This window comes from Janibacter sp. UYMM211, from assembly GCF_040547045.1.
Lineage (GTDB): Bacteria > Actinomycetota > Actinomycetes > Actinomycetales > Dermatophilaceae > Marihabitans > Marihabitans melonis.
Genome location: NZ_JBEPOY010000001.1, coordinates 624,734 through 740,076, shown reverse-complemented (window position 1 = coordinate 740,076; position 115,343 = coordinate 624,734). Strand labels below are relative to the sequence as shown.

89 protein-coding genes, 1 tRNA gene and 1 pseudogene (2 of these 91 running past the window's edge) are annotated in these 115,343 nt (G+C 72.8%); 44 read left to right on the top strand and 47 right to left on the bottom strand.

Annotation, left to right across the window (positions count from 1 at the left end; all coding sequences use genetic code 11):
• A protein-coding gene (locus ABIB53_RS03295; protein ID WP_354587114.1) for a hypothetical protein crosses the window boundary here: on the bottom strand, nt 1–895 show its 5' portion. The gene continues 191 nt to the left of window position 1, outside the view; 895 of the gene's 1,086 nt are visible here — the first part of the coding sequence; the start codon lies at nt 893–895; the stop codon falls past the left edge of the window.
• A 280-nt stretch (nt 896–1,175) separates the two neighbouring features.
• On the opposite strand from ABIB53_RS03295, the gene ABIB53_RS03290 reads away from it, so the two are divergent.
• Nucleotides 1,176–2,093 (top strand): hypothetical protein, encoded by a 918-nt coding sequence (locus ABIB53_RS03290; protein ID WP_354587113.1) that lies wholly within the window; start codon nt 1,176–1,178, stop codon nt 2,091–2,093.
• A 137-nt stretch (nt 2,094–2,230) separates the two neighbouring features.
• Here the strand turns inward: ABIB53_RS03290 and ABIB53_RS03285 are convergent, their stop codons facing one another.
• The gene (locus tag ABIB53_RS03285) at nt 2,231–3,286 is read right to left on the bottom strand and encodes a MaoC family dehydratase (protein ID WP_354587112.1); all 1,056 of its coding nucleotides are present in this window, start codon (nt 3,284–3,286) and stop codon (nt 2,231–2,233) included.
• 147 nt (nt 3,287–3,433) lie between these two features.
• Between ABIB53_RS03285 and ABIB53_RS03280 the strand changes: the two genes are divergently transcribed.
• Nucleotides 3,434–4,225, top strand: coding sequence for an enoyl-CoA hydratase/isomerase family protein (locus tag ABIB53_RS03280; protein WP_354587110.1), 792 nt, complete (start codon nt 3,434–3,436; stop codon nt 4,223–4,225).
• A 3-nt stretch (nt 4,226–4,228) separates the two neighbouring features.
• Here the strand turns inward: ABIB53_RS03280 and ABIB53_RS03275 are convergent, their stop codons facing one another.
• Nucleotides 4,229–5,347 (bottom strand): hypothetical protein, encoded by a 1,119-nt coding sequence (locus ABIB53_RS03275; protein WP_354587109.1) that lies wholly within the window; start codon nt 5,345–5,347, stop codon nt 4,229–4,231.
• A complete protein-coding gene (locus tag ABIB53_RS03270) occupies nt 5,337–5,846 on the bottom strand; it encodes a SigE family RNA polymerase sigma factor (RefSeq protein WP_354587108.1) in 510 nt (169 codons plus the stop codon). The genes ABIB53_RS03275 and ABIB53_RS03270 overlap by 11 nt, the downstream gene beginning before the upstream one ends.
• 140 nt (nt 5,847–5,986) lie before the next feature.
• On the opposite strand from ABIB53_RS03270, the gene purU reads away from it, so the two are divergent.
• The 3 genes from purU (at nt 5,987) to ABIB53_RS03255 (ending at nt 8,595) form a co-directional block, all read left to right on the top strand.
• A complete protein-coding gene (gene purU, locus ABIB53_RS03265) occupies nt 5,987–6,868 on the top strand; it encodes a formyltetrahydrofolate deformylase (RefSeq protein ID WP_224766846.1) in 882 nt (293 codons plus the stop codon).
• A gap of 34 nt (nt 6,869–6,902) precedes the next feature.
• Nucleotides 6,903–7,751 (top strand): PHP domain-containing protein, encoded by an 849-nt coding sequence (locus ABIB53_RS03260; protein ID WP_354587107.1) that lies wholly within the window; start codon nt 6,903–6,905, stop codon nt 7,749–7,751.
• Between the two features lie 70 nt (nt 7,752–7,821).
• On the top strand, nt 7,822–8,595 hold the full coding sequence (locus ABIB53_RS03255) for a ParA family protein (protein ID WP_068277444.1): 774 nt from the start codon (nt 7,822–7,824) through the stop codon (nt 8,593–8,595).
• Between the two features lie 134 nt (nt 8,596–8,729).
• Here the strand turns inward: ABIB53_RS03255 and ABIB53_RS03250 are convergent, their stop codons facing one another.
• Nucleotides 8,730–10,121, bottom strand: a complete 1,392-nt coding sequence (locus ABIB53_RS03250) for a hypothetical protein (RefSeq protein WP_354587106.1) — start codon at nt 10,119–10,121, stop codon at nt 8,730–8,732.
• 84 nt (nt 10,122–10,205) lie between these two features.
• Here ABIB53_RS03250 and ABIB53_RS03245 point away from each other — a divergent pair, with 84 nt between their 5' ends.
• Genes ABIB53_RS03245 through ABIB53_RS03230 form a run of 4 tightly spaced genes read left to right on the top strand, consistent with a single transcriptional unit; the run spans nt 10,206 to nt 15,802 of the window.
• Nucleotides 10,206–11,306 carry an NAD(P)-dependent alcohol dehydrogenase gene (locus ABIB53_RS03245; protein WP_502914621.1) on the top strand — a complete coding sequence of 367 codons (1,101 nt, stop codon included), beginning with the start codon at nt 10,206–10,208 and terminating at the stop codon, nt 11,304–11,306.
• A 2-nt stretch (nt 11,307–11,308) separates the two neighbouring features.
• Nucleotides 11,309–13,339, top strand: a complete 2,031-nt coding sequence (locus ABIB53_RS03240; protein ID WP_354587105.1) for a glycosyltransferase — start codon at nt 11,309–11,311, stop codon at nt 13,337–13,339.
• A gap of 58 nt (nt 13,340–13,397) precedes the next feature.
• A complete protein-coding gene (locus tag ABIB53_RS03235; RefSeq protein WP_354587104.1) occupies nt 13,398–15,143 on the top strand; it encodes a glycosyltransferase in 1,746 nt (581 codons plus the stop codon).
• Between the two features lie 56 nt (nt 15,144–15,199).
• A complete protein-coding gene (locus tag ABIB53_RS03230) occupies nt 15,200–15,802 on the top strand; it encodes a hypothetical protein (RefSeq protein ID WP_354587103.1) in 603 nt (200 codons plus the stop codon).
• A gap of 117 nt (nt 15,803–15,919) precedes the next feature.
• Here ABIB53_RS03230 and ABIB53_RS03225 read toward each other — a convergent pair whose 3' ends face one another.
• Entirely contained in the window at nt 15,920–17,602 is a 1,683-nt protein-coding gene (locus ABIB53_RS03225) for a glycosyltransferase family 4 protein (RefSeq protein ID WP_354587102.1), read from the bottom strand.
• 12 nt (nt 17,603–17,614) lie between these two features.
• Nucleotides 17,615–19,225 (bottom strand): DEAD/DEAH box helicase, encoded by a 1,611-nt coding sequence (locus ABIB53_RS03220; RefSeq protein ID WP_354587101.1) that lies wholly within the window; start codon nt 19,223–19,225, stop codon nt 17,615–17,617.
• Nucleotides 19,226–19,432: 207 nt separating this feature from the next.
• On the opposite strand from ABIB53_RS03220, the gene ABIB53_RS03215 reads away from it, so the two are divergent.
• Nucleotides 19,433–20,143 (top strand): ferritin-like fold-containing protein, encoded by a 711-nt coding sequence (locus ABIB53_RS03215; RefSeq protein ID WP_201467515.1) that lies wholly within the window; start codon nt 19,433–19,435, stop codon nt 20,141–20,143.
• Between the two features lie 69 nt (nt 20,144–20,212).
• On the opposite strand, the gene ABIB53_RS03210 is transcribed toward ABIB53_RS03215, so the two are convergent.
• The 3 genes from ABIB53_RS03210 to ABIB53_RS03200 form a co-directional block, all read right to left on the bottom strand.
• Nucleotides 20,213–20,479, bottom strand: a complete 267-nt coding sequence (locus ABIB53_RS03210; RefSeq protein WP_123092137.1) for a GlsB/YeaQ/YmgE family stress response membrane protein — start codon at nt 20,477–20,479, stop codon at nt 20,213–20,215.
• Nucleotides 20,480–20,660: 181 nt separating this feature from the next.
• The gene (locus tag ABIB53_RS03205) at nt 20,661–20,882 is read right to left on the bottom strand and encodes a DUF3107 domain-containing protein (protein ID WP_123092362.1); all 222 of its coding nucleotides are present in this window, start codon (nt 20,880–20,882) and stop codon (nt 20,661–20,663) included.
• Nucleotides 20,883–20,925: 43 nt separating this feature from the next.
• Nucleotides 20,926–21,606, bottom strand: coding sequence for a TetR/AcrR family transcriptional regulator (locus ABIB53_RS03200; RefSeq protein WP_354587100.1), 681 nt, complete (start codon nt 21,604–21,606; stop codon nt 20,926–20,928).
• 100 nt (nt 21,607–21,706) lie between these two features.
• Between ABIB53_RS03200 and ABIB53_RS03195 the strand changes: the two genes are divergently transcribed.
• Nucleotides 21,707–24,943, top strand: coding sequence for a PD-(D/E)XK nuclease family protein (locus ABIB53_RS03195; protein ID WP_354587099.1), 3,237 nt, complete (start codon nt 21,707–21,709; stop codon nt 24,941–24,943).
• Nucleotides 24,940–28,242: an ATP-dependent helicase gene (locus ABIB53_RS03190; RefSeq protein WP_354587098.1), complete on the top strand. Its 3,303-nt coding sequence runs from the start codon at nt 24,940–24,942 to the stop codon at nt 28,240–28,242. The genes ABIB53_RS03195 and ABIB53_RS03190 overlap by 4 nt, the downstream gene beginning before the upstream one ends.
• A 24-nt stretch (nt 28,243–28,266) precedes the next feature.
• Here ABIB53_RS03190 and ABIB53_RS03185 read toward each other — a convergent pair whose 3' ends face one another.
• Nucleotides 28,267–29,445, bottom strand: coding sequence for a phosphotransferase (locus ABIB53_RS03185; RefSeq protein ID WP_354587097.1), 1,179 nt, complete (start codon nt 29,443–29,445; stop codon nt 28,267–28,269).
• Between the two features lie 67 nt (nt 29,446–29,512).
• Between ABIB53_RS03185 and nudC the strand changes: the two genes are divergently transcribed.
• The 5 genes from nudC to ABIB53_RS03160 all read left to right on the top strand — a co-directional run bounded on the left by nudC (nt 29,513) and on the right by ABIB53_RS03160 (nt 33,389).
• The gene (nudC, locus tag ABIB53_RS03180; protein WP_354587096.1) at nt 29,513–30,421 is read left to right on the top strand and encodes an NAD(+) diphosphatase; all 909 of its coding nucleotides are present in this window, start codon (nt 29,513–29,515) and stop codon (nt 30,419–30,421) included.
• Between the two features lie 12 nt (nt 30,422–30,433).
• A complete protein-coding gene (locus ABIB53_RS03175) occupies nt 30,434–32,548 on the top strand; it encodes an ATP-dependent DNA helicase UvrD2 (protein WP_502914620.1) in 2,115 nt (704 codons plus the stop codon).
• Between the two features lie 120 nt (nt 32,549–32,668).
• Nucleotides 32,669–32,839: a hypothetical protein gene (locus tag ABIB53_RS03170; RefSeq protein ID WP_191563719.1), complete on the top strand. Its 171-nt coding sequence runs from the start codon at nt 32,669–32,671 to the stop codon at nt 32,837–32,839.
• 102 nt (nt 32,840–32,941) lie between these two features.
• On the top strand, nt 32,942–33,238 hold the full coding sequence (locus ABIB53_RS03165; protein WP_083969036.1) for a WhiB family transcriptional regulator: 297 nt from the start codon (nt 32,942–32,944) through the stop codon (nt 33,236–33,238).
• Between the two features lie 25 nt (nt 33,239–33,263).
• Nucleotides 33,264–33,389 (top strand): hypothetical protein, encoded by a 126-nt coding sequence (locus ABIB53_RS03160; RefSeq protein WP_268884186.1) that lies wholly within the window; start codon nt 33,264–33,266, stop codon nt 33,387–33,389.
• An 85-nt stretch (nt 33,390–33,474) separates the two neighbouring features.
• Here ABIB53_RS03160 and ABIB53_RS03155 read toward each other — a convergent pair whose 3' ends face one another.
• Both ABIB53_RS03155 and ABIB53_RS03150 read right to left on the bottom strand, forming a co-directional pair.
• Entirely contained in the window at nt 33,475–34,794 is a 1,320-nt protein-coding gene (locus ABIB53_RS03155) for an ABC1 kinase family protein (RefSeq protein WP_354587094.1), read from the bottom strand.
• Nucleotides 34,794–35,660, bottom strand: coding sequence for a hypothetical protein (locus tag ABIB53_RS03150; protein WP_191680490.1), 867 nt, complete (start codon nt 35,658–35,660; stop codon nt 34,794–34,796). The genes ABIB53_RS03155 and ABIB53_RS03150 overlap by 1 nt, the downstream gene beginning before the upstream one ends.
• Before the next feature lie 116 nt (nt 35,661–35,776).
• Here ABIB53_RS03150 and ABIB53_RS03145 point away from each other — a divergent pair, with 116 nt between their 5' ends.
• Nucleotides 35,777–36,346 carry a M48 metallopeptidase family protein gene (locus ABIB53_RS03145; protein ID WP_354587093.1) on the top strand — a complete coding sequence of 190 codons (570 nt, stop codon included), beginning with the start codon at nt 35,777–35,779 and terminating at the stop codon, nt 36,344–36,346.
• Here ABIB53_RS03145 and ABIB53_RS03140 read toward each other — a convergent pair.
• Together ABIB53_RS03140 and ABIB53_RS03135 are read right to left on the bottom strand one after the other, a co-directional pair.
• Nucleotides 36,330–36,881 carry an NUDIX hydrolase gene (locus ABIB53_RS03140; RefSeq protein WP_354587092.1) on the bottom strand — a complete coding sequence of 184 codons (552 nt, stop codon included), beginning with the start codon at nt 36,879–36,881 and terminating at the stop codon, nt 36,330–36,332. The genes ABIB53_RS03145 and ABIB53_RS03140 overlap by 17 nt on opposite strands.
• Nucleotides 36,874–38,325, bottom strand: a complete 1,452-nt coding sequence (locus ABIB53_RS03135; RefSeq protein ID WP_354587090.1) for a zinc-dependent metalloprotease — start codon at nt 38,323–38,325, stop codon at nt 36,874–36,876. The genes ABIB53_RS03140 and ABIB53_RS03135 overlap by 8 nt, the downstream gene beginning before the upstream one ends.
• An 87-nt stretch (nt 38,326–38,412) precedes the next feature.
• Here ABIB53_RS03135 and ABIB53_RS03130 point away from each other — a divergent pair, with 87 nt between their 5' ends.
• A complete protein-coding gene (locus tag ABIB53_RS03130) occupies nt 38,413–39,492 on the top strand; it encodes a YlbL family protein (RefSeq protein WP_354587088.1) in 1,080 nt (359 codons plus the stop codon).
• A 46-nt stretch (nt 39,493–39,538) separates the two neighbouring features.
• Here the strand turns inward: ABIB53_RS03130 and ABIB53_RS03125 are convergent, their stop codons facing one another.
• Nucleotides 39,539–40,108, bottom strand: coding sequence for a PPA1309 family protein (locus ABIB53_RS03125; RefSeq protein ID WP_123092127.1), 570 nt, complete (start codon nt 40,106–40,108; stop codon nt 39,539–39,541).
• Nucleotides 40,109–40,190: 82 nt separating this feature from the next.
• Here ABIB53_RS03125 and ABIB53_RS03120 point away from each other — a divergent pair, with 82 nt between their 5' ends.
• Together ABIB53_RS03120 and ABIB53_RS03115 are read left to right on the top strand one after the other, a co-directional pair.
• On the top strand, nt 40,191–43,166 hold the full coding sequence (locus tag ABIB53_RS03120) for a UPF0182 family membrane protein (protein ID WP_354587087.1): 2,976 nt from the start codon (nt 40,191–40,193) through the stop codon (nt 43,164–43,166).
• A 176-nt stretch (nt 43,167–43,342) separates the two neighbouring features.
• Nucleotides 43,343–43,419, top strand: a tRNA-Met gene (locus tag ABIB53_RS03115).
• Nucleotides 43,420–43,488: 69 nt separating this feature from the next.
• Here ABIB53_RS03115 and ABIB53_RS03110 read toward each other — a convergent pair.
• From ABIB53_RS03110 to ABIB53_RS03100, 3 genes are all read right to left on the bottom strand, one after another.
• Nucleotides 43,489–44,655, bottom strand: a complete 1,167-nt coding sequence (locus ABIB53_RS03110; RefSeq protein WP_354587085.1) for an alpha/beta hydrolase — start codon at nt 44,653–44,655, stop codon at nt 43,489–43,491.
• Nucleotides 44,652–45,161, bottom strand: a complete 510-nt coding sequence (locus ABIB53_RS03105) for a VOC family protein (protein ID WP_354587084.1) — start codon at nt 45,159–45,161, stop codon at nt 44,652–44,654. The genes ABIB53_RS03110 and ABIB53_RS03105 overlap by 4 nt, the downstream gene beginning before the upstream one ends.
• A gap of 116 nt (nt 45,162–45,277) precedes the next feature.
• Nucleotides 45,278–45,478, bottom strand: coding sequence for a hypothetical protein (locus ABIB53_RS03100; protein WP_354587083.1), 201 nt, complete (start codon nt 45,476–45,478; stop codon nt 45,278–45,280).
• A gap of 90 nt (nt 45,479–45,568) precedes the next feature.
• On the opposite strand from ABIB53_RS03100, the gene ggt reads away from it, so the two are divergent.
• The 4 genes from ggt (at nt 45,569) to ABIB53_RS03080 (ending at nt 51,669) form a co-directional block, all read left to right on the top strand.
• Complete coding sequence (gene ggt / locus ABIB53_RS03095; protein WP_354587082.1) at nt 45,569–47,431, top strand: gamma-glutamyltransferase; 1,863 nt, start codon at nt 45,569–45,571, stop codon at nt 47,429–47,431.
• A gap of 66 nt (nt 47,432–47,497) precedes the next feature.
• Nucleotides 47,498–48,910, top strand: coding sequence for an NAD(P)/FAD-dependent oxidoreductase (locus tag ABIB53_RS03090; RefSeq protein ID WP_502914619.1), 1,413 nt, complete (start codon nt 47,498–47,500; stop codon nt 48,908–48,910).
• Between the two features lie 54 nt (nt 48,911–48,964).
• Complete coding sequence (locus tag ABIB53_RS03085; RefSeq protein ID WP_201467499.1) at nt 48,965–50,263, top strand: M16 family metallopeptidase; 1,299 nt, start codon at nt 48,965–48,967, stop codon at nt 50,261–50,263.
• On the top strand, nt 50,260–51,669 hold the full coding sequence (locus ABIB53_RS03080; protein WP_354587080.1) for a M16 family metallopeptidase: 1,410 nt from the start codon (nt 50,260–50,262) through the stop codon (nt 51,667–51,669). Before ABIB53_RS03085 ends, ABIB53_RS03080 begins: the two co-directional genes overlap by 4 nt.
• Before the next feature lie 70 nt (nt 51,670–51,739).
• On the opposite strand, the gene ABIB53_RS03075 is transcribed toward ABIB53_RS03080, so the two are convergent.
• Genes ABIB53_RS03075 through ABIB53_RS03060 form a run of 4 tightly spaced genes read right to left on the bottom strand, consistent with a single transcriptional unit; the run spans nt 51,740 to nt 55,458 of the window.
• On the bottom strand, nt 51,740–52,537 hold the full coding sequence (locus ABIB53_RS03075; RefSeq protein WP_354587079.1) for an inositol monophosphatase family protein: 798 nt from the start codon (nt 52,535–52,537) through the stop codon (nt 51,740–51,742).
• A 43-nt stretch (nt 52,538–52,580) separates the two neighbouring features.
• The gene (gene rsgA / locus ABIB53_RS03070) at nt 52,581–53,654 is read right to left on the bottom strand and encodes a ribosome small subunit-dependent GTPase A (RefSeq protein WP_354587078.1); all 1,074 of its coding nucleotides are present in this window, start codon (nt 53,652–53,654) and stop codon (nt 52,581–52,583) included.
• A complete protein-coding gene (gene aroA, locus ABIB53_RS03065; protein ID WP_354587077.1) occupies nt 53,654–54,949 on the bottom strand; it encodes a 3-phosphoshikimate 1-carboxyvinyltransferase in 1,296 nt (431 codons plus the stop codon). The genes rsgA and aroA overlap by 1 nt, the downstream gene beginning before the upstream one ends.
• A 5-nt stretch (nt 54,950–54,954) precedes the next feature.
• Nucleotides 54,955–55,458, bottom strand: coding sequence for a DoxX family membrane protein (locus ABIB53_RS03060; RefSeq protein WP_068277524.1), 504 nt, complete (start codon nt 55,456–55,458; stop codon nt 54,955–54,957).
• A 90-nt stretch (nt 55,459–55,548) separates the two neighbouring features.
• Here ABIB53_RS03060 and ABIB53_RS03055 point away from each other — a divergent pair, with 90 nt between their 5' ends.
• Entirely contained in the window at nt 55,549–56,391 is an 843-nt protein-coding gene (locus ABIB53_RS03055; RefSeq protein WP_354587076.1) for an SOS response-associated peptidase, read from the top strand.
• A complete protein-coding gene (locus ABIB53_RS03050; RefSeq protein ID WP_354587074.1) occupies nt 56,388–57,026 on the top strand; it encodes an alpha/beta hydrolase family protein in 639 nt (212 codons plus the stop codon). Before ABIB53_RS03055 ends, ABIB53_RS03050 begins: the two co-directional genes overlap by 4 nt.
• Here the strand turns inward: ABIB53_RS03050 and ABIB53_RS03045 are convergent.
• Nucleotides 57,007–58,296: a PucR family transcriptional regulator gene (locus ABIB53_RS03045; protein WP_354587073.1), complete on the bottom strand. Its 1,290-nt coding sequence runs from the start codon at nt 58,294–58,296 to the stop codon at nt 57,007–57,009. The two genes, ABIB53_RS03050 and ABIB53_RS03045, sit on opposite strands and share 20 nt — an antisense overlap.
• Before the next feature lie 100 nt (nt 58,297–58,396).
• On the opposite strand from ABIB53_RS03045, the gene ABIB53_RS03040 reads away from it, so the two are divergent.
• Together ABIB53_RS03040 and ABIB53_RS03035 are read left to right on the top strand one after the other, a co-directional pair.
• Nucleotides 58,397–59,524, top strand: a complete 1,128-nt coding sequence (locus ABIB53_RS03040) for a ferredoxin reductase (protein WP_123092115.1) — start codon at nt 58,397–58,399, stop codon at nt 59,522–59,524.
• Nucleotides 59,521–60,762, top strand: a complete 1,242-nt coding sequence (locus tag ABIB53_RS03035) for a fatty acid desaturase family protein (protein WP_354587072.1) — start codon at nt 59,521–59,523, stop codon at nt 60,760–60,762. The genes ABIB53_RS03040 and ABIB53_RS03035 overlap by 4 nt, the downstream gene beginning before the upstream one ends.
• 202 nt (nt 60,763–60,964) lie before the next feature.
• On the opposite strand, the gene ABIB53_RS03030 is transcribed toward ABIB53_RS03035, so the two are convergent.
• A complete protein-coding gene (locus tag ABIB53_RS03030) occupies nt 60,965–61,834 on the bottom strand; it encodes a hypothetical protein (RefSeq protein ID WP_354587071.1) in 870 nt (289 codons plus the stop codon).
• 299 nt (nt 61,835–62,133) lie between these two features.
• Here ABIB53_RS03030 and ABIB53_RS03025 point away from each other — a divergent pair, with 299 nt between their 5' ends.
• Genes ABIB53_RS03025 through galE form a run of 3 tightly spaced genes read left to right on the top strand, consistent with a single transcriptional unit; the run spans nt 62,134 to nt 64,131 of the window.
• A complete protein-coding gene (locus ABIB53_RS03025) occupies nt 62,134–62,811 on the top strand; it encodes a sigma-70 family RNA polymerase sigma factor (RefSeq protein WP_123092357.1) in 678 nt (225 codons plus the stop codon).
• A complete protein-coding gene (gene rsrA, locus ABIB53_RS03020; protein ID WP_123092112.1) occupies nt 62,808–63,107 on the top strand; it encodes a mycothiol system anti-sigma-R factor in 300 nt (99 codons plus the stop codon). The genes ABIB53_RS03025 and rsrA overlap by 4 nt, the downstream gene beginning before the upstream one ends.
• A 4-nt stretch (nt 63,108–63,111) precedes the next feature.
• Nucleotides 63,112–64,131: a UDP-glucose 4-epimerase GalE gene (galE, locus tag ABIB53_RS03015; RefSeq protein ID WP_354587070.1), complete on the top strand. Its 1,020-nt coding sequence runs from the start codon at nt 63,112–63,114 to the stop codon at nt 64,129–64,131.
• 91 nt (nt 64,132–64,222) lie between these two features.
• On the opposite strand, the gene ABIB53_RS16240 is transcribed toward galE, so the two are convergent.
• A complete protein-coding gene (locus tag ABIB53_RS16240) occupies nt 64,223–64,297 on the bottom strand; it encodes a 50S ribosomal protein bL37 (protein ID WP_370670760.1) in 75 nt (24 codons plus the stop codon).
• Nucleotides 64,298–64,485: 188 nt separating this feature from the next.
• Between ABIB53_RS16240 and ABIB53_RS03010 the strand changes: the two genes are divergently transcribed.
• Genes ABIB53_RS03010 through ABIB53_RS03000 form a run of 3 tightly spaced genes read left to right on the top strand, consistent with a single transcriptional unit; the run spans nt 64,486 to nt 67,356 of the window.
• Nucleotides 64,486–64,620 carry a hypothetical protein gene (locus tag ABIB53_RS03010; RefSeq protein WP_264156495.1) on the top strand — a complete coding sequence of 45 codons (135 nt, stop codon included), beginning with the start codon at nt 64,486–64,488 and terminating at the stop codon, nt 64,618–64,620.
• 19 nt (nt 64,621–64,639) lie between these two features.
• Entirely contained in the window at nt 64,640–66,025 is a 1,386-nt protein-coding gene (locus ABIB53_RS03005; protein WP_354587069.1) for an HD domain-containing phosphohydrolase, read from the top strand.
• Complete coding sequence (locus tag ABIB53_RS03000; protein ID WP_354587068.1) at nt 66,022–67,356, top strand: HD-GYP domain-containing protein; 1,335 nt, start codon at nt 66,022–66,024, stop codon at nt 67,354–67,356. The genes ABIB53_RS03005 and ABIB53_RS03000 overlap by 4 nt, the downstream gene beginning before the upstream one ends.
• A gap of 81 nt (nt 67,357–67,437) precedes the next feature.
• On the opposite strand, the gene sodN is transcribed toward ABIB53_RS03000, so the two are convergent.
• The 4 genes from sodN to ABIB53_RS02980 all read right to left on the bottom strand — a co-directional run bounded on the left by sodN (nt 67,438) and on the right by ABIB53_RS02980 (nt 72,340).
• Entirely contained in the window at nt 67,438–67,839 is a 402-nt protein-coding gene (gene sodN, locus ABIB53_RS02995; protein WP_068277561.1) for a superoxide dismutase, Ni, read from the bottom strand.
• Between the two features lie 40 nt (nt 67,840–67,879).
• Nucleotides 67,880–68,251 carry a S24/S26 family peptidase gene (locus tag ABIB53_RS02990; protein ID WP_354587067.1) on the bottom strand — a complete coding sequence of 124 codons (372 nt, stop codon included), beginning with the start codon at nt 68,249–68,251 and terminating at the stop codon, nt 67,880–67,882.
• A gap of 2 nt (nt 68,252–68,253) precedes the next feature.
• Nucleotides 68,254–70,299, bottom strand: a complete 2,046-nt coding sequence (locus tag ABIB53_RS02985) for a hypothetical protein (RefSeq protein ID WP_354587066.1) — start codon at nt 70,297–70,299, stop codon at nt 68,254–68,256.
• A 139-nt stretch (nt 70,300–70,438) separates the two neighbouring features.
• On the bottom strand, nt 70,439–72,340 hold the full coding sequence (locus ABIB53_RS02980) for a hypothetical protein (RefSeq protein WP_354587065.1): 1,902 nt from the start codon (nt 72,338–72,340) through the stop codon (nt 70,439–70,441).
• A 188-nt stretch (nt 72,341–72,528) separates the two neighbouring features.
• Here ABIB53_RS02980 and ABIB53_RS02975 point away from each other — a divergent pair, with 188 nt between their 5' ends.
• Entirely contained in the window at nt 72,529–73,689 is a 1,161-nt protein-coding gene (locus tag ABIB53_RS02975) for an NAD(P)-dependent malic enzyme (protein WP_123092104.1), read from the top strand.
• A gap of 125 nt (nt 73,690–73,814) precedes the next feature.
• On the opposite strand, the gene ABIB53_RS02970 is transcribed toward ABIB53_RS02975, so the two are convergent.
• From ABIB53_RS02970 to ABIB53_RS02930, 9 genes are all read right to left on the bottom strand, one after another.
• On the bottom strand, nt 73,815–74,834 hold the full coding sequence (locus ABIB53_RS02970) for a glycosyltransferase family 4 protein (RefSeq protein WP_354587064.1): 1,020 nt from the start codon (nt 74,832–74,834) through the stop codon (nt 73,815–73,817).
• Nucleotides 74,834–75,604 carry a polysaccharide deacetylase family protein gene (locus ABIB53_RS02965; RefSeq protein WP_354587063.1) on the bottom strand — a complete coding sequence of 257 codons (771 nt, stop codon included), beginning with the start codon at nt 75,602–75,604 and terminating at the stop codon, nt 74,834–74,836. Before ABIB53_RS02965 ends, ABIB53_RS02970 begins: the two co-directional genes overlap by 1 nt.
• Nucleotides 75,601–77,583, bottom strand: coding sequence for an O-antigen ligase family protein (locus ABIB53_RS02960; protein ID WP_354587062.1), 1,983 nt, complete (start codon nt 77,581–77,583; stop codon nt 75,601–75,603). Before ABIB53_RS02960 ends, ABIB53_RS02965 begins: the two co-directional genes overlap by 4 nt.
• Entirely contained in the window at nt 77,580–78,992 is a 1,413-nt protein-coding gene (locus ABIB53_RS02955) for an oligosaccharide flippase family protein (protein ID WP_354587061.1), read from the bottom strand. The genes ABIB53_RS02960 and ABIB53_RS02955 overlap by 4 nt, the downstream gene beginning before the upstream one ends.
• Nucleotides 78,993–79,015: 23 nt before the next feature.
• The gene (locus tag ABIB53_RS02950) at nt 79,016–81,115 is read right to left on the bottom strand and encodes a glycosyltransferase (protein WP_354587060.1); all 2,100 of its coding nucleotides are present in this window, start codon (nt 81,113–81,115) and stop codon (nt 79,016–79,018) included.
• Nucleotides 81,105–82,556, bottom strand: coding sequence for a sugar transferase (locus ABIB53_RS02945; RefSeq protein ID WP_354587059.1), 1,452 nt, complete (start codon nt 82,554–82,556; stop codon nt 81,105–81,107). The genes ABIB53_RS02950 and ABIB53_RS02945 overlap by 11 nt, the downstream gene beginning before the upstream one ends.
• Entirely contained in the window at nt 82,553–83,794 is a 1,242-nt protein-coding gene (locus ABIB53_RS02940; RefSeq protein ID WP_354587058.1) for a GNAT family N-acetyltransferase, read from the bottom strand. The genes ABIB53_RS02945 and ABIB53_RS02940 overlap by 4 nt, the downstream gene beginning before the upstream one ends.
• A gap of 126 nt (nt 83,795–83,920) precedes the next feature.
• On the bottom strand, nt 83,921–85,291 hold the full coding sequence (locus ABIB53_RS02935; RefSeq protein ID WP_354587057.1) for a glycoside hydrolase 5 family protein: 1,371 nt from the start codon (nt 85,289–85,291) through the stop codon (nt 83,921–83,923).
• Nucleotides 85,292–85,496: 205 nt separating this feature from the next.
• Nucleotides 85,497–86,936 (bottom strand): HNH endonuclease signature motif containing protein, encoded by a 1,440-nt coding sequence (locus tag ABIB53_RS02930; protein ID WP_354587056.1) that lies wholly within the window; start codon nt 86,934–86,936, stop codon nt 85,497–85,499.
• A gap of 314 nt (nt 86,937–87,250) precedes the next feature.
• On the opposite strand from ABIB53_RS02930, the gene ABIB53_RS02925 reads away from it, so the two are divergent.
• The gene (locus tag ABIB53_RS02925) at nt 87,251–88,525 is read left to right on the top strand and encodes a choice-of-anchor P family protein (protein ID WP_354587055.1); all 1,275 of its coding nucleotides are present in this window, start codon (nt 87,251–87,253) and stop codon (nt 88,523–88,525) included.
• A 60-nt stretch (nt 88,526–88,585) separates the two neighbouring features.
• On the opposite strand, the gene ABIB53_RS02920 is transcribed toward ABIB53_RS02925, so the two are convergent.
• Both ABIB53_RS02920 and cysD read right to left on the bottom strand, forming a co-directional pair.
• Nucleotides 88,586–89,989, bottom strand: coding sequence for a sulfate adenylyltransferase subunit 1 (locus tag ABIB53_RS02920; RefSeq protein WP_354587054.1), 1,404 nt, complete (start codon nt 89,987–89,989; stop codon nt 88,586–88,588).
• Nucleotides 89,989–90,903 (bottom strand): sulfate adenylyltransferase subunit CysD, encoded by a 915-nt coding sequence (gene cysD / locus ABIB53_RS02915; protein WP_354587053.1) that lies wholly within the window; start codon nt 90,901–90,903, stop codon nt 89,989–89,991. The genes ABIB53_RS02920 and cysD overlap by 1 nt, the downstream gene beginning before the upstream one ends.
• 166 nt (nt 90,904–91,069) lie before the next feature.
• On the opposite strand from cysD, the gene ABIB53_RS02910 reads away from it, so the two are divergent.
• From ABIB53_RS02910 to ABIB53_RS02890, 5 genes are all read left to right on the top strand, one after another.
• Nucleotides 91,070–94,042 carry a glycosyltransferase family 4 protein gene (locus ABIB53_RS02910; protein WP_354587052.1) on the top strand — a complete coding sequence of 991 codons (2,973 nt, stop codon included), beginning with the start codon at nt 91,070–91,072 and terminating at the stop codon, nt 94,040–94,042.
• On the top strand, nt 94,039–94,923 hold the full coding sequence (locus ABIB53_RS02905; protein ID WP_354587051.1) for an ABC transporter permease: 885 nt from the start codon (nt 94,039–94,041) through the stop codon (nt 94,921–94,923). The genes ABIB53_RS02910 and ABIB53_RS02905 overlap by 4 nt, the downstream gene beginning before the upstream one ends.
• A 64-nt stretch (nt 94,924–94,987) precedes the next feature.
• A complete protein-coding gene (locus ABIB53_RS02900; RefSeq protein ID WP_354587050.1) occupies nt 94,988–95,803 on the top strand; it encodes an ABC transporter ATP-binding protein in 816 nt (271 codons plus the stop codon).
• Nucleotides 95,804–95,826: 23 nt separating this feature from the next.
• Entirely contained in the window at nt 95,827–98,088 is a 2,262-nt protein-coding gene (locus ABIB53_RS02895) for a DUF6270 domain-containing protein (RefSeq protein WP_354587049.1), read from the top strand.
• Nucleotides 98,089–98,181: 93 nt separating this feature from the next.
• Nucleotides 98,182–100,833: a heparinase II/III domain-containing protein gene (locus tag ABIB53_RS02890; protein ID WP_354587048.1), complete on the top strand. Its 2,652-nt coding sequence runs from the start codon at nt 98,182–98,184 to the stop codon at nt 100,831–100,833.
• Here the strand turns inward: ABIB53_RS02890 and ABIB53_RS02885 are convergent.
• The 5 genes and pseudogenes from ABIB53_RS02885 to ABIB53_RS02865 all read right to left on the bottom strand — a co-directional run bounded on the left by ABIB53_RS02885 (nt 100,826) and on the right by ABIB53_RS02865 (nt 110,508).
• Complete coding sequence (locus ABIB53_RS02885; RefSeq protein ID WP_354587047.1) at nt 100,826–101,578, bottom strand: DUF6270 domain-containing protein; 753 nt, start codon at nt 101,576–101,578, stop codon at nt 100,826–100,828. The genes ABIB53_RS02890 and ABIB53_RS02885 overlap by 8 nt on opposite strands.
• Nucleotides 101,575–105,330, bottom strand: coding sequence for a glycosyltransferase (locus ABIB53_RS02880; RefSeq protein ID WP_354587045.1), 3,756 nt, complete (start codon nt 105,328–105,330; stop codon nt 101,575–101,577). The genes ABIB53_RS02885 and ABIB53_RS02880 overlap by 4 nt, the downstream gene beginning before the upstream one ends.
• Nucleotides 105,331–106,204: 874 nt before the next feature.
• Nucleotides 106,205–106,361 (bottom strand): annotated as a pseudogene (locus ABIB53_RS16235) (LbetaH domain-containing protein); the annotation flags it as partial.
• Nucleotides 106,362–106,675: 314 nt separating this feature from the next.
• A complete protein-coding gene (locus ABIB53_RS02870) occupies nt 106,676–109,852 on the bottom strand; it encodes an FkbM family methyltransferase (RefSeq protein WP_354587043.1) in 3,177 nt (1,058 codons plus the stop codon).
• Nucleotides 109,849–110,508, bottom strand: coding sequence for a hypothetical protein (locus tag ABIB53_RS02865; RefSeq protein ID WP_354587042.1), 660 nt, complete (start codon nt 110,506–110,508; stop codon nt 109,849–109,851). Before ABIB53_RS02865 ends, ABIB53_RS02870 begins: the two co-directional genes overlap by 4 nt.
• 364 nt (nt 110,509–110,872) lie before the next feature.
• Here ABIB53_RS02865 and ABIB53_RS02860 point away from each other — a divergent pair, with 364 nt between their 5' ends.
• On the top strand, nt 110,873–112,189 hold the full coding sequence (locus ABIB53_RS02860) for a hypothetical protein (protein ID WP_354587041.1): 1,317 nt from the start codon (nt 110,873–110,875) through the stop codon (nt 112,187–112,189).
• Here the strand turns inward: ABIB53_RS02860 and ABIB53_RS02855 are convergent.
• Nucleotides 112,186–114,087 carry a glycosyltransferase family protein gene (locus ABIB53_RS02855; protein ID WP_354587040.1) on the bottom strand — a complete coding sequence of 634 codons (1,902 nt, stop codon included), beginning with the start codon at nt 114,085–114,087 and terminating at the stop codon, nt 112,186–112,188. The genes ABIB53_RS02860 and ABIB53_RS02855 overlap by 4 nt on opposite strands.
• Nucleotides 114,088–114,219: 132 nt before the next feature.
• Here ABIB53_RS02855 and ABIB53_RS02850 point away from each other — a divergent pair, with 132 nt between their 5' ends.
• Nucleotides 114,220–115,343 carry the 5' portion of an SGNH/GDSL hydrolase family protein gene (locus ABIB53_RS02850; protein ID WP_354587039.1) on the top strand. It continues 4 nt past the right edge of the window, so 1,124 of the gene's 1,128 nt are visible here — the first part of the coding sequence; it begins with the start codon at nt 114,220–114,222; its stop codon lies off the right edge, out of view.

The window sequence follows — 115,343 nt, the reverse complement described above, 5'->3', positions numbered from 1 at the left end:
CGAGCGCGATCTCCGGCTCGCCCGCGGTGAGGCGGTGGGCGGTGGCGGGGCCGCAGCCGTTGATGCTCAGCGCGACCGTCCCCTTCGGGTGAGCCCAGGCGTCCATCCATCCGATGCCCATGCCACCCGTCGTCGTCGTGACCCGCGAGGAGGTGCCGACGAAGGGGACGCGCAGCACCTGCTCGGTGCCCCGGAGCGACCCGCTCGTCACCGAGCACGTCGCGACGAGACCGGCCGTGCCCCACCAGCGGGTCGGGGCGCACGCCGTGTAGCCCGTGCGGCCGGAGAGCGTGCTGATGGTGGCGCCGGTCCTCGCGTCGACGCTGCGCAGACGGCCGGAGCGGTTGAGCACGACCTTCGAGCCGTCGGGGGTGCTGATGACGCTCGGCGCGTCCAGGGTGCCGCGGCGGGGGGTGTGCAGCGTTCGCACGAGGGTGCCCCCGGGGCTGCGGACCTCGACGACACGGTCGGTCTCCTCCCAGCCGCGGACGACGACGACCTTCGACCCGGCGGCGTCGAGGTACCGGACCTGCTCCAGCTTCGAGACGGCGAAGGTGGAGCGCGTCCCCGCCGTCGTGTCGTGGGCGACGACCCGGGGGTCGCCGCCGCGACGGTCCACGGTGAGCACGCGGCGCCCGTCGGCGGAGACGTCGACGACGCGCTCGCCCCGACCGACCCGGCCGAGGACGGTCTTCGAGGTGCCGCCAGGGCTCGACAGGACGAGGTCCTGGCCGCGCCACGACGGTGACCCGGTCGGCAGGTGGGCGCTGACGCTCCAGCCGGGCGAGGCGGTGGGCGCCGCGTCGACGGCGGCCTGGGCCGAGGTGGCGACGGGTGCGACGAGGGCGGCGGTGGCGACGGCGAGCGCGGCGCGGCGGGCGGTGGTGCGGGTCATGGTGGGTCCTCCCCTGAGGTGAGCCAGCCCCTGCGGTGGCTCTGCCCTTCTGACTCCGGTCACGACGAGTCGGTTGTCGGGTGTGATGTCACGGTAAGGTCTCGTGTCGCAGACCGGGTCACCCGTCGCGGACCGGGACGTCCGCCCCGGACCGGGATGCCCGCCCCGGACCGGGACATGTCCCGGGGCGTGCCCGACGGCCAGGTCCGCGCAGGGTTGCCCGGCACGGGCCTGTGGATGACGCCGCGGTCGTCGTCGCGTCCCTCGCCACGATGGCGGGATGAACACACGGCTCCAGGCGCTGATGATCGGGCAGGCAGGGGTGTGCACCTCCACGCAGGCGCGCCGGTGCGAGACGAGCGAGGCCGATCTCGCCGAGCTGGTGCGACGGGGAGAGCTCGTCCGCGTGCGGCGCGACGCCTACGTCGCCGGCGAGATCTGGTCGGCAGCGACCCCCGAGGCGCGTCTGGCGCTACGGGCGCGAGCAGTGATGCTCGGCCGACCGAGGTCGAGCGCCTCGCACCAGGCCGCCCTTGCGCTGCACGGTCTGCCGCTCTGGGGGGTCGACCTGAGCAGGGTCGACCTCGTCGTGGAGGTCGACCGCCTCCGTCACCGCGACGGGGTGCGGCTCCACCCGTCGCGGGCCGGCGAGAGCCCGGTCCGGGCCGGCGGCGTGCGCTGCGTGCCGGTCGCCGTGGCGGTCGCGCAGGTGGGTCTCGAGGCCGGGGTGGCCCCGGCACTCGTGCCGCTGGACCACGCCCTGCGCACGTCCGTGTGCACGAGGGAAGAGGTCGCCGAGGCGTTCGAGCGCCGGGCCTCGGGCCCCCTTCGCCGTGAGAGGGGGCGCTCGGTGCTGGCCCTGGCCGACCCGGCCAGCGAGTCACCCGGCGAGACGCGGACCCGTCTCCTGCTCACCGACATGGGGGTGCCCTTCGAGAGCCAGGTCGACGTGCGCGGTCCCGACGGCCGGCTCGTGGGTCGGGTCGACTTCCTCGTGTCGGGCAAGGTCGTCGTCGAGTTCGACGGCCTGGTGAAGTACGAGGGCGCCCAGGGGCGAGAGGCACTCGTCCTCGAGAAGCGGCGCGAGGACTCCCTTCGCTCGCTCGGTCTCGAGGTCGTCCGCCTCGTCTGGTCGGACCTGGACCACCCGTTGCGGGTCGCCCAGCTCATCTCCGCCGCGCTCGTCCGCTCCGACTGACCGGGCACACCGCTCCGGACCGGGAAACCCGGCGGGGGACCGAGATTTGTCCCGGCCCGTGGCGGGTTTCCCGGTGCGCGGCGGCCAGCCCGGTCCAGTCCGTCGCAGCGGGGTCGGCGACGGGGGGGGCGAAGGGGTCAGCGGCGGGGGACGAGGACGGTGTAGTCGAGGTCGAGGACGACCTGAGGGAGGTAGCGGCCGTCCTCGCCGCGGTAGGGGAAGTCGGCGCACGGGAGGTCCTTCGTCGCGACCGTGCGCAGCCGCAGGGCGCCGACGTCGGTGCGCCCGGGCAGCTCGAGGACGTCGAGCACCTCCGACCACGCGTAGATCGTGTCTCCCGCGAAGGTCGGGTTCGCGTGCGTCCCCGCGTTGATCGCCGCGACCATCTGCGCGTTGGCGAGCCCGTTGAAGCTCAGCGCCCGCGCGTGGCTGATGACGTGCCCGCCGTAGACGAGCCGCCGGCCGATGGTCGTCCCCGACTGCGCGTGCTGGTTGAAGTGGACCTTCGCGGTGTTCTGGTAGAGCCGGGTGGCGAGCATGTGCTCGCTCTCCTCGATGGTCATCGCGTCGACGTGGTCGATGCGCTCGCCGACCTCGTAGTCGTCCCACAGGTGGGGCGACCCGGCGAGGACGGTGTCGTAGGCCCCCGCCGCGATCTCGAAGGGGACGTGCAGGTCCTCCGGGGCGACCGCACCCGGCAGCTCCGGCACGACTGTCTCCGGCGCCGGGGCGTCGACGTCACGCTTGTGCACCATCACCCAGCGCACGTAGTCGAGGACGGTCTCGCCGTGCTGGTTCGTGCCCACCGAGCGCACGTGGACGACACCGGTGCGTCCGTTGCTGTTCTGCTTGAGGCCGATGACCGTGCTGCGCGTGCTCACCGTGTCGCCGGGGTAGAGCGGCACCCCGAAGCGCCCGCCCGCGTACCCGAGGTTGGCGACCGCGTTGAGCGAGATGTCGGGCACGGTCTTGCCGAAGACGAGGTGGAAGGCGAGCAGGCTGTCGACCGGCATCCGCTCCAGGCCCATCGAGGCGGCGACGGTCGACGCGCTCGTCGCGGCGAAGCGCGACCCGTACAGCGCCGTGTACATCGCGATGTCGCCCTCGGTCACCGTGCGCGGCGTCGCGTGGACGATCTCCTGCCCGACCGCGAAGTCCTCGAAGTAGTTGCCGGCGACCGTCTTGGTGGACATGCATGACCTCTCGGGCGGGGGTGGGTGCGGCGGTCATCCTCGCACCGGGTCGGTGGGCGGCTCACCCCTTCGTGAGCCGTCTTACAGCGCGAAGGGGGACCCGCCCGCCCCGTCGGGCGGTCGGCCCGGACCTGCTAGAAGTGCCCTATGACGAGTGCTGCGACGCCCCTCATCCGACTCGAGCGCCACGACGACGGCGTGGTCGAGGTGGTCCTGGACCGGCCGGAGGCGATGAACGCCGTCTCGACGGCTATGGCCACCGCTCTGCGCGAGGCCGGGGAGGAGCTGCGCGAGGACACCTCGGTGCGCACGGTCGTCCTGTCCTCGAGCCACCCGAAGGCCTTCTGCGTCGGCGCCGACCTCAAGGAGCGCAACGGCCTGAGCGACGACGAGCTGCGGGCCCAGCGGCCCGGCAACCGGGTGGCCTACCGGGCACTGCTCGACCTGCCCGTGCCCACGGTCGCGGCCGTCGGCGGCTTCGCGATGGGCGGGGGCTGCGAGCTGGCGCTCACCTGCGACCTCATCGTCGCGGGGGAGGGGGCGGTCTTCGCGCTGCCGGAGGTCTCCGTGGGGGTGATCCCCGGTGCCGGTGGCACCCAGCTGCTCGCCCGCCGGGTGGGCTGGTCGCGGGCCGCCGACGTCGTCTTCACCGCCCGCCGGCTCGACGCGCAGGAGGCCTACCGGATCGGGCTCGCCGACCGGGTCGTGCAGGACGCGCGCGACGGGGCCCTCGAGCTCGCCGCGGGCATCGCCCGGCACTCGCCGATCGGGGTCCGCAACGCCAAGGCCGCGATGCGCGTCGGGCTCGACCTGCCTCTCGACGAAGGCCTCGACGTCGAGGACGCGCGCTGGCACGACACCGCCTTCAGCGCCGACCGGGCCGAAGGGGTGCGCGCCTTCGCCGAGAAGCGCGCACCCCGGTGGCCCGGGCTGGGGTGAGGGTCAGCGACGCTGGTCGCCGCCTCCTCCGTGGACGACGCCGTCGGCGTCGGTCCACCTGAGGGAGGCGGTGGCGCGACGGTCGAGGTCGGGCGACGGCAGCTCGGCGAACCATGCCCGGCGGCCGCCCGACAGGGTGACGAGGACGGCGTCGGCCTCGCCGCCCGACCCGCCAGGAGCGCTCCACCGTGCCGTCGCAGACACCGCGTCGGCGCCCTCGGGGAAGACGCCGGCGGCGCGGATCGCCGTGTCGTCGCCCCAGGACAGCGCGACGAGGTCGGTCCCCGTCAGCGGCGCGCTGACGCCCCCGACCCCTCCCTCGACCCCGATGACCCCGAGGGCCTCGTCGACGTAGAGCACGGCGTCGTGACCGGGGACCGGCGCCGACTGCGCCGGGCCGGGCCGGCCGTCGGGGAGGGCCGAGAGCACGCGACGGGACGAGTTGTCGTAGGAGAGAGTGCCGACGACGTCGGCGGCCCGGACCGTGCGGTCGAAGCGGACGGCGAAGACCCGCAGACCGCTGCCGCCCAGCTCGGCCCGGCCGGTCGTCGAGCCACCCTCGAGGTCGTCGTCGGCCCGTCGCTGGATGATCACGCCGTCCACCGAGGTGCTCGCGACGACGACGTAGTCCCGTGGGCCCAGACGCCGCGTCACGCCGGCGGTGCCGACGACCTCGTCGGTCCGCAGGTCGACCTGCGTGCGGTGGCCGCCGCCGGTCACGGAGACCCGGTCCGAGCCGTCGGCTCCCGCACCGGGGTCGAGCCGGAGGTCGTAGGTGACGCCGGGGACTCGGGACCCCACGAGGTACATGTCTGCCACCTCCAGCGTCGTGCGGACGAGTGCCGTCGCCGCGCTCGTCGACGTCGGGGCGGCGGGGTCGGTGCTCGCGCGGTCGCGGCTGCCGGGCAGCCCGAGCCAGACCCCGCCCACGACGAGCGCGGCCGCGGTGACGCCGGAGACGGCGGCCACGCGGCGCCGGGTGCGGGTGCGGCGGGCGCCGCCGATGACGGTCGCGGTGTCGATCCCCATGTCGGGCACGGGTGCCGTGTGGAAGAGCGCCTCGAGGTCGCCCTCCCCGAAGTCGCCCCCACCGGGTCCTCGGGTGTCGATGTCACTGCGCACGGCTGGTCCCCTCCTCCTGCGTCATCTGCTCGCGCAACCTGGCCAGGCCGCGCGAGCAGCTGCTCTTCACGGTGCCCACCGAGCAGCCGAGCGTCTGCGCCGTCTCCGCCTCGCTGAGACCGACGTAGTGACGTAGGACGACGGCCTGGCGCTCGCGCGGCGCGAGCGTGGCGAGCATGCGGTGCAGCGCCCGGGTGTCCTCGGGCTCCGCGTCGGTGACCGGCCGCTCGGCCGGCACCTCGGTGAGCGCCTCGCGGCGGCGGCGCCGCCACGTGTCGGTGTGCTCGTTGACCAGGCAGCGCCGGGCGTAGGCGACGGGGTCGCCACCTCGCAGCCGCGACCAGCGCAGGTACACCTTCTCCAGCGCCGACTGCACGAGGTCCTGGGCCTGGTGCGCGTCGCCGCACACCCAGTACGCGGTGCGCAGCAGCCGGGGCGACGCCTCGCGGACGAAGTCCGCGAACTCTGCCTCCACGGCGCCTGCGGCTCGGATGCCCATGCGCTCACCCCTTCGTCCTCGGCCCGGTCGGGCCTGCTCACCTCTACGACGTGGCGACCGGCCAGAAGGTTGAGATGCCGTGGCATCCTGCCGTGTCGGCCCGCACAATGGCCCGACCACCCGCCCGAGGAGACCCATCCGTGACCGCACCGGCCACCCCTTCGCCCGCCCCGACGACCGACGTCGTCCTCGCCCTGGCCTGCGCCGACCGCCCCGGTCTCGTCGCCGCCGTCTCCGGGTTCGTCTTCGAGCGCGGCGGCAACATCACCGAGAGCCAGCAGTACGGCGACACCCTCACCGGTGACTTCTTCATGCGCGTCGACTTCGCGGACGAAGGGGGAGTGGGCCTGGAGCAGCTGCGCGAGGACTTCGCGCAGGTCGCCGAGCGCCACGCGATGACGTGGCAGATGCACGACGCCCGCCGGCCGCTGCGCACCCTCGTCATGGTGAGCCGCTTCGGTCACTGCCTCAACGACCTGCTCTTCCGCCAGAGCACCGGGTCGCTGCAGGTCGAGATCCCCGCCATCGTCTCCAACCACCGCGACCTCGAGGGGCTGGCCGCGAGCTACGGCATCCCCTTCCACCACGTGCCGGTGACCGCGCAGACCAAGCCCGAGGCCGAGGCGCGGCTGCTCGAGATCGTCGACGAGCACGACGTCGAGCTCGTCGTGCTCGCCCGCTACATGCAGGTGCTCTCGGACGGGCTGGCGCGGCGGATGGCCGGGCAGGTCATCAACATCCACCACTCCTTCCTGCCGTCCTTCAAGGGCGCCAAGCCCTACCACCAGGCGCACCGGCGCGGGGTCAAGCTCATCGGCGCGACGGCGCACTACGTCACCCCCGAGCTCGACGAGGGGCCGATCATCGAGCAGGACGTCGCGCGGGTCGACCACCGCCTCGCGCCGGACGCGCTCGTCACCGCCGGGCGTGACGTCGAGGCGCGGGTCCTCGCCCGTGCCGTCGGCTGGCACGCCGAGTCGCGGGTGCTGCTCCACGGCGAGCGGACGGTCGTCTTCAGCTGACCGCGCTGTCGGGGCCAGCACGTAGGCTGGCGCCGTGATCGACCTGCACACCCACAGCCTGGTCAGCGACGGCACGGACTCCCCGACGTCGCTCGTCGCCCAGGCCGCCGAGGGCGGGCTCGACGTCATCGCCCTCACCGACCACGACACGACGGCCGGGTGGGACGAGGCGGCCGACGCGGCCGCGCAGCACGGCGTGGGACTCGTCCGCGGCGCCGAGCTGTCGACGAAGCACGGCGGTCGCAGCGTGCACCTGCTCGCCTACCTCTTCGACCGCGACCACCCCGAGCTGCGGGCCGCGATGGAGCGGGTCGTCGACGACCGGCTGCCGCGGCTGCGCGAGATGGTCGAGCTCATGGCCTCCGACGGCATCGACATCAGCTGGCCCGAGGTCGACGCCCTCCTCGTGCCGGGCACGACGCCCGGTCGCCCGCACATCGCCGACGTCCTCGTGGCGAAGGGGGTCGTGCCCGACCGCAGCGCGGCCTTCGGGCGCTGGCTGTACAACGGCAGCCCGTACTACGTGCGCCACTTCTCGCTCGAGACCGCCGACGCGGTGCGGCTCGTGCGCGAGGCGGGCGGGGTGCCGGTGCTCGCCCACCCCTTCTCGATCACCCGCGGCAGCGTCATCGGGGCCGACGACGTCCGCGAGCTCGCCGCCGGCGGGCTGAGCGGCATCGAGGTCATGCACCGCGACCACGACGACGCGGGGCGGGCCCTGGCCGCCGACCTCGCCGTCGAGCTCGACCTCGTCCCTACGGGCAGCAGCGACTTCCACGGCGACGGCAAGCCCAACCGGCTCGCCGAGCACACGACCTCCGCCGAGTCGCTCGCACGTGTCGAGGCTCTCGCCAGCAGCCCCGTCGCGGTCCTGCGGGCCTGACCCCGATCGGCACCCCGGCCTGAGACGATGGCCGCGGTCCCCCGACCGAGCCCGCACCCGGAGGAAGCCCGTGCCACGCAAGAAGAAGGCCGCGATCATCGCTGTCGCCAACCAGAAGGGCGGCGTCGCGAAGACCACCACCGTCGCCTCCCTCGCCGCAGCCTTCGCCGAGCACGGCAAGCGGGTGCTGCTGATCGACCTCGACCCCCAGGCGAGCCTGACCTTCAGCCTCGGCATCGACCCCGACGTCGTCGAGCTCTCGACCCACGAGGTCGTCCTCGGCCAGGCCGAGATCGGTGACGCGCTCGTCGAGGCCGGCGAGGGCATCGACCTGCTGCCCGCCTCGATCGACCTCGCCGGGGCCGAGGCGCAGCTGCTCACCAAGCCCGGCCGTGAGTTCGTCCTCTCCTCCGTCATCGACGAGGTGCGCGCCGACTACGACGTCGTCCTGCTCGACTGCAGCCCGAGCCTGGGCGTGCTCACCCTCGCCGCGCTCACCGCGAGCACCGGGCTCATCATCCCGATGCAGGCCGAGATGCTCAGCCACCGCGGGGTGGGCCAGCTGCTCGACACGGTGCGCGACGTGCGCCGCCTGCTCAACAAGAAGCTCGAGGTCATCGGCATCCTGCCGACGATGTACGACGGCCGGTCCAACCACGCCCGCGAGGTGCTCGCCGACCTCGGGGAGCGCTACGGCCTGCCCGTGCTCAGCCCGCCGATCCCGCGCACCGTGCGCTTCGCCGAGGCCCCTGCGATCGGTCGCTCGGTCCTCGACACGGCCCGCACGAGCAAGGGCGCCCAGGCCTACCGCGACGTCGCCGCGTCGCTCCTGCCCCGCCTCTAGACCCCCTCGAGAAGCCGGCACGCGCCCGGGTTGCAACCAGCGCGGGTGCCATCATCTCGGGTCCTCCTCCCGGGAAGCCGGCACGCGCTCGGGTTGCAACCAGCGCGGGTGCCAAGATCTCGGGCGGGATGGCGTCAGCCGGCGCTGGCGTCCCAGGCGTCGATGATGCGCTGGGACTGGTCGGAGATCCGCTTGCCGTCGGCGTCCCCGTCGAGCGGGCCGATGTCGACGGCCGGGCCGGTCGCGCTGCTGCGCCAGCGCAGCTCGGAGCGGTCGCGGCCGAAGGACCGGTAGCCCAGGACGACATCGCCCTCCCACCCGGCGTCGCGCATCGCGCGGAAGGTGGTCTGCGGGTTGCCCAGGCGCCCGCGGATCGCGAGGTCGACGCCGTCGTGCTCCGACGCGCTGCCGGCCGTGACGTGCAGGCCCGGGGCGTGCGCGGCGAGGGCGAGCGGCGCGAGCCTGGAGCGCTGCGACGCCGTGCCCCCGATGCTCACGGTGCCGTTGGTGCCGGTGCCCGAGGACAGCACGACGTCGCCGTCACCGAGGTCGGCGGTGGCCGCGCTCGCGAGGTCGTCCGGCGAGCCCAGCGCGATGGTGAGCCGGTCGCGGTCGCGGTCCCGGTTGCGCAGGCTGGTCGGCTCCACGTCGCCGAGCCCGTCGAGCGCGGTGTGCATGGGCTGGGTGTCCACGCAGCCGAAGATCCGGGAGGCGCCGCTCGTGGTCGTCAGCGTGACGTCGGGGCAGACCGCCCGCGCGACGTCGTCGTGGGTGTCGAGCACCCGCTGCGGCGTGACGCCGCCGGAGGTGCCGCCCCCACCGATCTCGACGGTCAGCGCGTCGTCGCGCAGCCGGAGCACGGGGCTGAGGTCGCTGCTCTCCAGGGCGCCCCGAGCCTGCTCGACCTCGTCGAGCAGGCCGCCGATGCCCGGGGTGCCGAGCTCGACCTCGAGATCGAGGTCGCCGTCGGTGCCGCTGGTCGTCGTCGTGAGGCGCACCGGGTGGTCGCCGCCGCCCTGCAGGGCCCGGTCGCCGGTGGCCAGCGAGCGCATCGTCGCCATCGGGTCGTCGGTCATGACGCTCATCCGGGGCCGCGTCGACCACAGCAACTCGAAGCCGGTGACCGGGTCCCCTTCGCCCGACAGCCGCTCGACGTAGCCGGCGGCGCGGGGCAGGTCGTCCGACTCGCGGGGCACCTGGGCGCTGTCCTCGCCGCTGATGACGCTCACCTGGGCCTCGCTGCCGAAGATCCCCTTGCTGTCGTCGTCGCGGAAGTCCTGGTAGGCCTGCGCGACCCGCTCGTAGGCGGCGCGGTCGAGATCGCCGGACAGGGTCACCTCCGCCTCGACGGCGCGACTGAGGCCGGTGCTCGGTGTCGACGTCTCCACCGAGGCGACCCCCTGGACCCCCTGGAGGTCGCTCTCGAGCTGGGCCGCGCGCTCGGGAGCGCTGTCGCCGCACCCCGAGAGCCCGAGCGCTCCCGTCGAGAGCGCCACGACCGCTGCTGCCCGTCCCCACCTGCTCACCCCGCACACCCTGGCACAGCCCGCGCCGTGTCACGATGACGTGATGCGGGGAGCCCTCCCCGCGAGCGAGACCAGGAGGCACATGTGAGCAGCTCGGCCACCACCGACCAGCGCGACGGCAGCACCCCCTTCGAGACGGCGGCGCTGTCCACCCCGTCCGCCGGGGCCCCCTTCGAGGCGGTGCGTCTGCAGCGTCGCGCGCTGCGCGACGACGACGTCCTCATCGACATCGCGTGGGCCGGCATCTGCCACTCCGACATCCACACCGTGCGGGACGAGTGGGGCCCCGCGCACTACCCGATGACCCCCGGCCACGAGATCGCCGGCACCGTCGCGGCGGTCGGTGCCGCCGTCACCCGGTACGCGGTCGGCGACCGCGTGGGTGTCGGGTGCCTCGTCGACGCCTGCCACGAGTGCGAGCAGTGCAAGAACGGCGACGAGCAGTTCTGCGAGCGCGGTGCCGTCGGCACGTACAACGCGAAGGACTACCACGGCGAGATCACGCAGGGCGGCTACGCCCGGCAGGTCGTCGTCAGCGAGAGCATGGTCGTGCGGGTCCCCGACGCGATCGAGCTCGACGTCGCCGCCCCGCTGCTGTGCGCCGGGATCACCACCTACGTCCCGCTCAAGCGCTGGGGGGCCGGGCCGGGTCGTCGGGTCGCCGTCGTCGGCGTCGGCGGCCTGGGGCACATGGCGGTGAAGATCGCCGCCGCGATGGGTGCCGAGGTGACGACGATCAGCCGCTCGGACGCCAAGGCGCAGGACGCGAAGGACCTCGGGGCGAGCACGCACATCGCGACGAAGGACGAGGGTGCGCTCCGCGCGGCCAAGGGCTCCTTCGACCTCATCATCAACACCGTCAGCGCCGACCTCGACATGAAGGACTACGTGCGCCTGCTGCGTCCCCAGGGCGCGCTCGTCAACGTCGGGCTGCCCCCGGGCGACCTCGTCGTCGCGCCCGGCTCGCTCATCGTCGGCAACAAGGCGATCGCCGGGTCGAACATCGGTGGGATCCCCGACACCCAGGAGATGCTCGACTTCTGCGCCGAGCACGGCATCGCCGCCACGGTCGAGCACGTCGACGCCACGGACACGACGGCGGTCGACGCCGCCTACGAGCGCGTCGTCGCCGGCGACGTGCGCTACCGCGCGGTCATCGACACCTCCACCATCACCCCGGCCTGAGCGTGGCCAGCCTGCAGCGCGCTCGCACCCTCGCCGCGGGAGGGGTCCGAGCCGTCGTCAGCGGCGACCCCGCCGCGCGTCGGCGGGTGCTCCAGCCGCTGCGGGCACGGCTGCGCCCGACGCGTCTCGGCGACGTCGACCCGCTGCTCGCCGCGTACGCCCGGGCGGGCGAGCAGATCGGGGTCGACGACGTCGTCGCGACGGGTCTGCGGACGAAGGGGGCGCTGCTGCGCGACGTCGCCGGGCTCCTCGCCGAGCGCACCGGGTCGCCGAGCTGGCGCGCCGGGCACGCCGAGCTGCTCCTCGTCGGCGACGACGGGCAGGACGTCCGGGCAGGCGTCGACGTCGTCTCGCGGCTCGTCGCCGACGGCGCGGCCGACCAGCTCACCGGGCGCCAGGCCCTGCTCTACGCCCACGCGCTCCTGCGCGGGATGCGCGGCGCGGCCGAGCCGGGGCCGCTCGTCGTCGTCGGGCCGGGCGAGCAGCGGCTGCGCCGCGAGCTCGCCCTGCTCACGACCCTCTCCGCCGACGAGCGGGCCGACCTCGAGACCGATCTCGCGCACCCCGACCTGGGGGGCGACGAGGCGACCTGGTGGTCCGGCGTCACCCGCCGGTGGCGCGAGGCGGGGATGCTCGTGCCGCGGCTGCTCACCGACGACGAGCTCGCCGACGTCGTCGGCGCAGAGGCGGTCGCCGCCTTCGAGGAGCTGCCCGTGCTGGACCGGGTCGGCCCCGACCCGGCCGAGCTCGCCGTGCTGCGCGAGGGTCTGCCCGCGCGGGTCCGCGAGGCCGGTGGCGACCCCGCCGACCTCCCGCTCGTCAGCGTCGTCGTCACCGCCTACCGCCCCGGCCCGTGGCTGACGACCGCGATGCGCGCCCTGCTCGACCAGACCTGGCCGCAGGTCGAGGTCGTCGTCGTCGACGACGCCTCGGGCCCCGAGCACGCCGAGACGATCGCGCGGGCGGCGGCGCTGCACCCGCGGGCCCGGGTCGTCACCCGGGAGAGCAACGGCGGCGCCTACCGCGCACGCAACCACGGCGTCGCGGCGTCGACGGGGGAGTACGTCGCCTTCCTCGACGCCGACGACTGGATCCACCCCGAGCGGGTCGAGCGCGCGCTGCTGCCGCTCCTCGCCGACCCCGACCTGCCGATGACCCGCTCGCTCGCCCTGCGCGGCGACGACCGGCTCCACCTCGCCTGGCCCGGCTACCCCGCCGTCCGGCACAACGCCGCCGGCCCGATGCTGCGCCGCTCGACCCTGACCCTCGTCGGCCCCTTCGACGAGGTCCGCAAGAGCGCGGACAGCGAGTACGACGCGCGGGTCGTCGCGGTCACCGGGGTCGAGCCCCCGACGGTCGAGCCGGCGCTGCAGCTCACGCGGCTGCGGCCCGGGTCTCTGTCGCGCGCCGACTTCGGCGTCGGGTGGGGCGTCGGCGGCCGCCTGGCCTACCGCTCCGCCTACAAGGCGTGGCACCGCACCCTGCCGAAGGGGGAGCCCGTCACCCTGGGTGAGCGGGCCCCCTTCGCCGCCCCGCGCGCGTGGACGAGCGACGCACCGCACCCTCGCGTCGACGTCCTCGTCGTCGACGACGCGGCCGACACGATGGTCGACCCGGCGTCGCTCGCCGCAGACCTCGAGGCGCTCGCCGCCGGCGGTCTGACCGTCGCGCTCCTGCACCGGGAGAACCCCGCGAGGATGCGCCTGTACCGCAAGGGCCTGCAGGCCGCGGTGCGGCGTCTCGTCGACGCCGGGACGGTCACCCAGGTGCACCCCGAGGAGGCCGTCGAGGCCGTCGTCGTGTGGGTGCGCACGCCCGAGGTCGCCGTCGCGGGACGCCCGGCACCGCTCGTCAGCGCCGAGGCGGTGCTCGTCGGCGAGCCCGACGGCGCGCACACGCACCGGGTGACCCTGGCGTGGACCCGGGCCGCCGTCGAGGACGAGCTCGCGACGTGGGGGGTGCCCGCCCCGCGGTGGGTGCCGGCCGCCGCCGCCCGCGACGAGGTCGCGGTCCAGGTGCGCCCGCGCACCTGACATCCTGTGACCACCGCCTGCCCGGGACCGGGCGGCACTCACGCGTGCGAGGAGCATGATGGCCAAGGACCTGTCGACGAGCCTGCGGCGACCCGTGCAGCGGGCACGACGCCTCGTCGGTGACGCGACGGCCGACCAGCGCGCGGCCCGCGCGGCCCGCGCCCGTCACGCGCTCGTCGCGGCACCCCTCGACGAGGAGGTGCCGGCACCGCGCGCCAGCGCACCGCGGGCCGTCGTCCACGCCGGGGAGCGGGTCCGTCGCGGGCTCGCGCCCCTGCTGCGGCTGCAGGACGAGGTCGTCGGGGCTGACGTCGTGCTCCTCGAGGTCGACGCGAGCAGCGAGGTCGCGGCGCAGGCGCCGCTCGAGGACCAGGTCCGGCTCGCCGCCGCCGCGCACGGCTGCGGGATCCCCGTCGTGGCGTGGGTGACGGGCAGCCAGGCCGAGATCGCGGGCTCCCGTGCGCTGCAGCGACTTCGAGAGGCGGACCCGCGGCTGCGCGTGGCCGTCGACGACGCCGAGGCCGTCGCCGCCTACGCCGCCGAGCTCGGCGGCGAGGTCACCCATCTCGGGCCGGCTGCCGACCCCTTCGTCCACTCGCCCGCCCGCACCGGGCCCGCCCGCCGGCGCGAGCAGGCCGTCGCGATCACCGGGGACCCCGGTTACGACGTGACGCGGCTCGCGCCGGCGCAGCCCACCCGTCTCGACGTCCTCGGCGCCCAGGGCTCGGCCTCCGCACCCGACGGCGACCGGCCGATGCTCGCCCACTACCGGTCGCTCGCCGTCGTCGCCGACCGGCCGAAGGTGGGGTGGCAGGTCGTCGAGGCCGCAGCCTCCGGCACGCCCGTCCTCGCCACCCCCGAGGCCGCCGACCGGCTGCCCGCCGACATCGCCGAAGGGGTCGCGGTCGCCGAGGGCGACGACGCGATGCGTCAGCAGGTCGTCGCCGCGCTGTGGCAGGACGAGCTCGTCGACCGGGCCGGTCTCGTCGCCGGTCGCGCAGCCCGCGCCGGGCACACCTTCGCCGACCGGGTGAGCTCGATCTCCCGGCTCGCCGGTCTCGTCGACCCGCCCCGGCGCACCCCGCTCGGCGTGTGCGGCGACCGCGGGGTGAGCGCCGTCGTGTCGACGAACAGGTCGCACGAGCTGACGACCGTCGCCGACAACATCGCCCGGCAGGTGGAGACCCAGCACGGCAACGTCCAGCTCGTCCTCGTGCTGCACGGTCTCGACGACCGTCCCGCCGAGGTCGAGGCGATGATGCGCGACCGCGGGATCGAGGACGTCGTCGTGCGCCAGGCCCGCTCCGACCTCACGCTCGGGGCCTGCCTCAACCTCGGCGTCGACGCCGCGGACGGGCGCTACGTCGCGAAGGTCGACGACGACAACTACTACGGGCGGCACTACCTCACCGACCTCGTCGACGCCTTCGCCGTCTCCGGCGCGCAGGTCGTCGGCAAGTGGTGCCACTACACGTGGCTGCGCAGCACCGGCGCGGTCGTCCTGCGCTTCCCCAAGGACGAGCACCGGTACACGCGGCTCGTCCAGGGCGGCTCGATCCTCGTCGAGGGCGAGGTCATGCGGCGGCTGCGCTTCTCCGACCTGCCGAGGGCCGTCGACACCGACCTGCTCGACCGGGTGCAGGCGGCGGGGATGCGCACGTACTCCTCCGACCGCTTCGGCTACGTGTCGATCCGGGGGACCGACCGGCACGCGCACACGTGGACGATCGAGGACGCGCGCTTCATGAACGCCTCGGGGCGCGTCGCCTTCTACGGCGACCCGCGTGAGCACGTCGACGTCTGACGGCGCGTCTGCGCCGACGGGCTGCGACGGGTCTCTCGTGCCGCTAGCGTCCGGGCATGAAGCGTCCCGTCGTCGCGGCCCTGGCCGTCGTCGCCCTCGTGCTCGTCGCCGGTCTGGGCTGGTGGTCGACCGCGTGGTGGCGTGAGGAGCCTGCCGACGCCCTGTCGATGGGGTCCGGTGACAGCGAGAACTGGGTCTCGGTCACCGCCGAGGCAGGTGTCCCGATGTCCTGGTCCCTGAGTGACCTCGTCGCCGACCCCGACCGGGGACCCGTCACCGTGACCGACGTGACCGTGGATGCCGACGAGAGCATGACCTTGCTCGGGGTCGGGTGGATCGACACCCGCAGCCCGATGCGAGGGATGGTGACGACCGACTTCCCGCCCGAGTCCTTCTTCGAGGAGATCAAGGGGACTCGTGAGCACTACCACTCGGGCCTGCCCGCCGGCCCGCTGCCCCGAGGTGAGGTCGGGTGGACCCCGGTCCTCGGCCTCACGGTGGATCGGGCGGGGCCGTCGCGGCTGCGGGCCATGCACGTGACGTACGAGGTCGACGGCGAAGAGCACGTCCAGACCTTCGAGCTGCGGCACACGGTGTGCGCCTACGTCGGTTCGGCGAAGGACGTCGACTGCGACCCGGTGTTCGACAAGACCCCCTGACGTACAAGACCCTGCTGGCTGCCTCTTGATCAGTCAGGACCCTTTCGAAAGGGTCCCGGCTCGTCGAAGGGCAGCCAGCAGGGTTTCGTAGCCCGGGGCGAAGGGGGAGCGGCGGGGTCAGCGGTTGCGCAGGACGGCGTCGTAGACGGCCTGGTAGCGGGGGCCGTTGGCGCTCCACGAGCGCTGCGTGCTCACCCACTCGCGACCGGCTGCGGCGAGCTCGGCCCGCCGCGCCGGGTCGGCGTGCAGCCGGGCGAGGACGTCGGCGAGCGCGGTGCCGTCGCCGGCGGGGAAGGACTCGCCGCGCGCACCCGCCCCGGTGATCTCCGTGAGCGCGGGCAGGTCGGAGACGACGACGGGCAGGCCCGCCGCCATCGCCTCGAAGGGCTTGAGCGGGGTGACGAGCCGGGCGGCCTGCTCGTCGACGCGCGGGACGACGAAGACGTCCATGAGCGCGTAGTGGTCGAGGACCTCGTCGTGCGGGACCCGCCCGGTGAAGACGACGGCGTCGCCCGCGCCGACGGCCGCGGCGTGCGCCTCGACCTCGGCCCGTCGTTGCCCGTCGCCGACGACGAGGGCGGTGGCGTCGACCCCCTTCGCCCGCAGCGCCATCGCGGCGTCGACGAGCAGCTCCTGCGCCTCGCGGTAGTGGTCGAGGTTGGAGACGTAGCCGAAGACGAAGCGGCCCTCGAGCCCGTAGCGCTGCACGAGCTCGGGGCTCCGCTCGCGCGGCGAGAAGGCCTGCGCGTCGACGCCGTTGGGCACGACGTGCACCCGCTCGGCCGGCACCCCACGACCGACGATGTCGCCGCGCATCGACTCCGAGAGGGTGACGACGGCATCGGCGGCGAGCATCGCGCGGGTGTCGGCCGCGCGCCGGCGCCGGTAGGTCTCGGCCCCCTCGGCGTGCTCGGGGTCCGGGCTCCACGTCGCCTCGAAGAAGCCGCGCACCTCGTAGACCCACGGCAGCCCGAGTGCCTGGGCGACGGCGCCGCCGACGAGTGCGGCCTCGTACCCGCGGCCGCCGGAGTGCACGTGGAGCAGGTCGGGGGCGAGACCGGCGAGCACCGGCGCGAGCGCGCGGGCGTACGCGTCGAGGTGCTCGTCGTGGGTCTCGTGCGCCGGCACCTGGGCGCGCCGGAGGTGGTGGTGCGGCACGCCGTGGACGTCCTGCGGCGAGTCGTCCTCGGCGGCGAAGTCGAGCGCGGTGACCGCCACCGGGTCAAGCCCGGCCTCGACCTGGGCCGCGAGGTTGTACCGGGTGCGCACGGAGTAGCCGGACTGGCGCTGGGGGAGCGCGATCTTCAGCAGGTGAGCCGGGCGAAGGGGGAGACCCCCGCCCCGCTCGGCGCGGGCGCGGTCGAGCAGCTCGACGGCGCTCCTGACGACCTCGGCGGGCACGCCCGGCGCCCACGACGGGTCGGTCTCGCGCAGCCGGCCCTCGACCTGCCGGCGGGCGCGCTCGAGGCGCGCCCGGACCGGTGCCTCGAGCCGCGAGGTCGCGGCGAGCTGTGCGCGGACGACCTCGAGCTGGAGCGTCGGCTCGCCGGCGCGCGACGCGGCGCGGCGGGCGAGGTCGAGGAAGACGACGTCGCGGCCCAGCGCGTCGAGCTCACGGCGCACGAGGGCGACCGCGGCGTCACCGCGGCCCTCCTGCGTCAGCGCCTCGAGCTCGGCGCACACCGACGCGGCCGGGCGGCCGTCGGACGCGCTCGCCCGCGGACGCAGCCGCTGCGCGACGCGGTACCCGCGTCGCGCAGCACTGGTGAGCGCCCGTCGGGCGCGAGGGCCAGAGGGCACCGGCGGCAGTCCTCAGCCCTGGGCCGGGGCCGAGCCCGTGCTCGTCTGGCCGTCCTGCCCGCCGCGGGTGCGGCGACGGTTGCGGTTGCGGCGCGGGGCGCCCTCACCGGACGCCGAGGCGCCCTCGCGGCGCTCCCCGCCCTCGCGGGAGCCACGACCACGACCGCCATCGCCACGGCCACCGTCGCCACGACCCCCTTCGCCACGGCCGCGCCCGCCGTCGCGACCGCGACCGCCGTCACGACCGCCCTGGGGGCGACGACCGCCGGACTTGCCGGTCTCGCCGAGGTCCTCGAGGACCTCGGCCGACAGGCCCTCGCGGGTGCGCTGGGCCCGGGGCAGACGCCCCTTCGCGCCCTGCGGGATGTCGAGGTCCTCGTAGAGGTTCGGCGAGGAGGAGTAGGTCTCGACGGGCTCGGGGATGCCGAGGTCGAGCTGACGGTTGATGACCGACCACTTCGTCATGTCGTCCCAGTCGACGAGCGTCACGGCGACGCCGGTGTTGCCGGCGCGACCGGTGCGACCGATGCGGTGGACGTAGGTCTTCTCGTCGTCGGGGCACTGGTAGTTGACGACGTGGGTGACGTTGCTGACGTCGATGCCGCGGGCGGCGACGTCGGTCGCGACGAGGACGTCGACCTTGCCGTTGCGGAAGGCGCGCAGGGCCTGCTCGCGGGCGCCCTGGCCGAGGTCGCCGTGGATCGAGGCCGCGGCGAAGCCACGGTCGGTCAGCTCGTCGGCGACCTTCGCGGCGGTGCGCTTGGTGCGGCTGAAGATGATCGTCAGACCGCGGTCCTTGGCCTGCAGGACGCGGGCGAGCATCTCGACCTTGTCCATCGCGTGGGCGCGGTAGACGAACTGCTCGATCGCCTTGACGGTCTGGCGGTCCTCGCCGTCCTCCGTCATCGCGCGGATGTGGGTCGGCTGGTTCATGTAGCGACGCGCGAGGGCGACGATGGCGCCCGGCATCGTCGCGGAGAAGAGCATCGTGTGGCGGCCCGCGGGGGTCATCGCCATGATCTTCTCGACGTCGGGCAGGAAGCCGAGGTCGAGCATCTCGTCGGCCTCGTCGAGCACGACGGTGCGTGCGGCGGAGAGGTCGAGGTGCTTCTGCTGGGCGAGGTCGATAAGCCGGCCCGGGGTGCCGACGACGACGTGCACGCCCTCGCGCAGCGCCTCGATCTGCGGCTCGTAGGCCCGGCCGCCGTAGACGGTGAGAACCTTGATGCCGCGGCGCTTGCCGGCCTTCTCGAGGTCGCTGGCGACCTGGACGGCGAGCTCACGGGTGGGGGCGACGGCGAGGGCCTGGGGGCGGGTGTCGTCGGTCTCGGTGTCGATGCCGTCGAGGATCGGGACGCCGAAGCCGAGGGTCTTGCCGGTGCCCGTCTTGGCCTGGCCGATGATGTCGTGGCCGCCGAGGGCCACGGGCAGGGTCATCGCCTGGATGGGGAAGGGGTGGATGATCCCGCCGTCGGCAAGGCTCGCGACGATGTCGGGGTGGACGCCGAAGTCGGCGAAGGTGGGCTGCGGGGCGTCCTGCGCCACCGGCTCGACCGTCTCTTCCACGGTGGGGAGGGTCTCGGGCTCGGTCGCGGCAGGGGTCTGCTCGGTGATGTCGCTCATGTGGTGTGCAGAGGTCTCTCGATCAGCGGCGGGCACGTGGGGTCACGCCGTCGTGGCGGGCCGATCGGAGGTCTGCGGGCGGGGCGTCGTGCTGGGCGCCGCCTGCCGGTCCGTCGCGGACCGGCGAGAAGATGCGTGCCGACCGGGCACCGTGGTCCCTCCCATGGTAGCCGCCTGCCCCCGAGACGACGACTACGCTGAAGTCTCATGAGCGACAGCCCCTCGACGAGCGCCGCGAGCGCCGGAGCGCACCTCGGCGAGCGAGAGCGCGAAGGGGTGGTCGACCTCCTCGGCGCGATCGCCTACGGCACGATGTCGGGCTTCACCCGGATGGCCGCCGACAGCGAGCTCACCGACGACCTGCGCCTCAAGACCGCGGTCGCCGGGATGGCGGTCGGCGAGTTCCACAGCCACGAGCTGCTCGTCGGGCACATCCGCGCCCTCGGCGCCGACCCCGTCGCCGCGATGTCCCCCTTCGTCGAGGCCTTCGACTCCTTCCACGCGCGCACCGCGCCGCGCAACCTCGCCGAGGCGCTCGTCAAGGCCTACATCGGCGACGGGATCGCCGACGACTTCTTCCGCGAGATCTCCGTCTTCGTCGACGACGAGTCGCGGGCGATCATCGCCGCGGCCTCGGCCGACGACGGGCGCACCGACGTCATCGTCGAGGAGGTGCGGGCCCAGATCCGGGCCGACCGCCACCTCGCCGGGCCGCTCGCGCTGTGGGGGCGCCGGCTCATGGGTGAGGCGCTCTCGCAGGGCCAGCTCGTCGCGGCGCACCGCGAGGCGCTCGTCGAGCTCATCCTCGGCCAGAGCCACTCGCGGCCCGGTGCCGACCTCGGCGAGATGGGCGCGATCATGCAGCGGCTCACCGACGCCCACCAGCAGCGCATGGCGCGTCTCGGCCTCTCGGCCTAGCGCGGCCCAGCCCCGGCACGACGAAGGCCCCCGGCGGGAGCCGGGGGCCTTCGCGAAGGTTCGTGACGCTCAGACCTGCTTGCGTCCGGTGACCATGCCGTAGATGACGATGAGAGCCGCGGCGCAGACGACGCCGATGGCGTTGGCGATCCAGTCGATGCCATTGGTCTCGCCGCCACCGAGGGAGGCGTAGATCCAGGAGCCGATGAGCGACCCGAGGATGCCGAGGATGATCGTGACGACCATCGAGATCGACTGACGGCCCGGCAGCACGAGACGTGCGAGGGCACCGATGATGGCGCCGACGATGATGGCCACGATGATGGTCCAGAGCATGGGAGCCTTCCTTTCAAGATCCCGGCAGGGTGCGCCGGGGGGTGACTGGCCGGAGACCCGGCCATGCGCTCGATGCTAGGACACCTGAGGCACGAAATCGGGGACGGCGTCCAGGGATCCTGAGAGACCGCTGGACGCCGCCCCGTGACGTCAGCCAGGCTGCTGACCTGGGCGGACGACGTCAGGAGGCGCCGAAGCCCACCCGGCCGCGCGAGGGCTCGCCGAGGTCGACGTAGCCGAGGGCGCCGGCGGGCACGACGACGCGGCGACCGCGCTCGTCGCGCAGGTCGAGGGCCTGCCCGCCCAGCGCCGCCTCGACGGCGGCGACGATCTGGTCCTCGCTGCCCGTGGCGTCGATGACGATCTCTCGGGCGACGTTCTGGATGCCGATCTTGACCTCCACGGAGGGTCCCTTCTTCGCAGGTGCGGTGTACGAGCCGATCTTGTCAGGCGCCGCCGTCACCGCCGCCCGCGGCTCCCCCTTCGCCCGCCTCGGTGCCCGCACCGCCGCGCAGCGTCGCCTGGCTGGGGTAGGAGCTGAGGCCGCGCCACGCGAGGTGGCCCGCGGCCAGGGCCGCGTCGGCCTGCGGGATGGTCGCGCTGTGCGCGAGCCACGCCCGGGCGGAGACCTGCGACATGCCCGCCAGGGTCACGCCCAGCAGGTCGGAGAAGCTCTTGGGCAGACCGGTGTCCTGCGCGATGCGGTGGCTGATCGCGTCGCCGAGCTGTGCCTCGAGCGCGTCGATGCGGTGACGCACCCGCGAGTCGCCGGTGAGATCGGACTCGAAGACGAGGCGGAAGGCCTCGCCCTCGTCGCCGACGAACTCGAAGAAGGCCGCGATCGTCGCGTAGACCCGCTCCTTGTGGTCGTCGGTGCTGTCGAGGGCCTCGAGGACGAGGCTCTCGAGGCGGTCGCACTCGCTCTCCAGGAGCGCGAGGTAGAGCTCGAGCTTGCCGGGGAAGTGCTGGTAGAGGACGGGCTTGGAGACCCCCGCCTCGTCGGCGATGTCCTCCATCGCCGCTGCGTGGTAGCCCTTGCGCACGAAGACGGCCTGGGCGGCCTGCAGGAGCTGGGCTCGCCGCTGCGCGCGCGGCAGCCGCTGCACCCGGTGAGACGTGCTGGTCATGGGGTCCTCCCGCGTCTGAGCAGTGCCCTTCATCGTACCCACGGGTAGCCCCTGCGGCGGTCGTCGGCTGGCTGTCGGGCACGGGTGATGGGATGGGTGCATGACCACGACGCAGACGAGCGGACCGGGGGCGAAGGGGGCGACCCCCGTCGCCCTCGAGCGTCGCCCGAGCCCGGGGGCCAGCGGGGTCCGCCGGCTCGGCCGGGAGCGTCTCGACGACGACCAGGCCGCCGCGGTCGACGCGCGGGCCGAGGTGCTCGTCGTGCTCGGCGGGCCGGGCACCGGTCGCACGGTCGTCGCGGTCGAGTGCGCGCTGGACCGCGTGCGCACGGGCGAGTGCCGACCCGACGAGGTCGTCCTCGTCGGGGCCACCCGCCGCTCGGCGTCCGACCTGCGCGACGCGGTGACCTCGGGGCTCACCGGGGCCGCCGCGGTCCCCCTGGCCCGCACGGTGCAGAGCCTGGGCTTCGCCGTGCTCCGCGCGCAGGCCGCGGTCGACGGGCTGCCGCCGCCGCGTCTGATCTCCGGAGCCCAGCAGGACCTCGTCCTCTCGGACCTGCTCGCCGGCCACGCGGAGACCGGCACCGGGCCGCGCTGGCCGCAGCGCCTCCACGAGGCCCTGCCCACGCGGGCGATGCGTGACGAGCTGCGCGACCTGCTCATGCGGGCGGTGGAGCACGGGCTCACCGCCGAGGACCTGCGCGACCTCGGGGTGCGCCACGGGCGCCCGGAGTGGGTCGCCGCGGCCGAGGTCTTCGAGGAGTACGAGCAGGTCGGCGCGCTCGCGACGCCGGGTGCCTACGACCCGGCGTGGGTGCTCACCGCCGCGGCCGAGCTGCTCGAGGGCGATGCCGAGGCCCGGGTGCGCGCGCTGCGCTCCGTGGGCTGCGTCGTCGTCGACGACGCGCACGAGCTCACCGCCCCGGCGGCCCGGCTGCTGCGGGTCTTCGCCGCCTCAGGGGTGCCCCTCGTGCTCCTCGGCGACCCCGATGCGAGCGTCCAGGGCTTCCGCGGGGCCGATCCCGCGCTCTTCCTCGGCGACTGGGCAGGGCGGCGCGTCGAGCCGGTGGTCCTGCGCACCGGCTACCGGGTGCCCGCCGCGGTGGCCGAGGCCGACGCCCGCGTCGTCGCCCGCATCGGGGCGCTCGGAGGCGGTACGCAGCGCGGCGCGAGCGCGGCGCACGACGACGGCACGTGCACCGTGCGGGTGCTGCGCTCCCAGGCCCAGGAGGCCGGCTACGTCGCCCACGCCCTGCGCCGGGCGCACCTCGTCGACGGCGTCCCGTGGGACGAGCTCGCGGTCGTCGTCCGCGGGGCGGGGCGGCAGTCGACGCTGCGCCGGGTGCTCGCAGCCCGGGGCGTGCCCGTCACCTCGGCCTCGGCCGACGTCCCCCTTCGAGACCAGGCGAGCGTCGCCCCGCTGCTGCTCCTCCTGCGTCTCGTCGTCGACCTCCAGCGCGGGCACCGCGAGCTGCCCGACGTCGAGGAAGTCCTCGCCCTGCTCACCTCGCCGCTGCTCGGGGCCGACACCGTCGCCGTGCGCCGGCTGCGTCGCGCGCTGCGCGCGGCCGAGCTCGCCGACGAGGGCGGGCGCTCCAGCGACGAGCTGCTCCAGCACGGCACCGTCGACCCCGCCTGGGTCGACCACCTGCTCCTCGAGCGCCCCGACGTCGCGCCGCTGGCCCGGCTCGCCCGGGTCGTCGCCGCGGCCCGCGCGGCGGCCGTCGTCGAGGACGGACGGTGGGCGCAGGGCGTGAGCGGCGAAGGGGTGCTCTGGGCGGCGTGGGAGGCCGTGGAGGTCGCCGACCTCTGGCGCGAGCGAGCGCTCGCCGGCGGCGCCGGGGGAGCCCGGGCCGACGAGGCCCTCGACGCCGTCGTCGCGCTCTTCTCGGCTGCGGCGGCCCACGAGGACGCCCGGCCCGGCAGCGGACCCGAGTCCTTCCTGCTCTCCGTCGCCCAGGAGGAGGTCGCCGCGGACTCCCTGGCCGACCGCAGCCCCGACACCGGGGCCGTCGCCATCGTCACGCCGGCCGCCGCCGCGGGCCGGCAGTGGCGACGGGTCGTCGTCGCCGGGGTGCAGGAGGGCGTGTGGCCCGACCTGCGCCTGCGCGGGTCGCTGCTGGGCTCGACCGAGCTCGTCGACGTCGTCACCGGTCGTGCCGCGGTCGGCTCGGGACCGGGCGACCCGGGCGCCGACGACCGTGCCGAGGCGGCTCGCGCGCAGGTCCGCTACGACGAGACGCGGATGCTCCACGTCGCGATCACCCGGGCGAGCGAGCACGTGCTGCTCACCGCCGTGTCCTCCGAGGACGAGCAGCCCTCGCCCTTCCTCTCCGTCGTCGACCCGCTGCCGGCGGGGGTCGGTCGGCGCGAGACGCACGAGGCGCCGATGCCGCTCGACCTCGTCGGTGTCGTCGCCCGGCTGCGCCAGGAGCTCGCCGAGCCCGAGCGGGCGCACCTCGCGGCGACCCGGCTGGCGCACCTGCGCGAGGTCGGCGTGCGCGGCGCCGACCCCGACCAGTGGTGGGCGCTGCGCGACCGCAGCGACGAGCGCCCGCTGCGCGGTCCCGACGAGCTCGTCCGGGTCTCGCCCTCGCAGGTCGAGGCCTTCGACACGTGCGGTCTGCGGTGGTTGCTCACGAGCTCCGGCGGCGGGGGAGCCAGTCACGTCTCCGCCGACATCGGCACCCTCGTCCACGCCGTCGCCGAGGACCTGCCCGACGCCGACCACGCGAGCATCGCCGCCGAGATCGAGCGGCGCTGGCCCCAGCTCGGGCAGCCCCCGGGCTGGGTCGGCGAGCAGCACCTGCGTCGCGCCCAGGTCATGGGCCGGTGGCTCGCGGACTACTACGTGCGCGCCCGCACCGAGGGGTGGTCGCTCGCGGGGGTCGAGATCCCCTTCGCCGCCACCGTCGGCCGGGCCCGCATCGGCGGCAGGGTCGACCGGCTCGAGCGTCGTGACGCCGACGGGGCGCTGCGGGTCGTCGACCTCAAGACCGGCTCGACCAAGCCCACGGGCGACGAGCTCGCCGAGCACCGCCAGCTCGGCGCGTACCAGGTCGCCGTCGAGGAGGGCGGCTTCGGCGAGCACGGCTCGAGCAGCGCCGGCGCGGTGCTCGTGCAGCTCGGGCGGGCGGCGACGTCGCGCACCTTCGTCCAGGCGCAGGTGCCCCTGCGCGACGCCGACGACCCGCGCTGGGCGCACGACGCGGTCGTCGCGGCGGCCGACGGCATGTCGGCGGCGCACATGGTCGCCCGCCCCGAGGAGGCGATGTGCTCACGCTGCCCCGTGCGGACCTCCTGCCCGACCCATCACGAAGGGGGGACCCTGCGATGAGCGACCAGCCCAGCCTCTTCGACGACCTCGTCGACCTGCCCCCGGCCGGTCAGGCGAGCACGACCGCGGTCGCCGACGGGCCGCGCTACTCAGCGCTCGACGTCAGCCGTGCCCTGGGGCAGGAGCACGCCCCGACGCCGGAGCAGGCCGCGATCGTGGAGGCCCCGCTGCAGCCCCAGCTCGTCGTCGCCGGCGCCGGGTCGGGCAAGACCGAGACGATGACCGCGCGCGTCGTCTGGCTCGTCGCCAACGACCTCGTGCGCCCCGAGGAGGTCCTCGGGCTCACCTTCACCCGCAAGGCCGCGGGCGAGCTCGCCGACCGGGTGGGTGCACGGCTCGCGGCGCTCGCCGACTCGGGGCTGTGGTCGCCGCCCGAGCACGACGACGCCGGTGCGCTCGTGCTGCCCGGGGCGCCCACCGTGACGACCTACCACTCGTACGCGGGCGCGCTCGTGCGCGAGCACGGGCCGCTGCTGGGACGCGAGCGCGACGCGCGGCTGCTCACCGAGGCGGCGTCGTGGCAGCTCGCGCACGAGGCCGTCCTGTCCTACGACGGCCCGATGGAGGAGCTCGACTGGGTCGAGTCCACGGTCACCTCGATGGTGGTCGCGCTGTCCGGCGAGCTCGCCGAGCACCTGCGGGCGCCCGAGGAGGCCCAGGCCTACCTCGAGACGGTCGCCGACCGGTGGCTCGCCGCCGACGCCGCCGCGTCGAAGGGGCTCAAGGCCGTCCGGGACCAGGCGAGCGCCCTGCGGCGACGGGCGCTCGTGCTGCCCGTCGTGCGCCGCTACCTCGACCTCAAGCACGAGCGGGGGGTGCTCGACTTCAGCGACCAGATGGCGCTGGCTGCCCGGCTGGCCCAGGAGGTGCCGGTCGTCGGCGCCGGGGAGCGGGGCCGCTACCGCGTCGTGCTGCTCGACGAGTTCCAGGACACCTCCGAGGCGCAGCTCGTGCTCATGACGAGCCTCTTCGCCCCGGCGGGGCGCCCGTCGAGCCCGGTGACGGCGGTCGGCGACCCGCACCAGTCGATCTACGCCTGGCGAGGGGCGAGCGCGACGACGCTCGCGACCTTCCCCGAGCGCTTCGGCGGCGCGCCCGTGCTCCACCTGTCGCGCAGCTGGCGCAACGACGACGCCGTGCTCGAGGCGGCCAACGCCGTGGCCGAGCCGCTGCGGGCGGGGAGCGCCGTACCGGTGCTGCCCCTCGACGCCCGGCCCGGCGCGGGCCGCGGCCAGGTGTGGGCGGCGCGCGTGAGCGACGCCGCCGCCGAGGCCGACCTCGTGGCCCGGTGGGTGCAGGAGCGACGCGGCGACGGACGACGCTCGGCCGCGGTGCTGTGCCGCAAGCGCTCGCAGTTCACCGCGATCACGGCTGCCCTGGCGGCTCGTGACATCCCGCACGAGGTCGTCGGCCTCGGCGGTCTGCTGCTCACCCCCGAGGTCGCCGACGTCGTCGCCCTCCTCACCGTCGTGCAGGACCCTGCCCGCGGCGACCGGCTCATGCGGCTGCTCACCGGCCCCGTCTGCCGGCTCGGCGCAGCCGACATCGCCGCCCTCGCCGCGTACGCGCGGGCGAGCGGGCGTCCGCCCCAGCGCGGGGTCGGCCAGGACCTCGCCCCGGACTCTCGCGACGAGCTGACGATCGTCGACGCGCTCGACGACCTGCCCGACGAGCAGTGGCGGGGACCGGGGGGCGAGCACATCAGCGCTCGCGGCCTGTCGCGGCTGCGGGCCCTCGCCGCCGGGGTCGGCCGGCTGCGCCTCGCCGCTGGACAGCCCCTGCCCGATCTCGTCGTCGAGGCCGAGCGGGTCCTCGGCGTCGACGTCGAGGTCCTCGCCCGCCCCGGCTGGAGCGCCGGCGCGGCGCGGGCTCACCTCGACGCCTTCGCCGACGTCGCCGCGCAGTTCGCCGCCGGTGCCGACCGGGCGACGCTCGGCGGCTTCGTCGATTGGGTCGAGGCGGCCATCGCCGAGGAGCGCGGCCTCGACCGGCCCGTCGTCGAGCCGACTCCCGACGCCGTCCAGGTGCTCACCTGCCACGCGGCGAAGGGGCTCGAGTGGGACGTCGTCGCCGTGCCCGGTCTCGTCGAGGGCACCTTCCCCTCGCACGCGGCCCGGGCGCGCGCCGTCGACGGCGGCTGGGAGCTCGGACGGGTCACCGACCCGGGCTGGCTCGCCGCGACCGAGGGAGGGCTCCCGTACCCGTTGCGCGGCGACCGCGGGGGGCTGCCCGAGCTCGCCGAGCACGGTGCCACCCCGCACGAGATCCGCGACGACGTCGACGCCTTCAAGAGCGCGGGCGGTGAGCAGGTCATCACGGAGGAGCGCCGCCTCGCCTACGTCGCGCTCACCCGGGCCCGGCAGCACCTCCTGCTCACCTCGGCGGTATGGGCGAGCACCGGTCGCACCCCGCGCCTGCCCTCGCGCTTCTTCGACGAGGTCGTCGCCCTGCCCGGCGTGCACCAGATCGCCCAGGCCCCGATGCCCGAGCCCGGCGAGCCCAACCCCCTCCTCGAGCTCGAACGTGCTGTCGTGTGGCCGGCCCCCGTGACCTCGGAGGACCGGCCCGCGATGGAGCAGGCGGTGCCCGTCGTCCTCGGCGGGGCACCCGCGCTCGACCGCGCGACCGACCGGCACCCGCTCGACGACGAGATCACCCTGCTGCTGCGCGAGCGTGACGCGGCGCGGGCCCGCCGTTCGCCCCAGGTGGCCCTGCCCGAGCACCTGTCGACCTCGGCCCTGGTCTCCCTGGCCCGCGACGAGGCCGACTTCGCCTCGCGGCTGCGTCGGCCCATGCCCCAGGCGCCCTCCCCTCACACCCGGCGCGGCACCGCCTTCCACGCGTGGGTCGAGCAGCACTACGGTGCGGCGGCGATGGTCGACGTGCACGACCTGCCCGGCCGGGCCGACGCCGCAGCCGACGACCCGGGTCTGCCCGCGCTGCGCGAGCGCTTCCTCGCCAGCCCGTGGGCCGAGCGCACCCCCGTCGAGGTCGAGCTCAGCCTCGAGGTCGTGATCTCCGGGCGCGCCGTGCGCGGGCGGGTCGACGCGGTCTTCGCCGACCCCGATGGCGGGGTGACCATCGTGGACTGGAAGACCGGGCGCCCGCCGACCGGCGAGAGCGCGGCAGCAGCCGCGTTGCAGCTGAGCGTCTACCGCGTGGCGTACGCGCGGTGGACGGGTTTGCCCGCCGAGCAGGTGCGTGCCGCCTTCTACTACGGCGCGACGGGCGAGACCGTTGAGCCCCCGCTCGCCGACGAGGCCGAGATCGCCGCCCTGCTCGGCCCGGCCGACTGCTGAGGCCCGGACCTGGGCGGCTCGAGGTCAGCCGCGGACGGGCCCGCTGCCGGGCTCGACGGACCCGTCGGGCTCCTCGCCCGTGGGCCCGGCCTCCATCGGCTGGGTCTGCCCGACCTCGTCGACGTCGGTGACGTCGACGTGGACGGGCTCGTCGACAAGGTTGTCGAGCTGCTGGTCGTCGTCGAGGTCCGCGAGCCCTGCGGCAGGGCTCGCACCGGCCGGTGCCGCCCCGGAGGTCGCGGGTGCACCCGCGGACGTGTCGTCGGCCTCGTCCGGGCTGCCCGTCTGCTGCTCCAGGCGACGCATCGCGGCGGCGTGCTCCTCGGCCCGGTCGAGGTCTCCGGCCGCGACAGCCGCCATCATCTGCCGCACGAGCGTCATCTCGTACGACAGCCGGGCGCGCTCGAGCAGGTGCCGGTCGGGCCGGTCGACCCGCGTGTGCGCGTAGGCCTCCATGAAGGTGTCGAGGGCGTCCGGCTCGAGCCGACCGACGACCTCGGCGAGGTCGTCGGCGGGGTCGGCGACCCGTGCGTCCTCCCAGCCGAGCAGCCCGCGCACGACGAGCTCGCCCTGCTCGTCCTCGCCGACGAGGACCTGCTCGCCGGTGAGCCGCCCGACCGTCGCGGTCGGCTTGTAGCGCCATCGGCCGACGTCCTCGAGCTGGGACTCCCACCGCGCGAGCAGACCGGTCGGCACCCGGCCGGTCGCGGCGGCGCGGTCGAGGTCGGCCAGCCGACGGCTGCGGTAGACCTCGGTGTCGTAGGTCGCGGCGCCGGCCTCGTCGTAGATCGCGACGTCGAGGTTGTGCACCGAGGCCACGGCGCGTCCGAGGCTGGCGGTCAGACCCGGGCCCGGCCCGAGGAGCTCGAGCTCGACGGGGCGTCCGGCGAGGTAGTGGTGCACGGCGGCGCGTCCCCCTTCGGGCAGCGCCACCCATCCCTTGACGACCGGGACGGACAGGAGCAGGCGACGGGCGAGGAGTGCGGTCAGGGCCGAGGACTGCTCGAGCTGGGCCGAGGCGGCCGCGGAGCGCGGGCAGCGGATGACCCACCGGCGGTGCTCGGCGTCCTGCACGAGGGCGACGTCGTAGCGCGCTCCCGTCCCACCCGCGACGGGCTCGACGCTCACCGGGTCCAGACCGGGGACGGCAGCGCTGGCCAGCGCGGCGAGGGCGAGAGGTCCACGACCGGCAGGAGAAGTCACGGCCCCCACGGTACGGCGCGGGGCTCCGGGCGCGGGGGAGCGCCACGACGGATCTACAGTGGCGGGCATGGTGCACCCCTTCGACGAGCTCGTCTTCTCCGGGGCCGTGCTCGACCGTCAGGCGCACCTGCGCGCCGACCCCGACGCCCTCGAGACGCTGCGACGCGACCCCGCGGCCCGCGTCCTCGAGGCCGGCGGCATGGCCGTGGCGGTCGAGCGCTCGGGCGACGGAGCGCGGCTGGCCACGCGGCCGGTCGAGCCCGGCGACGCCGGACGCGACCTCGCCCTCCTCGGCCGCCTCGGTCCCCACCTCCTCCTCGCCGCGCTCGGCGGGGACGGGGGGACCCCCCTTCGCCAGGTCGCCGACCTGCTCACCCCGCAGGAGGCCGGGCACGCCGCGACGGCCGTCGCGCTCGACAACTGGCACCGCACCCACCCGCGCTGCCCGCGCTGCGGCGCCCAGACCGAGCTCGCGCAGGCGGGCTGGGTACGGCACTGCCCGCAGGACGGCAGCGACCACCACCCCCGCACCGACCCCGCCGTCATCATGGCCGTCGTCGACGCCGAGGACCGCCTCCTCCTCGCCCAGGGCGCGGGCTGGCCGCAGGGGCGGATGTCGGTGCTCGCCGGCTTCGTCGAGCCCGGCGAGACCCTCGCCGGCGCCGTCGCGCGCGAGGTGCGCGAGGAGGTCGGCCTCGAGGTCGTCGACGTCACCTACCAGGCCGACCAGCCCTGGCCCTTCCCCGGCTCGCTCATGGTCGGCTTCACCGCGCGCGCCACCTCCGCAGAGCTCACCCCCGACGGCACCGAGATCGCCGACGCCCGGTGGTTCACCCGGGCCGAGCTCGCCGAGGCCTTCGAGCACGACGAGCTGCGCCGCCCCGCCCCCGTGTCGATCTCGGCGCGGCTCATCGAGCAGTGGTTCGGCGGCCCGCTGACCCGCCCCTCCGACATCGGGGCTGTCCGCGCGCTCTGAGACCATGCGGTCGTGACCCCCTCCGCAGACGACGTCCTCGACGCCCTCGACCCCGAGCAGCGCGAGGTCGCCGCGCACCCGACGGGTCCGATGTGCGTGCTCGCCGGCGCGGGCACGGGCAAGACCCGGGCGATCACCCACCGCATCGCCTACGGCGTGCACAGCGGCGTCTACCAGCCCCAGCGCGTGCTCGCCGTGACCTTCACCGCCCGGGCCGCGGGCGAGATGCGGGTCCGGCTGCGCGACCTCGGTGTCGGCGGGGTCCAGGCCCGCACCTTCCACGCGGCGGCCCTGCGCCAGCTCCACTACTTCTGGCCCCAGGCCATCGGCGGCGCGGCGCCGGAGATCCTCCCGCACAAGGCGTCCGTCGTCGCCGAGGCCGCCTCGCGCCTGCAGCTGCGCCTCGACCGCACCGAGCTGCGCGACGTCGCCTCCGAGGTCGAGTGGGCGAAGGTCAGCCTGCTCACCCCCGAGACCTACGCCGCGGCGGCGCGGCGGGCGCGGCGCGAGCCCCCGGGCATGGACGAGAGCGGCATGGCGCGTCTGCTCGGGGTCTACGAGGAGGTCAAGGGCGAGCGCGGGGTCATCGACTTCGAGGACGTGCTGCTGCTCACAGTCGGCATCCTCCAGGACCGCGAGGACATCGCGGCGACGGTGCGCCAGCAGTACCGCCACTTCGTCGTCGACGAGTACCAGGACGTCAACGCGCTGCAGCAGCGCCTCCTCGAGCTGTGGCTCGGCGGACGTCACGAGGTGTGCGTCGTCGGCGACCCGATGCAGACGATCTACTCCTTCACCGGCGCCAGCCCGCGCCACCTGCTCGACTTCGGGCGCACGCACGCGGGGGCGCAGACCGTGCGGCTCGTGCGCAACTACCGCTCGACCCCTCAGGTCGTCGACCTCGCCAACCGCATGCTCTCGACCGCCCCGGTGAGCCGGCGCAGCGCCGGGGTCGAGCTCGCCGCGCAGCGCTCGGGCGGGTCCGCGCCCACGCTCACCGCGCTCGACGACGACCCGGCGGAGGCCGCCTGGGTCGCCGGCGAGATCCGTCGTCGGGTCGAGGCCGGCACCCCCGCGAGCGACATCGCGGTGCTCTTCCGCACCAACGGCCAGTCGGAGGCGCTCGAGTCGGCCCTCTCCGAGGTCGGCGTGCCCTACCTCGTGCGCGGCGGCGAGCGCTTCTTCTCCCGCCGCGAGGTCCGTGACGCCATCGTCCTGCTGCGCGGCGCCGCGCGCACCGACGACGGCGAGGCGGCCCTGGGCCATCTCGTCGCCGACGTGCTCACCGGTGTCGGCTGGCAGCCGGAGCCGCCGGCGAGCTCGGGTGCGGTGCGGGCCCGGTGGGAGTCGCTCAAGGCGCTCGTCGACCTCGCCGAGTCGCTCGCCGCGACGACCCCGACGACCCGGGTCGCCGATCTCGTGCGCGAGCTCGACGAGCGGGCCGCCGCGCAGCACGCGCCCGCCGTCGACGGCGTGACCCTCGCCTCGCTGCACGCGGCGAAGGGGCTCGAGTGGCCCGTCGTCCACCTCGTCGGCTGCTCCGACGGCCTCATGCCCATCGTCATGGCCGAGGGCCTCGACGAGATCGAGGAGGAGCGCCGGCTGCTCTACGTCGGGCTCACCCGCGCCCGCGACGAGCTGCACCTGTCGTGGGCCCGGGCGCGCACCCCCGGGGCGCGACCGAGCCGGCGGGTCAGCCGCTTCCTGGCGCCGCTGTCCGAGGTCCTCGGCGAGGGCGCCATCTCCGAGCCCAAGCGCGGCGGCGGGCGCGGCTCGGGCGGCGGTCGCACGACCCGCACCGCCCGGGTGCGGCACTGCAAGGGCTGCGGTACCGAGCTCGTCACCGCGACCCAGCGCGCCTCGGGGCGCTGCCCCTCCTGCCCGCCCACGTACGACGAGGCCCTCTACGAGCGGCTCGTCGCATGGCGCCGCGAGCTGTCGAAGACCCAGGCCGTCCCCGCCTTCGTCGTCTTCACCGACGCGACCCTCGAGGCGATCGCCGAGGCCGAGCCGAAGGACACCCGCGGGCTGCTCGCCATCAGCGGGGTCGGGGCGCGCAAGCTCGACCAGTACGGCGAGGACGTGCTCGCGATCGTCGCCGGTCGAGAGCCCTCGCAGACCCCCTGACGAAGACCGCTCGTTAAATAGGTTGTGGCCCCGATCGCGGGTGCCCTAACCTTCGGAAGGTCAGTCGGTCGCGCCTGGGCGTGATCGAGTCGCAGATCCCACGAGAGGAGGGCAGTGCACATGGAGAAGCAGATCGTCATCACCGTCGAGCTGGCGTCCCGCGCTGCCCACCTGGGTCTCGTGCCGTCCCTCGCCGGACGTACCCGTGCCCCCTTCGGCATCGTCGATCTCTTCGGCGCCGCCCCTCTCGATGACCCGCGACCTCCAGGACCGGGATCCCCCCTTCGCTAGACGAAGGGAGGACCTCTCGTCCTCGCCACACAGGCCGCGGCATCCATCGGATACCGCGGCCTTTTCTTGTCCTCCCGCAGATCACCCCCCAGGAGCACCCTCATGTCTGCCGTACCGACCACCCACCCACCGCATCAGCAGGTGCGTCTGCCGTCCTTGACGGGCAGCGCACCGTGCCTGACCGAGGAGCCGGAGATCTGGTTCGCCGACACCCCCGACGGTGTCGAGTTCGCCAAGGCTCTGTGCGCCACCTGCCCCGTGCGCCAGCGGTGCCTCGAGGGCGCCCTCGAGCGCCGCGAGCCCTGGGGCGTGTGGGGCGGCGAGCTCTTCGACGCCGGTCGGGTCATCCCCCGCAAGCGGCCGCGAGGCCGTCCCCGCAAGCATCCGCTGCCCGTCTGAGCCCCCTGAGAGGAGGTGCCCGCCGATGACCCCCGTCCAGCGCATCCTGCAGTCGCGCCGCCGCCACGTGCCGCAGCCGCAGCACGTGCTCTCCCGCCGTGAGCGGGTCGAGCTGCGTCAGCCCGTGCCGATGCACATCCGGATCCGATGACGGGCAGGTGCCCGTCGGACCGCGTGCCGGCCGCCCTCGTCGACCCCGTACCGACCCCCGGTGCGGGGTCGACCTGTACCCGGACCTACGCGGGGTCGGCGAAGCCGGGCAGGTAGCGCTCCATGATGGAGCGCGCCGAGACCCGTGCGCCGAGCTGGCAGAGCACGGCGGTGCTGCCGAGGAAGACGCGGTGGACGAGCACGTACTCCGGGGGCAGGTTGAGACGTGCGCCGGTGACGAACTCCCGGCTGCGCATGTCCATCGCCCCGGCGGAGACCTGCTGCAGCCACTCGCGGCTGAAGTGGTGGGTCTCGTGGCTCAACGGCTCGATAAAGGGGCGCAGGTAGCTCAGCAGGTCGTCGGCGTCGATGCGCACACCCGGCCGTACGAAGCCCTCCTCGCGCAGCCCCTCGACGAGGGCCGCGGCGTCGCCCTCGAGGGCGCGCCGGGCCAACCGGCCGACCGCCGGCGGCAGCCCGTCGGGCAGGTGGGCGACCGCCCCGAAGTCGACGACGCCGAGGCGGCCGTCGGGGGTGAGGCGGAAGTTGCCGGGGTGGGGGTCGGCGTGGAGCAGACCCGCACGGGTGGGGGAGCGTACCGCGAGCTCGAGGTAGAGGGTGCCGAGGGAGTCGCGCACCTCCTGGTCCGCCTCGCGGATGATCTGGCTGAGGGGCACGCCGTCGAGCCACTCGGTGACGAGGACGTGCTCGGTGTGCATGACGACGGCCGGGACGGCGACCTCGTCGTCACCGGCGTACGCGTCGGCGAAGGTCTGCTGGTTGCGGGCCTCGAGCGGGTAGTCGAGCTCCTCGTCGGCGCGCTCGAGCAGCTCGGTCGTCGCCGCCTTGACGTCCATGCCCGGGGCGAGGGTGCCCATGACGCGCGCGAGGCGGGCGAGCTGCTGCAGGTCGCTGCGCAGGGCGTAGTCAGCGCCGGGATACTGGATCTTCACGGCGACGGTGCGCCCGTCGTGCCAGGTGCCGCGGTGGACCTGCCCGATCGAGGCCGCGGCCACCGGCTCGGGCGTGAGGTCGCGGATCTGGGTCGTGCGCCAGTCGCGGCCGAGCTCGAGGTCGAGGATGCGGCGCACCTCGGCCTGGTCCATCGGGGGAGCGGCGTCCTGGAGGCGCACGAGCATCTCGCGGTAGGGCTGGACGAGATCCTCGGGCATCGCGGCCTCGAGGACGCTGAGGGTCTGCCCGACCTTCATCGCGCCGCCCTTGAGCGAGCCGAGGACCGCGAAGAGCTGCTCGGCGGTGCGCCGGCGCATCTCCTCGTTGACGACCTCGGCCGACTCCCCGCGGGCACGTCGACCCAGGCCGACGGCACTGCGCCCTGCTGCGCCGAGGGGGATGGAGGCGAGCCGAGCGGTCCGTCGGGCAGCGTTGCGCGGGATCTGAGACATCACGCCCATTGTGACTGCTGGACCTGAGATCCGGCCGCAGGAGAGGTGGCTGATGCGCAGCGCGGGCACGCGGGGTGTCGCTCCCAGTGCCGCCGCTCGAAGCTGGGCCCTGGCGAGCACGCGTCGAGGGACCACCCCGAGGCGCTCGGGCCGTGGGCGAGGACGTCGAGGGCGACCGACGCCGCGATGCCGACGACGAGGCTGCGCACGCACGCGTGCGTCTCGACGGGCACGACCGGTCCGACCCGCGGGCGGCTGATCTGCGCGCGGATCCACGGCCAGGCCGGGTCGAGGTGCACGCGGGTCAGCTCGAGGCACTGCAGGCACGGTCCTTCGCCAGGCACGACGAGCGGCCCGACGCTCGCGTGGTCGGGCCCGCACCACACGGGCAGGTGGGGCACCCGAGCGCGGCGCCAGGGCTCGCCGGCGCCGGCCGGCACGGGGACCGTGCTCGTGATGACGGCGAGGTCGGTGCTCGTCGGGTCGGCGTCCTCGACGCACCGCACGACCTCGCCGATGCCCGCCTCGCGCAGGACGTCGACGAGGTGGGCGGGCACGCTCCCGGCGCCGACGACGACGACGCGGCGCTCGAGCGGCTCGAGGACGCCCTCGGTGTCGAGCACGCCCTGCGCGGCGAAGGCGCGGACGAGCTCGCCCGCGCGCTCGGGGGTCAGCCCGTGCTGCGCCGCGTCGGCGAGGACCTGCTCCTCGCTGCGCGACCCGTCGAGGGTGGTGACCCAGCGGCACTCCGCCGCGCTCACGCCGGTCGCGACGAGCGCGCTGCCGGGGTCGAGACCGAGCTGGATGGACCCGTCGGGGCGCAGCAGGGGGTGGATCGGCCGGGTCAACCGGGGGTGGCGCTCCATGGGTCCTCGTCTCGCCGGGGTGGTTGTCGCAGACTGCCACCGGCCCCGCGCCCGAGGTCCGGGGTTGTCCACACCCCTCGCCCGCGCTGTCGCCGCCGGGCCCTAGGGTCGAGCCCATGGAAGGCTTCGCCGACGTCGAGATCCGCCGCAGCGCGCGCCGGCGCAAGACGGTGTCGGCCCACCGCGACGGCGAGAGCCTCGTCGTCCTCCTCCCGGCCGGCCTCGCCGACCGGGTCGAGCAGCGCTACGTGCGCGAGATGGGCGAGAAGGTCCTGGCCCGCGAGGCCCGACGCCGCCCGAGCGACGTCGACCTCGTCGAGCGGGCGCGTGACCTCTCCCGGCGCTACCTCGAGGGCCGAGCCGTGCCGACGAGCGTGCGCTGGGTGACCAACCAGGGCACCCGGTGGGGGTCGTGCACCCCGAGCCAGGGCACGATCCGGCTCAGCCACCGGCTGCAGGGCATGCCGGGCTACGTGCAGGACTACGTCCTCACCCACGAGCTCGTGCACCTGCTCGTGCCCGGGCACGGGCGCGACTTCTACGCGCTGCTCGACCGGTACCCGTCCTGCGAGCGCGCCCGGGGCTACCTCGAGGGGTGGTCCGGTCGCGACGAGACGGCGTGGGACGACGGGCCCGAGCCGGCGCCCGAGACCGCCGAGGGCGACGGGGTCAGCCCACCCGCCTGAGCGCGGCGGCGACCAGGGGGTCGAGCTCGCCGGCCGAGTCCGCCGGCATCGCCCGCACCGGCCACCACGCGAGGTCGAGCGACTCCTCGCTGCGGATCTCGCGCGCGTCCTGCGCGGCGACGGCGACGTAGCGCACGTCGAGGTGCTCGCGGCACCGCCCGAAGGACCCGACGAGCTCGTGCCGGTCGAGATGGACCGGCTCGGGGTGCAGGGTCAGCTGGTCGGCGGGCAGCCCGGACTCCTCGACCGCCTCGCGGAGCGCGCCGGCGAGCACGTCGGCGTCACCCGGCTCGAGGTGGCCGCCGAGCTGGAACCACCGGTGCGCCTTGCCGTGGAGCGTGAGCAGCGCCGAGGTGAGCGTCGCGTCGAGGACGAGCACGCCGACGGTGAAGTGCTCCGGCGGCCCGTCGCGCAGCACGGCGTCCGGGTGGGCGGCGAGGTGCTCGAGGTAGTCGCGGCGCAGCTGCTCCTGCGCCTCGTCGGGCGCCTGCCAGGTGCGCAGGACCCGCTCGAGGTCGGTCGCGAGGTCAGCCACCGGTGCGGCCGTCACCCTCGCCGTCGCCCTCCCCGCGGGTCTCGGCGTCGAGCAGGGCGGCGAGCTCGGCGTCCATGTCGATGCCACCGGTGACGTCCTGCGCCCCGGAGGTCGAGCCGGTGCTGCGCTCGACGTAGCCGAGGACGTCGTCGAGGTCGGCGCCCGTCGGGGCGACGTCCGGGTGGGCCCAGGCCGCGTCACGGGCCGAGGCGCCGCCGGCGTCCTCGAGGGCGGCGAAGAGGTTCGCCGCGTCGCGCAGACGGCGCGGCCGCAGCTCGAGCCCGACGAGGGTGGCGAAGGTCCGCTCCGCCGGCCCACCGGTCGCCCGCCGCCGGCGCACGGTCTCGGCGAGGGCGTCGGTGCTCGGCAGGTGCGCGCCGCCGGCCCGGGCGGTGACGACGTCGACCCACCCCTCGATGAGGGCGAGCCAGGTCTCGAGACGGGTGAGTGCGGCCTTCTGGGCCGGCGAGGGTGTCGGGCGGAAGAGGTCGCTGCCGAGCGCCTGCTGCATCCCGCCGACGTCCTGCGGGTCGAGCTCGGCGACCGCGCGGTCGATCGCGCTCGTGTCGATGGCGATGCCCCGGGCGTACTCCTCGACCGCGGTGAGGATCTGCGGGCCGAGCCACGGCACGTCGGTGAAGAGGCGCATCCGGGCGGTCTCGCGCAGGGCGAGGTGCAGCCACACCTCGTCGACCGGCACGTCGAGGCCGTCGGCGACCTGGGCGATGTTCGCCGGCAGGAGCGCGACGCGGTCGGTGAGCAGGGGGATGCCCACCTCCGTGCCGCTCACCGTGCTCGTCGCGAGCGCGCCGACGGCCTGCCCGACCTGGGCCGTGACGAGCGCGCTGCCCATCCGGTTGATCATCGGCGTGAGCTGCCCGGCGAGCGCGAGCGGGTTGGTGCCCGGGGGCACGCCGAGCGCGCTGAGGTCGGGGGCGTCCGGACCGGTCAGCTGGGCGGTCATCGAGTCGCGGATCGCGCCGGAGACGCCGTCGGCGACCGGCTCGACGACGCGCGCCCACGTGCCGATCGTCTCCTCGACCCACGTCGAGCGCGACATCGCGGTGCCGGTGAGGGCGGGCGCCTCGAGGTCGGTCACCTCGTCGAGCCACAGCTGTGCGACGCGGACGGCCTGCTCGGCCAGCGCGACCTCGCGCTCGCCGACGCTGACGTCGCCCTCGGCCCGGGCGGCCTCGCAGGCCGCCGCCGTCGCGGCGGCGAGGTCGACCCCCTTCGCCGTGGCGGTGGGGCTGAACATCGCGCGCATCTGGTCGGCCATCGCACGCACGGCCGACGGGTCGGCGTCGGCGATGCCCATGGCGTTGAGCTGACGGGCCACCTCGGGGGGCAGCGGGGCGCCCCCGGTGAGCTCGCGGAAGATCGCGGCGATCTCCTCGGGCAGCTCGTCGTCGGGTCCGGTACCGGGGTCCACGGGGTCTGTCACGGTGCCTCCTTAGGATGGCGTCGACGTAGAACCCAACCACGGGCGCCGACCAAAGGTTCCCGCACCCCCTGACGATCCGGAGCCAGCATGATCGACACCCGACGCGTGGACGATCTCGCGTGGCGGGTGATGCGGTGGTCGATGGTGCTCCTCTGCGTCTCCCTCGTCCTCGCGACCATCCGCGTCCCGTACGCGATCGAGGCCCCCGGCCCGGTGAGCGACACCCTCGCCTCGCGCGGCGAGGGCAGCTCGGCCCAGCGCGTCGTCGACGTCGAGGGGCACCGGACGTACCCGACCTCGGGGCACCTCTACTTCACGACGGTCACCGTCCAGGGCGGGCCGGAGGAGCACATCACCCTGTGGGAGTGGGTGCTCGGCAAGGTCGACCGCGACGCGAAGGTCGTGCCCGAGCAGACCGTCTTCGGCACCGGGCGCTCCGAGGAGGAGATCCAGCAGCTCAACGCCGCCGAGATGCAGGGCTCGCAGAAGAGCGCGATCGCGGTGGCGCTGCGCAGCACCGGCGAGGACGTGCCCCAGGACAACGTCGTCGCCTCTATCGCGGGCGACCTGCCTGCCGACGGTCGGCTCGAGCTCAAAGACGAGGTGACCGCCGTCGACGGCGTCACCACCGAGCACGTGAGCGACGTCGTCGCGGCGATCTCGGACCGCGAGCCCGGCGAGGACGTGCGCCTCACCGTGCGCCGCAAGGGCGCCGAGCGCGAGATCACCCTGCGCACGGCCGACCTCGGAGGCGGGCGGGCCGGGATCGGGGTCGGTCTCGAGCCGCTCTTCGACTACCCCTACGAGGTGCGCATCGACGCCGGCGAGGTCGGAGGCCCGAGCGCGGGCACGATGTTCGCGCTCGCCGTGCGCGATCTCGTCACCCCGGGGGAGATGACCGGCGGGCGCTCGGTCGCCGGCACCGGCACGATCGACGACTCCGGCCAGGTCGGCCCCATCGGCGGCATCCGGCAGAAGATGATCGGCGCCCGGGACGCGGGGGCGCAGTACTTCCTCGCCCCGACGGACAACTGCGACGAGGTCGTCGGGCACGTGCCTGACGGGCTCACCGTCCTCGAGGTCGACGACTTCGACGCGGCGGTCGACGCCGTCGAGGGAGCGGCGAAGGGGGAGGTCGACGACCTCCCGTCCTGCGGCACCCGCTGAAGGTCGGTCCCGACGCGGCTGCCCTCGGGGGTCAGCCCTGCGGGCTTCAGTCCTCGAGCGTCGCGCGCAGCGCGTGGACGAGCCCGGGGGCGATGTCCTCGCCGGTGGCCACGCGGTCGTCGCTGTCGTTCGAGCGCTGACGCAGCAGGCAGATGGCACGTCCGTCACGGTGGACCGCGACGAGCAGACGGATGTCCTCGCGCTCGGGGTGCTGGGCCAGCTGCTCGGTCGCGGCGACGGGGTCCGAGGGCAGGTCGCGCTCGGCGCCCGCCGGGACGACGACACGCTCGAGGGCGATGGCCGCCCCGTGCACGGTCTCGGGCCAGGCGAGGCGGCCGAGGAGCGACTCGACGTCGCTCGTGCGGGCCACGCCCTCCTGCTCGATGGCGGTGAGCGAGCCGGGCAGCACGTCGGTGACGTCCATGGAGTCCCGCAGGCTCGGCTCGGCGGCGACGAGCTCGGCCGTCTCGACGAGCGCGAAGAGCCTCGGCGGCTGGTCCCAGCCGCCCTCGGCCACGTGGCGCTCGGTCTCGAGGGCGCACCGGGCGAGGGGCTCGGTCGTCGGCTCGGAGGGCTTGTCAGCGGTCGGCGAAGGGGTGTCAGGCACGGATGACATGCTGCCGCACGGGCGCCCAGGTCCGGTAGGTAGGTTGGGCCCCGCCACGACCGATGGGGTCGCGACGATCACGAGGTGACCGATGAGCACGCAGCAGCCACCCGAGGACGGGGACGCCCCGACCGGTCGTGAGGGCGGGGCCGCCGCGGCGCCCTCGTCGATGCGCACACGAGGCCTGAGGGTCCTCGCCGTCCTCGCCGCGCTCGTCGTGGCCGTGCTCGTCATCACCTCGATCTGGACCGAGGCCCTGTGGTTCGACGCCCTGGGCTACAGCGGCGAGTGGTGGAGCCGCATCCGCACGCAGACCCTGCTCTTCGTGCTCGGCGGGCTGCTCATCGCGCTCCCGCTGGCCGCGAGCCTCGTCATCCCCTTCCGCTCCCGGCCGATGAGCTGGCCGACGTCGCCGGGGGAGCAGGCGCTGTCGCAGTACCGCCAGGTCATCGCCCCCCTGCGCCGGCACATCGCCATCGGCGTGCCGCTGCTCTTCGGCCTCATGGGCGGCCTCACCGCCGCCGGGCAGTGGCAGCAGTGGCTGCTCTGGCGCAACGGCGCGGCGACCGGCGTCACCGACCCGCAGTTCGGCCGCGACCTCGCCTACTACCTCTTCGGCCTGCCCTTCTACTCCTTCGTCGTCGGCTACCTCACCGTCGTCGCGATCTGCTGCCTCGTGGCGGCAGCCTTCGCGCACTACATCTACGGGGGCCTGCAGCCGCCGGGCCGCGGGCGCTCGACGCGGGCCGCCTTCCTCCACCTCGCCGTCGTCGGCGCCGTCCTCGCGCTGCTGCGCGGCGTCTCCTACGTCCTCGACGCGCACTCCCTGACGACGCACGAGACCTCCGTGCTCACCGGTGTCGGCTACACCGACGCCAACGCCGTGATCCCCGCGAAGTACATCCTCGCCGTCGCGGCGGTCATCTGCGCCGGGCTCTTCTTCGCCGCGGTGCGCAGCCGCAGCTGGCGCCTGCCGGTCATCGGCGTCGCGACGCTCGTCGGCCTGTCGATCATCGTCGGCAACATCTACCCGGCGCTCGTCGAGACCTACCGCGTCACCCCGTCGCGCTCCTCGCTCGAGCAGCCCTACCTGCAGCACAACATCGACTCGACGCGCGCCGCGTACGACGTCGCCGGTGTCGAGACCGAGGAGTACGACGCCGTCTCCGAGATCTCCGCCGGTCAGCTGCGCCAGGACGCGGCGACGATCCCGGGCATCCGTCTGCTCGACCCGAACGTCGCGGCCCCGACCTTCCAGCAGCTGCAGGCCCAGCAGCCGTACTACTCCTTCCCCGAGGACCTCGACGTCGACCGCTACGACATCGACGGCGAGTCCACGGACACCGTCGTCGGGGCGCGCGAGCTCGACCTGTCGAAGCTCCCTGCGGACCGGCGCGACTGGGTCAACGACCACACCGTCTACACCCACGGCTACGGCCTCGTCGCGGCGAAGGGGTCCGAGGTCTCGGGCAGCGGGACCCCGGCGTGGTTCGACCTCTCCGAGGTCGAGGAGTACGAGCCGCGGATCTACTTCGGCGAGCGGATGAACCAGTTCTCCATCGTCGGCGGCGACGAGGGCGCACCCGCCCGCGAGGTCGACCGCCCGTCGGGCGGCGAGGAGGGGCGCTACACCTACACCGGTGACGGCGGCGTGTCCATCGGCTCCCCCCTTCGCCAGGCCGCCTTCGCGATCACCCATCGCGACCTCAAGTTCGTCCTGTCCGACGCCGTCGGCAGCCAGTCGCGCCTGCTCGAGCACCGCACGCCCAAGGAGCGCGTCGCCCGCGTCGCGCCGTGGCTCACGCTCGACAACGACCCCTACCCGACCGTCGTCGACGGCCGGATCCAGTGGGTCGTCGACGGCTACACGACGTCGCGCACCTACCCCTACGCGAGCCGCTTCAGCGTCTCCGGGGTGCAGGAGGGCACGGTCTCGTCCGTGGAGACCCAGCGGGCGGCGGCGATCAACGCCGACCGGATCAACTACATGCGCAACTCGGTCAAGGCCACGGTCGACGCCTACGACGGCACCGTGACCCTCTACCGCTGGGACGAGCAGGACCCGGTGGCCTCCGCCTGGGACAAGGCCTTCCCGGGGCTGATGAAGCCGCGCTCGGAGATCAGCGGCGACCTCATGTCGCACCTGCGCTACCCGGAGGACCTCTTCCGGATGCAGCGCGCGGTGCTCGCGGAGTACCACGTGACCTCTGCCGGCGACTTCCGCGCCGGTCAGGACCGCTGGCGCGTGCCGAGCGACCCGACGGTCCTCGCCGAGAAGAAGGTCGCCCAGCCGCCGTACTTCCTCACGATGGCGATGCCGAGCCAGCAGGAGGCCTCGTGGTCCCTCACCTCGACGTACATCCCCAATGGCGACCGCGACGTCATGGCGGGCTACCTCGCCGTTGACTCCGACGCCGGTGACATCGCGGGCAAGCCGGCCTCCGGGTACGGCCAGCTGCGGATGCTCGCGGTGCCGCGCTCGACGACGGTGCCCGGACCGGGGCAGGTGCAGAACGACATCGCGAGCAGCTCGGTCAAGGGCGCCGACACCGACCAGACGCTCACCGACTACCTCAACAACAACAACCGCGGGTCGAGCAAGGTGCTCCTGGGCAACCAGATGACCCTGCCCGTCGGCGAGGGCTTCCTCCACGTCGAGCCGGTCTACCTCTCCGGCACGAACGAGAACTCCTACCCCTCGATGCGCGTCGTCATCGTCTCCTTCGGCGGGCGGATCGCCTGGGCGCGCACGCTCGAGGGTGCGCTCGACCAGCTCTTCGAGGGCGACTCCGGCGCCGACGCCCCGAGCGGCGGCGACGACGGGGGCACGGAGCCGCCGAAGGGGGAGCAGGAGCCGACGGGTCCGCTCACCTCGAAGGAGCGGGCGCTGCGCGCGGCGATCGAGGACATGCAGGGCGCCTACCAGCGCGGTCAGGAGGCGCTGAAGAAGGGCGACCTCGAGGCCTACGGCAAGGCCCAGGCCGACCTGCGCAAGGCGCTCACCGAGGCCGCCCGCAACCAGCCCGGCGGCGGCTCCGCGACCCTCGACGAGTCCGCCGCGAGCTGAGTCCTCGCTGGTCGAGGTGCGAGCGCCGGCGAGCCGGTCTTCGCTGGTCGAGGTGCGAGCGCCGGCGAGCCGGTCTTCGCTGGTCGAGGTGCGAGCGTCAGCGAGCCTCGAGACCACCGCCTCGGACCTCGATTTGGCCCAGCGGACGCAGACGCGTAACCTTGGCAGAGCAACGACGCGGGGTGGAGCAGTTCGGTAGCTCGCCGGGCTCATAACCCGGAGGTCGCAGGTTCAAATCCTGCCCCCGCTACCACCCGCGAAGGGCCCGGACCATCTGGTCCGGGCCCTTCGTCGTGCTCCCGCGCCTCGCGGCACCGGGCGGTCAGACGGCGAGAGCCGTGGCGCCCGAGGCGTACGCGTGGCTGGCCTCGACGATCCCTCGCACGACGGCGAGCTCGGCCTCGTCACGCGGCCCGAAGACCACCATGAAGCCTGGCGAGAGCCGGGTGCCGGCCCACATGTGCGGGCGACCCCACCCCTTCGCCGAGACATCCGCGGCGAGATCGGCCGGGAGCACGAGGTGCATCGACCCGTCGTGCGCCGGGTGCAGGTGGGCGAACTCGCCGACCTCCGCCACGAGGTAGGCCTGCGGGTCGGCCGAGCCCTCGTGCAAGACGAGACCGCGGGCGCCGGGGACCGAGATCCGGGACGGGCCGGTCTCGACGCCGCGGAGCGAGCGCAGGTGCTCGTAGAGCCTCTCCTGCAGCTCGACCGGAGCCGTCTGCGACTCCTGCTGCTGCGGGATGGTCCAGCTCACCGCGGGGCGCGGGCCCGTGCGGTGGGGCAGCTCGCCGCCGAGGGTCGGCCAGGTCGGTGCCGGACGGGTGCCGGCCTCGACCTCTCCCTGGTGGATGACGTGTCCGAGCCGGTGGGCGACCCATTCGGCGAGCCGGTGCACGACCTCGGCGGTCAGCTGGTGGCCGCCGGGCTGGCGCAGCGCCACGGTCGGGGCGCCGGACTCGGACAGGAGGTACTGCCAGGTCCGGTCGAGCAGCTCGCCGGGGATGACGTGGTCCGCGTCCCCCTGCGCGACGAAGACCGGCAGGTGGGCGAGCTGGCCGGGGTCGGTGCTCAGGCCGGCGTCGAAGGGCAGGGTGCCGTAGAGGACCGCCGCGCCGGCGTACCGCGCCGGGTCGGCGAGCACGAGCGCGCCCGCGAAGGCCGCGCCCCCGCTGAAGCCGACGAGGACGACGGGGCGTCCGGCGGGGGCGACCTCGTCGAGCCACCGACGGAACCACGTGGTCGTCTCGCGCAGCGACCCGGCCTGGGGCCGCCCGATGCCGCGGTTGGCGAACCACGCGTAGCCGCCGCCCTCGGCGATGGGGGCGCGGACCGCCGCGTAGGCCACGCCGGTCGGCAGGTGCGGCGCCAGCGCGAGGATCTGCTGCTCGTCCGAGCCGCGGCCGTGCAGCAGCACGACGAGCGGGGCGGCCGGGTCGGTGGACCCGTGGGTCGCGACGACGGGAGGGGCGAAGGGGGTCGCGCTCACGCCACGTCCACCGGGACGAGCTCGGCGGCGGTCTGCACTCCCGCCCAGCGGGCGACGTCGGCGTCGAGGTCGAGGCGCTCGACCGGGGCGCTGTCCTCGAAGTCGCCCCAGCTCGCGCGGGGGAGCATCCACATGATCTCGAACTCGTTGCCGTCGGGGTCGGCGCCGTAGACGCTCTTCGTCGCGCCGTGGCTCGACTCACCGGTGTACGCACCGAGCTCCAGCAGCGTCGTGCGGGCCTGTGCCAGCTCGTCGATCGTGTCGAGCTGCCAGGCGAGGTGGTACAGACCGATCGACCCGCGGGGGCGGGGCGGCTGCTGCCCGACCCCGAAGAGACCGAGGTCGTGGTGGTTGCCCGATCGGGGGAGGCGCAGGAAGGCCGCCTCGGCGCGGGGCTCGCGGGCCATGACGACCATGCCGAAGGCACGGGAGTAGAAGTCGACGCTGCGCTCGAGGTCGGCGACGAAGAGCACGGCGTGGTTGAGGCGGACGGGGCTGACGGTCATGGTGCGGTCCTTCGGGTCGCTGACGGTTGTTGCTCTAACCAACAGCGTACCCGAAGAAGTTGTTCCTTCAACAATCACCGATTCGATCCGACCCGACCCGACCCGGCCCGGCCCGCTCAGTCGATGTCGAAGATCGAGCGGTGGTTGTAGAAGTGCAGGATGTGCGCGCAGCGGGTGCAGATCATCATCGTCACCTTGTGCGTCGTGAAGCCCCAGCGGGAGTCGCTCTTGGCGACCTCCTTCTGGAAGCTCGTGCCGCTGCACAGCGGGCAGACCAGCTGGGGTGGGTTCGTCGGGTGCTCGTGACCGATCTTCATCCCCGCATCCTGCACCGCTCGTCGGCCCCCGGAGGCGAGATCGGGTGACCTGGGCCACGATGGAGACCCCGCGTCATCACAGGAGCTGACATGGCCGAGATCTCCCGTCGTACCGTCCTCACCGCGACCGGGGCGGGCGCCGTCGGCGCGCTCGCCGCCCCCGCTGCGGGAGCCGCGCCGGCACCCCCTTCGTCCCGCCGTCACCGCCCCCACCACCCGCGGCCGGTCCCCGAGCCGCTCAAGGTGCCCGAGGCGATCGGGTCCGGGGGAGCGGTGTCGAGCGTCGACCCCTACGCGAGCGAGGTGGGCATCCAGGTCCTGCGCTCGGGCGGCAACGCCGTCGACGCCGCGATCGCCATGGCGGCCACCCTCGGCGTCACCGAGCCGTACTCGTGCGGGCTGGGCGGCGGCGGGTTCCTCGTCTACCACCAGACCCGCACCGGGCGGACGTGGACGATCAACGGGCGCGAGACGGCGCCCGCGAGCTTCACCGACACCTCGCTCACCGACGGGGCCGGCACCGCCCTCCCCTTCGACGCGACGGTGAGCTCCGGGCTGTCCGTCGGCGTCCCCGGCACCCCGCTGACCTGGGAGGTCGCGGCCCGCCAGTTCGGCCGGCGCAGCCTGCGCCAGCTGCTGCGCCCCGCCGAGGAGCTCGCCCGTCGCGGCTTCGTCGTCGACGCGTACTACCGCAGCCACACCGAGTCCAACGAGGAGCGCTTCCGCCGCTTCCCCGAGACCGCGCGGGTCTACCTGCCCGGCGGGCGGGTCCCCGACGTCGGCGACACGATGCGCAACCCCGATCTCGCCGACACCTATGCCCTCATCCGTCGTCACGGCGTCGGCGAGCTCTACCGCGGGCGGGTTGCCCGGGCGATCGTCGACGAGGTGCGCAACCCCACGACCGCGCCGGGCGTCGACGTCTACCGCGGGCAGCTGACGATGCGCGACCTCGAGCGCTACCGGGCGCCGGTCCAGGCCCCGACCCGGGTGCGCTACCGCGACCACGACGTGCGCGGCATGGACGTCCCGAGCTCGGGCGGCATCGCGGTCGGCCAGATCCTGCTCCTCATGCGCGCCTACGAGGAGCGCACCGGGCGACGGGTGCGCGACCTGCCCGAGGCCGACTACTACCACTGGTTCTCCGAGGCGAGCGCCACCGCCTTCGCCGACCGCAACCGCTACGTCGGCGACGTGCCCGGCGTCCCGGTCGACGAGCTGCTCTCGGCCGGCTACGCCCGCGAGCGCGCGCTGCTCTTCGACCCGCAGCGGGCGATGGCCCGGCCCGTCCCCTTCGGCTCGCCCGACGGCGACTACGACGACGCCCCCGGCGGGGGCGGCCGCCAGGGTCAGCCCACCCAGGGCCAGTCGACGACCCACCTCAACGTCGTCGACCGGTGGGGCGACGTCGTCTCGTACACGCTGACGATCGAGCAGACCGGCGGCTCGGGCATCACCGTGCCCGGCTACGGCTACCTGCTCAACAACGAGCTCACCGACTTCGACTTCGTGCCGCTCACCCCGGGCGTGCCCGACCCCAACCTGCCCGGTCCCGGCAAGCGACCGCGCTCGTCGATGAGCCCGACGGTCGTCCTGCGCGACGGGCGCCCGGAGGTCACAGCGGGCACGCCCGGTGGCGCGACGATCATCACGAGCGTCGCCCAGATCCTCCTGGGCTACCTCGACCGCGACCTCGACCTCGTCGACGCCATCGCGGCGCCCCGGCTCAGCTCGCGCAACGCCGCCGAAGGGGCGGACCTGGGTCTGGCGACGAGCCCGGTCGGGGTGGAGCTCACCGCCCGCGGTCACCGGCTCTCGCCGCAGCGCTGGATCGGCAACGCCTCGGGGGTGGCGGTCGAGGGACGCTCCCTCGTCGCGGCCGCTGAGACGGTGCGCGGGGACGGCGGGGCGGCCCGGGTCGTGCGCGGTCGTCGTGGCCACGGACGGCACTAGGCGGCCGACCGAAGGGTGGACAGCGAGGAGCCGCCGTTTCGTCGCCAGGAGAGGGAGGCGGGCACAATGGATGGGGTGAACGCACGTACTGGCCGGCACCGTGTCGTCATCATCGGATCGGGCTTCGGCGGTCTCTTCACCGCCAAGGCGCTCGCTCGCGCCGATGTCGACGTCACCCTCGTCTCGCGCACCTCCCACCACCTCTTCCAGCCGCTGCTCTACCAGGTGGCGACGGGCATCCTCTCCGAGGGCGACATCGCCCCGACGACGCGTGACGTGCTCGCCCACCAGGGCAACGTCGAGGTCCTGCTCGGCGACGTGCACGCGATCGACGTCGAGGCCCGCACGGTGACCCACCGTGCCGTCGGCCGGGACACGACGACGCCGTACGACAGCCTCGTCATCGCCGCCGGCGCGGGGCAGTCCTACTTCGGCAACGACCACTACGCGCGGCACGCGCCGGGCATGAAGGACATCGACAACGCGCTCGAGCTGCGCGGCCGGATCTTCGGGGCCTTCGAGCTCGCCGAGCTCGCCGAGGACCCAGCGGAGCGCGAGCGGCTGCTCACCTTCGTCGTCGTCGGCGCCGGCCCGACCGGTGTCGAGATGGCCGGCCAGATCGCCGAGGTCTCGCAGCGCACCCTCAAGCGCGAGTTCCGCCGGATCGACCCGCACGACGCCCGCGTCGTGCTCCTCGACGCGGCGCCGAAGGTGCTGCCGACCTTCGGGGACCGACTCTCCGAGAAGGCGCGCAGCAGCCTCACCAAGCGCGGCATCGACGTCCAGCTCGGGGCGAAGGTCGTCGACGTCGACGAGACCGGCATCGAGGTCGAGGACGAGGGTGGCGAGCGCCGTCGCATCGACGCCATGACGAAGGTGTGGGCGGCCGGCGTCTCCGGGTCCCCGCTCGGGCGCATGGTCGCCGAGCAGACCGGCGCCGAGGTCGACCGCGCGGGCCGCGTGCACGTCGAGGACGACCTCACCGTGCCCGGTCACCCCGAGATCTTCGTCATCGGCGACATGGTCAACCTCAAGGGCTACCCGGGCGTCGCCCAGCTCGCGATCCAGGGCGGGCGCTACGCGGCCGACCAGATCGTGCGGCGTCTCGAGGGCAAGGCGGCGGCCGACCCCTTCGTCTACCGCGACAAGGGCTCGATGGCGACGATCTCGAAGTTCTCCGCCGTCGCCTCCGTCGGCAAGATCAACTTCAGCGGCTTCATCGCCTGGATGGCGTGGCTCGCCGTGCACCTCATGGCGATGGTCGGCTTCAAGACGCGCGTGTCGACGTTGCTCAACTGGTTCATCACCTTCTTCGGCGACAGCCGCGGCGAGCGCGTCATGACGATGCAGCAGGTCTTCGCGCGCAACGCGATGGACGACCTCGGGCACGAGGCGGCCTACCCGCGCATGCCGCGCGTCGGTGAGGAGCGGGACGACCGCGACGGCCGCGCCGAGGGCGGGGCCGGCTCCGCCGCCTGAGCCCGGCCCGTCCTGGCGGGCGGGTGGCCCAGGGGCGGCGTCTAGGGTGACGCCATGCCCCTGGACTACCCGATCGAGACGAGGACGCTCGGCAACGGGCTGCGCGTCGTCGTCCAGCCCGACCACACGAGCCCGACCGTCACCGTCAACCTCTGGGTGGGCGTCGGCAGCCGCCACGAGGCGCCCGGCCGCACCGGCTTCGCGCACCTCTTCGAGCACCTGATGTTCCAGGGCAGCGCGCACGTCGCCGAGGGCGAGCACTTCCAGGCGCTCATGGGCGTCGGCGGGCGGCTCAACGCGACGACGTGGTTCGACCGCACGAACTACTTCGAGACGGTGCCGACGGGGGCGCTCGAGCTCGCACTGTGGCTCGAGGGCGACCGGCACGCCGCGCTCCTGGCCGCCGTGACGCAGGAGGCGCTGGACAACCAGCGCGACGTCGTCAAGGAGGAGAAGCGTCAGCGCTACGACAACCAGCCCTACGGGCAGGCGATGACGACGGTGTACGAGACGGTCTTCCCGCAGGGTCACCCCTACCACCACCCGACGATCGGGTCGATGGAGGACCTCGACGCCGCCTCGCTCGAGGACGTCCACGCGTTCTTCCGGGCGCACTACGCGCCGGACAACACCGTGCTCACGCTGTGCGGCGACGTCACGCCCGAGCGCGGCTTCGAGCTCGCGCAGCGCTACCTCGGGTGGGTCGAGCACCGCGCCGAGCCGCGAAGGGAGCCCCTCGCCCAGCTCGAGCCGCTCACCTCTCCCGTGCGCCACGAGATCACCGAGGCCGAGGTGCCCAACGACCGGCTGCACCTCGCCTTCCGGCTGCCGGCCGAGTCGGGGCGGTCCCGGCGGGACTTCCTCGCGTGCTCCGTCGCGCTCGACTGCCTCGCGGGCCTGAGCTTCTCGCCGCTGGAGCAGCAGCTCGTGCGCGAGCAGGGCAGCGCCAACCACGTGCAGTCGACGGCGATGGGCTTCGTCGACGGGGTGAGCCTCGGGCTCGTCGTCGCCGACATCGCCGACGGCGCCTCCCTCGACGAGGTCGAGACGAGCATCTGCGAGGAGCTCGAGCGCTTCGCGCAGGAGGGGCCGACCGCTGCGCAGATGGACGCCGTGCTGGCGCAGACGGAGCGGGCGTGGCTCTCCGCGCTCGCCGCGAAGGACGAGCGGGCCGACATCATCTGCCACTACACCTCGCTGCACGACGACCCCGAGCACATCAACACCTTCCTCGACGAGGCAGCGGCGATCACCGCCGAGGAGGTGCGCGCGGCGGCGGCCCGGTGGTTGCGACCGCAGGCGCGCGCCGTCGTCGCCTACCGCACGAGCGCCGGCACGGAGGTGGCCGCATGAGCACCGAGCAGACGAGTGCTGACCAGACGAGCACCGAGCACAGCACCCAGCAGCCGACCGCGCAGCCGGGGCGGCCCGAGGTCGCGGCCGCGGGGGAGTGGACCTTCCCCGAGCCGCGCGTGCGCGAGCTGCCCAACGGCCTCACCGCGCTCGTCCTCGACGTGCCCGGTCAGTACGTGACGTCCGTGCGCCTCACCCTGCCGCTCCCCCTTCGCGCCGAGCCGCGTGAGCTCGAGGGCGTCGCGTGGGTCATGGCCGGGCTGCTCGACGAGGGCACCCAGCAGCACGACCAGCGCGAGCTCTCCGAGATGCTCGAGCGGCTCGGCGTCGGGATCGGCGCGGGCATGAGCGAGGGCTCGCTCGGGGTCGACCTCGACGTGCCGCAGCGGCACCTCGGCGAGGCGCTCACCCTCATGACCGAGATCGTGCGCGAGCCGGCCTTCGCGCCGGGCGAGGTCACCCGGGCGGTGCGTACGCGGCTGCAGGACATCGAGCAGGAGCGCGCGTCGGCGCCGCACCGCGCGATGCGTCAGCTCGCCGCGACGTACTACGACCCGCAGACCCGTGCCAGCCGCCCCGGCGCGGGGTCGGCGCAGAGCGTCGCCGCGATCACCCGTGACGACGTCGTCGCCTTCCACCGCGAGCACGTCCACCCCCACGGCGGCACCGTCGTCGTCGCCGGGGACCTCACCGACGTCGACGTCGACGGCCTGCTCGAGGCCAGCCTCGGCTCGTGGACGACGCCCGGCCCGGCGCAGGAGTGGGAGCGCGTGCCCGCCCCGCGGTCGCAGGACGCCGCCCGGGTCGTGCTCGTCGACCGCCCCGGCTCGGTGCAGTCCGAGCTCATCCTCGCGACATCCGGCCCGGACCGCCGGGCACCGCGGTGGCCGGCCTTCCCGGTGCTCGGATACGTCATAGGCGGTGCCCCCAACGCCCGGATCGACGCCGTCCTGCGCGAGGAGAAGGGCTACACCTACGGCATCCGCAGCGGCTTCCGCCCGCGCCAGGTCGGCGGCACCTTCGTCGTCTCCGGGTCGGTGCGCGCCGACGCGACGGTCGACTCCCTCCGCCTGCTCGACGAGATCCTGCGCGGCGTCGCCGACGGGGTGACCCCGGTCGAGGCGACGTCGGGGGTGGACTTCATGACGCTCACCGCGCCGGGTCGGTACGCGACCGCCGACGCTCTCGCCGACGAGCTGGCCCATCTCGCGGCCGACGGGCTCCCGCTCACCTTCACCTCCGACACGGTCGCCGCGATGCGCCGGCTCACGCCGGAGGACCTCGACGCCGCGTGGCGCGAGGACGTGGGCAGCGACTGGACCGTCGTCGTCGTCGGCGACGCCTCGGCGTACCGCGACGAGGTCGAGGCGCTCGGCATCGGTCCCGTGAGCGTCGTCCCCGCCTGACGCCGCCTACCCCTCCGGCTACCACGCAGTACTGGTCGTGATCACCACCAGTACTGCGTGGTAGCTCGCGTTAGGACTCGTCGGGGGCGAGACGGTCGAGGTAGGCGTCGTGGAGCAGGCCGTTCGTCGCCAGCGCGTTGCCGCCCCACGGGCCGTCCTCGCCCTCGAGCGAGGTGAAGCGCCCGCCGGCCTCGGTGACGATCGCGACGAGCGCCCCCATGTCGTAGAGCTCGAGCTCGGGCTCCGCGGCGGCGTCGACCGCGCCCTCGGCGAGGAGCATGTAGGACCAGAAGTCCCCGTACGCCCGCGTGCGCCACACCTCGGAGGTCAGCCGCAGGAAGGACATGCCGCGTCCGGCCTCGCGCCACCCGTCGATCGAGGAGTACGAGAAGGAGCTGTCGGAGACCTCGCCGACCTTCGAGACGTGGATCTGCTCGGCCTTGGCCAGCGAGCGACCGGACCACGCGCCGGCACCCTTCGCCGCCCACCAGCGTCGGCCGAGGGCGGGGGCCGAGACCAGGCCCATGACGCACTCGCCGTCCTCGACGAGCCCGATGAGCGTGGCCCACACGGGCACGCCCCGCACGTAGTTCTTCGTGCCGTCGATGGGGTCGATGACCCACTGCCGCTTGCCGTGCCCGGTCGGCTCGAACTCCTCGCCGATGACGGCGTCGCGGTTGCGGTAGCGCGAGAGCTGGGAGCGGATCGTCGCCTCGCAGTCGCGGTCGGCCTGGGTCACCGGGGTGAGGTCGGGCTTGGACTCGACGACGAGGTCGCTGGCGCGGAAGCGCCCCATGGTGATCGGCTCGACCTGGTCGGCGAGCACGTGCGCCAGGCGCAGGTCGTCTCCGTAGGGGCTGGGATCCATGCCGGTCAACGTAGCCGACGGGCGGCCCCGTCCCCGGGACCCCTCAGTCCCCGGTCTGCGGCGTCCGCGCGCGCAGCAGGCGGCGGAAGGAGTCCAGCCGCTGCTCGCCGTTGGGGCCGGCGTGCCCCTGCTCCACCCACTCGTCGAGCCCGCAGTCGGGCTCGTCGTGCGTGCACCCGCGCGGGCAGCCCTCCTCGGCGCCCTGCGACAGCTCGGGGAAGTGCCCGATGATCCGGTCGGGCTCGACGTGCGCGAGACCGAAGGAGCGGATGCCCGGGGTGTCGATGATCCACCCGGACGACGGGGTGTCCTCGCCCTGGGCGTGCTCCACCCCGTCGAGGGGCGGCAGGCGGAGGCCGACGGCGGAGGTCGAGGTGTGGCGGCCGCGCCCGGTGACGTCGTTGACGTGACCGATGGCCCGACCGGCGTCGGGCACGAGCGCGTTGACGAGCGTGGACTTGCCGACGCCGGAGTGGCCGACGAGCACGCTCATCCGGCCGGCGAGCCGCTGCTGCAGGGCGGCGAGGCCCTCGCTGCCCGGCTCGAGCACTGCGGTCGTCACGTGCGGCACGTCGAGCGGGGCGTAGTGGGCGAGGAAGTCCTCGCCGCTCGCGAGGTCGGACTTGGTGAGGACGAGCAGCGGGTCCAGGCCCGCGTCGTACGCCGCCACGAGGCAGCGGTCGATGAGCCGCGGGCGCGGCTCGGGGTTGGCCAGGGCCGAGACGACGACGAGCTGGTCGGCGTTGGCGACGATCGCCCGCTCGAAGGGGTCGGTGTCGTCGGCGGTGCGTCGCAGCAGCGTGCGGCGCTCCTGGATGCGCACGATCCGGGCCAGCGACCCCTCGACGCCGGAGGTGTCGCCGACCATGCCCACCTCGTCGCCGACGACGACGGGGCTGCGCCCGAGCTCGCGCGCCCGCATGGCGATGACGACCCGTTCGGGCCCGGCCGCGTCCGCCGGCACGAGGGTCGTCCACCGGCCGCGGTCGACGGCCGTGACCATGCCGACGACGGCGTCGTCGTGGGCGGGTCGCTCCTTCGTGCGCGGGCGGGTGCCGCGGCGGCTGGGCCGGACGCGGACGTCGCGCTCGTCGTAGACGCGTCCCCGGCCCGGCATCAGCGCTGCCCGAGCATGTCCGACCACATGCCGGTGAAGCTCGGCAGGGTCTTGGCCACGGTGCCGGGGTCGAGGACGACCGTGCCGGGCGCGCGCAGCGCGAGGACCGCACCGGCCATGACCATGCGGTGGTCGGCGTAGGTGCGCATCGAGTGCGCCCGCAGCGGTGCCGGCCGGATGACGAGCCCGTCCTCGAGCTCCTCCACCCCGACCCCGAAGCCCTCGAGCTCGGTGCGCAGGGCGGCGAGCCGGTCGGTCTCGTGGCCGCGGATGTGGGCGACCCCGCGGATGCGGCACGGGCCGTCGGCGAGCGCCCCGAGGGCGGCGACGACGGGGGTGAGCTCGGCGGTGTCGTGCAGGTCGACGTCGAAGGCTCCGACCTGGCCGTGACCGGTGACCCGCAGGTCCTGGCCCTCGCGCACGACCTCGGCGCCCATGCCCGCGAGCAGCTCGCGGATCCGGTCGCCGGCCTGCGTCGTGTGCTGAGGCCAGTGCGGCACCCGCACCGTGCCGCCGCAGACGAGGGCCGCGGCGACGAAGGGGGCGGCGTTGGACAGGTCGGGCTCGACCGTGACGTCGAGCGGCAGCAGCTCGCCGGGCTCGACGTGCCACGTGCTCGGCTCGGAGTCGTCGACGACCGCGCCGGCGTCGCGCAGCGCCTCGACGGTCATCTCGACGTGGGGGAGCGAGGGCAGCGGGCCGCCCTCGTGCACGACGGTGATCCCCTCCTCGAAGCGGGACCCCGCGAGGAGCAGCGCCGAGACGTACTGCGAGGAGGCCGAGGCGTCCATGACGACCCGGCCGCCGCGCACCGACCCGGTGCCGTGGACGACGAAGGGCAGAGCGCCCCGGCCGTCGTCCTCGACACGGACGCCGAGGTCGCGCAGCGCGTCGAGGACGGCCGCCATCGGGCGCACCCGCGCGTGCTCGTCGCCGTCGAAGGCCACGGGCCCGTCGCACAGCGCCGCGACCGGCGGGACGAAGCGCATGACGGTGCCGGCGAGGCCGCAGTCGACCTCACCGCCGCCGCGCAGCGCCGACGGGGTGATGATCCAGTCCGGGGCGAGGGCGCCGCGGGCGGCGGTCGCGTCCTCGACCCCGGTCCCGAGCGAGCGCAGCGCCTGGGCCATGAGCTCGGTGTCGCGCGAGCGCAGCGGCGCGCGCAGCCGGGAGGTGCCGCTGGCCAGCGCGGCGAGGACGAGGTACCTGTTCGTCAGGGACTTGCTGCCGGGCAGGGCGACCCTGGCGTCGAGGGGACCGGCGCTCGCCGGTGCCGACCAGTCGGGATGATCCATGCGGGTCAGCTCAGGGCGCTCTTGGCGTTCGCGGCGGCGAGCCGGGCCTCGAGCTTGGCGGTGTGGGCGGAGCGGCCGAGGCTGTCGCCGGCCATCTTCGCGCGGTAGCCGAGACCGGGCTTGCCCTCGGTGTCGACCGCGGCGAGGAGCAGGCCGCCGGCCAGACCGAGGTTCTTGAAGAACTGGATCTGCTGCATCTGCTTGGCCTGCGGGTCGCTCTGCGCCCAGAAGTCGTGGGTGGCCGTCGTCGGGACGAGCGAGACGAGCAGGGCCAGGCTGGACAGGCGCGGGAGGCGGCCGATCGCGAGGAGGGCGCCGGCACCGACCATCACGGCGCCGTTGGCGCGGATGAGGGTCTCCATGTCGTCGGTCGGCACGCCGATCTTCTTCAGGAAGGGCTTGACGTTCTCGGTCATGGGCTCGTGGCCCTGCGCGTGGCGGAGGGCGCCGATGCCGCCGGAGATGAAGATGGCGCTGAGCATCGGACGGGCGAGTCGTCGGACGAGCATGGTCACTCCTGGGTCGCTGGACAGGTACGCGCCTACCGTATGACGTCTTGCGGGACCGGTGATCCTCGCGGGGTGCCTAGGCTGACCCGCATGTGCGGGCGTTACGCGGCATCGGCCGAGATGGAGGAGATCGTCGCTGCGCTGCAGGTCGAGCTCGACCGCACCGCGGAGCCGAGCCGCTCCGTGCTGAAGAACCCGCAGCAGCCGCCACCGGGCACCCCGGACTGGAACGTCGCGCCGACGAAGCAGGCCCGCGTCGTGCTCACCCGGGCGGTGCGCGAGGAGGACGGAACGAAGGGGGAGCCCGCCCGCCAGCTGCGCCTCATGACCTGGGGTCTCGTGCCGAGCTGGTCGAAGGACCCGTCCGTCGGAATCCGGATGATCAACGCCCGGGCCGAGACCGCGCTGGAGAAGTCGGCCTACGCGAGGGCGGCGACGAGCCGGCGGTGCCTCGTGCCCGCCGACGGCTGGTACGAGTGGCAGCGCTCGCCGGTCGCCCTCGACGCGAAGGGCAAGCCGCGCAAGCAGCCCTTCTACATCCACCGCGGCGACGACGCCCCGCTCGCGCTCGCCGGGCTCTACGAGTTCTGGCGCGACCCGGGTGTCGCCGACCCCGACGACCCGGCCGCCTGGCTGACCACCTTCGCCGTGGTGACGACCGCAGCCGACCCCGGGATGGACCGCATCCATGACCGCCAGCCGCTCGTCCTCGACCCGGACGTGTGGGACGACTGGCTCGACCCGCACCTCACCGACCCCGGTCACGTGCAGGAGATGCTCGACATCAGCGTGCCCGGGCGCCTCGCGGCCCACCCCGTCTCGACCGCGGTCAACGGCAGCGCGGGCAACGGCCCCGGACTCGTCGAGCCGATCCCGACCTCGCAGCTCGTCGGCGTCGTCGACCCCGAGACCGGCGAGGTGATCGGCGGATGAGGCAGCGCACCGTCGAGACGCCCGAGGGCCCGGCGCGGGTGCATCTCGGCCCGCGCGGTGATGCGGGGTCGGTCGTGCTCACCCACGGGGCGGGCGGCGGGATCGACGCCCCCGACCTCCAGGCGATCGCGCAGGCACTGCCCTCTCTCGGGTGGACCGTCGCCCTCGTCGAGATGCCCTGGCGGGTCGCCGGCCGGCGGGTCGCCTCGCCGCCGTCGCGGCTCGACGCGGCCTGGGTCCCCCTCCTCGGCTCGCTCACCCGGGGCCGCTGGGCGCTGCCCCGCCCGCTCGTCGTCGGCGGCCGCAGCGCGGGTGCCCGGGTCGCGTGCCGCACGTGCGTCGCGGTCGACGCCGACGCCGTCCTCGCGCTGTCCTTCCCCCTCGTGCCGCCCGGCAAGGACCTCGGTCACAGCCGGGTCGGCGAGCTCCTCGCCCCGGTCGAGTCCGGTCTGCCGCTCGCCGTCGTGCAGGGGCGCGCCGACCCCTTCGGCGGGCCGCAGGACGTCCGCGAGGCGCTCGGGGAGCGGGCGCGCTCCGCCGTCGTCAGCGAGGTGGCGGGCACCCACAGCCTCACCGCCCCGGTGCGCGACGTCGTGCCGGCGGTGACCGCCTTCGTCAGCTCGGTCGTGCGCTGAGGGCGAGGACGAGCTCGAGCACGGCGTCGGGGTCCTGCAGCCGGTCGCCGAGCAGCTCGCGCACCTGACCCATGCGGTAGCGCACCGTCTGCGGGTGCACGTGGAGCGCCTCGGCGACGAGCTCGCGCCGGCCCTGGAGCAGCAGCCAGGCCCGCAGGGTCTCGGCGAGCCGCTCGGCGCTGCCCTCGGTGAGATCGGCGAAGGGGGCGAGCGCCGACTCGCGCAGGTCGGCGAGGGTCTCGGGGTCGGCGGCGAGGACGATCTGGGCGAGGTGCGCGTCGCTGTCGAGGACGGTGCCGCTCTCGCGGGGGAGCACCGCGGCCCGCACCGCTCGGGCGTAGGAGCGGTCGGCCTCGGTCCACGGCACGGCGGGGCCGACGACGGCGTCGCGCCCGGAGAGCACGTCGAGCAGGGTGCTGCGGGCCCGACCGCCGGCGTCGGGCACGAGGAGGGCGGCGACGCGGTCCGGGGCGGGCAGCCCCCGCACCGGCGGCAGGTCCTCGCCGAGCGTGAGGGTGCGCGGGTCGAGCATGGCCGCGGTGTTGAGCGCGCGCTCGCCGGCGACGAGCACGACGGTCAGGGTGCGCGCCGGGGTCCAGCGCGCGAGCTGCGCGGCCTCGACGAGCCGGGTCTCCGGGGCGCCGACGAGCAGGCTGCGCACGAGCCGGTCGAGGTTGACGATGCGCGCGCGCTCGGCGGTGTGCGTCTCGGCGTTGTGCCCGGCGACGCTCGCCGCCGACAGCTCGTCGATGTAGGTGAAGACGACCTCGGCGAAGCGCCCGAGCGTCGCCGCCTCGGCGCCCTGGGCGACGGCCATGCGCGAGACCTCGCGCCATGAGACCCGGGCGCCGACGCGGTAGGCCGACAGCAGGGCGTCGACCGGTCGGCCGGCGCGGGCCTCGGCACGGCCGAGCTGCTCGGCGGCCTGCACCCCGACCCCGATCGAGGTCTGCTCGCCCGCGCGCGCGCCCGACGCCGCCGACGCCGCGTCGAGGAAGGAGTCGAGCGAGGTGCGCACCGCCTGCTCGATGACCCGGCCCATCCGGCCCTGGAAGGGCGCGCTGTAGGACGGGACCTCTTCGATGATCGCGGCGATGACCGACTCGGCGACCTCCGGCAGATGGGAGCGAAGGGAGCGAGCGGTCTGCTCGTCGAGGGCGAGCTCGGCCGCCTGGGCAGCGGTCCGGGTGGCCGCGGGGGGCGGGGAGGAGGGCGTCGCGCGGGGTCGCTCGCCACTGCCCTGAGAGCGGGTCTTGGGGGTGTCCGGCACCACATCCACCTCGATCTTGTTCGCTGCGCACAACATCTGGAGGTGAAGACTACGCCGGGTGGACAGTCCCGCATGGGGTTTGGGCCGACATCATGGATGTATGACCACTGATGCCCGACCCGACCGCGTGGCCGGCTCCCCCTTCGCCCGGTTGCGCACCTCCGCGACCCGCGTCGCCGAGGTCCTCGCCGCCCCGCTGCTGCCGACGGACTACCTCGACATGGTCGCGCCGCTGCGCGCCGGCGCCGAGCTGCGCGCCCGCGTCGTCGCCATCACCCCTGAGACCGCGGACGCCGCGACGATCACCCTGCGCCCCGGTCGCGACTGGGCCGGCCACCGTGCCGGTCAGTACATCCGCCTCGGCATCGACATCGACGGGGTGCGTCGCTGGCGCGCCTACTCGATCACCTCGCCGGCCGACCGCACCGACGGGCTCATCACCATCACCGTCAAGGCGATGGCCGACGGTCTCGTCAGCCGCCACCTCGTGCACGACGCCCGCCCCGGCACCCTCGTCATGCTCGACCAGGCCAGCGGCGACTTCGTCCTGCCCGAGGTGCTCCCGGAGCGCCTCCTCTTCGTCACCGGCGGCTCCGGCATCACCCCCGTCATGGGCATGCTGCGCAGCCACGACCTGTCGGGCACCGACGTCGTGCTGCTGCACAGCGCGCCGACGCCGGCCGACGTCATCTTCGCCGCCGAGCTGGCCGCCGAGCGCCCCGGCGTGCGGGTCGTCGTCCGGCACACCGACGACGAGGGCATGCTCTCGCCGCAGATGCTCGACGACGTCGTGCCCGACTGGCGCGAGCGGCAGGCCTGGGCCTGCGGCCCGACGCCGATGCTCGACGCCTTCGAGGAGCACTTCGCCGGCCACGGCCTCACCGAGGCCATGCACGTCGAGCGATTCCGCCCCGTCCTCGCCGTGACCGGCGACGGCGGCTCTGTGACGATGCTCGACACCGCCCGGCCCACGGCCAGCCCGACCTTCGAGGTCGACGGCGCCACGACCATCCTCGACGCCGCCGAGGACGCCGGCGTCCTCATGCCCAGCGGGTGCCGGATGGGCATCTGCATGGGCTGCGTCCTGCCCCTGACCGACGGCGCCGTGCGCGACCTGCGCACCGGCATCGTCACCGAGACCACGACCGACGACCCGCCCGTGAAGGTGCAGACCTGCATCTCGGCCGCCGCGGGCGCCTGCACGATCCAGCAGAAGGAGCGAGCATGACTGCCACCCTGGAGCGCACCTCCACCCGCACCGACGCCCGTATCACCGGCGGCCGGTCGGAGGAGATCCACACCGTCGTCAACGCGACGCCGAGCCCCATCTCGCACCTGAGCCCCGAGCAGATCGAGGAGCTCGGCCGCGAGCTCGACGAGATCCGCCGCGAGGCGATGGACTCGCTCGGCGAGCGCGAGGCCGCCTACATCCGCAAGGTCATCGCGACCCAGCGCTACCTCGAGATCGGCAGCCGCGGCGTCCTGCTCTTCTCCGGCAACCCGATCGCCTGGGTGGTCGGCACCGCCGGCCTGTCCGTCGCCAAGATCCTCGACAACATGGAGATCGGGCACAACATCATGCACGGCCAGTGGGACTGGATGCGTGACCCGAAGATCCACTCGAGCGTGTGGGAGTGGGACAACGTCTCGCCCTCGGAGCACTGGAAGCACAGCCACAACGAGGTCCACCACACGTACACGAACGTCGTCGGCAAGGACAACGACCTCGGCTACGGGATCATGCGCGTCGACGACGCCCAGAAGTGGTACCCGATCTACCTCGCGCAGCCGCTGCTCAACGCCGTCAACGCGACCTTCTTCGAGTACGGCATCGCTGCCTACGACCTCGAGCTCGGCAAGAACTGGAAGGGCCGCAAGTCCAACCCGGAGTTTCAGCGGGACGCGAAGGTCGTCGTCAACAAGATCAAGAAGCTCGCCGCGCGTGACTACGTGCTGTGGCCGCTGCTGTCCGGCCCGAACTTCCTGCCGACCCTCGCCGCCAACGTCGTCTCCAACGTCGTGCGCAACTACTGGACGCACAGCGTCATCATGTGCGGCCACTTCCCGTCCGGCGTCGAGACCTTCACGAAGACCTCGATCGACGGCGAGACCCGCGGCGAGTGGTACCTGCGTCAGATGCTCGGCTCGGCCAACATCAGCGGCGGCCGCGCGATGCACGTCATGACCGGCTACCTCAGCCACCAGGTCGAGCACCACCTCTTCCCGGACATGCCGAGCATCAAGCTCGCCGAGGTCCAGCCGAAGGTGCGCGCCCTCTTCGAGAAGTACGACCTCACCTACGTCGAGGGCAGCCTGCCCCGCCAGGTCGCCTCCGCGTGGTCGGAGATCTTCCGCCTCTCGCGCCCGAACGCGACGAGCTCGGCGCAGACCCTGAAGATCCTCGCCACCCAGGGGATGAAGGGCCTGAAGAAGCGCGCCCGCGCCACCCGGCACATCTACGCCTGACCCGACCCGCCCCCTTCGGGCTCGGTCCCCCCAGCCCGCCACCTCCGGGCTCGGGTCCCCCCAGCCCCGCCGAGGTATGGCAATCGGCCCTGATCCTGCGTGGATCAGGGCCGATTGCCATACCTCGGCGAGGGGCGACGGGGGAGCGCGGGGGGCGAAGGGAGAGCGCGGTCGGCCCTGGGGGGAAGCGGCGCGACCGGCCTCAGAGCAGGTGCGCCGCGAGCCGGGTGACGAGCTGGGCACGGCGAGCCGGGTCGACGAGGTGGATGTAGGTCATCTCGACGTACGTCCACCCGTGGTCCTCCAGGCGCGCGCGGCGATCTCGCTCGTACTGCCACGCGGTGCGATCCGTGCGGTGCTGGTCGCCGTCGTACTCCCCGACGACCTTCTGGGCGCGCCAGGTGAAGTCGGGGGTGGCGAGCCAGACGCCGACGTCGTCGACGATCTCGACGTTGAGCTCCGGCTCCGGCAGCCCCGCGTCGTGGAAGACCAGACGGGCCCGTGACTCGGTGGGTGACGCGGACCTCGCGCGGAGCAGGGGCAGCAGCTCGCGCATGGTCCGCACGCCGCGGCAGCCGCGAAGGTCGCTGACGAGCTCGCGCAGGTGCTCGTCACCGTGCTCGCGCACCAGGACGTCGCCGGCGGCGACGAGGGCTGCCCTGGACCAGCTGGCGGCCAGGTCGCACCACGTGTCGACGACCGTCGTCACCGGCAGGCCCTCGATCTCGGCGATGTCGCGCGTGCCGATGCCCTTGTGCGAGACGACTCCCCGCCGCACGACGGGGGGTCGGTGGATCGGTCGGATGACGTGGACCGGAGGGTCGGGCGTCGCGGCGCGAGCCGGGAGGGGCAGGCCCCAGAGCTCGGCCGCGGTGTCATGGGAGAAGGCGACGTCAGGTGGCAGGACCGAGCGCAGGAGCCGCAGCCGCTCGGGCAGCGTGAGCTCGACCCCGCGTCGCACCCGGATCCCGGAGGACGGGATGTCGAAACCGGAGCGGAAGGCGCCCGTGTGCTCCTGCGCCCGCGCGTGCTCGAGGGTGAAGGCGTCGCCGAGGGCGACCGGGAGGTCCATGGCTCGGTTCTCCCCCTTCGCCCGCCCCCGCGCGAGACGGGTCCGCCCGCCTGTGGACCGAGGACCCGGGCGCACCGCCCCTGTGGATCGCCGAGGTATGGAGATCTGCTCCCATCTGGTGGTCCAGGTGAGCCGATTGCCATACCTCGGCGAAGGGGGAGCGGGGTGCGCGCGGGCGGGGGAATGCCGGGTGGGGGAGGGATGTTGAGATGAGCGACCCTGTCCCGACTGCGAGAGGCCACCACGTGCTCGTGCTGCCCGCCGTCGACCGCACCAGCGCCCCGCTAGGCTGGAGCGCGATGACCAAGCCGATCACCCCACCGCTCAGCGACGAGGAGCAGGCTGCCGCCGATGCCGGCGTCGACGTCTCGTCCGAGTCGCCCGAGGAGCGTCGAGCCCGCTTCGAGCGCGAGGCCATGCCCCTGCTCGACCAGCTCTACTCCGCGGCCATGCGCACGACGCGCAACCCGACCGACGCCGAGGACCTCGTCCAGGAGACGTACGCGAAGGCCTACGCGGCCTTCCACCAGTACCGCCCGGGCACCAACCTCAAGGCGTGGATGTACCGCATCCTCACCAACACCTACATCAACACGTACCGCAAGAAGCAGCGCGAGCCCAAGCAGTCGAGCAGCCCCGAGGTCGAGGACTACCAGCTGCACCAGGCCGAGTCGCACACGAGCCGTGGGCTGCGCAGCGCGGAGGTCGAGGCGCTCGACCACATGCCCGACACAGAGGTGACGCGGGCGCTGCAGGACCTGCCGGACGACTTCCGCATGGCGGTCTACCTCGCCGACGTCGAGGGCTTCGCCTACAAGGAGATCGCCGAGATCATGGGCACGCCCATCGGCACCGTGATGTCGCGCCTGCACCGCGGGCGCCGTCTGCTGCGCGAGAAGCTCGCCGACTACGCGCGCGACCGAGGGATCGGTGGCGCGGCCCAGGAGACCACCGGACGCGAAGGGGGGACGTCATGAGCGAGCACGCCGAGGACCATGTCGACTGCTCCGAGACGATGTACCGGATCATGGAGTACCTCGACGGCGAGATGACCGAAGCCGACCACGAGCGGATCGCCGAGCACCTGCGCGGGTGCCAGCCCTGCCTCGACGAGCACGACCTCGAGCGCATGGTCAAGGCGCTCGTCAAGCGCTCGTGCGGTCGCGAGCAGGCGCCGGCCGCTCTGCGGACGACGATCATGCAGTCCTTCAGCACCTACTCCGTCGACGGCGGGGTCGTGCAGGAGTACACCGAGATCCGCTACGACGGCTGAGCGGATGCGCGTCCTCGTCACCGGCGGCGCCGGCTACATCGGCTCGCACACCGTCCTGTCTCTCCTCGCGGCCGGGCACGAGCCCGTCGTCGTCGACAGCTTCGTCAACTCCAAGCCCACGGTCGTCGCCCGGCTCGAGGAGCTCTCGGGCGCGGCGATCACCGTGTACGGCTTCGACCTGCGCGACGAGGACAAGACCGCCCAGCTCTTCGCCGACGAGCACTTCGACGCGGTGATCCACTTCGCCGGGCTCAAGGCCGTGGGGGAGTCCACCGAGCAGCCGCTCGAGTACTACGGCAACAACATCGGCTCGACCTTCTCGCTCGTGCGGGCGATGGAGCGGCACGACGTGCGCCGCCTCGTCTTCTCGTCATCGGCGACGGTCTACGGCGAGGGCGCCCCGGTGCCGATGACCGAGGAGCTGCCGACCTCGGCGACCAACCCGTACGGGTGGACGAAGGTCATGCAGGAGCAGATCCTCACCGACGTCGCCGCCGCCTCCCCTGGCTTCCAGGTCGCGCTGCTGCGCTACTTCAACCCCGTCGGCGCGCACGCGTCGGGCCGGATCGGCGAGGACCCGCAGGGCATCCCGAACAACCTCATGCCCTTCATCTCCCAGGTCGCCGTCGGCCGCCGCGAGCGGCTCGCCGTCTTCGGCGACGACTACCCGACCGCCGACGGCACCGCCGAGCGCGACTACATCCACGTCGTCGACCTCGCAGAGGGCCACGTCGCGGCGCTCGACCACCTCGCCGAGCACCCCGAGATCGGTGCGCGCGCCTGGAACCTCGGCACCGGCCAGGGCACCTCGGTGCTGCAGATGGTCGACGCCTTCGAACGGGCCAGCGGTGCGCAGGTGCCCTACGACATCGCGCCCCGCCGCGCGGGCGACCTCGCGGTCGTCTACGCCGCCACCGAGCGCGCCGAGCACGAGCTCGGCTGGCGGGCCACCCGCACCATCGAGGACATGTGCGCCGACACGTGGCGCTGGCAGTCGGCCAACCCCGAGGGCTTCCCCGGCTGAGCCGGCTCGAGCAGGGCTCGGGCATGACGAAGGGGGCGCCCCACCAGGTGGTGGGGCGCCCCCTTCGTCGTCCCCTGCGGGGACGGGCCGGTCAGGCGTTGGGCTTGCGACCGTGGTTCGCGGCCTTGCCCTTGCGGGACCGACGCTTGCGCGCGCGCTTGCTCATGGGGGACCTCCTCCGTCGTGCCGGACGGGACGCATCCGGTTTGGTGATTTCTTCAACTATCCCATACGGATTCATGACCCGCTGTGGCAAGATTACCGTGCGGACACGAGACCAGCGCACGCCACTGAGGCGCGGCTACGGTCCGCCCCCGGTCCCCTCCCGGGTTATCTCGAAAGTGTGGTGTGATCATGAAGCGCACTGTTGTCGCCTTCGCCCTGGCCGTCGCGGCCCTCATCGGTGGTGTCGCTGCCGCCTCGGCCGCTTCAGCGGACGACGCGTCCTCTGCTGCTCCGAAGATCGTCCGCGGTTTCGACTGGATCTGACGTCACGTCCCGCGCGTAGATGACCTCATCTGTCGAGCGCGGGACCAACCTGTACCTCGCGCTGCTGGCTGCTGCCAGCAGCGCGAGCGTCGTTCTGGCAGCCGTCACCTGGGGGCTACCGGACCGTCTGGGAGCGGCCGTTCCGCTGCTGCTCCTCGCTTTCGTCGCCCGTGCCATCCCTAATTTGCCGATCAGGCACGTGTCGATCCAGCTGCACTCGGTCGTGCTGCTCGCCTCGGTGCAGCTCGTCGGTCCTGCGGGGGCGATGCTGATCCATGGGATCTCGACGGCATGGGTCTACCGCCGCAGCGTCAGCCGGTTTGCCTTCAACGCGTCATGGCCTATCCTCGGCGTCTTCGTCGGGTCCGGTCTGGCGACGACCGTCCTGCCCGGGACCTTGTCGTCGGGCTCGTCACCGGCCTCTATCGCACTGGGGGCAGCGCTCCTCGCACTCGGTCTGGGCCTGACCAACCTGCTGAGCCTTGCAGGCATCCTGCGGATCACCGAGGGCACCCCGGTGAGCACGATCATCGCCGGGCTCTCGCCGCAGATCACGCCGGCCTACCTCGGGTACGGCATCACGGCGTACCTCCTCGTCCTGCTCTGGGACCCCGTCGGTCTCGGCTGGTTCGCCGTGGTGCTGCTGCTGCCCACGCTCGTCCTCGCGCAATGGGGCCTGATGCAGTACACGCGTGAGCACCAGGTCTACGAGACGATGCTCCAGGGTCTCGTCGAGGCGCTCGACATCCGCGCCCCGGGCGCACGCGCCGACGCCGAGCTGTGCGCCCGCGTCGCGACGGCCGTCGCCGAGGAGCTCGCGCTGTCGTATCGCGAGGTCGAGGCGGTGCGCTCCTCGGGTGCCCTGCATGACATCGGTCTGCTCTCGCTCGACCGCGCACGTCTGCTCGAGGAGCAGGTCGCGGCGCGCGACCTCGACACCCTCGTGCGTCACCCCGACGTCGCCGCCGAGATGCTCCACGGCGTGCGCCCGCTGCGCTCGGCCGTTCCTGCCGTCCTCGCCCACCACGAGCTGTGGGACGGCGGCGGCTACCCCTACGGCAGGTCCGGCGGCGACATCCCCCTCGAGGCGCGCATCGTCACCGTCGCCGACACCTGGGTCAGCCTCGTCCAGCCGCACGTCGGCGACGGGCTGAGCACGGCAGAAGCGCTGCGCCGGTGCGCCGAGAAGTCCGGCCGCAGCCTCGACCCCTACTGCGTCGAGGCCCTGACCACGATCGCCGAGCGCCACCCCTCCGTCCTCCAGCCGACGCGCGAGGGCGGGTCCCGCCCGGCTCCCGTCGACGACGACGAGCTGCACCTCATCACCCGGTCGTGGTCCGTCGTCGAGCAGGCCGATCCCGAGATGACCCGGTGGGTCGCCGCGAGCGCGAGGAAGCGCCGATGAGCGCGCCGAGCACCCACCCGTCGATCGGCCCGAGCCGACCCGGCGGTCGCGAGCGACGGCTGCGCCCGCCCCGCGCCCTCATGGTCGTCGGCCCCCGCATCGTCCTGGCCACCGCCGCCCTCGTCCTCGGCGTCGCCCTGCTCCTCGACCCGCCCGGGCTGTCCTTCCCGACGTGGTTCGTCCTCATCACCGGCGCGAGCATCGTCCTCGGCGAGGTCATGCCGAGCCTCATGGTCTCGCGGCACGCCGCCCCGATCTCGACGGCCGCGGCCGTCGCCCTGGCCATGACCCCGGCGGTGACCGCCGGTGACGGCTTCGCCTCTGCCGCCCGGGTCATCGCGATCCTCGGCGTCTTCTTCCTCGCCAGCCAGGTCATCGCGTGGCTCCTCGGCCGCCCGGTGCAGCTCGGCCCGGCGGCCGCACGCTTCCTCGGCGCGGCGGCCACGACGGTCGCCTGCCGGGGGATCTCCACGCAGGACCGCGGCACGCTGCTCCAGTGGGCCTGGGGCGGTGACCTGTCGAGCCCGGCCACGGCGACCCTGCTGCTGCTGTGCGCGCTCCTCGGCTGGCTCGTCGAGCGCACCGCCCAGGTGCTCGTCCAGGTGGGCTCGCGCGAGGTCGGCGCCCCTGGCGCCCAGCGCGCGCTCCTCCTCGACTCGGTGACCTCGGGCGCGGTGGCCGCCTCGGGGCCGCTCATCGCCGTGAGCTACCCGGTGCTCGGGCTGGTCGCCCTGCCGCTGTACGTCCTGCCGGTCACGCTCGTGCTGCTCTCGCAGCGGCGCTACCTCGCGGTGCAGCGCGCCCAGGGCGAGGCGCTCGTCGTGCTCTCGCGCATCCCGGCGATCGCCGCGGGCGGCCGCCCCGGGCACCCGCAGCGGGTCGCCGACCTCTCCGTCGAGGTCGGCCGCCGCCTCGGTCTCACCGAGCGCAGCCTGCACTCGGTCGAGCGCGCGGCGCTGCTCCACGACATCGGCCAGGTGGGTCTGGAGGTGCCGCTCGAGCACGGCATGACGATCGACGCGTCGCCGCAGTCGCTCGAGACCGTCATCGAGTCCTCGCGCCGGATCGCCCGGACCGCGCTCGACACCCCCGGTCTCGAGGAGGTCCTCGCCGCCGTCCACGAGCCCTACCGCCAGCAGCTCGAGATCGGCCGCGAGCTGCCGGTCGAGGCCCGCATCATCAAGGTCGTCAACGCCTACGACGACCTCACCGAGGGTGCCCACGGGCAGCGCGTCGTCCACCTCGCCCTCGAGCGGCTCCACCTCGGGCTGGGCTACGAGTACGACCCGGAGGTCGTCGAGGCGCTCGACGAGGTCGTCTCGCAGGGCTGAGCGCGCGCTGGACGACCCCGAGCACGACGAAGGGGGACCCGCGCGAGGTCGCGCGGGTCCCCCTTCGTCAGCGGGCCGAGATCAGGCCTGCTTGGTCTCCTTGAAGATCTTGTCGATCTCGTCGATCTTCGCGAGGAGCTCGTCGGCCTTGGCCTCGTCGAACTCGCCCTTGGTGCCCGAGGCACCGGCGAGCTTCGTGGCCTCGTTGACGAGGGTGTGCAGCTGCGGGTACTTCTCGAAGTGCGGCGGCTTGAAGTAGTCGGTCCAGAGCACCCACAGGTGCTCCTTGACGAGCTGCGAGCGCTGCTCCTTGATGACGACCGCGCGGGTGCGGAAGTCGGGGTCGTCGCTGTCGGCGACCTTCTTGATGATGGCCTTGACCGACTCGGCCTCGATGCGGGCCTGGGCGGGGTCGTAGACACCGCAGGGCAGGTCGCAGTGGGCGCTCACGGTGGGGATGTGCAGGAGGTCACGCAGACGCATGTCTGTCCTCTCGTCATGGTGGGCAGGTCCACGTCCAAACCTAGTCGCGCGCGGGCGCCGGACCTACTCGGCGGACCCGCAGATCCCACCTCCTGCAACGGACTTGCAGGATCACCCGTGCGTGGACGGCCTCCGGCGGCAGCGACCCGACCGTCGGGTCGAAGGAGCTCACCCCGGCGCGCGGGTCGTCGCTCTCGACCCACCAGCGCCCGGGGTCGTCGGGGTCGGTGCCGGTGACGCGCTTGACGGCGGTCGGGCGCGGCCGGCCCCACGGGTCGGGCGGCAGGTCGCACAGCACGACGTCACCGGGTCGCACGCTCGCCCCGCGCCGCGCGAGCAGGAGGTCGCCGGCGCGCAGCGTCGGCTCCATCGAGGCGCCGGTGACGCGGACGAGCGCGAAGGGGAGGGCCACGGTCAGCGGGTCACGGCGGCCGTGGAGTAGGTCGAGGTCGAGCCGGTGCTGTACCCCGAGCGTCGGGCGGTGACGACGACCTTGAGCCGGCGGCCGGCGTCGGAGGACGTGACCCGGTAGGTCTTGCCCGTCGCGCCCGAGATCGCCCGGCCGTCGCGGTACCAGCGGTAGGCGTAGCTCGTCGGTGACGGGGTCCACCGCCCGACCCGGGCCTCGAGGGTGCGCCCGACGCGCGGGTTGCCCGCGACGCTCGGCCGGGTCGTCGCGTAGATCGGGATGCCGACCGCGGCCGAGGTGCGGCTCGTCGCGAGCAGGCCCGGCCCGGAGACGACGACCCGCACCGAGAGGTAGCGGCCCGCGTCGGCGGTCGTCGGGCGGTAGGTGCGCCCGGTCGCGCCGCTGATCGGGGAGCCGCCGCGGTACCAGCGGTAGGTGTACGACGCGGGGACGGGGAGCCAGCCCCCTTCGCGCGCCGTGAGCGCCCGGCCGACGCCCCGGGTGCCGGCGACCCACGGGGCCGAGACGCGGGAGAAGGACGTCGCGCTCGAGGACGCCGTGATGTCGACGACCGCGGCGGTGCTCGAGGTCGAGACGGTCGTGACCCGGATGCGCCCGTCGTAGCTGCGCAGCGTGCGGCCGGCGGTGAGGCGCAGCTCGTCGTCCATGTCGCCCGTGGGCGTCGGGTCGAGCAGGACCGTCGTGCCGCTCGGGCCCATGCGCAGCACGCGGACGCCGGTGCGCTGGCCGAGGGCGTTGTAGCGGTCGCGGCCGGCGGGGGTGCGGTACTCGACCCAGTAGCGGGCACCGGAGTAGGAGCTGACGACGGTGGCGCCGCGGACCCCGGTGCGCCCGGCCAGCGGGCGCAGCGTGACCCGCGTGGTCCGACCGCTCGGCACCGAGGTGACGGCAGAGCGCTCGAGCAGCCCCAGCTGCCACGCGCGGGGGGTGGAGAGCATGCCCGAAGGACCTTCGCCGTCGAGGCTCATGATGTCCTGGCCGTCGGCGTACTCCCACTCGCTGCACCGGCTCGGCCACCGGCCGCGGCTGACCGCCGCGTCCTGCGCCCTCGTCTCGCAGGTGAGCACGTCGGCGTGGTCGAGCGACATGTTGTGCCCGATCTCGTGGGCGAGGAGGTCGACGGCCGTGCCCATGCCGTAGACGTAGCCGGGGCTGTTCGGGTCGTCGCCGATGGTGCCGAGACCGTAGCCGCATCCGAGCGAGGAGGGCAGACGCTCGGGCAGCACGAGCACGAGCGTCGTGTCCGCGCTGCCTGGCCATCCGAGCCGGGCGGCGGCGTCGTTCCACATCTTCCACGGCTCGTCGCACCCGTAGGAGGAGCGGAAGGACGGGGCGACCCGCGCCAGCGAGACCTTGAGGGTGCTGCGCGAGTTGGCCCGCCAGAAGGCGTCGGTGCCGCTCACCATGCTGCTGATCTCGGCGCGCGTCGCGGGGTCGGCGGTGCCGCCGCGCGGGACGACGTTGACGACCGTGACCCGGCGGGTCGCCGGGGTGTAGGCCGCGGCCGCCGCGGCCCGGGTCGAGACGACCTCCTCGACCGCGAGCGGGTCGGTGCCCGGGGCGATCGCCTGGTCTGTCGTCGCCCGACCGATGTCGGAGCCCGCGGTCGCGGGGGAGTCGTCGCTCGCGGCGTCGACGTCGGCGCTGCCGAGGTCATGGGTGACGGTCCGACCGGCGACCGTCGGCACCCGCAGCCGGTCGCCCTGCTCGGCGGCGTCGACGACGGGGTCGGGCACGCGCACGTCGAGGGTGACCCGGCTGCCGGAGGGCACGTCGGCGACGGCACCGGCGTCGACCGGCACGAGCCGGCCGGAGACCCGCACGGCGGCGTGAGCGGCGCCGGGCGTGACGGTGGACCCGTGGGCCGGCTCCACCGCGGTGGTCAGGAGCGTGCCGGTGAGCCGGACGAGCGGCGTGGTGCTGCTCGAGGACGACACCGCGGTCGACGGGCTCTGGGTGGCGGCGGCCGGGGCGGCCACGGCGAGGGCCGCGCACGCGGCCAGCGCGCCGACGACAGGTCGGTGGGTCATGGGGTCCTCAGCTGTGCGGTGCGTGACGTCGGGCCGCCGCCCTGAGGCCCGGGTCCGGCCCCGGGTGCAGCGTAGTGGCGGCCGGTGTCAGCCCCTCACGACGAGGAGGCGACGCCCCCTTCGCCCCCGCCCGACCCCCTCAGCGCGTCACCGCCGCCGTGTACGCCGTGTACGCCGACCCGCTGCTGTACCCGGTGCGTCGCGCGGTGACCCGCGCGCGGATCTTCGCCCCGACGTCGGAGGAGCGCACGACGTAGGTCTTCGCCGTGGCCCCGGAGATCGCCGTGCTGCCCCGGTACCACTGGTAGCCGTAGGTCGACGGCGTCGGCGTCCACGACCCGACGTACGCGGTGAGCGTGCGACCCACCCGGGCGGTGCCCCCGATGCGCGGCGCGGTCGTCGCGTAGATCGGGATGCCGACCCGCGAGCTCGTCGCCGTCGCGTCGCGGTACCCGAGGCGCCGGACGGTGACCCGCACGCTGAGGTACCGGCCGGCGTCGGCCGTGCGCGGGGTGTACGTGCTGTAGTAGGCCCCCGAGATCGCGACGCCGTCGCGCAGCCACCGGTAGCTCGTGCTGCTCGGCGTCGGGCTCCACGTGCCGCGGTTCGCGGTGAGCGTGCGCCCGACCCCGCGGGTGCCGCTGACCGACGGGCCGGCGCTCATCGTGAAGTCGCGCAACGTCACCGAGCTGACCACCTCGACGGTCGCGGACGTCGTGCCCGCCGAGACCGTGCGGAAGCGCAGGCCCCCGTCGTAGGTCGTCAGCGTCTCGCCGACGTCGAGCACCGGGTCGGCGTCGTCCCACGTGCCCGTCGGAGAGGGGTCGAGCAGGACGGTCTGGTTCGTGCTGTCGTAGTTCCACCGCAGCACCCGCACGCCGGTGCGGTGGCCCCAGGCGTTCTCGGCGTCGAGCCCGCTCGCCCGCCGGTACTCGACGTAGTACGTCACCCCGGTCGCGGGGTTGGTCACCCGTGCGGAGCGCAGCCCGGTCCGTCCCGCGACGGGCAGCAGGGTGACGCTCGACGTGCCGGTGCCGGGCAGCACGGTCGCCGCGCTCGCCTCGAGCATCCCCGTGCGCAGGGCCTGGGGCGTCGAGAGCATGGGCGAGGGCGAGCCGATGAGGTCGACGCTCATGATGTCCTGCCCGTCGCCGTAGGCGGCGAGCTCGCACGACGTGCCGAAGTCGTCCCACCCGAGCTGGCGGGCGTCGGCCGTCGGGCAGGCCAGCCGGTCCGCGTGCATGAGCGACATGTTGTGGCCGGCCTCGTGGCTGAGGACGTCGGGGCTGTCGCCCGAGTAGTACATGTAGCCCCCGCTGTTCGGCGAGCCGCCGATCGTGCCGAGCCCGTACGAGCACCCGGCGCTGCCGGGCAGCACGAGGACGAGCGAGGAGTTGTCGGCGTCGACGTACCCGGTGCGCCGGGCGGCCTCGTCCCACAGGGCGAAGGGGTCGGAGCAGTCGACCGACGCGGTGTACGACGGGCGCAGCGCGCCCGACATCGCCAGGCGCAGCTCGCCGCGGGACTGCTGCTGCCAGAAGGTGCTCGACGCGCTCACCTGCGTGGTGAGGGCGGGAGTGCCGATCGGGTCCGGGGTGGCTCCCCGCGGGGTGACGTTGACCATCGTCAGCGCGCGGGTCGCGGGCGTGTACGCCTGCGCGACCGGGGGAGTCGAGCTGACGACCCGCTGCACGGCGAGCGCGGGCGCGCCCTGCCGCGACGCGGCGTCGATGCTCGCGGCGACCCGGTCGCCCGACGGGCCGGCCGTCGGCGGGACACCGACGTCGACGGTGACCTGCGAGCCGGCCGGGGTGCGCTCGATGCCGGCACCGCTCGTCGCGACGAGCCGGCTGCCCACGCGCAGCCCCGTGCGGGCGGGCTGACCAGGCTCGGCCGGGGTGCGCAGGACGACGCCCGTCATCCGCACGGTGCCCGCGGCAGCAGAGGCGCCCGGCGGTGAGCCGCTGGCAGGAGCGGCGGCGCCGGCGGCCAGGACGACGGCGGAGAGGAGCGGGACGAGGATGCGGAGCGGAGCAGCCATGTCGACCTCGGGTGGCGCGAAGGGTGAGCCGGTGGTGCGACTCAGGGGAGCAGGGTAGGCCCGCCGACGGCTCCCCGGCATGACCCGGACGGACGGTTCGCAGCGCACCGTCCAGGGCGGCAGATGAGGCCGACACCACGCCCGGACGGCCTGCCCACCCCTTCGCCCCCTGTGCGAGGATCGCTCGCGTGAGCCAGCCCGAGCAGACCACCTCCTACGACCTCACGGCGCCCGCCTTCGCCGCGCACGAGGGCGGCAAGGTCGAGGTACGGGCGACGAAGCCGCTGCGCGGCTTCGAGGACCTGTCGCTGCTGTACACCCCCGGTGTCGCCGACGTGTGCCTCGCGATCGCGCAGGACCCCTCGCTCTCCCGCCGCTTCACCGCCCGCAACAACACCGTCGCCGTCATCTCCGACGGCACCGCGGTGCTCGGCCTGGGCGACATCGGCCCCCTCGGCGCGATGCCGGTCATGGAGGGCAAGGCGGTGCTCTTCAAGCACTTCGCCGGGGTCGACGCCGTGCCGATCACCATCGAGTCGGGCTCGGTCGACGAGCTCGTCGACGCCATCGCCCGGATGGCCCCGTCCTTCGGCGGGATCAACCTCGAGGACATCTCGGCGCCGCGCTGCTTCGACATCGAGCGCCGGCTGCGCGAGCGCCTCGACATCCCCGTCTTCCACGACGACCAGCACGGCACGGCGATCGTCGCGCTCGCCGGTCTCATCAACGCCTGCCGCGTCGTCGGCCGCGATCTGTCCTCGCTGCGCGTCGTCATTGGCGGCGCGGGGGCGGCGGGGGTCGCCGTGAGCGACCTCTTCCAGCTCGCCGGTGTCGAGGACGTGATCGTCGCCGACTCGCGCGGCATCATCGAGCCCGGTCGCACCGACCTCGTCGCCCACAAGCAGCGCCTCGCGGAGCAGACCAACCCGCGCGGCCTCACCGGCTCGCTCGGCGACGCCCTCGTCGGCGCCGACGTCTACGTCGGGGTCTCCGGCGGCACGGTGCCCGAGGAGCAGGTGGCCTCGATGGCGGAGGGTCCGATCATCTTCGCGCTGGCCAACCCCACGCCCGAGGTGCACCCCGACGTCGCCCACCGCTACGCGTCGGTCGTCGCCACCGGTCGCAGCGACTACCCGAACCAGATCAACAACGTCCTCGCCTTCCCCGGCATCTTCCGCGGGGCGCTCGACGCGGGCGGAGTGCAGATCACCGAGGAGATGAAGCTCGCGGCGGCCCAGGCCATCGCCGACCTCGTCCCCGAGCCGCGCGCCGACCTCATCATCCCGCCGGTCTTCCAGGACGGCGTCGCCGAGGCGGTCGCCGCCGCCGTCGCCGCCCACGCGGGCTGACCGAGGACGGGACGTCGAAGGGGGCGGTGCCGGGCGACCCGGCACCGCCCCCTTCGTCTGTCCTGCGCCGAGCCCCCTTCGCTCCCTGAGGTGCGAGCGCCAACGAGCCTCGAAGGGCGAGTCCCTCAGCCGTAGAGATCGGTGAGACGCGCCCGCTGCACGGCGGGGTCCATCGACGCGAGGAGGTCGCGGCCACCGGCGACCGCGGCCTGCCAGGCCTCGCCCCCGCGCAGCACCTCGAGCACGCGGGTCGTCGCGTCCTCGGGACCGGCGACCCGCACGAGCGGCGTCCCGGCGAAGGCCGAGATGTCGCGCACGAGCACCGGCAGCCCGCACGCGGCGGCGTCGAGCACGCTGAGCGGGAAGCCCTCGTACGCGGCGCTGTGCAGGTAGACCCCGGCGTCGCGCAGGGCGGCGGTGAGCTCGTCGGCCTGCAGCCACCCGGTGACCTCCACCCCGGCCGCGCGCAGCCGCGCCGCGAGGCGGGCGTCGTCGGGGCTCCCGAGCCAGCGCACCGACACCCCGGGGTCGAGCTCGCGCAGCCGGGTGGCGACGGCGACGAGGTACTCGGGGTCCTTCTGCGCGCTGACCCGCCCCGACATGACGACGGTGCGCGGCGGCGGCCCCGTGCGGCCCGGGTCGGTGACGACCGGGGCCGGTCGGGCCAGGCTCGGCACGTTGGGCACGAGCACCTTCGCGGCCGAGGGGGTGAGCCGCGCGGCGAGGGCGCGCTCCTCCTCCGACAGCACGACGACGGTGTCGGTGCGCGGGCCGAGCGCGCGCTCGACGAGGGCGACGGCGGCCCGGGCGGGAGCGGGCAGCGCCGGGTCGAGCAGCTTGTAGGCGTGCGGCTGGTAGAGCACGCGGGCGTCGAGACCGGTGAGGCGGGCGTAGACCCCGGCCCGGCTCGAGTGGGCGTGGACGATCTCGCTGCCGGTCCGCGCGACGCTCTCGCGCACCGCCCGCACCCGCTGGGGCAGCCCGCGGGGCAGCGGGTGCGTGCTCGCGAAGCCCACCCCGCTCGGGTCGTCCTCGCCGGCCCACAGCAGGTGGTGCTCGTGCTCGGGCGTCAGCGACACGACGGTGTCGATGGCCCGCCCGACGCCGGTGCTGTAGCAGTCGGTGACGTGGAGGATCCGGCGCATCACGACCTCGCCGCGTGGCCGAGGACTCGGTGAGCGGCGCGGCGCACCGCGGGTGCGGAGCCGAGGGCCCGCCGGGCGAGCGGGTAGACCCGGCTCAGCTTGAGCTCGAAGGTCCGCGCGGTGTCCGTCGCGTTGACGTCGACCCGGGGGATCGCGAGGCGCCCCGCCCCGTCGTACGTCGCGAGCGCGCACGCGAAGCCCGCGGCGGCGACTGCCTCTCGCGCGGCCGCGTCGTGGTGGCCGAAGGGGTAGGCGAAGGTCGCGACACGCTCGCCGACGAGCGAGTGCAGCTCGTCGCGAGCACGGACCGTGCACTGCTCGAGCTGCTCGGTGCTCATGCCCGGCATCGACTCGTGCGCCCACCCGTGGCACCCCAGGGCGACACCGGCCGCGGACAGCTCGCGCATCTGCGCGGCCGTCATGAGACGCGACTCCGGCGGCATCCCGGGCAGCGGCGCCTGCCCGTCGAGCCCCGGCGAGACGTAGCAGATCGCGCTCATGCCGCGTCGTGCGAGCTGTGGCGCGGCCCGCTCGAGCACGGAGACGTAGCCGTCGTCGAAGGTGACGAGCACCGAGCGCCGCGGGGTCGGCGCCCCGTCGAGCGCGGCGAGGTAGCCCGCCTCGTCGAGCACCGTCCAGCCGCGCGCGGCGAGGTGGTCGAGCTGGGCGGCGAAGGCCGCCTCGGGCACGTAGAGGTTGTCCGGGTCCGACGCCGCAGGGACCTCGCCGATGCCGTGGTACATGAGCACCAGCGGCGTGCGCCCGCTCATCGCTGCCGCCGCAGCAGCCACAGCCCGACGGCGAGCACGAGGATCGCCGACAGGCCGCACGCGAGGAGCAGCGGCTTCGGCGGGGTGACCCGGGTGTGGTCGGGGCTGGCCGTCGACAACGTCGTCGCGACGACCTGCGGGTCCTCCTCGGCCCGGGCCTCGGCGCTGCGCGCGATCCGGTCGGCGAGGTCGCTCGCCTCCTGCGGGTCGTCGGAGCGGGCGGCGATGCGCACGGTCGTTGTCTCCGGGTCGACCGTCGCCTCCGCGGTGCTCGTCGCGGGGATGCCGAGCTCGTCGACGAGCTCGTCGACCGCGGCCTCGTCGGACAGGGCGACCGAGTACTGCTGGGCGATGAGCTTGAGCTCGTCGGGCCCGGTCGTCGCCTGGCCCTCGCTCGCCGCCTCGCTGCGCAGCCCGACGACGGCGGTCGCCTCGTGCTGGGTCGGCAGGTAGTACAACCCGGCGACGAGACCCGCCGAGGCGAGGACGGCCAGCACGGTCGGCAGCAGCCAGGCCCGGCGGCGCCGGACCGGGGTCGGGTCGACGACCCGCTCGGGGGCGCGCTCGACGACCCGCTCGACGACCCGCTCAGGTGCGTGGTCAGTGGTCTCGGAGATGGGCGCGGCCTGGTCGTGGGCGCGCGTGGTCCTGGGGGTCACGGTGGGCCTCTCAGCTCGAGGTCGAAGGGGTCGGTGGACGTGGACCGCGGCGCCGGCGAGGAGCCAGGCGGTCGCGGTGAGGCCGGGGTTGCGCCACGGCATGTCGATGAGGCCGTGGACGGCGGCGCCGGCGAGACCGGCGAGCGGCGCGGCCACGAGCCACGAGGTGGTGCTCGTGGCGGCTCGCCAGAGCCCGTGCAGGAGCACGAGGGCGAGGGCGACGAGGACGAGGGCGCCGACAGCGCCGGTCTCGCTGAGCACGGTGAGCACGAGGCTGTGCGCGTGCAGCGGGGGCTCGAGGGTGAGGGCGGAGTCGGTGCGCGTCGCCCAGGTCTCGAGCCCCCCGGCCCCGACCCCGGTCACGGGTCGGTGCGCCGCGGCGTCGAGGGCCAGCTCCCAGATCTGCGGGCGGTGGTCGTCGGGGGAGCGCGACGGGTCGCCGAGCGAGCCGATGCGCGACAGGACGACCGCCGCTGGTCCGGTCGTGCCGAGCAGCGCGAGACCGAGCACGACCGTGCTCACCCCGCCGAGGGCGATGGCGACGGCGGGCACGAGCCGGGGGAGCACGAGGACGAGCACGGCTGTCGCGGCCGCGGCGCCCATCCACGCCCCGCGCGACAGGCTGAGCGCGAGCGCGGCGAGCACCGGCACGACGGCGAGGCCGAGGAGCGCGCGGGCCGCCCGGCTGCGCGGGCGTGCGGCGAGGGCGACGCACACGGGCAGCAGGAGCACGACGTAGGCACCGAGCTCGTTGGGCTGGGCGAAGGGGCCCTGCGCCCGGCCGTCGACGACGGACCCGCCGGCCCGGCTGGTCAGCCCGCCGAGGTCCGTGGTCGCCTGGGCGCTTACGACGAGGAGCGAGACGACGAGCGACCCGAGCACCGCCGCGCGCCGGCGCGGGGTCAGGGTCGCCAGGGCCGCGGCGCACGCCCACCCGAGGGCGCTCGCCACCGTGAGCACGGCCGAGCGCATCGGGTCGACGGCGGTGGGGACGGCGACGGCCTGGGCGAGCGGGATGCCCGCGGCGACGACGACGAGCGGGGGCAGGGCGAGCCGCCGCGTGTCGACGACACGCAGCCCCCACAGCACGGCGACGAGCAGGCTGACCGGCAGCACGAGCCCCGGCGCCCACGGTGCGCCGAGGGCGAGGACGACGAGCGCTCCGGTGATCGCGTCGGGCAGGGCGTACGGCGCTGCCGGGCCGACGGCACCGAGTGCACCGGCGGCCCGGTCGGTCGGCACCTCGCGACCGCCCCCGGCCACCGAGCCCTGCGACGTCGCCCCGGCCACCGGCCCCGGACGCGTCGCGACGGTGCTCATGACGCCCCCGACGTGAGCACCGAGCGCACGAGGTCATGGGTGGGTCGGTCCCAGCGCCGGCTCGCCAGCCACCACAGCCCGACGTAGACGACCCCGCCGACGAGCGCGGCGAGCACGACGTGCACCGGGAGCAGCATCGTCGCGCCGGCGATCACAGCCGCCCCGGTGCACACGACGAGCGCCCGGCGCACGTGCACCGGCGCCACCCGTCGGCGCAGGGCGATGACCACGACGACCGCCTGCACGGCGTACGCGGCGGTGGTCGCCGCCGCGGCCGCCGCCGGCCCGTAGAGGGGGATGAGCGCGACGTCGAGCGCGACGTTCGTCACGAGGGCGAGGGTGCTCGCGAGCAGCACGGCCGGGTCCGGCCGCAGGGCGAGCAGGGCGATGAGCGCCACCTGCGCGACCCCGAAGAAGAGCGGCGCCGGGGCGAGCCACAGGATGATCGCCCGCGACCCGAAGTCCTCGCCGAAGAGCAGCGCGACGAGCTCCTCGCCCCGGGTGAGCAGCAGCGCGGTGTACGGCAGGTACACCGCGGTGACGACGACGAGCGCCGTCGCGACCGTCCGCGAGCGCTCCACCGCCCGCAGCGAGGTGTCGGCCAGGGCCGGCAGGATGACGCGCGCAATCGACCAGCTGATGAAGAGCACGGTCTCGAGCAGGCGGTAGGCCGCCGTGTAGTAGCCGACGGCCACGGTGCCCGCGAGCCAGGCGATGATGACGACGTCGATGCGGAAGAGCGCCATCGAGACGAGGTCGTTGAGCCCCGTCACCCGCACCGCGACCACGTAGTCGCGCACGTGCCCCCGCGTCACGGCCGCGGGCGACGGCCGCACGTCGGCCCGCACCCGCGCGACGAGCGCCATGAGCACCACCCCGACGACCGACGCCGCGAGGTAGCCCACCGCCGCCCCCGTGATGCCCCCGCCGAGCTCGACCGCGGCGACGACGAGCCCGAGCGCGAGGAAGCGCTGGACGACGAGGACCACCGCCGGACCGCCCTGCACGTGCCGCGCGCTCGCCGCCGAGCGGAAGGCCTCGGTCACCCCGTCGCAGCACGCCGCCGCGACGAGGGCGAGGGTGACGTGCCAGCGCACGTCGTCGGCGACGGCGAGCGGCAGCACGACCGCGCTGAGCACGACGACCGCCGCTGCGAGCGAGAGCCGCACGGCGAGCAGCGAGGACAGCCGCGCGGACAGGCTCGGCGGATCGCCGCCCGTGAGCTGGACGAGACGCTGGTCGAGCCCGAGCGTCGTCGCCGATGCGAGGAGCAGCCCGAGACCGAGACCGAAGGAGAAGGCGCCGAAGTCGGCCACCCCGAGCGCCCGGGCGAGCAGCCCGAGCATGAGCAGGGTCGCCAGCTTGCCGAGCACCTCGCCGACGCTGAGCGTCACGGCTGCCCGGGTCATCCGACGTGCCTCTGCCTGTCGGGTCACGCGTCCCCGTCCGGGGGGTGGCGCAGGCCGTCGACCGCGCCGAGGACCTTCGCCCCGTCACGCAGCGCGCTCACCGGCGCGACGAGCAGGGTGGTGCGCACCGGCTGCGGCCCGTGGGCCGCGCGCAGGGCGGGGACGCTGAGGTAGATCGCGCCCGCGGCCAGCGCGAGCCCCCGCGCGGCACCACCGCGCGCGACGAGCGCGACCCCGACCGGGTAGGCGAGGGCGCGCACCGCGTCACGGGCGAGGAGCAGCGCGTCGCGCGAGTGCCCCGACCCCTGCCCGTAGCGGTAGTACATCCGCAGCGTGCTGCGCAGGGTCGGGCGCTGCTCCCACGTGACGAGCGCGTCGGTGACGAGCACCGCCGGCCGACGCTGCGCGACCGCCCGACCGAAGGTCACGTCCTCACCGGTCGCGAGGTGCTCGGGGAAGCCGCCGACCTCGCGCCACGCGTCCCGGTGCAGCGCCATCGAGCGCCCGGTCGGCATCGTCGGGTCGAAGGCGCGCCCGAAGAGCCGCCCGTGCAGCCGCGTGAGCGGCGTCGGGTGCGTCGACTCCTCGACGACGGGGTACCCGGTGACGGCGAGCGCGCGCTGCAGCGGCGTCGTCGCGGTGACGTCGTAGACCCCGGTGAGCAGCGCACCCGGGTGGTCCGCGGCCGCCCGGCGAAGGGAGGTCAGCCACCCCGTCGCCGGCTCGCAGCCGACGTCGGTGCACGCGACGAGGTCGTGCCGGGCGCGCTCGATGCCGATGTTGCGCCCGGCCGAGATGCCCGCGCCGGGCGAGACGACGACGGTGACCCGCGGGTCCTCCTGCGCGTGCGCCCGGGCGACGTCGACGGTCGCGTCGCGCGACCCGCCGTCGACGACGACGACCTCGTCGTCCGGCCCGAGCTGGGGGCGCAGCTGGTCGAGCAGCGTGCCCAGCCCCTCGGCCTCGCCGAGGACGGTGGTGATGACCGAGACCGGGGGACCGTCGACGCGGCCCGCACCGGGACGAAGGGCGACCGCCGCCAGGTGGCGCTCGAGAGCCTCGGCAGCGGCCTGCGGGTCCTCGCCCGCGACGACCTCCCGACCGGCAGCGCCCACCCGGGCGCGGACGGCGGCGTCAGTCAGCCCGACGAGCGCGGCGGCCACGGCCGCCGGGTCGCCGGCGGGCACGGCGAGGCAGCCCTCGCCGAGGGTCTGCTCGAGCGGCGGGGTCGCGAGGACCGGCACGCCGCACGCGAGCGCCTCGTGCGCCGCCATGCTGTGCGACTCGCCCGTCACCCGGGCGTCGCGGTCGGCGCGGGTGAGCACGGCCAGCGCGTCGTGCGCGGCGAGGAGCGAGCCGATGCCGTCGACCGGGTCGTGCAGGTGCACCCGCCCGGCGACCCCGAGGCCCTCCGCGAGAGCGACGAGCCGCCCGCGCTCGCCCGGGTACGCCGCGTCGGCCACCCCGTAGACGTGCAGGGCCCACCCGCCGACCTGCGCGAGCGCCCGGATCGCGTCGTCGACCCCCTTGTACGGCGCGAGCCGGGTCGCCATCGCGACCCGGAGCAGCCCGTCGTCGACCAGCCCGAGCCGGGCCGTCGCCTCGGCGCGACCCACCGCGCCCGTCGGCAGCGGCGGCGGCACGACGAGACCCGCCGGCCGACCGGTCGTCAGCCGCTGCGCCGAGCTCACCCGGCCGTCGACGAGCGTGTCGAGCAGCCGCACGAGCCCGCCCTCGAAGGAGTCGTCGTGGCGCACCCACGCCGAGCGCGTCCCCGACATCGCCCCGGCGGCTGCGGCGACGAGCCCGGCCTTGACCCCGTGCCCGAGCACGAGGTCCGGACGGCTGCGACGCAACTGCGCGGCCACCCGAGCGACGGTGCGGGGCGCCCCCTTCGCCCGGGCGCCCGTGGGCACGACCGTGACGGGCACGCCGAAGCGGCGCCACTGCGCGGCCGCGTCGCCCTCGGCGAGCGCGACGACCTCGAGGTCGACGCGCGAGCCGGCGGCGGCGAGCCGCTCCTGCCAGATCTCGGCGCCCCCACGGGTGGCCGAGGGCAGCACGACGCACACCCGCAGGCGCGTGCCCTGGGTCTCCTGGGTGACGGCGGCCTCAGCGACCATGACGACCGATGACGCTGCGGACTGTCCTGACGATGATCTTCACGTCCTCCCACATCGACCAGTTGTCGATGTAGCTGTTGTCGAAGCTGGCTCGGTCGGAGATCGAGGTGTCGCCGCGCAGCCCGTTGACCGCCGCGTACCCGGTGAGCCCGACGGGCACCCGGTGGCGGTCCTCGTACCCGGGGTAGAGGTCGGCGTACTGCTCGACGAAGTGCGGACGCTCGGGTCGCGGCCCGACGATGCTCATGTCCCCGCGCAGCACGTTGACCAGCTGGGGCAGCTCGTCGACCGAGCTCGCCCGGATAAAGCGCCCGACCGGTCCGACCCGGTCGTCGTGCGCGATGCTCCACGTCGTCTCCGCCTCACGGCTGGCGGTGGGCTTGAGCGAGGTGAACTTGTACAGCACGAAGGGGTGACCGTCGCGCCCGATGCGCTCCTGGCGGAAGATCACGCCCCGCCCGATCTCGAGGCGCACCGCGAGGGCGACGACGAGCAGGAGCGGCGAGAGCACGAGCAGGGCGGTGCCGGCGACGACGACGTCGAAGGCCCGCTTGGCCCACCACCCGGGCCCGCTGAGCGGACCGGGCGTCACCGGCAGCACCGGGATGTCCCACAGCTGGTCGCTCACCCGCCCGCCGCGCAGCCGCAGGCTGTACCCGGCCGGCACGGTGAGCACCTTGAGCCGGCGTGGCAGCCGCCGCAGCGAGTGCGCGAGCCGCCACTCCGGCGCGCTCGCGTCGGTGAGGATCACCGCGTCGATCCGGCGCCGCTGCACGACGTCGGTGAGGTCGGAGACCCCGCCGAGCACCTCGACCTCCGGGGTCGCCGGCTCGCCGTCCGCCACCGCCCCCGCGATGACGACGCCCTCACCGGGGTGGGACTCGATGCGCTCGATGAGCTGCGTCGCCCTGTCGTCCTCGCCGACGACGAGCACCCGGGTCTGGCGCGCCGGGTGCCCCCCGACCCACCAGCGCAGCCCGGCGTAGACGAGCCCGCGCCCGAGCGGCAGCGCGATCGCGAGCTCGAGCAGGACGGCCCGCAGCCGGTCCGGGGTGGGCTCGCCGACGAGCAGCGGCAGCACCGCCGCGGCCCCGACGCCGACCGCGCCGGCCACGAGGATCCACGGCAGCTCGTCGAGCACGCTGTTGTGGAAGCGCCGGCGGTACAGGCCCGCCCAGCTGCCGATGGCGAGGATGCCGAGCGCCAGCCCGATCGCCGAGAGCCACTGGTCGGGGTGCGCCACGAGCGCGAAGACCGGCACCGCGAGATCGGCCGCGACGAGCAGCGCGAGCACGGTGACGTCGACCGCCCGCATCCACCCGCGCCGGCGCCGCGAGCGGATCCGCTCGGCCGCGACCCGAGCCGCCGGCACCGGGGCCGACACCGCCGTGGCGCCGCCGCCACCCCCGCCGACGAGCTCGCGCTCGCCGCCGCGCTTCACGACACGTCCCGGTGTGCTGCGCTCCCACCCGTGACGGCGGGGCGGCGGGCGCGGGCCCAGGTCTGGGCGCGGCGCCCGGCGTGCACGGCCCGTGCGACAGCGGGGGAGTGGTCGCGGGCGGCGCGCAGCGCCGACCGGGCACCCTCGACCGCCGCGGCACGCTGCTGCTCCAGCCGCGCCAGCGCCGGGTGCGACCACAGCACGATGGCCTCGGAGTCGATGTCCTGCGTGCGCAGCGAGCGCTTGAAGTTCGTCAGCCCCCGACCGAGGTCGACCCCGACGATGCTGGGGTCGGCGTGCCAGGCCTGCAGGGCGTGCCCGTGCAGGATGACGCCCGGCGAGAGGTCCTCGGCGTCGGGGTGGATCCGCCCGTCGACGAGCCGGATCATGTTGCCGTCGCGCGCCGCGAGCAGGTAGGCCCCGAGCATCCCGTCGACGTGCAGCTGCCACAGCTCGAGCACGCCGCGCGCGGCGAGGCTCTCGGAGAGCTCGACGTGGGCGGCCCGCTGGCGGGTGTCGGCGAGCGAGTCGCTGCGCCCCAGCTCTAGCTCGCGCTCGAGACGCAGGTCGAGGGTCGCCGGCAGCGCGGCGAGCACCTCGCTCGCCTCGGTGGCACGGGTCACCGACCAGTCGCGCCCGCTCTCGTCGGCCCGGCGCTGCGCGGTACGGGTGCGCTGGCGCGTCTTCTTCGCCGCCCACGTGCGCTCGGTGCGCTCGGTCGGCCAGATCACCTGCGGGGTCGGGTCGTCCGCCGTGGTCTGTGCGAAGGGGGAGAGCCGTGCCAGCTCGGCGACCACCGGGTCGCCGACGGGCAGCAGCTCGAGCTCGCAGCGCCATGCTGTGTGCCCGGCGAGCAGGTCGTGGATGCCCCCGGCGAGCGCTCGGGTGGCCTCGTCGTCGAGGGCCACGAGGCGCTGGTGGTCGAGGGTGGCATGCCCGGCAAGCCGGGCAGAGACGAGGGACCCGACCGGGGTCCGGCGCACGCGCACCTCGAGCAGCGCGGCCGCGACGGGCGCGCCCGTCTCGTCCTCGACGAGCACGACGGTGACGTCCTGCCCGACGGTCCGGGCCCACGCGAGCAGGTCGCGCGCGTGGGTGCGCAGGGGGACCCCGGCGAGGTCGTGGAGCCGGGCGACCGGCTCACCGAGCTCGGCGAGATCACCCGTGCGCACCGTCGGCGGTGTCGGCGCGTGCGCCGTCGCGCGCGCGGCCTCCGTCGTGCCTAGACCTGCCCCCATGACCCAGCCCCCTACGGCTCGTTACCCCCGAGTAATCCAAGGTGCATCGTGCCATGAGGGTGATCCTTCAATCACCGTTTGTCCAGGGTTGGTCAGCAAATCGTCAAGAGATGGTCAAGAAGCGCGTCAGGAGGAGGCCACCGCCTTGAGCCGGGCGAGGGCCGGCTTCGGGGTGAGATCGGCCCGCATGAGGCCGTACCCGTCCTCGTAGGGGTTGCCGCCGGTGCGGTCCCGCTCGCGGAACCAGATGATGCCCTTGACGTAGGGATAGGTGCTGCGGGTGAGCGCCACCGTCTCCTCGAGGAAGTCGGCCTGAGTGGCCTCGCTCACCGCCCGCTGCCAGGGCTGCGGGTTGGGGATCTGCCCGGTCGACCAGCCGAGCTCGGTGAACCAGATGGGCTTGGCCGCGTCGCCCTGGGCGACCATGACGGCGCGCACGTCACGCACCCGGGTCACGCCCCAGGGAGCCCCGCCGTCGCGGGATGGGGAGAAGTCCGAGGGCGCCGAGTACGGGTGGGTCGCGAGGATGTCGAAGCACCCCTTCGCCCCGGCCGTGTAGGTCTTCTTGACGAAGGCCGCGTCGTTGTACTGCAGCCCGCCGTAGACGACGGGGCTCGTGTCGGCCTTCTTGACCTCGGTGTAGGCCGAGCAGAGCATCTTCGTGTACGCGACCGGGTCGGCCGTGGTGAAGAAGTCGGGGTGGTTCTGCTCGTTCCACATCTCCCACGCGTCGACCGTGTGGCCCCACCGCTTGGCGGCCCAGCCGGCCGCGCGGCCGTAGGCGGTCGGGTAGCGCGGTGCGTAGCGCTCGCCCTTGCCGTAGCTGGCCCAGTCGGGCGTGAGCCAGAAGGTCACCATGGCCTTGAGGCCCCGGTCCTCGACCTCCTTGAGCACGGTGTCGACGAAGGGGACTCCCCACTGCATGTCGTACTGCTGGTGCTTGGGCTCGATCATCGCCCAGGAGACGTCGATGCGGACCCACTCGGAGCCGTTGGCGACGAGCTGGTCGAGGACCTTCGCGCGCATCGCCGGCGTCTGGTCCGACCACATGCCGTGGTACTGCACGCCGAGGGCTGGTCGGGGGTTCGTCGTGCCGGCCGCGGGGGCGGAGATGACGGCGGGCGAAGGGGATGTCGCCGTCGGCTTGGCGGTTGGTTTCGGGGTGCTCGTGGACTTGGGCTTGGCGGTCGGCTTCGGCGTGCTCGTCGGCTTCGGCTTCGCGGTGGTCTTCGGCTTCGCGGTGCTCTTGGGCTTTGCGGTCGTCTTGGGCTTGCTCGTCGGTGCGGGCTTGGCGGTGCTCTTCGGCTTGGCGGTGGTCTTGGGCTTGCTGGTGCCCGTCGGTGCGGGGGTGGGCTTCGACCCGGCAGCTGTCGAGGACGAGGCCTCGGCGTGTGGCGCTGCGGTGGTCGCCGTGACGACCAGTCCGGCGGCGGCGACGGCGGCGACGAGACCGGCCGTTCGACGCAGCAGATGGGCGGGGGTAGGGGGTTGCGTCATTCGCACAGCACGCTCCTCAGCGCGAGGCGGGCGGGGGGGGCAGGCCACACCGAGGGGGCGACGGGGCCTGTGCGAGAAAGGTATTGGCGCACATGTGACCCACGGCACCGTCTGTCGAGTCTCAGTTCAGATGCGTTTCGGCGTCGAAACGATCACGTGCCGGGACCCGACCCGCATAATCCCGACCCGCGCACCGCCGGCCCGCTCACGTGCGCCGATGAAAGCGGATCGTCACGGTGTCGTCGGGTGCGCGGTGGGTGGTGTGCTGCCAGTCGGGTCCGTCGATCATGCGGTGGTGGTAGCCGCATAGGGGGATGGCGTTGAGCAGGTCGGTCAGCCCGCCGTCTCGCCAGGCGTGGAGGTGATGGATCTCGGTCCACGCGAAAGGCCGTTCGCACCCGTGCGCGGCGCAGGTGTCGTAGCGCAGGGACAGGGCGAGGGCTTGGGCTTCGGTGAAGAGGCGCTTCTGGCGGGCGAGGTCGAGGGGCTGTGAGGGCCCGCCGAGGACGACGGGGATGATCCCGGCGGCGCAGGCCATGCGACGGATGGTGCCGGCGTCGAGGTGGTCGCCGGCGTCGGTGCTCCCGGCACGGCGCAGGTCGCCGGTGAGGTCGTCGAGTCGGGTGGTGACCAGGAGGGTGGCGGCGACCTTGCGGGAGAGGTGGTCGGTGGGGATCCGGCTGAGGAGGTCGGCGAAGGCCAGGCCGCGGCGGTGCTGCCAGTCGAGCTCGTCGACGCGGGTGTCGCCGGTGAGGCGCGCGAGGTCGCTGGGTTCGGTGATCACGGCGTCCGAACCGGGCTGGGTGCGGCGGCGGGGTGCGGTCATGGCGTCGATGACCTTGCCGAGGATGGCGCCGGCGGCCCAGGGGACGGTGAAGTGCCCGGTCATGGTGCCGTCGTGGTTGTCGCGGATCCAGAAGGCCGACTCGTCGCGGGCGTGGGCTTCTTCGGCGGCGAGGACGCCATCCTCGTGGGCGTCGACGACGTCCTCGTCGGGTTCGACGGCTTCGAGGACGCGCCTGGCGGCGATCCGCAGCTTGGCCGGTGCTCGGTTGACCGCGAGCAGCAGCAGCTCGGCCTCGCAGGCGTGGCGCTGCTCGGGGGTGAGGGTGTCGGGCAGGTCGGCCATGGCGTTGGTGATGACGCGGGCGTGGTCGGCGCTGATCCGCCCGTCGTCGAGGGCGGCGGCGGTGCGGGCCAGCTCGGCCTGCGGCGGTGCCGACGGGGTGCTGGGGGAGACGGAGCCGACGAGGGTGAGGCCGATCGGGGTCTGATCAGGGGAGTCATCCGGGGGCGGCGTGCTGGGTGCGGTCAGGGCGGTGGCGAGGCGCACGTCTCGTGAGGCGGGGCGTCGGTCGCCGTTGGTGGACTGGGCGACCCAGGCCCCGGTGTCGGTGTGCCCGGTGCGCTCAGCGACCCGCACGGTGTCCGCGCGGGCGACCAGGCGCAGCCGTGCGGCCTCGACGCGTCGGGCCAGGCGCTCGACCTCGACGAGATCAGCACGCAGCGCCCGCCCAGCGGTGCGCTGGTCGGCGGCGATCGCCTCTTGGAGGCTGTCGATGACGGCGTGGGCCTGGTCGAGCAGGGCTGGCACGCGGCTCTGGCCCGGGGTGCCCGGGTCGAGGAGCTGCGGCATCGTCGCCATGACCCCATGCTATCGAACAGGTGTTCGAACAGTCGATAGGTTGTCGACGAACGGTCAGTCGGTGGTTGAGGTGTGAGGAGCTCTGCGACGAGCCTCGAAACCAACGCAGCCTTCGTTGATCGAGGTGCGAAGAGCCCTATGGCTCGGGCCTCGGAATGACCTCTGAGGACGAGCTCAGAGCGCGTCTTGACCAAGTCTTTAAGACCTTCAGACGGAACCCTGAAGTTTGCACCGTGCGGACCGCATGACTGGCGTCACTACCCTCTCGCGTGTCAGCCCTGCTGACGTGGCAGGGACTCAGAGAAGGGGCTCTCATGAGGATTGCAGGGGTATTCATCACCATCGGCGCGACGGTTGTGCTTGCAGCGCCACCGGCTACGGCGGCGCCAGCGAGCACTGCGCGTGAGGTGGCCGCGAGCACGACGAAACCGGGCGTGGCCTACTCGGGCGTCGCCTACGGCTCCCAGGTCAACCTGCTCAACGGGAAGGTGACGTCCGGGGCGACGGCCAAGGCCTCGGTGGGCTGCACTCGGCAGGGAGGGCTGAGCAGCACGGGGTCCATCGCTGGCATCTCGATCCCTGTAGTCGGCAAGACCGGTGCCGTCACGACGCTGGCGAGGACGACCGAGACCAGCACCTACAAGCGCACCAACACCCAGTCGCAAGTCGGCAAGGTCAACCTGCTCGGCGGCAGGATCACCGCCGACGCGATCAAGACGAACTCGTCGGCCTACGCCAAGTCGGACGGCACTCGCAGCGGGGTCAACACGATGACCTTCACCAATCTCAAGATCGGTGGCAGGAGCATCTCGGCGAACGTCGCCAAGAACTCCAAGATCACCATCGCGGGTGTCGCCGACGTCACCGTCAATCAGCAGTCGCGCACCAAGAGTTCCACCGGGGCGTACACGGCGAAGACAACAGGCCTCATCATCAAGGTCCTGCCCGGTAACCCTCTCGGTCTCGCGACAGGGTCGACCATCCAGATCGCGTCGGCAACGGCGGCGGTCCAGGACCTCCCGGACAACCTCTTCTACTCCGGCACCGGGTTCAGCACCCGGGTCCGGGCCTTGAATGGGGCCGTGACCTCGAGTCCGACCGCCTTGCAGAACCTGCCCTGCGGTGGCGGCACGAGAACCACTGATGTCGCTGCCGTCAACATCCCGCTGCTCGCCAGCTCTGGTACGACGACGACCACGGCGGTCGGCAAGACCGATACCTCTCGCACCTACTCCAGGGTGACGAACACGACCGCATCGCCTCGTGTGCTCGGCGGCCTCATCTCCGCCGACGCGATCAAGGCGGAGACGACGACCTCGCGCTCACGGTCGACCGGCCAGTTCTACCGGTCGAACACCTCGACCTTCGCCGGGCTGAAGATCGGCGGCAAGTCTGTCGCGAGCGCCAACCTCAAGCCGAACTCAGTCGTCAACGTGCCTGGGGTCGCGAGGGTGACGATCAACAAGCAGGTCACCGGCACGAAGAGCATCACCGTCACGATGCTCCACGTCGAGCTCCTCCAAGGAGTCGCTGGGCTGCCAACCGGCTCTGTCGTCGAGGTGGGATACAGCAGCACTGGTCTGAAGTAGAGCGACTGAAGACGCAAGGGGTCTCGGCTGCGGCGGGACCCCTTGCGTCTTCCAAGGGCGTTAGATTGCGTAGTCCTCGCCGTGCGTACCCGAGATCATCCCGGCGCCCACGGTCGCACCGGTGGCGGGGTCGATGAGGATGAAGGACCCGGTCGACCGGATGTCGGCATATGGGTCGACGACGAGCGGCTGAGCGAGCCGCAGCGTCACCGAGCCGATCTCGTTGAGCTCGAGCGTGCTCGCGTCACGGTCGCGCTCGAGCGAGTTGATGTCGAGGCGAGAGCTCACGCCCTGCACGACGGCGCGCACGGTACGGGTCGTGTGCTTGAGGAGCAGCTTCTGACGCTCGTGCAGCTCGCCCGTCGCCATCCACGACACGGTGGCCGTCAGCTCTCGCGTCACCTCGGGCTCGTGCTCACCGGCCCCGGCGACGAGGTCGCCGCGCGAGACGTCGACGTCGTCCGCGAGCCGGAGCACGACGGACTGCGAGGTCACGGCCTGCTCGAGCTCTTCGCCGAGGACGTCTATGCCGGCGATCGTCGTCCGCATGCCGCTCGGCAGCACGACGACCTGCTGCCCGACCTCGAAGGTCCCCGCCTCCACTCGCCCGGCATACCCGCGGTAGTCCCGGTACTCACCCTGCTGAGGTCGGATGACGTACTGCACGGGGAAACGTGACGGCACGCCCCCTTCGCTGCCGAGGTCCGACGCCGTCTCGACGGTCTCGAGGTGGTCGAGCAGGCTGCCCCCGCTGTGCCACGGCATCGCGTCACTGGGGGTGACGACGTTGTCGCCGGCGAGGGCGCTGATGGGGAAGGCGCTCGTTGTCGGCACGTCGAGGCGGCCGGCGAAGTCCTCGAACTCGTCGCGGATCTGCGTGAAGACCGACTCGTCGTAGCCGACGAGATCCATCTTGTTGACGACGAGCGTGATGTGCGGGACCTGGAGCAGCGACAGGAGCACGGTGTGCCGGCGTGACTGCTCCGTGATGCCGTGACGGGCGTCGACGAGGACGAGCCCGAGGTCGGCCGTCGAGGCGCCGGTCACCATGTTCCGCGTGTACTGGGCGTGCCCGGGGGTGTCGGCGAGGATGAACTTGCGACGCGGCGTCGAGAAGTACCGGTACGCGACGTCGATCGTGATGCCCTGCTCACGCTCGCTGCGCAGGCCGTCTGTGAGCAGCGCGAGGTCGGTGTGGTCGTGACCCTTCGCGCGGCTCGTCGCCTCGACCGCCTCGAGCTGGTCCTCGAAGATCGCCTTGCTGTCGAGCAGCAGCCGTCCGATGAGCGTGGACTTGCCGTCGTCGACGGACCCGGCCGTCGCGACCCGCAGGATCCCGAGGTCCGCTTGGTCGTTGAGGTGCGACGAGCTCTGCGAGGAGCCTCGAAGCGGCCGGGCGTCGCCCTGCTCGTCGAGGTGTGAGGAGCCTCGAGGCGACGTGACGCTCTCGATGTCGATACCCATCAGAAGTAGCCCTCCTTCTTGCGGTCCTCCATGGCAGCCTCGCTGAAGCGGTCGTCGCCACGGGTGGCGCCGCGCTCGGTGAGCCGCGCGATGGAGATCTCGTCGATGATCTGCTCGACGGTGGCGGCGTCGGACTCGACGCACCCGGTCAGGGTGAGATCGCCGACGGTGCGGAAGCGGACTTGCCGCTCGGTGGCCTCCTCGCCGGGGCGAAGGGGGTTGTGCTCGCTCTCCGTCAGCAGCATCCCGTCGCGCTCGAAGACCCGACGACGGTGCGAGTAGTAGATCTCGGGGATGTCGAGGTCCTCGCGAGCGATGTACTGCCAGATGTCGAGCTCGGTCCAGTTCGACAGCGGGAAGACCCGCATGTGCTCGCCCTCGTGGATCCGGCCGTTGTAGAGCGACCACAGCTCGGGGCGCTGGTTCTTCGGGTCCCACTGACCGAAGTCGTCGCGGTGGCTGTAGATCCGCTCCTTGGCGCGGGCCTTCTCCTCGTCGCGCCGGCCGCCGCCGAAAGCTGCGGTGTACCCGCGCTCCTCGATGGCGTTGAGCAGCGTGCCGATCTGCAGGCGGTTGCGCGAGGTCTTGCCGTCGTCGACGACCGTGCCGTCGGCGATGGCCTCCTCGACGGAGGCGACGTGCAGCTCGACGCCAAGACGCTCGACCCAGCGGTCGCGGGTGGCGAGGACCTCGGGGAAGTCGTAGCCGGTGTCGACCTGCAGCAGCCCGAAGGGGATCCGGGCGGGCGCGAAGGCGCGCTCGGCCAGCCGGAGCATGACGATCGAGTCCTTGCCGCCGGAGAACATCAGGACGGGTCGCTCGAACTCCGCGGCAACCTCACGGATGATGTGGATCGACTCGGACTCGAGCACGTCGAGGTGCGTCAGCGCACGCGGGGGAGCGGTGGGGGGCACGAAGGGAGACCTCTCTGGGGACGACTCCCGAAGCATAACGACGCGTTATGCCAGCCCAAACTCGTGCTCAGGTGTTGGATGCCGGCGACGCGCACAGCGTGAGGACGATTCACGCCGCAGCATCCAGGTCGGGCAGAATGCCCGGCATGGGATGGGGGGCAGAGCTGTGCGCATCCTCTTGCTGACCCACCACTACCACCCCGAGATGGGTGCTCCCCAGCAGCGCTGGGCCGGTCTCGTCGAGAGCTTCGTCGCCGCAGGTCACCAGGTGGCCGTCCTCACCCCGCCGCCCCACTACCCGTCCGGCCAGGTCTGGCCGGACGAGGAGCGATACGCCCCCGGCGTGGTGCACCGCGGCGAGCACGGCGAGGTCGTCCACCGGGTGACCTACCGTCAGACGACCGGCGACGTCTGGTCGCTGCTCTCGGACCAGGTCCTCGCCGCTGTGCACTCGGTGCTGGTGGCTCGTCGCTTCCGCGGAGACGGCCGACCCGACGTCGTCGTGACCACAGTGCCCGCGCTCCCGTCCCTCGTCGCCGGTGTCGTCACGTCACGGCTGCTGCGTCGCCCTCTGGTCGTCGAGATGCGGGACGCCTGGCCTGACCTGCTCGCCGTCATCGACCAGTGGGACGGCGCTCCTGTCCGCCGTCAGCGCACGGTCAAGCGTGCCCTTGCGAGGATCGCTGCTGTGGGGACGAGCACCTTGCAGCGGCAGGCATCCGTCGTCGTCACGACCACCCACTCCTTCGCGGAGCGTCTGCGCGAGCGCCGCTTCCGCCACGTCCGCGTCGTGCGCAACGCCGCTCACCCCTTCACCGTCGACGGCTCGCACGACGTCGAGCCCGAGGACGGGGTCCTCAAGGTCGTCTACGTCGGCACGGTGGGTCGTGCTCAAGGGCTCGAGACGGCGGTCGCGGCCGTGCGTCTCGCCCGCCTGCGCGGCGTCGAGGTGGCCCTGCGGGTCGTCGGCGGCGGAGCCGGTCGGCGGCTGGTGCAGATGGCGGCGGCCCAGGCCGGAGTCGAGGTGGACGTACGTCATGCGGTGCCGCGCTCGGAGGTGCCGGACCACTACGCCTGGGCGGACACCGCTCTCGTGATGCTGCGGGACTGGCCGGGTCTGCACCTGACGATCCCGTCGAAGGTCTACGAGCTGATGTCCGCCGGGTTGCACATCACCGCGAGCGTCAGCGGCGAGGCCGCCGACGTCGTCCGGGACTCCGGAGCCGGCGACGTGGTCCCCGCGGCCGACCCCGACGCGCTGGCCGACCTGTGGGTGCGTCTGGCGCGTGCCAGCACGCGGCCGACGCCGTCGGAGCGCGCCGTCGACTGGGTGCGGACCCACGCGACGCGGGACGTCATCGGCGAGCAGTACCTCGCCCTGCTCGGCGACATGCACGTCGTGACCGGCGCTCGCGGGGTCGGCGCCCGCGGCCGCGCATCCACCCTGGCGCGCAACGTGGCGCTGCTCGCGCGCACCGGTGCTGAGCACCTCCACGACGACCCCGTGACGTTCGCCGTGCTCGTCAGCCGTCGGATGCCGCCGTCGATCCGAGGCTCGGTCGCCGACGCGCTGCTGCAGATCGGGTCCCGTCCCGATCTCACCGCGCTCGCCCACGTGCTGGCGGACCGGCCCGAGGACGCGAGGCAGGTCCTCGCTCAGGCAGAGCCCTCTCGCCTCGTCGACGAGCTCGAGCTGGTCGTCGACGGGACGACCCGTCGCCGAGGTCGGGCTCAGGCCCGTGCCCTGTGGCAGGCGGGCCACCTCAGCGAGGCGATCGAGGGGCTGACGGCCGGTCGGGGCGCCTCTGACCAGCGGTACGCGACCCGCCTCTGCTCCGAGCGGATGTTGCTGCAGCCGGGGCGGACGATCACCGTCGACCCCCCTACCTCACCCCGAGTCAGCGGACGACGCCTCTCCGTGACGCACGTCCTCACCAACTCGCTGCCGCACACGTCCTCGGGGTACGCCCTTCGCACCCACTCGATCCTGCAGGCGCAGCGCGCCGCCGGGATCGCCGCGCGCGGCATCACCCGGCCGGGATACCCCGTGACGATCGGGTCGGTCGCCGCGCCGGCCACGTCCTACGTCGACGCCATCCCGTACCACCGCGTCCTGCACAGCCGGCTCCCGCAGACGGTGGAGGGCCGGCTCGAGTTGTGGGCGGCCGACATCGCGTCGCTCAGCGCGCGGTCCGGCGCCGACGTCCTGCACGCGACGACTCACTACCCGAACGCCATGGCGACCCAGGCCGCCGCTCGGTCGCTCGGGGTGCCGTGGGTGTACGAGATGCGCGGCCAGCTGGAGAAGACCTGGGCTGCCTCGCGCCCCGGCGAACTCTCGGTCGAGGCGCTGGGGTCCGAGCGCTACCGGCTCTGGCGGGCCAAGGAGATCGAGATGGCGTGCGCGGCGGACGCCGTGGTCACCCTCTCGGAGTCGATGCGGGACGACCTCGTCAGCCGCGGCGTCCCGGCCGAGCGGGTCACGCTGGCCCCGAACGCCGTCGACGCGACCCTGCTCGTCGACGCGCCGCCCGCCGCGCAGGCACGAGAGCGGCTGGGGCTGCCGACGGACGGCGTGTGGGTGGGGACCGTGTCCTCCATCGTCGGCTACGAAGGCCTGCACACCCTCGTCGACGCCATTGCTCTGGCTCGCCGCGGCGGCGTCGACGTCCGGGGCGCGATCGTGGGCGACGGGGTTGCCCGCCCCGCGCTCGTCGAGCAGGTCCGCCGGCTCGGTCTCGAGGACCACGTCGTGCTCCCAGGCCGGGTGTCGCGAGGCGCGGCCCGGCTCTGGCACCAGGCGCTGGACGTCTTCGTCGTCCCCCGCGTGGACTCGGAGGTGACCCGGACGGTCACCCCGCTCAAGCCCATCGAGGCGATGGCCATCGGTCGCCCGGTCATCGCGAGCGACCTGCCCGCACTTGCAGAGATCGTCGAGGCGCCAGGGAGCGGGGTCCTCGTACCGGCAGGTGACGTCGACGCCCTGGCGCAGGCCGTCGACCGTCTGGCGAGAGACAGGGATCTGCGCGGCGACCTCGGTCTGCATGGCAGGCTCTTCGCCGAGACGCGGACGTGGAGCGCTCTCGCGCACCGCTACGAGGAGCTGTACCGGACGCTCTCGGGGAGGGAGGTCAGATGACTGCCGCAGACCCGGCGACCAGCCCCAGGACGTCGACGACCTACGTCGACGTCAGCGACCTGCATCCCGTCGGGGTCCGTCCGCCCCTGGGTCGATATGTCGCCGACCTCTGGCGCCGCCGCAGCTTCGTCGTCGCGGACTCGCGAGCGCGGACCTTCACGAGCAACCGCGACATGCTGCTGGGTAACGCCTGGCTCGTCGGCAAGCCGCTCCTCGACGGCGCGACCTACTTCGTCATCTTCGGGCTCCTCTTCGGGGCGAGGGAGGGCATCGAGAACTTCATCGGCTTCCTGCTCATCGGTGTCTTCCTCTTCGGCTACTCGTCGCGCTCGCTCACGACCGGCATCGGCTCGGTGGTGGCCGGCCGAAGCCTGATCCGCACCTTCTCCTTCCCGCGGGCGGCGATCCCCGTGGCGACATGGCTGCGCGAGACCTTCACCAGCCTGCCGATGGTCCTCACCCTGATCGTCCTCGTGCTGGCCATCCCACCCGGGGCGCCGGTGACCATGACCTGGCTGCTCTTCCCGGTGGTCCTCGCCCTGCAGGCGGCATTCAACCTCGGCCTCACCCTCTACGCAGCCCGGTTCGGCTCGCTCCTCCCCGACAGCAAGATCTTCGTCGGGGCCTTCAGCCGCCTGTGGATGTACGGGTCCGGCGTGATGTTCTCCATCGAGCGGCTGACGGCGGGCCATCCCCGCGTCATGGCCATCTGCGAGATCAACCCGCTGTACTGCGTCCTCGAGCTCGCGCGCGACACACTGCTATACGGGACTCCCGGGGATCTCAAGCTCTGGCTGGTCCTCGGGGTGTGGGCGGTCGTCACCCCGCTGCTGGGCTTCGTCTACTTCTGGCACGGTGAGGAGCAGTACAGCCGTGAGTGACAGCCCGACGCGGACCGACGACCCCCTGGTGACCGATGCGTGCGTCGTCGTCAAGGACCTCCGCATGACGTACCGCGTCATCTCCGACGAGGACGACGGGCATCGCAGCCGACGTCGGCTCTGGAAGCGCGCCCAGAGCGTCCACGCGCTCCGCGACGTCAGCTTCGTCGCACGCCGGGGCGAGGTCATCGGCATCGTCGGCCACAACGGGTCGGGCAAGTCGTCGCTGCTCCGCATCATCGCCGGTCTCGAGACACCGACCTCGGGGACTGTCCTCGCGACGAGCGACCCGACCTTCCTCGGGGTCAACGCCGCCCTCATCCCCGAGCTGACGGGCGCGAAGAACGTCCGGCTCGGTCTGCTCGCCATGGGGCTCGACCCCGCTCAGGCGGACGCAGCGGTCGACGACGTCATCGAGCTCGCTGCGCTGGGCGACGCCATCCAGCGCCCGATGAAGACCTACTCGTCCGGCATGGGAGCCCGGCTGCGCTTCGCGATCGCCGCCGCAGCCCAGCCCGACATCCTCCTCATCGACGAGGCGCTCGCGACCGGAGACGCAGCGACGAAGGCCCGCAGCGAGGAGCGCATGCGTCAGATCCGCGATCAGGCAGGCACGATCTTCCTCGTCTCGCACGCCGCGCAGACGATCGAGGAGATGTGCACGCGCGCCCTGTGGCTGCACGAGGGCGAGCTCATCGCCGACGGGCCGGCTCGGGAGACGGCCAGGATGTACCGCTGGTGGGCGTGGAACATCGCACAGGGCGAGGAGGAGAAGGCGGCGGATTACCTCACGGCAGTCCTTCGCAAACATGTGCAGACCCAGATCACCTTCTCGGTGCCCCGTCGTCGACGAGCACGCCTCCGCAGGGCGGACGGGTGACACCCGGGATCCGGCGATCGGCCATGTCGGACGACGTCGACTACAGCGCGCACGGCGAGGTCCGGCGCTGGTCCGATCTTGCCTCCTTCGCCGGGCAGGGCCTCGCGGAGCCAGGAGTAGACGTAATTCGACTGCCGTCCGGCGGTGCCGTCGAGGTCAAGGTCAGCGGAGCCGGTGGCCCGATCGACACGCGTCTTCCGATCTTCTTCACAGGTGCGGTGAGCGACCGACGCGGCAAACGACCTCCCTTCTTCTCAGGCGTGCAGATGGGTCGACTTGTCGGAGGTCAGTTCATCTCGATCGCAGATCCGCTCGTGAGCACCCACCACGAGGTCAACCTGGGCTGGTACGTGGGGAGGGCAGGTGACGACGTGCAGGAGACCCTCGCCGGGGTGCTCGAGCACCTCCACATCACGACCGGGCGGGAGCTCCTGCTCGTCGGTGGCTCAGGCGGAGGGTTCGCCGCGCTGGACCAGGTGCGTCGCGCCCGAGTGCCGATCTCAGCTCTGGTCTGGAACCCGCAGACCGACATCCTTCGGTACCTCCCGAGCGCGGTCGATACGTTCCTCGACGCGGCGCTGGGCGAGTTTGCGGATGGGCCGGTCCCCAGGGATGGTGCGGCCCGCCAGCGGCTCGCAACATTGGGTGGGCTCGACCTGCACGTCTTGAGTCGGCCGAACCGTCCGGATATCGCCCGCGCCGATACCCTCGTCCTGCAGAATGCGACCGACTGGCACGTGCAAGCGCACCTGGGGCCATACCTGGACGCCGGTGGGTTTGTGGACACCGGCCACGGGCTGTGGACCTCTGGCACGGGCGCCTGCCTGATCGCGGACTTCGCCAAGGGGCATGCGGTGCCACCCCGCCAGGTCCTCGAGGATGCTCTCCTCGCGATGGTGAAGGTGGGATCGGACGCCAGGGATGTCGCGGTCGAACTCAGGAACACTGGCATGGCTCCGAGTCCGCCCTCGGGCACCCTCCCGAGCGATCTTCGGGGGCGAGTTGTGGCTCCGTTGCGGTCGGCGGGGCCGCGCCTGACGGTCGACGAGTGCGGAGTCCGCAGGCTGTGGTTCAACGAACCCGCCCGGCTGCCTCCCGGGTCGGTCGCGGAGTTCGGACCCTCTGGGCGCACGCTTCCGGGCAGCCTGCCGTCCTCCGGATCGGCATGGCACGCGGACGACGGGGCACCCACCCGTGTCGCTCTTCGCGACGGGCTGGGCCACGTCATGGAGGAGATGGAGCTGCCCGCCTGCCCAAGCTTCGAGGAGCCGGCGCTGCTTCTCGTCGGCAGCTGCGTGTCGCGCGACCTCATTGGCTTCATGTCGCCTCCCGTCTCGCTTGTCGGCTATCACGCCAGGCAGAGCCTGATCAGTGCCTTCGCGCCGGGCCGTCCTGCACCAGCGGAGGTCGACCAGCTCGCGAGCTCCTTCCAACGGCGGATGCTCGCCGCTGACTTCCGGAGCGATCTGCCCGAGCGTGTCCGGGTGTCGGCGAGCAGCGTAGACGCGGTCGTCTGGGATGTCGTCGATGAGCGGCTCGGTGTCTTCGTGCATCCGGATGGCTCGGTGACCACCGACACGGTGGAGTGGCGTCGGCTGCATCCCGATGGACGTCCTCCCGCGGGCGCTCGAAGGGTCGCCTTCGGGACGGCGGAGCACAAGGCGCTGTACCGCGACGCGCTGCAGCTGTGGCGCGCGCTGCTCGTGGAGACTGGCCTCCTACGGCGCACGATTCTCCTTGCCCCGAGGTGGGCTGCTCGGACGACGAGCGGTCAGGTGGTTCCCCCCAGCTTCGGTGTCGAGGCCGAGGAGGGGAGCCGGGTGCAGTCCGACTACGTCGACATGATCCGCGAGATCGTCGGGGTGGCAATGGTCGGCACCGACGTCGAGACGGTAGCGGGCGACGACCACCGGTGGGGTGCGGCGCCATTCCACTTCGACGACCAGACCGAACGCGTCCTGGCCAGGTCGGTCCTCGACCACGTGCGCGACCGCAGTGCCCCGGGCGGGGTGACGCGGACCTCTGATGGCGTGGTCCTGAGCGTCGGACCCCACGGGACTGGGGGGATCGTCGCTGCGAGCATTGCGCCTCGCGGTGCGAAGGTGGCGTTCCACCTCGTCCATGACGGCGCCAGGGTCGATGCCACGACTTACGGACCCGCGCGGTCGCACACCTTCTGGGGGTGCCCTGATGGACGGTGCGTCGTCCGGATGTTCGTCCTGCGCCCGGATGGAACCCGAGAGTCCGTGGTCTCGGTGAGCGTCTGGGTCGGTGGGTCACGGTGAACAAGCCCTGAATTACAGTGTCGCCATGCGTACAGCACGTCGTCGCCTCTGCGGAGGGCTCGGCTCCTCGAGGACCGGGCAGGGGACGCGCACGTGACGTCCACCGAGGCGCTCGAGCGCCTGCACGAGGTCGTGCGCGACCGTCTCCCGAAGGGGGAGGGGGCAGCGAGGCGCAGAGCGCTCCGCTTCCTCGAAGAGCAGGTCGTCGAGTCACCGCAGTTCGGTGACATCCCTTACGACCGAGGATCCATGTGGGACGAAGGGATGAGCCGATCTCGGTCGCGATATGTGCACGGCTTCCTCTGGCTGGCTGACTGGCCGGCACTGGTCCGTGCAGACCCAGCCGCGGCGCGAAGGGCCTACGAGCTGTCCCTCGACTGGTACAGCAGATCGCGAGCCTGGCGTTCGCTCGACGCCCATATGGCCTTCCATGACGAGACCACCGCGCAGCGCCTGACGATGCATCTCGGAGTCATCGAAGCCCAGTCCGACTGGCTGACTCCCGCCGAGCTGGACGGTCTCCACGGAATTGTCGACAAGACCGCCGACCTGCTGGTTCGCGACGACTTCCACGGCGGTCTGAACAACCACGGGATGTTTCAGGACATCGCCCTGGTGAACTGGGCCGGTATGGCGTCGTGGGCTCCTAGGCGCAAGCGCGCGCAGTATCTCGACCTGGCTCTCGAGCGTCTGGCCAGCTATTTCAGTCATGCGTTCACTCATGAGGGCGTGCACATCGAGCACGCGCCGAACTACCACCTGATGGTCGTCCGTCATCTGCAGGCTCATCTCGATGTCGTCAGAGCAGTCGACGACTCCAGGTCGGGGGGGCTGAGTGAGCTGCTCGCAGGGACGCTCGCGTACGCCACGCACGCCGTCGGGCCCGACGGTCTGTACCCGCTCGTCAGCGACACCACGCGCCAACCGCTTACCGGGGCCGCACGGGGGCTAGGAGACCCGTCGCTCCTCTTCGCCGCGACCGGAGGCAAGCAGGGTCGAGCGCCTGTCGGCAGGACCCATGTCGTCCCGGCATCCGGGTACGCCATCCATCGCAGCGCCTGGGGGGACTCCGAGGCCACCTTCATCTTCTTCAGCTGCGCGTACAACGGGCCCTTCCACAAGCACGCGGACGAGAACTCGCTGCTGGTCCAGCATCGGGGGCTCGACCTGATCTCGGAGGCGGGTCCGAACGGATACTCATACGACGACCCTTTGACCCGATACGGCTACTCGCAGTTCGCGCACTCCACGCTGGTCGTGGACGGGCAAAGCGTGCCGCGGACCGGCGGACCGACGAGCACCGTCGACATGCGGGTTGGCCGTGAGCAGGACGGCTTCTGCGTGACGGGTCGCAACGGCCGACTCCGGGACGGGGTCGAGCACGAACGCACGGTCGACGTGCGCGACCATCCGGACGCCCCCACCATCGATGTCACGGACGTCGTCAGGGCGCCCGACCCGCACCGCTATGACATCCTCTGGCACGTCGGCGCGGACCTCGAGGTCGTATTGCACGGCCAGGGGTACGAGCTCCACCACCAGGGGCAGAAGGTGATGGACGTGACGTGGGAGGCGAGCACCGCGACCCGCGTCTCGATCCGCCGTGGGGAGGGCGGGTCGAGTCCGCAGGGCTGGCGGTTCCCCGTTATGGGTCGGGCCGAGGCGTCGGACGTTGTGGTTGTCAGTTTCGAGGGGACCGATGTCGAGCTCACCACCAAGGTCCGTCTGGCGGACTTCGCCTACCGCGACCGGCAGGTGAGTGGCCGGACGGGCTGGCGTCGGTGGTCTGGGTCCGAGGTCGGGCTCAACTACCTCCCCGTGCACGGGCGACGGGACCGGCTCGTCGTCGCCTTCACCTCCATGCACCAGGTCGGCGACTTCACCTCCAACTACAAGCCCACCGTGGATGCGGCCGGGGTGGAGGCGCGTTTCGTCCTTGACGACTGGGGCGACCAAGGGTGCTACTACCTGCAGGACCATGGAGATCGTGCGGTCTTCCGCTCCGTGCAGGCGTTCATCCGTCATGAGCTCGAGGAGCTGGGACTGACCCCACGGGATCTCCTCTGCATCGGCTCTTCGAAGGGGGCGACGGCAGCTCTGTTGCACGGGCTCTCGTTGGGTGCGGGAGAGATCTTCGTCGGTGCGCCGCAGACGCGTATCGGCAGCTTCCTCAGCAAGCCTCACCCGAATGTGCTCCGGTTCATGACCGGGCGCACCGACGAGCAGGCCATCGCTGACCTCGATCGGGTCCTCTACGACCTGGCGACCACGACGGCAGATACCTGGGCCGACTCGAAGATCACGGTCCTCGTCGGAGATCGAGACCATCACTATCGCAACCATGTCCTCCCCTTCGCCGCGCATGTCGCGGACCTCCCGGGTGCTCTCGACGTCGTCCCACTGCCGGGCCTCACTCACGCAGACATCGGTCCCGCCTATCGCGACGCGTTGGCTGCGCGTCTCAGACACCTGATGGCTGACGATCCCGAGGATGGTGATCTGACTGTCCGGTCGGTGGCGTCAGCCCGGCGAGTGACGGCGCTCGCGTTCGGGGGGAGTGGGACGGAGTTCGCCGCCAGACTCTTCAGGGGAGCCGATCATGTGCGCTCGGTCCCGTATTCCACGTCCCGGTCCATGACCTTTGGCGATGTGCCACCCGGCCGATATCGCGCCAGGGTTTTCGCACGCGACGAGGACGGCGACATCGTCGATGCGAAGACTTCGGACTGGGTGAACGTCACCTAGAAGATTTAGACGAGATGCGGATGCGCTCGGCGAGGAAGGCGTAGGCCGCGTCCGTGTAGTGAAAGGGACTCGTGCCCCACCTGTGGTGCAACGATGAGACCGCCAGATCGGCCGGCAGCTCCACGGTCTCGAAGAGACGCGAGAGCCGTTCGTGATAACGGCGGTACTGGTGGTTCGCCTCGTCCGGCGGCATCATCCAGGCCGGAATCTCTAGGCGCGCGCCGGTGTCGTCATGAGTGGCCCAAGGGGTCACGAGGACGACTGTGCGGTCCGTGAGGCCCAAGCGCCCGATCTCGGCCGCGATGCTTCCGATCGAGGATGACCACATTGCGAAGTGGGCGTCGGTGCCCAGCCGTAGGTGCTGGCCGCCCCCGGTCGCCCGCGCCCCTCCCGCGGACCACAGCTCGTGCAGGCGGGTGACGACGCCCTCGCCGACCCGCACAACCCCGGATCGCTCGTCGACTAGATCAATGACGAGCTGGTCAACTGAGGCCGCGTGGTCGGAGAGCTCGCTGAGGAAGTTGCCCTCGAGGTCGCCGAGGACCATCCGGCGCTGGAAGGCCGACTCGATGGGGTCGAGTCGCTCGGCGACCCCCACGGCGGGCCGTCCGACGCTGATCGCAGACTGCCGGGCGACGTAGCGCAAGACCTCGTGGGTCGAATGCATCGTGTCGAGCGTGTCCCGCGAGACGCAGCTGCCGTAGATGAAGGTCCGTACGAGCTCGGACGAGGTCGGGTCGCTCATCTCGCCGTGCCTGTGATGAGCTCGGTGAGCGCGGTCCGCGTCCGCTCGGCGGAGAACATCTCCCGTGCGCTGGACCGGTAGTCCTCGCCCGAGCGCTCCGTCGTCGCGATCCGCTCGATCAGCGACTCGACGTCGGCGCTGATCCACTCGCGCGGGTAGACGCGATCCGCGCCCGGCCACGCGAGCAGGGCCGGCAGCGCACCCGAGGCGGCACCGTCGGCGATCGTCAGGTGGAAGGACTCGAAGTCGCTCGTCGAGAGCGCGACGCCGACGCCCTGGTACCACTGCGCCATGTCGTCGCCGTGCCCGTCGAGCACGACGGCACCGGGTCGCTGCGCGTTGATCTGCTCGATCCGGGCGAACTGCTCGTCGTAGTACGACATCTCGTCGGGGCGCTGAGCCATCCATGGGTAGTCCGACGGCGTCTTGCCCTTGATCCGGAGCCGGTAGTCCAGTCCCCGGTCGTGGAGCCCCTCGAGGACGTCGAGCGCCCGGTCGAGCCGCTTGGGCCGGGCCACGATGCCGACGAGGCCGAGGGTGGTCTCCGCTCCCGGGTCCTTGGGCAGGTCGAGCGCGTCGACGTCGACGGCGTTGGGCACGACGTGCGCCTTGCCCTGGGGGACGCCGTGGCTGGCGACGGCCGCGTCGCGGATGAGGTCGCCGACGAAGACGTAGGCGTCGACCTTCGAGTGGTCGATGCTCGCGAGATAGGGCCGGCGCAGCTCCTGCGAGTGCACCCGGACGACGAGGCGCTGCCCGGGCAGGAGGTGCTGGCTGTACCAGACGGCGTTGCCCAGGCCCCACTCGCAGACGACGGTGTCAGCCCCCTGCAGCAGCTCGAGGGAGCGCTCCTCGTCGTGGTGGGCGTGGTCTTGCCACTCGTCGATCTCGACGTCGTGGCCCGCGGCCCGCAGGTCGCGGATCATCGCTCGGGCGAACTTCAGGTCGTGACCGGCGACGACGACGCGCTGCGCGCGCCGCACGGTCTCGACGGGGTCGGATGCCGCGTCGGTCGGCGGCGTCACGGGCAACGGCAGGGTGAGCCGCAGGCCCTGGGCACCGGGCGCACCGCAGGCGGCGCGGACCGGGTCGTCGGCGTCCGCGTGCTCGCGCAGCAGGTCGGCCCGGACCAGCGAGAGCCCGGTCGCCGGGTCCGAGGTCGGCACGGCGAAGGGAGACCCCGCCGCGTGCTCGGGGTCGGTCGCCCCAGCGATCCGAGACCAGTCGCCGTAGCTCGTCGCGTGGAGGAGGTCCTCGACGGTGGTGCGGCCGCCGATCGCCTCGTCGGCCCGGAGCACGAAGTCGGTCCCGGCCGCGCTGGCGAGGTCGCGCCCGTCCCAGTCCACGACGTCGACGCCGAGCGGGGCCAGGCGCTCGCGCGCCGAGGACGCGTCCCCGACGACGAGCACGCGGGCCGGCAGCACCGACTGGAGCGCCAGCGAGTCGAAGACCTCGGTGCGGAAGTCGTCCGCGACGACCGCGTAGGACGGCAGCATCTGCGCGCGCACGGGGATCCCAGCGGTCCGGGTGAGCAGGAGCATCGCGCTCGTGACGGTGTGGGAACGCAGGACGGTGCGCATCTGGCGCCAGGCCTCGCGGAGGCGGGCCTGCGGGTCGGTGGACCACAGCCCGAGCGAGGCGCGCCAGACGTCGCTGTCACCGGTCGCCGGGATGGTCGGCCCGAGCGACTCGACGATGCCGCGACCCGGCCCGGAGAGCACGACACCGCCGCAGGCGGCGACCTCGACCACTCGTCGGGAGAACATCGTCGGCGAGTCGCTGACCGAGTTGACGTTGAGACCGGCCAGGTGGGCCTTGTAGGAGTCGATGACCTCGTCGTAGGGGAGCGACCCGCGCACGTTGCCGCGGAAGATCGCGGGGAAGTGGTATGGGGAGTCGGGGATCGCGGCCTGCCGGTCGTAGATCGTCAGGCCGAAGGGCTTGGCGACGGTGAGCAGCCGGCTCAGCTCGGCTGACCGGGCGGGGTACCGCTCGCCGTAGTACGTGCCTGCGTACGAGACCGACGGGTCGTAGGCGCGGGCGCCGGGCAGCGGGTTGTGGATCTTGGGCTGGGCGTAGAAGGGCAGGCCCGAGGCGGTCCGGACCGTGCCGACCCCCGCCGCGAGGTACCGCGGCACGCAGCTCGCGTCGGTGGTAAAGACGTGGTCGCACAGCGAGGCCGTGGCGATGAAGCGCTCGATGTGGACCGGGTCCTCCTTGTTCCAGAAGACCGAGGGGATGCCGAGCTCGCGGGCTCGCTCGAGCAGGGCGACGACGTCGGCGTGCTCGTCGTCGTCGTAGCGGCCGATGCCGCGGTGCCACTGCCCGTCGTTGCCCTTCCAGGCCGACTCGACGAAGACGAGGTCGAGTCCGTCGAGCTGGTCGCGCCACCCGTGCCGGTCGAGCGGGACGAGGTCGAAGGTCGGCCGCAGGGTCTCGGTCGTGAACTCGTCGGCGATGATGCCGACGCGCAGCGAGGCGAGCTGGCGCTCGTGCGAGTCGTCGTGCGCGCGGACCGCCTCTGCGGCGCGGGAGTGCGCGTCGCGGAAGGAGTCCGCCACACGCAGCCAGGTCCGCTCGTCGACCGTCCAGAGCCGGCCCCGTCGGCCGAGGTCGGCGCGCAGGTCCTCGTCGGCGAGGAGCTGGCGAAGGGAGCCTGCCAGCGCCCGGGCGTCGTCGGCCGGCACGAGCAGGGCGCGCTCGCCGTGCTCACCGGCGAGCGTGCGGTGGGGGGAGACGTCGGAGAGGATGACGGCCTTGCCGCAGGAGAAGGCCTCGAGGGGCTTGAGCGGGGAGACCATCTCGGTGACGGGCAGGGACCGTCGCGGGCACGGCATGACGTCGAAGAGGCTGATCATGCGCTGCATCTCGCTCGCCGGGACGCGCCCGACGAAGCGGACCATCTCGCCCAGCCCGAGCTCGGCGACCTGAGCCTTGAGCCCCGGCTCGGCCGACCCGGAGCCGGCGAGGACGAGCTGGGTGTCCACCCCTTCGTCCCGGAGCATCGCGACGGCCTCGACGAGCAGGTCGAGGCCCTCGTAGGCGACCATCGACCCGGCGAAGCCGATGACCGGCACGTCCGTGCGCACGCCGTGGGTGCGGGCGTAGGCCTCGTCCTTCGGCAGGGGCATGAAGACGGTGGGGTCGACGGCGTTGGGCGCCAGCGAGATCTTCTCCGCCGGGACGCCGCGCCGGATGAGCTCCTGCCGGGTCTCCTCGGTGATGGCGAGCACCGCGTCCGCCTCGGACGCGACGAGCGTCTCGAAGTCGGCCTGCTGCTGGTAGCGCTCCGTCTCCTCCCACCCGGGCTTGGCCGAGGCCTCGGTGATCTCCCAGAGACCGCGGACCTCGTAGACGAAGGGCACCCCGACGCGTCGCGCGGCGATGAGGGCGGCGAGACCGGTCACGTGGTTGGAGGCGGACTGGATGAGCGAGGGCCGACGCAGCCGCGCCTCGCGGACGAAGGCGTCGGCGCAGGCGAGCACGTAGTGGTCAGCAGGGCTGGTCTCGAGGCCGGGGCCTGGGAGGTGGGTGTACTCGACGTCGTCGATGACGCTGACCTGACGTCGTCGCGGCGGTGCGGACCGGTCGGTCTTGGTGCTCCACGGGTAACCAACCCGCGCGGCGACGGCAACGTCGAGACCTGCAGCAGACAGACCGGAGAGCACACCCTGCGTGCGCGTCGAGTAGCCGTTCGTGTTGTAGGCGGGGGTGGAGTGCGCGCAGTACAGGATCCGTCCGGGCTCTGCCATGTACGCGCTCCCGCTGGCGCGCGGGGGGATCAGAACCCCGTTCCTCCGGAGCCGCTCAGCCGCTTCGACCCGTTCAGCTAGCTTGCGCGATGCCTCCGGAAGCGACGCCCGCAAGGTGCTATGGCGGACGAGCAGGTCGTGTGCACGTGTGATCGACCCCTGCTGGAACCATGCCGCATTCAGGGCGGCGGCCAGGGCCTGCGGTGACGGCTGGGCCGACATCGTCTTGAAGGGATCGGCGTCGACGGCAGCCCACCCGGTGTCTCGCCCGCTTTCTGCGGAGTGTGCGGTCGACCCCACGTCGGCGCTTCCTCGCGCCGCTTCGGAGAGGGGTTCGATCTTTCGGCTCGGAGTCATCCATCGGGCCGGCGAGGTCAGGGCTCTGCCGATCCGCATCGCACGCGAGGACCGGACTCGGCTGAGGTCGCTCTTCAGGCGCTGCGTCTCGGAGCGGTAGGCAGCCAGCGCGCTGTTCGCCGAACCCAGCTCGGATGTCAGCTTCTTGACCCGTGCCTGTGCCCCGGCGTTCTTCGTCTGGAGTGACCGGTGCTCGGTCTCGAGGCGTTGAAGCACGCGTGCTCGAGCCCGCAACCTCTGCAGCTCCGCGAGCACTTCGTGCGGGTGCGCAGCGACCTCGGCAGCGAGGTGGCGCGACAGGGCCTCGCTGTCCGTCTGCTCGTCGGGATGCAGATGTGTCAAGGTGCTTTGTCCTTCGGTGGGGTCAACCTGGTGTAGGTGGTGGGATAGGTCGGGAGATCCGCCTGCGCGAGCGCGTTCAGACTCGCATGCACGTCCTTGGAGACGACCTGACGCAGCCCGTGCGGGTCGAGCTCCCACCACCGGCTCGCGAGTAGCCGATCGCTCGTAACTGAGTCAAAACGTTGCTTGACGAGACGAGCCGGGCTACCCACCACGACGCCGTAAGCAGGCACGTCGCGCGTCACGATCGAACCCGCGCCTATGATCGCCCCGGTCCCGATCCGGATGCCAGACATGATGCGGACACCGTCTCCGATCCAGACGTCGTGGCCGATGATGACGCGGCGCTTTGGCTCCTCGTTCGCGAGTCTCATCTGGCTGCGATCCGTCGGGAAGGTGAACCAGGGGTTGGTGCTGATCACGGAGGAGTCGTGGTTCGCCAGGCCGATCGTCACGTCTCGGCCGATGGAGCAGTACCGTCCAATCTCGCAGTAGGACCGGATCAGCCCAGAGTTGATGTAGCTGGCGAAGCCGAAGAACACGGTGCCGAAGAGCTGGGTGTTGTTGATCCGGGCCTCTGCCTCACCGAAGACGGCCCAGCCCTGGCCGATGCTGGGGGAGATCTGAGGCGGACGGTAGGGCGACGTCAATTCGACTCCTTCGAACGTGCGACGATGCCGGCGAGCTTGAGATAGATCTGGCCAGAGGCGAGCTGCACCTCTTGGCTCTCGGCGCGGGTCCGTCCGGCCCTGCTGAAGGTGCGCCATAGGACCGGGTCGCGATACATCGCCGGGAGCACAGAGTTCAGCTGCTCCGGTCTGTCGACCTCGACCCCGGCCAGGCCGAGCGTTTCAGAGAGGGACTGCGGCATCTCCCGGAACACGATCGGGACACCAAGCGCCGCCACCTCCATCGGGACCATCTCGTAGGTCGCGTACTTGGTCGGTGCGACCATGAGCCGCACCGTTGAGAGGCGCTCAGAGAAATTGTCCTTCAGGAACGGCCAGACTTCGTCAAGCTCGAAGTCCGGGGTGAATCGCGGCTTGTACTGCTGCACACCGTAGACCGGGACCCCGGGAAGTGCGGCACGTATCGCTGCTACCCACTCGCGGCCGGAGCCACCGACGAGCGCTGGGTCTGCGAGCTTGGCGATATCCCCGACGAAGACACCGGAGGTGGTGCTGTACTCGGCGTATGGGGGACTGACCGGTGCCAACGTCTTCGGCACCTCCACAACAAGGTGGCGGATCGGCTCCATGCCGGGCATGTTCTTGGCCGCAGCAGTGAAGACCATGAGGTGAGCGTGACCGGGGCACTCGGCATCCAGCTCCTGCACAGAGCGGACGATGCTCTCGGTCCGTTCCGGGACGGACTGGAGCGACATGTTGATCACCACCTGGCGGCCCAACCTCATGTGGTGCTTGGCCACTGCTTCCGCCCGCGCGTAATCCGGACGATCAGGGTCGCCGGCGTAGATGACGACCACGTCTGGCACGAAGTCCTCGAGGCCGAACGGGTCGCCCGTCTCGATGTCGGCAAGGTGGCTGGTGACGCCAAAGCGGCGTAGCGCGGTCGCCATGAGGTGCGTGGACTTGAGGATGCCTCCCTTGCGCCATCGGTCGACGTCCGTCCTGCCGACGATGGCAACCTTGAGACTCGACCGCAGCGGAGTCTCGGTGGCCTCGTGGATGACCCACGGCTTGTGATCGGCCACCGTTCTGGTCACGGTCTCCCGGACGTCCAGGCGCTTGCCGCCGTCCTTCTTGATCGAGGCGTTCGAGATGGAAGGAGCGTGGCGGTCGATCGGGTCGGCCCAGCCCCGCTCGTGAGCAAGGACCACCATGGGCGTCCGGGACTTCTGAGCACGAAGGGCGAGCCAGACATCGGCCATGTTGGGAATCGTGAAGTCCTCGGAAGTCACCCTGAGCGTGTCCGTATGGAATCCCGCCGCTCCTGTCCCGAGCAGGTGGACCCCGGTATCAGCGCCTCGGGTGGAGTAGTACGCGAGGACCCGGCGGGACTCCGCGCTGTAGTAGTCGCTGAAGCCGTCGTGGAATATCGAGCCGTGCCAACCGACGACGGCCTTGCGGTCGTAGCGCTCGATGCCGTCGATGAGGTGGTCGACGTAGAAGTCCGGGTAGGCGATGTCGTCGTCGCACGTGAGGTAGTACCCCTCGTACTCGTCGACGAAGAGGAACTTGCCTCGGTCGCCATGATCGGGCCCTGTGTGGAAGAAGACGTTGTCGTAGGCCGGCAGCGACCGGGGGACCTCGTCCATCTCGTTCAGGTAGACGTGGATGTCGTCTGCCTGGGGTGCGAGGCTCTGCAGCACGATTGCCAGCCCCTCCTCGCGCCCGGGCATCGTGGCGATCCCGATGCGGACGTGGTCCTTGCGCACCTGGCGGTGAAGCAGAGGGCGAACGTCGGAGCTCGGAGCCGCACGGTTGAGGATCGTCGGAGGCTCGTCCCCTGAGAGCAGGGCGAGCGCCGTGTCCACGCCGACGGAGTGGTCCCAGGACCCTGGTACTGCAGACTCCAGGCGATCGGAGACGAGCTGGTAGCTCATCGCCATGAGGTCGAGGTCATGTCGAAGGTCGCCCTGAGCCCGGTGCAGAGACGAGGCGGACTCCCGGGCGGCAGCCAGCTCGACGATCAGCTCCTCGCGTTCCGCGGTGGTCTGCCGGAGCTCGTTGGCGAGGCGTTCGGACACGGCTTCGGCCTCCCGAAGTCGATGCAGTGCATCGTCAGTGGCCTGACTGGCGGCGCGGGCCTTGTTCGTCTGGTCATCGAGTTCCAGGCGGACCCTGGCGAGGGTGGTGCTCAGCTCGCTGACGGATCTCCGCCCGGCCTCCAGATGGCTGTCAAGGCCGCGGGTCCGCTCCTCGTGGACCTCCCGCGTGGCCGCCGCGTCCGCGAGTGCCGCGGCTAGCGCCTCGCGGGATGCCGCAAGCTCCGCCTTGAGATGAACGCTGCCGCCTGCCCCGGCCTCATCGGTGGATGCGTCGTCACCGGCGAGCCGGTGCTCGATGCGGTTCAGTCCTTTACTAATTCGCTGAGCAGCCCCCGCCGCGATCCGTTCGGAACGGCGGTCTCGTTCGACCTCGAGCCTTCGCCGCAGCTGGTGTAGGTCGCCCGCGTATGGTCCGTCGGGGTGGGCCAGCACTAGATTGTCAGACCGGCCCCCGATGAGTACGACCTCATAGCCGAGGGGCGCCAGGACGCCGTGGATGTCTCGGGACGCGATCGGGCCGTGTGCCTCGACGCAGATGATCGGATGTGAGCGCTCAAGCAGGTCCAGTGCGCCATTGAGGGCACGCACCTCGGCCCCCTCGAGGTCGAGCTTGAGCAGGTTCACGTCGAGGTCCGCGCACAGATTGTCCAACGTTGTGCCGACGACCTCTCGACCACCCGAGTCGACCACTCGCGTGAGTCCGCCGTTGTCGGGGTGCGGGTTGTCGATGGTCAGCGGCCCCTCGCCGTCCCACAGCGCGACGTCCTTGATCGTGACCCGGTCGGTCAGCGCGTTCTGGGCAACGTTGGCCCGAAGGATGTCGAGGTTGTCAGCGTCAGGCTCGATCGCCATCACCTTGGCGTCGAAGACCGTCGCGAAGTACACCGTGTGATTACCGATGTTCGCGCCGCCATCGACGATCCAACCTGGCCGACTCAGGGCGATGCCGGCGAGAGCCGCCAGCAGGTCTCCCTCGTAGAAGCCTGTCGACGACCGCACCTGCTCGAAGATGTACTCGCCCGGGCGGCCCAGCAGGCTGACCTCCGCCTCTCCCTCTTTGATGTCGACCCGACCAAGGGCGTGTTCGCTCACTTGTGAGCCCCGAGTTCGGGCGTGCTCGTCGACATGCGCACCAGCCCAATCAGGATGTTCGCGCGGACGCTCAGCTCAGTCGTCCCCGCTGCGAGGCTGTCCAGGGCGGTTCGCAGCTCCGCCATCTCTGCCGCGGTGCCTTGCACCGCCGTGGCGGTGGAGGACTCCAACGCGTGGATCCGAGCGCTGAGCTGGTTCTGCTGACGACCAAGGACGCCCATGGACTGCAAGAGCGCGTGCCGTACCTGAGCCAGGGTCAACTGCTCGACATCCGACGTCTCGCTGCGCGCTTCGTCGAGGTTGACGAGCATCGAGCGTGTGTCCGCGGCGTTACGCAGGTACGTCCGACGCAGAGACTCGATCGTCGCCGACACCCCGTCGACCTCAGCCCGCAGTGCGGTGATGTCTGCCTGCAGCGCCGTGAGCGGTTGCCCCGTGGGTGAGTGCTCAGAAAGGCGTGCCTGAAGACTGCGTGACGCGGTGCGAAGCTGAGACAGCGACTGCACGAGGACGAAAGCAACTCCGACCAGAGCGATGAGGAGCACGACCGTCCCCACGGCACTGGTCACCTCGGGTCCGGCTATCAGCGCGGCGCAGGCGACTGCCGCCACCCCGATGACCACACCGGCAGCGACGATCAGCTTGAGATTTCGCATCTACGACTCCTGAGGTGGACCGGTACGTGCTTAGGACGCATTGGGTTGCAGTCCGGTCGTGGTGACTTCGGCTCATACGCTAGTGCCTGGTCTCCGAGCGTGTTGCACGGCGGTCTACGGGGAGGGTGCTTGTGCGTAGGATCGGGCCCGGCGATCCGACGAGAACCTTCGCATCGCAAGACGAACACCTCGCTGAGCTGGATTCCCTGCCAGCGCGCCGGACAAGGAGTTCAGTGGTCAAGCTCATCATCTGGGACCTCGATGACGCATTGTGGGAAGGCGTTCTCACAAGCGCCTTCAGCCGAGGGCACTCCGAGGCTCAGATGCTCCGCCGGTCGACGCTTGGTGCGGGCTGAGGTATTCGATGTTCGAGGACCGGGCATTCCGCTGGCTTGCGACGATCGATAGCCCCGGCGGTGCTTTTGATCGCTACATCGAGTCGATGCAGCTCCATCGCCACGACATCACCGAGGGATTTCGGCGCGGCCACGACCTCTGGCTCGACCTCGATCGACTGGGGGCATACTGGGCGTCCTTCCCGGAGGAAGACGAGCTCGTGCTCTTTCTGGTGGATCGAGGGGAGTCGCCCAGTCTCGACCTCGACCGGCTCGCGTCGTTGCTCCCAGATCGGACGAGGGCGATCGTCGTCGCTCGGTCGTATCGCCGGGCCGCGGACGACCGAGTTCTCGTCATCGGAGCGCCCGTCGAGTCGGACGCCGACCTCGACGCCAAGTGCGGTGCCCACCTCGCGCGCTTCATCCGTCTCCAGCCCACCGGTAGCCCGCTCAACCCGGCGGCTAAGGCCTTCCCCGACGACGCGTGGACATTCGACGGGGTGGGGAGCTACGAGCCGGTCATCGACGGGCGCGGGACGGTGACCATCGAGGAGGATGGCCTCCGGTACGACTTCTTCAGCTCTCTCCGCTCAGGGAGTCGACTCCTCCTGGTCGTGGGTCAGAGCGCACTGGTGCGTAGCCAGGTCGTCCTGCCGGCGTTCCAGAGGTGGACCTGGTCTGAAGACATCCCGCACACCTCGGCGATGGTCCTCAACGACCCAATCCTCTATCTCGACGACACCCTGAACGCTGGCTGGTGGTTCGGAACTCGTGAGCGCGATACCGCGCGAGAGATGGCGGACATCGTCGGCCGGACGAAAGATGAGCTCGGTCTCGAGGCTGGTCAGGTCGTCTTTTACGGCGGTTCGGCGGGAGGATTCTCGTCGCTGCACATGGCCGCCTGCCTCCCCGGCTCGATCGCTGTCGTCGACATCCCTCAGATCGACATGCGGCGGTATCAGCAGGTCGGCGAAGCGGACCGAGCGGCGGCCGTCGCCTTCGACGTGACTCGGATCGCAGACACACCCCCGGAGCTCTGGCACCGGATCGACGTGACCGAGCGGTTCGCGCACGAGAGACATGTCCCAGATCACCTCTACCTGCAGAACGTCCGGGATCAATCGCATGTCGCCGACCACTACGGCTACTTCGTGTCCCGGGTCTCGGCGTTGGCCAAGGAACACGGCTGGGCACAGCATCGCGCGCAGACAGAGATGTACTCGCAGCTGAGCCTGGTTCGCGGGGGTCATTTCCCGCTGAACCGTGCTGACACCATGGAGCGCATCGCCGAGTTCGCCCGCATCGAGGTCGCACCGGGCGCGCCGCGCCGCCCCGGCTGGCTCTAGGGCTCGCGGGTAAGCGCACCCACCGAGATCCTGCGCGCGCCAGGACGACCGGCGTCCATCGGCTTGTCCCGACCCACAGCTAGTACGTCAGCATTCGCCAGCAGCTCGGCGTCGCTTGCCGACCACGTGTGGTCGTCGCCACCCCTTCGCACCTGCACGAAGCCGAAGCGGTCGGCGGAGTAGACCCGCCCACCACCGGCGATGACCCGGCGCAGGAGCTCGCTGTCCTCACCTACCCCGACATCGGGGAAGCGGTGCTGCGCCACGACCGACCGGGGGGCGACGATCGTCGGCCCGACGACGAAGTGCGTGAAGCGGTGCTCCTGCTCCGGGAAGCGCACGACGTGGGCTTCCTGGCTCTCGAGATACATCTGGTGCGCGTGCTTGCCGACGACCTCGGCTCCGGAGTACTCGAGCGCCTGCAGGCTGTCGAAGAGGTAGTGCTCGCCGTACAGGTCGTCGTCGTCCATCTTCGCGACGACGTCCCCGTCCGCCGCGTCGACGAGCCTGTTGAGGCAGGTGCCCAGCGGCACCGAGGCGTCTGCCTGCAGCACGACGACGTCCTCGAGCCTGTGCTCGGCCGCCAGGGCACGGACACGGGCCTCCTCGTCGAAGCCGTGCATGAGCAGGGCGAGCTGCACTGTGACGTCACGCTGCTGCCCGACCTGGGCGATGACGTGCTCGAGCTGGTGCGGTCGGTTGGTCGAGACGAGCGCGGTGACCATCCGGGGACGCCGTACGTGCTCGTCCAGCCCGACGGCGCGCAGCACCTCATCGACCCGCGCGGCGTACGTGTGATCGCGCCAGATGCGCCGCTGCGCGCGGTGGACGGTGCGGTCTCGCAGGAGCGGGCTGCGCACGAGCGCCCGGAGCATCCACCGGGCCTCGTCGGGGTCGTCGACGCGGACGACCTCATCGGGCGGGAAGAACGCGTCGAGCGCAGCGCTCGGAGTAGAGACGACCGGGGTGCCGCACGCTGAGATCTCGAAGACGCGTCGAGCGCACATGCTGGGGCTGCCGACCACCGAGTTGACGTTGAGGAAGACCTTGAAGGCGCGATAGGCGCTGAGTGTCTGCTCGTAGGTCAGACTTCCGACGACGCGCTGGTCCAAGGGCGCCGGGAACTGGTAGTTGGGATCTCCGCCCTGGAAGCGCGAGAAGATCTCGAGCCCGTGCTTCATGCGGGGCGAGACGTCGGCGGCCGCGCCGAGGAGCAGATCCATCTGCTCACGCCGCTCGGGATACTTGTGGGCGAAGTACATGCCGGCGAAGGCGATGTCTCGGCTCGCGTGCCCTCGGGTCGGACGGATCGGGTTGTGGATGCGCTCCTGCGCGGCGAACGCCATGACCGCGACGCGGTCATGGCCCAGCCGCTCTCGGTACCGCTCGACCATCTCGACATCGGTGGTGAGCACCCGGTCGAAAAGACGTGCTGTGTCGAGGAAGTCCTCGAAGTGGACCGGGTCCTCCTTGCACCAGAAGACCGTCGGGATCTCACGTCGACGGCACTCCTCGACGAGGGCCACGAGCTGAGGCGCGGGAGCGCTCGGTCCGGTGAGCTTGTAGCGCCATGCAGCGCCGTTGCCGTGCCACGCCGACTCGACGAAGAGCAGGTCGACCCCGTCGGCGATCTGGTCTGGCCACGACGTCGGGGTGATGTCGATCTGAGACCACTCCGGTGAGAGCGCGAGCCGGCTGAAGTCGTCGAGGATGGTCGCGACCCGCAGGTCGGGACGGCGTGGTTGGCGGTCTGGGATGGGCCATTCCGGGTAGCGATCCTCGACGATCGCGACACCGGTGGACGCCGCACCTTGTCGGCGCCGCCACGCGCGCACCTGATCCATCCCGCCGTGCCTAAGGTGCCAGAGCGCGGTGCGCACGGTGCGCGTTGACGGCATCAATCTCTCCCTGTGGTGACGTCGGACGACCCCCGTCCCAGCCGAGCCGATGTCTGATCCGGCGTCGCCGTGCGCGATACTACCCGGGTGAGAAGAGCAAGGCTGACCGGCGTCCTCGTTGGCATCGTCGTCGTGCTCCTCAACATCGGCGTCGTCGTCGGGATCGTGGTGGGGCTCGAGGGTGCGCCGTCGACGCGGGACTCCGCGACGAGTTCCTCCTCCTCGATCGATGCGGCACCGACGACGTCCGGCACCCCGACTAAGCGATCAAGGCCGAGTCCCCGTGAGGTGCTCTCTCGTCGTGAGAGCCCGACTGTGGTGGTTCTGGGTGGCGACGAGGGTGTGGGGGACGCTGGGTGGGTCGACCGGCTGAGCTCGGTCGCCGCCGAGGGAGGGCGCGCTGTCGACTACGCGCGTCTGTCGCCTGACGACCCCACCAAGTACTCGGATGCCGTCAAGTCCGGAGCAGGACGGCAGCTCGTACTGCGGAACGCATCTGTGCCAGGTTCTTCACCTTCCTACGCGAAGAACCGTTTGCCCTTCCTCGTCCCCAAGGACGCCGACGTCGTCCTCATCAGCTATCAGCCGGTGCGGGCCGAGGGGCTGAGCGCTCAGCTCAGCTCCCTGATGCGGGCGGTTGAGTCACAGGCGCCGAACGCCGTCATCGCACTGGTCGTCGGACCCGACCAAGGTGAGCCGTCCCACACACAGGTGCGGGCGGCACAACGTCGCTGGTCGTCGAAGCAGGACGTCCCCAGCGTGGACATCGGCAAGGCGTTCGACTCAGCTGAAGGCGTGTTGCTGGTTGACCCTGCGAGCCAGACCGGGCTAACAGCACCGGGCGCCGACGCGTGGGCCCAGGCCGTCGCTGATTTCCTCTTCGGGCGGGTCCCGGTCAGCCCTCCTGCGACGACCAGCCCGACCGCGGACGTCACGCCGGACGAGTCGACGTCGGTCACGTCAGAGACCTCCTCCCGACCGCCGGAGCCGGCGACGACCGACGCTCCGCCGCCCGTCGTCACGAGCACGCCGGCTCCGCCCGCACCCGGCCCGGCCGGTCCCGGCCCCGTCGGCACCAGCACCGGCAACCCGAGCTCCGATCCGCTCCCCAGCTCGACCAGCTCAGATCCTTCGGGCAGCCCCTCCGGGACCGAAGAACCCTCTGGCACGACTGACGGCACGGAGAGCACCACCACGAGCGAGTCCTCGACGTCGATGTCCGAGAGCACGAGCGACATCTTCGACGCGGCGACGAC

Excerpts from the sequence above, each read along its gene's own strand:
- ABIB53_RS03290 (WP_354587113.1), top strand. The coding sequence starts at position 1,176 with ATGAACACACGGCTCCAGGCGCTGATGATCGGGCAGGCAGGGGTGTGC.
- ABIB53_RS03285 (WP_354587112.1), bottom strand. The coding sequence starts at position 3,286 with ATGTCCACCAAGACGGTCGCCGGCAACTACTTCGAGGACTTCGCGGTC.
- ABIB53_RS03280 (WP_354587110.1), top strand. The coding sequence starts at position 3,434 with ATGACGAGTGCTGCGACGCCCCTCATCCGACTCGAGCGCCACGACGAC.
- ABIB53_RS03270 (WP_354587108.1), bottom strand. The coding sequence starts at position 5,846 with ATGGGCATCCGAGCCGCAGGCGCCGTGGAGGCAGAGTTCGCGGACTTC.
- ABIB53_RS03235 (WP_354587104.1), top strand. The coding sequence starts at position 13,398 with ATGGCCAAGGACCTGTCGACGAGCCTGCGGCGACCCGTGCAGCGGGCA.
- ABIB53_RS03230 (WP_354587103.1), top strand. The coding sequence starts at position 15,200 with ATGAAGCGTCCCGTCGTCGCGGCCCTGGCCGTCGTCGCCCTCGTGCTC.
- ABIB53_RS03220 (WP_354587101.1), bottom strand. The coding sequence starts at position 19,225 with ATGAGCGACATCACCGAGCAGACCCCTGCCGCGACCGAGCCCGAGACC.
- ABIB53_RS03215 (WP_201467515.1), top strand. The coding sequence starts at position 19,433 with ATGAGCGACAGCCCCTCGACGAGCGCCGCGAGCGCCGGAGCGCACCTC.
- ABIB53_RS03210 (WP_123092137.1), bottom strand. The coding sequence starts at position 20,479 with ATGCTCTGGACCATCATCGTGGCCATCATCGTCGGCGCCATCATCGGT.
- ABIB53_RS03200 (WP_354587100.1), bottom strand. The coding sequence starts at position 21,606 with ATGACCAGCACGTCTCACCGGGTGCAGCGGCTGCCGCGCGCGCAGCGG.
- ABIB53_RS03195 (WP_354587099.1), top strand. The coding sequence starts at position 21,707 with ATGACCACGACGCAGACGAGCGGACCGGGGGCGAAGGGGGCGACCCCC.
- ABIB53_RS03190 (WP_354587098.1), top strand. The coding sequence starts at position 24,940 with ATGAGCGACCAGCCCAGCCTCTTCGACGACCTCGTCGACCTGCCCCCG.
- nudC (WP_354587096.1), top strand. The coding sequence starts at position 29,513 with ATGGTGCACCCCTTCGACGAGCTCGTCTTCTCCGGGGCCGTGCTCGAC.
- ABIB53_RS03170 (WP_191563719.1), top strand. The coding sequence starts at position 32,669 with ATGGAGAAGCAGATCGTCATCACCGTCGAGCTGGCGTCCCGCGCTGCC.
- ABIB53_RS03165 (WP_083969036.1), top strand. The coding sequence starts at position 32,942 with ATGTCTGCCGTACCGACCACCCACCCACCGCATCAGCAGGTGCGTCTG.
- ABIB53_RS03160 (WP_268884186.1), top strand. The coding sequence starts at position 33,264 with ATGACCCCCGTCCAGCGCATCCTGCAGTCGCGCCGCCGCCACGTGCCG.
- ABIB53_RS03155 (WP_354587094.1), bottom strand. The coding sequence starts at position 34,794 with ATGTCTCAGATCCCGCGCAACGCTGCCCGACGGACCGCTCGGCTCGCC.
- ABIB53_RS03150 (WP_191680490.1), bottom strand. The coding sequence starts at position 35,660 with ATGGAGCGCCACCCCCGGTTGACCCGGCCGATCCACCCCCTGCTGCGC.
- ABIB53_RS03145 (WP_354587093.1), top strand. The coding sequence starts at position 35,777 with ATGGAAGGCTTCGCCGACGTCGAGATCCGCCGCAGCGCGCGCCGGCGC.
- ABIB53_RS03130 (WP_354587088.1), top strand. The coding sequence starts at position 38,413 with ATGATCGACACCCGACGCGTGGACGATCTCGCGTGGCGGGTGATGCGG.
- ABIB53_RS03125 (WP_123092127.1), bottom strand. The coding sequence starts at position 40,108 with ATGTCATCCGTGCCTGACACCCCTTCGCCGACCGCTGACAAGCCCTCC.
- ABIB53_RS03120 (WP_354587087.1), top strand. The coding sequence starts at position 40,191 with ATGAGCACGCAGCAGCCACCCGAGGACGGGGACGCCCCGACCGGTCGT.
- ABIB53_RS03105 (WP_354587084.1), bottom strand. The coding sequence starts at position 45,161 with ATGACCGTCAGCCCCGTCCGCCTCAACCACGCCGTGCTCTTCGTCGCC.
- ABIB53_RS03100 (WP_354587083.1), bottom strand. The coding sequence starts at position 45,478 with ATGAAGATCGGTCACGAGCACCCGACGAACCCACCCCAGCTGGTCTGC.
- ggt (WP_354587082.1), top strand. The coding sequence starts at position 45,569 with ATGGCCGAGATCTCCCGTCGTACCGTCCTCACCGCGACCGGGGCGGGC.
- ABIB53_RS03090 (WP_502914619.1), top strand. The coding sequence starts at position 47,498 with ATGGATGGGGTGAACGCACGTACTGGCCGGCACCGTGTCGTCATCATC.
- ABIB53_RS03085 (WP_201467499.1), top strand. The coding sequence starts at position 48,965 with ATGCCCCTGGACTACCCGATCGAGACGAGGACGCTCGGCAACGGGCTG.
- ABIB53_RS03080 (WP_354587080.1), top strand. The coding sequence starts at position 50,260 with ATGAGCACCGAGCAGACGAGTGCTGACCAGACGAGCACCGAGCACAGC.
- ABIB53_RS03075 (WP_354587079.1), bottom strand. The coding sequence starts at position 52,537 with ATGGATCCCAGCCCCTACGGAGACGACCTGCGCCTGGCGCACGTGCTC.
- rsgA (WP_354587078.1), bottom strand. The coding sequence starts at position 53,654 with ATGCCGGGCCGGGGACGCGTCTACGACGAGCGCGACGTCCGCGTCCGG.
- aroA (WP_354587077.1), bottom strand. The coding sequence starts at position 54,949 with ATGGATCATCCCGACTGGTCGGCACCGGCGAGCGCCGGTCCCCTCGAC.
- ABIB53_RS03060 (WP_068277524.1), bottom strand. The coding sequence starts at position 55,458 with ATGCTCGTCCGACGACTCGCCCGTCCGATGCTCAGCGCCATCTTCATC.
- ABIB53_RS03055 (WP_354587076.1), top strand. The coding sequence starts at position 55,549 with ATGTGCGGGCGTTACGCGGCATCGGCCGAGATGGAGGAGATCGTCGCT.
- ABIB53_RS03050 (WP_354587074.1), top strand. The coding sequence starts at position 56,388 with ATGAGGCAGCGCACCGTCGAGACGCCCGAGGGCCCGGCGCGGGTGCAT.
- ABIB53_RS03040 (WP_123092115.1), top strand. The coding sequence starts at position 58,397 with ATGACCACTGATGCCCGACCCGACCGCGTGGCCGGCTCCCCCTTCGCC.
- ABIB53_RS03035 (WP_354587072.1), top strand. The coding sequence starts at position 59,521 with ATGACTGCCACCCTGGAGCGCACCTCCACCCGCACCGACGCCCGTATC.
- ABIB53_RS03030 (WP_354587071.1), bottom strand. The coding sequence starts at position 61,834 with ATGGACCTCCCGGTCGCCCTCGGCGACGCCTTCACCCTCGAGCACGCG.
- ABIB53_RS03025 (WP_123092357.1), top strand. The coding sequence starts at position 62,134 with ATGACCAAGCCGATCACCCCACCGCTCAGCGACGAGGAGCAGGCTGCC.
- rsrA (WP_123092112.1), top strand. The coding sequence starts at position 62,808 with ATGAGCGAGCACGCCGAGGACCATGTCGACTGCTCCGAGACGATGTAC.
- galE (WP_354587070.1), top strand. The coding sequence starts at position 63,112 with ATGCGCGTCCTCGTCACCGGCGGCGCCGGCTACATCGGCTCGCACACC.
- ABIB53_RS03010 (WP_264156495.1), top strand. The coding sequence starts at position 64,486 with ATGAAGCGCACTGTTGTCGCCTTCGCCCTGGCCGTCGCGGCCCTCATC.
- ABIB53_RS03005 (WP_354587069.1), top strand. The coding sequence starts at position 64,640 with ATGACCTCATCTGTCGAGCGCGGGACCAACCTGTACCTCGCGCTGCTG.
- ABIB53_RS03000 (WP_354587068.1), top strand. The coding sequence starts at position 66,022 with ATGAGCGCGCCGAGCACCCACCCGTCGATCGGCCCGAGCCGACCCGGC.
- sodN (WP_068277561.1), bottom strand. The coding sequence starts at position 67,839 with ATGCGTCTGCGTGACCTCCTGCACATCCCCACCGTGAGCGCCCACTGC.
- ABIB53_RS02985 (WP_354587066.1), bottom strand. The coding sequence starts at position 70,299 with ATGACCCACCGACCTGTCGTCGGCGCGCTGGCCGCGTGCGCGGCCCTC.
- ABIB53_RS02980 (WP_354587065.1), bottom strand. The coding sequence starts at position 72,340 with ATGGCTGCTCCGCTCCGCATCCTCGTCCCGCTCCTCTCCGCCGTCGTC.
- ABIB53_RS02970 (WP_354587064.1), bottom strand. The coding sequence starts at position 74,834 with ATGCGCCGGATCCTCCACGTCACCGACTGCTACAGCACCGGCGTCGGG.
- ABIB53_RS02965 (WP_354587063.1), bottom strand. The coding sequence starts at position 75,604 with ATGAGCGGGCGCACGCCGCTGGTGCTCATGTACCACGGCATCGGCGAG.
- ABIB53_RS02960 (WP_354587062.1), bottom strand. The coding sequence starts at position 77,583 with ATGAGCACCGTCGCGACGCGTCCGGGGCCGGTGGCCGGGGCGACGTCG.
- ABIB53_RS02955 (WP_354587061.1), bottom strand. The coding sequence starts at position 78,992 with ATGACCCGGGCAGCCGTGACGCTCAGCGTCGGCGAGGTGCTCGGCAAG.
- ABIB53_RS02950 (WP_354587060.1), bottom strand. The coding sequence starts at position 81,115 with ATGGTCGCTGAGGCCGCCGTCACCCAGGAGACCCAGGGCACGCGCCTG.
- ABIB53_RS02940 (WP_354587058.1), bottom strand. The coding sequence starts at position 83,794 with ATGGGGGCAGGTCTAGGCACGACGGAGGCCGCGCGCGCGACGGCGCAC.
- ABIB53_RS02935 (WP_354587057.1), bottom strand. The coding sequence starts at position 85,291 with ATGACGCAACCCCCTACCCCCGCCCATCTGCTGCGTCGAACGGCCGGT.
- ABIB53_RS02930 (WP_354587056.1), bottom strand. The coding sequence starts at position 86,936 with ATGGCGACGATGCCGCAGCTCCTCGACCCGGGCACCCCGGGCCAGAGC.
- ABIB53_RS02925 (WP_354587055.1), top strand. The coding sequence starts at position 87,251 with ATGAGGATTGCAGGGGTATTCATCACCATCGGCGCGACGGTTGTGCTT.
- ABIB53_RS02920 (WP_354587054.1), bottom strand. The coding sequence starts at position 89,989 with ATGGGTATCGACATCGAGAGCGTCACGTCGCCTCGAGGCTCCTCACAC.
- ABIB53_RS02905 (WP_354587051.1), top strand. The coding sequence starts at position 94,039 with ATGACTGCCGCAGACCCGGCGACCAGCCCCAGGACGTCGACGACCTAC.
- ABIB53_RS02900 (WP_354587050.1), top strand. The coding sequence starts at position 94,988 with ATGACGTACCGCGTCATCTCCGACGAGGACGACGGGCATCGCAGCCGA.
- ABIB53_RS02895 (WP_354587049.1), top strand. The coding sequence starts at position 95,827 with ATGTCGGACGACGTCGACTACAGCGCGCACGGCGAGGTCCGGCGCTGG.
- ABIB53_RS02885 (WP_354587047.1), bottom strand. The coding sequence starts at position 101,578 with ATGAGCGACCCGACCTCGTCCGAGCTCGTACGGACCTTCATCTACGGC.
- ABIB53_RS02880 (WP_354587045.1), bottom strand. The coding sequence starts at position 105,330 with ATGGCAGAGCCCGGACGGATCCTGTACTGCGCGCACTCCACCCCCGCC.
- ABIB53_RS02865 (WP_354587042.1), bottom strand. The coding sequence starts at position 110,508 with ATGCGAAATCTCAAGCTGATCGTCGCTGCCGGTGTGGTCATCGGGGTG.
- ABIB53_RS02860 (WP_354587041.1), top strand. The coding sequence starts at position 110,873 with ATGTTCGAGGACCGGGCATTCCGCTGGCTTGCGACGATCGATAGCCCC.
- ABIB53_RS02855 (WP_354587040.1), bottom strand. The coding sequence starts at position 114,087 with ATGCCGTCAACGCGCACCGTGCGCACCGCGCTCTGGCACCTTAGGCAC.